Source organism: Psychrobacter sp. ANT206 (assembly GCF_056880555.1).
This window is the reverse complement of the sequence record NZ_CP096271.1, coordinates 1,845,489-1,960,831: the sequence shown is the minus strand read 5'-3', so window position 1 is coordinate 1,960,831 and position 115,343 is coordinate 1,845,489. Positions and strand designations below refer to the sequence as shown.

Annotated in this window: 87 protein-coding genes, 2 tRNA genes, 1 other RNA gene and 1 pseudogene (1 of these 91 only partly in view); 49 read left to right on the top strand and 42 right to left on the bottom strand. The window is 42.2% G+C overall.

The genetic code is table 11. The features are described 5' to 3' along the window. The 18 genes from M0221_RS08170 to M0221_RS08085 form a co-directional block, all read left to right on the top strand. Positions 1-771, top strand: the 3' portion of a protein-coding gene (locus M0221_RS08170) for a lipocalin family protein (RefSeq protein ID WP_333954143.1). It extends 336 nt beyond the left edge of the window; only the last 771 of its 1,107 coding nucleotides appear in the window; its start codon lies beyond the left edge, outside the window; its stop codon occupies positions 769-771. A gap of 345 nt (positions 772-1,116) precedes the next feature. After that, complete coding sequence (locus M0221_RS08165) at positions 1,117-2,562, top strand: glyceraldehyde-3-phosphate dehydrogenase (RefSeq protein WP_133104454.1); 1,446 nt, start codon at positions 1,117-1,119, stop codon at positions 2,560-2,562. Positions 2,563-2,842: 280 nt separating this feature from the next. After that, positions 2,843-4,060, top strand: a complete 1,218-nt coding sequence (cgtA, locus tag M0221_RS08160; RefSeq protein ID WP_011514008.1) for an Obg family GTPase CgtA — start codon at positions 2,843-2,845, stop codon at positions 4,058-4,060. 71 nt (positions 4,061-4,131) lie between these two features. Further along, the gene (gene proB, locus M0221_RS08155; protein ID WP_181210112.1) at positions 4,132-5,304 is read left to right on the top strand and encodes a glutamate 5-kinase; all 1,173 of its coding nucleotides are present in this window, start codon (positions 4,132-4,134) and stop codon (positions 5,302-5,304) included. Positions 5,305-5,431: 127 nt separating this feature from the next. Continuing rightward, complete coding sequence (hemE, locus tag M0221_RS08150) at positions 5,432-6,568, top strand: uroporphyrinogen decarboxylase (protein WP_011514006.1); 1,137 nt, start codon at positions 5,432-5,434, stop codon at positions 6,566-6,568. Positions 6,569-6,660: 92 nt separating this feature from the next. Continuing rightward, positions 6,661-7,728 carry an N-acetyl-gamma-glutamyl-phosphate reductase gene (gene argC, locus M0221_RS08145; protein WP_483283501.1) on the top strand — a complete coding sequence of 356 codons (1,068 nt, stop codon included), beginning with the start codon at positions 6,661-6,663 and terminating at the stop codon, positions 7,726-7,728. 103 nt (positions 7,729-7,831) lie between these two features. Then, positions 7,832-8,716: a hypothetical protein gene (locus tag M0221_RS08140; protein WP_263241988.1), complete on the top strand. Its 885-nt coding sequence runs from the start codon at positions 7,832-7,834 to the stop codon at positions 8,714-8,716. A 127-nt stretch (positions 8,717-8,843) separates the two neighbouring features. After that, positions 8,844-9,251: an ATP-dependent Clp protease adaptor ClpS gene (locus M0221_RS08135; protein WP_263241989.1), complete on the top strand. Its 408-nt coding sequence runs from the start codon at positions 8,844-8,846 to the stop codon at positions 9,249-9,251. A gap of 532 nt (positions 9,252-9,783) precedes the next feature. Next, complete coding sequence (gene clpA / locus M0221_RS08130) at positions 9,784-12,321, top strand: ATP-dependent Clp protease ATP-binding subunit ClpA (protein WP_020443775.1); 2,538 nt, start codon at positions 9,784-9,786, stop codon at positions 12,319-12,321. A 137-nt stretch (positions 12,322-12,458) separates the two neighbouring features. Continuing rightward, positions 12,459-13,196: a uracil-DNA glycosylase gene (locus M0221_RS08125; protein WP_483283500.1), complete on the top strand. Its 738-nt coding sequence runs from the start codon at positions 12,459-12,461 to the stop codon at positions 13,194-13,196. Further along, positions 13,197-13,790: a tRNA adenosine(34) deaminase TadA gene (gene tadA / locus M0221_RS08120; protein ID WP_483283499.1), complete on the top strand. Its 594-nt coding sequence runs from the start codon at positions 13,197-13,199 to the stop codon at positions 13,788-13,790. It abuts the gene before it with no gap. 177 nt (positions 13,791-13,967) lie between these two features. Continuing rightward, positions 13,968-14,723: a (d)CMP kinase gene (cmk, locus tag M0221_RS08115; RefSeq protein ID WP_483283498.1), complete on the top strand. Its 756-nt coding sequence runs from the start codon at positions 13,968-13,970 to the stop codon at positions 14,721-14,723. A 309-nt stretch (positions 14,724-15,032) separates the two neighbouring features. Then, positions 15,033-16,724, top strand: coding sequence for a 30S ribosomal protein S1 (rpsA, locus tag M0221_RS08110; protein ID WP_011513998.1), 1,692 nt, complete (start codon positions 15,033-15,035; stop codon positions 16,722-16,724). A 317-nt stretch (positions 16,725-17,041) separates the two neighbouring features. Beyond that, positions 17,042-17,350 (top strand): integration host factor subunit beta, encoded by a 309-nt coding sequence (locus M0221_RS08105; RefSeq protein ID WP_020443770.1) that lies wholly within the window; start codon positions 17,042-17,044, stop codon positions 17,348-17,350. Positions 17,351-17,509: 159 nt separating this feature from the next. Then, entirely contained in the window at positions 17,510-17,938 is a 429-nt protein-coding gene (locus tag M0221_RS08100) for a LapA family protein (protein WP_483283497.1), read from the top strand. A 75-nt stretch (positions 17,939-18,013) separates the two neighbouring features. After that, positions 18,014-18,712 (top strand): orotidine-5'-phosphate decarboxylase, encoded by a 699-nt coding sequence (pyrF, locus tag M0221_RS08095; RefSeq protein ID WP_483283496.1) that lies wholly within the window; start codon positions 18,014-18,016, stop codon positions 18,710-18,712. Positions 18,713-18,834: 122 nt separating this feature from the next. Continuing rightward, a complete protein-coding gene (locus tag M0221_RS08090) occupies positions 18,835-19,632 on the top strand; it encodes a metallophosphoesterase (protein WP_011513995.1) in 798 nt (265 codons plus the stop codon). A gap of 165 nt (positions 19,633-19,797) precedes the next feature. Beyond that, entirely contained in the window at positions 19,798-20,634 is an 837-nt protein-coding gene (locus M0221_RS08085; RefSeq protein WP_011513994.1) for a histidine phosphatase family protein, read from the top strand. A gap of 128 nt (positions 20,635-20,762) precedes the next feature. Here the strand turns inward: M0221_RS08085 and rpsT are convergent, their stop codons facing one another. Continuing rightward, positions 20,763-21,029, bottom strand: coding sequence for a 30S ribosomal protein S20 (rpsT, locus tag M0221_RS08080; RefSeq protein ID WP_011513993.1), 267 nt, complete (start codon positions 21,027-21,029; stop codon positions 20,763-20,765). Positions 21,030-21,557: 528 nt separating this feature from the next. Here rpsT and M0221_RS08075 point away from each other — a divergent pair. The 5 genes from M0221_RS08075 to M0221_RS08055 all read left to right on the top strand — a co-directional run bounded on the left by M0221_RS08075 (position 21,558) and on the right by M0221_RS08055 (position 29,446). After that, positions 21,558-22,259 carry an NAD-dependent epimerase/dehydratase family protein gene (locus M0221_RS08075; protein WP_263242001.1) on the top strand — a complete coding sequence of 234 codons (702 nt, stop codon included), beginning with the start codon at positions 21,558-21,560 and terminating at the stop codon, positions 22,257-22,259. A 273-nt stretch (positions 22,260-22,532) separates the two neighbouring features. Beyond that, complete coding sequence (gene rraA / locus M0221_RS08070; protein ID WP_188018897.1) at positions 22,533-23,048, top strand: ribonuclease E activity regulator RraA; 516 nt, start codon at positions 22,533-22,535, stop codon at positions 23,046-23,048. Positions 23,049-23,277: 229 nt separating this feature from the next. Further along, positions 23,278-27,009 (top strand): transcription-repair coupling factor, encoded by a 3,732-nt coding sequence (gene mfd, locus M0221_RS08065; RefSeq protein ID WP_483283495.1) that lies wholly within the window; start codon positions 23,278-23,280, stop codon positions 27,007-27,009. Positions 27,010-27,242: 233 nt separating this feature from the next. After that, positions 27,243-27,674, top strand: a complete 432-nt coding sequence (locus M0221_RS08060) for an HIT domain-containing protein (RefSeq protein ID WP_011513989.1) — start codon at positions 27,243-27,245, stop codon at positions 27,672-27,674. Positions 27,675-28,027: 353 nt separating this feature from the next. Further along, positions 28,028-29,446 carry an adenylate/guanylate cyclase domain-containing protein gene (locus tag M0221_RS08055; protein WP_483283494.1) on the top strand — a complete coding sequence of 473 codons (1,419 nt, stop codon included), beginning with the start codon at positions 28,028-28,030 and terminating at the stop codon, positions 29,444-29,446. A gap of 143 nt (positions 29,447-29,589) precedes the next feature. On the opposite strand, the gene fdx is transcribed toward M0221_RS08055, so the two are convergent. The 8 genes from fdx to M0221_RS08015 all read right to left on the bottom strand — a co-directional run bounded on the left by fdx (position 29,590) and on the right by M0221_RS08015 (position 36,696). After that, positions 29,590-29,928, bottom strand: a complete 339-nt coding sequence (gene fdx, locus M0221_RS08050; protein ID WP_133104469.1) for an ISC system 2Fe-2S type ferredoxin — start codon at positions 29,926-29,928, stop codon at positions 29,590-29,592. Positions 29,929-30,025: 97 nt separating this feature from the next. Beyond that, complete coding sequence (gene hscA, locus M0221_RS08045; RefSeq protein ID WP_483283493.1) at positions 30,026-31,903, bottom strand: Fe-S protein assembly chaperone HscA; 1,878 nt, start codon at positions 31,901-31,903, stop codon at positions 30,026-30,028. Positions 31,904-32,155: 252 nt separating this feature from the next. Beyond that, the gene (hscB, locus tag M0221_RS08040; protein WP_483283492.1) at positions 32,156-32,737 is read right to left on the bottom strand and encodes a Fe-S protein assembly co-chaperone HscB; all 582 of its coding nucleotides are present in this window, start codon (positions 32,735-32,737) and stop codon (positions 32,156-32,158) included. Positions 32,738-32,797: 60 nt separating this feature from the next. Beyond that, the gene (iscA, locus tag M0221_RS08035) at positions 32,798-33,118 is read right to left on the bottom strand and encodes an iron-sulfur cluster assembly protein IscA (protein ID WP_011280745.1); all 321 of its coding nucleotides are present in this window, start codon (positions 33,116-33,118) and stop codon (positions 32,798-32,800) included. Positions 33,119-33,336: 218 nt separating this feature from the next. After that, positions 33,337-33,723 carry a Fe-S cluster assembly scaffold IscU gene (iscU, locus tag M0221_RS08030; protein ID WP_011513983.1) on the bottom strand — a complete coding sequence of 129 codons (387 nt, stop codon included), beginning with the start codon at positions 33,721-33,723 and terminating at the stop codon, positions 33,337-33,339. Positions 33,724-33,930: 207 nt separating this feature from the next. Continuing rightward, positions 33,931-35,157, bottom strand: coding sequence for an IscS subfamily cysteine desulfurase (locus tag M0221_RS08025; RefSeq protein WP_339663607.1), 1,227 nt, complete (start codon positions 35,155-35,157; stop codon positions 33,931-33,933). Continuing rightward, entirely contained in the window at positions 35,154-35,666 is a 513-nt protein-coding gene (locus M0221_RS08020) for an Rrf2 family transcriptional regulator (RefSeq protein ID WP_011513981.1), read from the bottom strand. Before M0221_RS08020 ends, M0221_RS08025 begins: the two co-directional genes overlap by 4 nt. Before the next feature lie 382 nt (positions 35,667-36,048). After that, the gene (locus M0221_RS08015; protein WP_483283491.1) at positions 36,049-36,696 is read right to left on the bottom strand and encodes a hypothetical protein; all 648 of its coding nucleotides are present in this window, start codon (positions 36,694-36,696) and stop codon (positions 36,049-36,051) included. Between the two features lie 510 nt (positions 36,697-37,206). On the opposite strand from M0221_RS08015, the gene M0221_RS08010 reads away from it, so the two are divergent. Both M0221_RS08010 and M0221_RS08005 read left to right on the top strand, forming a co-directional pair. Continuing rightward, entirely contained in the window at positions 37,207-37,479 is a 273-nt protein-coding gene (locus M0221_RS08010; RefSeq protein ID WP_011513979.1) for an HU family DNA-binding protein, read from the top strand. 394 nt (positions 37,480-37,873) lie between these two features. Beyond that, positions 37,874-39,748 carry a SurA N-terminal domain-containing protein gene (locus tag M0221_RS08005; protein WP_483283490.1) on the top strand — a complete coding sequence of 625 codons (1,875 nt, stop codon included), beginning with the start codon at positions 37,874-37,876 and terminating at the stop codon, positions 39,746-39,748. Between the two features lie 126 nt (positions 39,749-39,874). Here M0221_RS08005 and purH read toward each other — a convergent pair whose 3' ends face one another. From purH to mrcB, 6 genes are all read right to left on the bottom strand, one after another. After that, positions 39,875-41,455 (bottom strand): bifunctional phosphoribosylaminoimidazolecarboxamide formyltransferase/IMP cyclohydrolase, encoded by a 1,581-nt coding sequence (gene purH / locus M0221_RS08000; RefSeq protein ID WP_483283489.1) that lies wholly within the window; start codon positions 41,453-41,455, stop codon positions 39,875-39,877. Positions 41,456-41,656: 201 nt separating this feature from the next. Further along, positions 41,657-41,917, bottom strand: a complete 261-nt coding sequence (gene fis, locus M0221_RS07995) for a DNA-binding transcriptional regulator Fis (RefSeq protein ID WP_475132131.1) — start codon at positions 41,915-41,917, stop codon at positions 41,657-41,659. 216 nt (positions 41,918-42,133) lie between these two features. After that, positions 42,134-43,390, bottom strand: coding sequence for a DUF3426 domain-containing protein (locus M0221_RS07990; RefSeq protein WP_483283488.1), 1,257 nt, complete (start codon positions 43,388-43,390; stop codon positions 42,134-42,136). Between the two features lie 179 nt (positions 43,391-43,569). Next, on the bottom strand, positions 43,570-44,496 hold the full coding sequence (gene prmA / locus M0221_RS07985) for a 50S ribosomal protein L11 methyltransferase (protein WP_149409569.1): 927 nt from the start codon (positions 44,494-44,496) through the stop codon (positions 43,570-43,572). A gap of 116 nt (positions 44,497-44,612) precedes the next feature. Then, the gene (locus M0221_RS07980; protein WP_483283487.1) at positions 44,613-45,488 is read right to left on the bottom strand and encodes a tetratricopeptide repeat protein; all 876 of its coding nucleotides are present in this window, start codon (positions 45,486-45,488) and stop codon (positions 44,613-44,615) included. Positions 45,489-45,587: 99 nt separating this feature from the next. After that, a complete protein-coding gene (gene mrcB, locus M0221_RS07975) occupies positions 45,588-48,071 on the bottom strand; it encodes a penicillin-binding protein 1B (RefSeq protein ID WP_483283486.1) in 2,484 nt (827 codons plus the stop codon). A 416-nt stretch (positions 48,072-48,487) separates the two neighbouring features. Between mrcB and M0221_RS07970 the strand changes: the two genes are divergently transcribed. Next, on the top strand, positions 48,488-51,352 hold the full coding sequence (locus M0221_RS07970) for a heavy metal translocating P-type ATPase (protein WP_483283485.1): 2,865 nt from the start codon (positions 48,488-48,490) through the stop codon (positions 51,350-51,352). A 110-nt stretch (positions 51,353-51,462) separates the two neighbouring features. Here M0221_RS07970 and M0221_RS07965 read toward each other — a convergent pair whose 3' ends face one another. Further along, positions 51,463-52,185 carry a Bax inhibitor-1/YccA family protein gene (locus tag M0221_RS07965; RefSeq protein ID WP_011513970.1) on the bottom strand — a complete coding sequence of 241 codons (723 nt, stop codon included), beginning with the start codon at positions 52,183-52,185 and terminating at the stop codon, positions 51,463-51,465. Between the two features lie 394 nt (positions 52,186-52,579). Between M0221_RS07965 and M0221_RS07960 the strand changes: the two genes are divergently transcribed. Both M0221_RS07960 and M0221_RS07955 read left to right on the top strand, forming a co-directional pair. Further along, entirely contained in the window at positions 52,580-53,488 is a 909-nt protein-coding gene (locus M0221_RS07960; RefSeq protein WP_483284773.1) for an NAD(+) kinase, read from the top strand. Positions 53,489-53,543: 55 nt separating this feature from the next. Then, positions 53,544-53,855, top strand: coding sequence for a YeaC family protein (locus M0221_RS07955; RefSeq protein ID WP_011513968.1), 312 nt, complete (start codon positions 53,544-53,546; stop codon positions 53,853-53,855). A gap of 95 nt (positions 53,856-53,950) precedes the next feature. Here the strand turns inward: M0221_RS07955 and M0221_RS07950 are convergent, their stop codons facing one another. The 4 genes and pseudogenes from M0221_RS07950 to alaS form a co-directional block, all read right to left on the bottom strand. Continuing rightward, entirely contained in the window at positions 53,951-54,325 is a 375-nt protein-coding gene (locus M0221_RS07950; RefSeq protein ID WP_011513967.1) for a HopJ type III effector protein, read from the bottom strand. A 170-nt stretch (positions 54,326-54,495) separates the two neighbouring features. Continuing rightward, positions 54,496-54,663: pseudogene (csrA, locus tag M0221_RS07945) on the bottom strand (carbon storage regulator CsrA); the annotation flags it as partial. 411 nt (positions 54,664-55,074) lie between these two features. Next, on the bottom strand, positions 55,075-56,361 hold the full coding sequence (locus M0221_RS07940; RefSeq protein WP_011513965.1) for an aspartate kinase: 1,287 nt from the start codon (positions 56,359-56,361) through the stop codon (positions 55,075-55,077). A gap of 333 nt (positions 56,362-56,694) precedes the next feature. Beyond that, positions 56,695-59,367 carry an alanine--tRNA ligase gene (alaS, locus tag M0221_RS07935; RefSeq protein WP_483283484.1) on the bottom strand — a complete coding sequence of 891 codons (2,673 nt, stop codon included), beginning with the start codon at positions 59,365-59,367 and terminating at the stop codon, positions 56,695-56,697. Positions 59,368-59,796: 429 nt separating this feature from the next. On the opposite strand from alaS, the gene M0221_RS07930 reads away from it, so the two are divergent. Beyond that, positions 59,797-60,009, top strand: coding sequence for a hypothetical protein (locus M0221_RS07930; RefSeq protein ID WP_133104485.1), 213 nt, complete (start codon positions 59,797-59,799; stop codon positions 60,007-60,009). 163 nt (positions 60,010-60,172) lie between these two features. On the opposite strand, the gene M0221_RS07925 is transcribed toward M0221_RS07930, so the two are convergent. Then, the gene (locus tag M0221_RS07925; protein WP_020443744.1) at positions 60,173-61,597 is read right to left on the bottom strand and encodes a L,D-transpeptidase family protein; all 1,425 of its coding nucleotides are present in this window, start codon (positions 61,595-61,597) and stop codon (positions 60,173-60,175) included. Positions 61,598-61,974: 377 nt separating this feature from the next. Between M0221_RS07925 and prmB the strand changes: the two genes are divergently transcribed. Both prmB and aroC read left to right on the top strand, forming a co-directional pair. Next, complete coding sequence (prmB, locus tag M0221_RS07920; protein WP_483283483.1) at positions 61,975-63,150, top strand: 50S ribosomal protein L3 N(5)-glutamine methyltransferase; 1,176 nt, start codon at positions 61,975-61,977, stop codon at positions 63,148-63,150. 61 nt (positions 63,151-63,211) lie between these two features. Then, a complete protein-coding gene (aroC, locus tag M0221_RS07915; RefSeq protein WP_020443743.1) occupies positions 63,212-64,315 on the top strand; it encodes a chorismate synthase in 1,104 nt (367 codons plus the stop codon). Positions 64,316-64,358: 43 nt separating this feature from the next. Here aroC and M0221_RS07910 read toward each other — a convergent pair whose 3' ends face one another. Beyond that, a complete protein-coding gene (locus M0221_RS07910) occupies positions 64,359-65,723 on the bottom strand; it encodes a glycerophosphodiester phosphodiesterase family protein (RefSeq protein WP_483283482.1) in 1,365 nt (454 codons plus the stop codon). Positions 65,724-65,883: 160 nt separating this feature from the next. Here M0221_RS07910 and M0221_RS07905 point away from each other — a divergent pair, with 160 nt between their 5' ends. Continuing rightward, the gene (locus tag M0221_RS07905) at positions 65,884-66,555 is read left to right on the top strand and encodes an alpha/beta hydrolase (protein WP_483283481.1); all 672 of its coding nucleotides are present in this window, start codon (positions 65,884-65,886) and stop codon (positions 66,553-66,555) included. A gap of 85 nt (positions 66,556-66,640) precedes the next feature. Next, positions 66,641-66,999, top strand: a transfer-messenger RNA (tmRNA) gene (gene ssrA / locus M0221_RS07900). Positions 67,000-67,156: 157 nt separating this feature from the next. Here the strand turns inward: ssrA and M0221_RS07895 are convergent. From M0221_RS07895 to M0221_RS07845, 11 genes are all read right to left on the bottom strand, one after another. Further along, positions 67,157-67,666, bottom strand: a complete 510-nt coding sequence (locus tag M0221_RS07895; RefSeq protein WP_483283480.1) for a BLUF domain-containing protein — start codon at positions 67,664-67,666, stop codon at positions 67,157-67,159. A gap of 399 nt (positions 67,667-68,065) precedes the next feature. After that, a tRNA-Leu gene (locus M0221_RS07890) sits at positions 68,066-68,152 on the bottom strand. Between the two features lie 125 nt (positions 68,153-68,277). Next, positions 68,278-68,351 (bottom strand) — tRNA-Cys (locus M0221_RS07885). Positions 68,352-68,479: 128 nt separating this feature from the next. After that, positions 68,480-68,614 (bottom strand): putative transporter small subunit, encoded by a 135-nt coding sequence (locus M0221_RS07880; protein ID WP_223145329.1) that lies wholly within the window; start codon positions 68,612-68,614, stop codon positions 68,480-68,482. 88 nt (positions 68,615-68,702) lie between these two features. After that, the gene (locus tag M0221_RS07875) at positions 68,703-70,358 is read right to left on the bottom strand and encodes a sodium:solute symporter family protein (protein ID WP_198010351.1); all 1,656 of its coding nucleotides are present in this window, start codon (positions 70,356-70,358) and stop codon (positions 68,703-68,705) included. Positions 70,359-71,109: 751 nt separating this feature from the next. Then, on the bottom strand, positions 71,110-72,123 hold the full coding sequence (locus M0221_RS07870) for a formate dehydrogenase accessory sulfurtransferase FdhD (protein ID WP_483283479.1): 1,014 nt from the start codon (positions 72,121-72,123) through the stop codon (positions 71,110-71,112). Between the two features lie 60 nt (positions 72,124-72,183). After that, the gene (locus M0221_RS07865; protein ID WP_483283478.1) at positions 72,184-74,526 is read right to left on the bottom strand and encodes an FdhF/YdeP family oxidoreductase; all 2,343 of its coding nucleotides are present in this window, start codon (positions 74,524-74,526) and stop codon (positions 72,184-72,186) included. A gap of 455 nt (positions 74,527-74,981) precedes the next feature. Next, positions 74,982-75,776, bottom strand: coding sequence for an ABC transporter ATP-binding protein (locus M0221_RS07860; protein WP_011513927.1), 795 nt, complete (start codon positions 75,774-75,776; stop codon positions 74,982-74,984). A gap of 31 nt (positions 75,777-75,807) precedes the next feature. Then, positions 75,808-76,707 carry an ABC transporter permease gene (locus M0221_RS07855; protein ID WP_133104493.1) on the bottom strand — a complete coding sequence of 300 codons (900 nt, stop codon included), beginning with the start codon at positions 76,705-76,707 and terminating at the stop codon, positions 75,808-75,810. Between the two features lie 349 nt (positions 76,708-77,056). Continuing rightward, complete coding sequence (locus M0221_RS07850; protein WP_011513925.1) at positions 77,057-78,082, bottom strand: ABC transporter substrate-binding protein; 1,026 nt, start codon at positions 78,080-78,082, stop codon at positions 77,057-77,059. 139 nt (positions 78,083-78,221) lie between these two features. Further along, complete coding sequence (locus tag M0221_RS07845; protein ID WP_483283477.1) at positions 78,222-79,271, bottom strand: ABC transporter substrate-binding protein; 1,050 nt, start codon at positions 79,269-79,271, stop codon at positions 78,222-78,224. Between the two features lie 422 nt (positions 79,272-79,693). Between M0221_RS07845 and M0221_RS07840 the strand changes: the two genes are divergently transcribed. After that, positions 79,694-80,131, top strand: coding sequence for a hypothetical protein (locus M0221_RS07840; RefSeq protein ID WP_133104496.1), 438 nt, complete (start codon positions 79,694-79,696; stop codon positions 80,129-80,131). A 99-nt stretch (positions 80,132-80,230) separates the two neighbouring features. Here the strand turns inward: M0221_RS07840 and metG are convergent, their stop codons facing one another. Both metG and M0221_RS07830 read right to left on the bottom strand, forming a co-directional pair. Beyond that, on the bottom strand, positions 80,231-82,333 hold the full coding sequence (gene metG / locus M0221_RS07835) for a methionine--tRNA ligase (RefSeq protein ID WP_483284772.1): 2,103 nt from the start codon (positions 82,331-82,333) through the stop codon (positions 80,231-80,233). A gap of 399 nt (positions 82,334-82,732) precedes the next feature. Further along, entirely contained in the window at positions 82,733-84,148 is a 1,416-nt protein-coding gene (locus M0221_RS07830) for a GntP family permease (RefSeq protein WP_149409553.1), read from the bottom strand. A 359-nt stretch (positions 84,149-84,507) separates the two neighbouring features. Between M0221_RS07830 and M0221_RS07825 the strand changes: the two genes are divergently transcribed. The 8 genes from M0221_RS07825 to dcd all read left to right on the top strand — a co-directional run bounded on the left by M0221_RS07825 (position 84,508) and on the right by dcd (position 91,207). Beyond that, positions 84,508-85,221 (top strand): CoA transferase subunit A, encoded by a 714-nt coding sequence (locus tag M0221_RS07825; protein ID WP_483283476.1) that lies wholly within the window; start codon positions 84,508-84,510, stop codon positions 85,219-85,221. Positions 85,222-85,297: 76 nt separating this feature from the next. Then, positions 85,298-85,927 carry a CoA transferase subunit B gene (locus M0221_RS07820; protein ID WP_011513919.1) on the top strand — a complete coding sequence of 210 codons (630 nt, stop codon included), beginning with the start codon at positions 85,298-85,300 and terminating at the stop codon, positions 85,925-85,927. A gap of 126 nt (positions 85,928-86,053) precedes the next feature. Then, positions 86,054-86,854, top strand: a complete 801-nt coding sequence (locus M0221_RS07815; protein ID WP_483283475.1) for a 3-hydroxybutyrate dehydrogenase — start codon at positions 86,054-86,056, stop codon at positions 86,852-86,854. A 147-nt stretch (positions 86,855-87,001) separates the two neighbouring features. Continuing rightward, positions 87,002-87,145, top strand: coding sequence for a hypothetical protein (locus M0221_RS07810; protein WP_483283474.1), 144 nt, complete (start codon positions 87,002-87,004; stop codon positions 87,143-87,145). A gap of 455 nt (positions 87,146-87,600) precedes the next feature. Further along, positions 87,601-88,827, top strand: coding sequence for an iron-sulfur cluster carrier protein ApbC (apbC, locus tag M0221_RS07805; protein WP_483283473.1), 1,227 nt, complete (start codon positions 87,601-87,603; stop codon positions 88,825-88,827). Positions 88,828-88,903: 76 nt separating this feature from the next. After that, a complete protein-coding gene (locus M0221_RS07800) occupies positions 88,904-89,329 on the top strand; it encodes a hypothetical protein (RefSeq protein WP_483283472.1) in 426 nt (141 codons plus the stop codon). Positions 89,330-89,352: 23 nt separating this feature from the next. Further along, the gene (locus M0221_RS07795; RefSeq protein WP_483283471.1) at positions 89,353-90,495 is read left to right on the top strand and encodes a DUF2804 domain-containing protein; all 1,143 of its coding nucleotides are present in this window, start codon (positions 89,353-89,355) and stop codon (positions 90,493-90,495) included. A 136-nt stretch (positions 90,496-90,631) separates the two neighbouring features. Continuing rightward, a complete protein-coding gene (gene dcd / locus M0221_RS07790) occupies positions 90,632-91,207 on the top strand; it encodes a dCTP deaminase (RefSeq protein ID WP_020443725.1) in 576 nt (191 codons plus the stop codon). A gap of 88 nt (positions 91,208-91,295) precedes the next feature. Here dcd and M0221_RS07785 read toward each other — a convergent pair whose 3' ends face one another. The 6 genes from M0221_RS07785 to M0221_RS07760 all read right to left on the bottom strand — a co-directional run bounded on the left by M0221_RS07785 (position 91,296) and on the right by M0221_RS07760 (position 97,586). Further along, a complete protein-coding gene (locus M0221_RS07785; protein ID WP_181210060.1) occupies positions 91,296-91,739 on the bottom strand; it encodes a ClpXP protease specificity-enhancing factor in 444 nt (147 codons plus the stop codon). A 126-nt stretch (positions 91,740-91,865) separates the two neighbouring features. After that, positions 91,866-92,480 (bottom strand): glutathione S-transferase N-terminal domain-containing protein, encoded by a 615-nt coding sequence (locus tag M0221_RS07780; RefSeq protein WP_020443723.1) that lies wholly within the window; start codon positions 92,478-92,480, stop codon positions 91,866-91,868. 202 nt (positions 92,481-92,682) lie between these two features. Then, a complete protein-coding gene (locus tag M0221_RS07775; RefSeq protein WP_483283470.1) occupies positions 92,683-93,396 on the bottom strand; it encodes a cytochrome c1 in 714 nt (237 codons plus the stop codon). Next, entirely contained in the window at positions 93,396-94,601 is a 1,206-nt protein-coding gene (locus M0221_RS07770) for a cytochrome b (RefSeq protein ID WP_011513910.1), read from the bottom strand. The genes M0221_RS07775 and M0221_RS07770 overlap by 1 nt, the downstream gene beginning before the upstream one ends. A 22-nt stretch (positions 94,602-94,623) precedes the next feature. Further along, positions 94,624-95,208: a ubiquinol-cytochrome c reductase iron-sulfur subunit gene (petA, locus tag M0221_RS07765; protein ID WP_011513909.1), complete on the bottom strand. Its 585-nt coding sequence runs from the start codon at positions 95,206-95,208 to the stop codon at positions 94,624-94,626. Between the two features lie 431 nt (positions 95,209-95,639). Next, the gene (locus tag M0221_RS07760) at positions 95,640-97,586 is read right to left on the bottom strand and encodes an ATP-binding cassette domain-containing protein (RefSeq protein WP_020443721.1); all 1,947 of its coding nucleotides are present in this window, start codon (positions 97,584-97,586) and stop codon (positions 95,640-95,642) included. Between the two features lie 199 nt (positions 97,587-97,785). Between M0221_RS07760 and M0221_RS07755 the strand changes: the two genes are divergently transcribed. The 7 genes from M0221_RS07755 (at position 97,786) to M0221_RS07725 (ending at position 113,489) form a co-directional block, all read left to right on the top strand. Then, complete coding sequence (locus M0221_RS07755) at positions 97,786-98,067, top strand: SlyX family protein (RefSeq protein ID WP_483283469.1); 282 nt, start codon at positions 97,786-97,788, stop codon at positions 98,065-98,067. Between the two features lie 210 nt (positions 98,068-98,277). After that, positions 98,278-99,537, top strand: a complete 1,260-nt coding sequence (locus M0221_RS07750; protein ID WP_483283468.1) for an OmpP1/FadL family transporter — start codon at positions 98,278-98,280, stop codon at positions 99,535-99,537. Between the two features lie 404 nt (positions 99,538-99,941). Beyond that, entirely contained in the window at positions 99,942-101,321 is a 1,380-nt protein-coding gene (locus M0221_RS07745; protein ID WP_483283467.1) for a hypothetical protein, read from the top strand. A gap of 380 nt (positions 101,322-101,701) precedes the next feature. Further along, positions 101,702-103,090, top strand: a complete 1,389-nt coding sequence (locus M0221_RS07740) for an OmpP1/FadL family transporter (protein WP_181210054.1) — start codon at positions 101,702-101,704, stop codon at positions 103,088-103,090. Positions 103,091-103,320: 230 nt separating this feature from the next. Beyond that, on the top strand, positions 103,321-106,941 hold the full coding sequence (locus tag M0221_RS07735) for a transferrin-binding protein-like solute binding protein (RefSeq protein ID WP_483283466.1): 3,621 nt from the start codon (positions 103,321-103,323) through the stop codon (positions 106,939-106,941). Between the two features lie 500 nt (positions 106,942-107,441). Continuing rightward, positions 107,442-111,818 carry a transferrin-binding protein-like solute binding protein gene (locus M0221_RS07730; RefSeq protein ID WP_483283465.1) on the top strand — a complete coding sequence of 1,459 codons (4,377 nt, stop codon included), beginning with the start codon at positions 107,442-107,444 and terminating at the stop codon, positions 111,816-111,818. Positions 111,819-111,944: 126 nt separating this feature from the next. Continuing rightward, positions 111,945-113,489, top strand: coding sequence for a porin family protein (locus M0221_RS07725; RefSeq protein ID WP_201532067.1), 1,545 nt, complete (start codon positions 111,945-111,947; stop codon positions 113,487-113,489). An 88-nt stretch (positions 113,490-113,577) separates the two neighbouring features. On the opposite strand, the gene putP is transcribed toward M0221_RS07725, so the two are convergent. Further along, positions 113,578-115,077: a sodium/proline symporter PutP gene (gene putP, locus M0221_RS07720; protein ID WP_011513904.1), complete on the bottom strand. Its 1,500-nt coding sequence runs from the start codon at positions 115,075-115,077 to the stop codon at positions 113,578-113,580. Between the last annotated feature and the right edge of the window lie 266 nt (positions 115,078-115,343).

The window sequence follows — 115,343 nt, the reverse complement described above, 5'->3', positions numbered from 1 at the left end:
ATCTTCAAAGAATTTGAGCAATCCATAGTCGAGCCACCTCACATCATATCTCCTAAAAACGCAGCAAGCGTTGCAGAGATACCAGAGCGTATATTTATGAATGGTCTTATTAAGCATACTGGAATAGCCTTAGCTATTATCATACCGTTAGCAGCATTTTCTGCTTATGCAGCGACACCGTCTATGACTCAAGCGGTTGCTAGCAAGCACATGACCAATGTAACGGCAGAGGTGCTCACGGTTAAACCTAGCAGTATTATTCATAAATCTGCTAGTACACCGACTACGGTAGATAGCGTTGATCTCAATAAATATGCTGGTGCTTGGTATGAGATCGGTCGTTTGCCGATGTATTTTCAGCGCAACTGTGCCAGCGATGTGACGGCTAACTATGTTGAAAAAACTGATGGTTCAGGTATCAAAGTTATCAATCAGTGTAAGGCTGAAGATGGCTCGAACATTATTGCTGAAGGCTTAGCAAAACCTGCTGATGCGACAGGAAGCAAACTAAAAGTTACCTTTTTGCCATCGTGGATTCGTTGGTTGCCGGTAGGGCGAGCTGACTATTGGGTATTGGCACGTGATCCCGATTATAAAACTGCTCTGGTTGGTACACCTGATAAAAAGTATTTATGGCTGCTGGCTCGTTCGCCAAACGTAAGCCAAGAAACTTATGCCAAATACCGTCAAATTGCCCAGCAACAGGGTTATGATTTGAAAGAATTTAAATTAACGTCGCAGAGTAAGCAGACGGTGGATTTGATTCCATAAAAGTCTGATAATGGTTTATATTGCCTTTATTTATCATGGCTCTTGTATTTATCATTGTTTAAGTGGATTGATAATAAGGCAGCATAATATGCTGCCTTTATCGTAATAACCCGTTTTATTATGCTAAATCGGTAGTCATCAAATAGCTTGTGACTCATACAAATTTGTTATCACTAGCAAAATAAGGCGTTTTAAGCTAAAATCTAGCTTATCTACAGACTCCTATGATAATAATCGATGACAGCAGTCGTCTGTTAGCATATCTGAGTGAGTACATAGACTGTATATACCTTATTCAATAATATTTCTTCCTATTTTACTGATTCCCCAATACTGACCATAAGGATGTTTCTCGTGAGTAACGCTGATACCTTACGCCAATTACATCAAGACCATTTGAGCAACTATAACACCCAGGAGCAACAAGCGATTGAGCTCATGGGGCTATTGAACAAGCTCTACAATGAGCAAGATGTGCAAGTGACTTTATTCGGTGATACGCTAGATAGCAATTCTGTGGGTCAAATATTGGCGCTGCATCAAAAAGTTGCTTTGCGTGATCAAGGTGCTCATGCGATTGATATCGCTGATACTTTAGCGATGGTTAAAGTGTTAGCAGAGAATAAAAATCTGTCAGCTGTACGTATTGATGTTGGTCAGCTAATCGCTAATGACAGTGATATTCAATCGGCATTACAGTCTGTTGATAATACTAAAGCGGCTATCAATGGCGCAGCGGATGTGGTGCTATATGGTTTTGGTCGTATTGGTCGTATCCTAACTCGTTTATTGTTATCGCAAGCGTCAAGTGCCAAGGGCATGCAGCTAAAAGCCATCGTAGTACGTCCCGCAGCAGCAGGCGACTTGGCTAAGCGTGCGTCATTGCTAGAGCGCGATTCGATTCACGGTAGTTTTGCAGGCGGCGTGATTGTTGATGATGAAAACAATGGTTTGATCATTAATGGTCGCTTTGTGCAAGTTATCTATGCCAAAGACCCAAGCGAGATTGATTATACGGCTTATGGTATTAACGATGCACTGGTCATTGATAATACGGGTATCTGGAAAGATGAGGCTGGTCTTGGTAAGCATTTACAATCGACTGGTGTGAAAAAAGTGCTATTAACGGCACCTGCTGGCGGCGAGATTAAAAACGTCGTATATGGCGTAAATAACGATACGGTCGGCGATGACACTATCGTTAGTGCGGCGAGCTGTACGACCAACGCAATTACCCCAACATTAAAAGTATTAAATGACGAATACGGTATTGAAAATGGTCACGTTGAAACCATTCACTCGTTCACTAACGATCAGAACTTAATTGATAATTATCATAAAGCAGATCGCCGTGGTCGTAGTGCGGTATTGAACATGGTTATCACCAGTACTGGTGCAGCAAAGGCAGTCGGGAAAGCGCTACCAGAGCTGAGTGGTAAATTGACGGGCAATGCCATCCGTGTACCGACACCAAACGTTAGCTTAGCGATTTTGAATTTAAATCTTAAAACTGCGCCAGCTAGTGCTGATGCGTTAAATGAGTTTATGCGCAAAATTTCAAATAGTAGCCAGTGGCAAACACAAATTGCTTACACGGATTCTACAGAAGCGGTATCAACGGATTTTGTCGGTGATACACATGTAGGTATCGTTGATGCCCAAGCGACTATTTTGACGGATAATCATGCTATCGTTTATATTTGGTATGACAACGAAGTTGGTTATAGCACGCAAGTATTACGTTTGGCAACGCAAATGGCAGGTATCAGTTATGCGCAGATTCCAGCTTAATACGTTTGTATAGCAGCAATGACTCGGTCATAATTTTTTGATTCAAAGAGTAGAGCGATGGTCATTAGTTATATAAACAAACGGATATGGTTTTAGCGGTAATATCTACAGCACCCGATAGTCCGATTGGTCATCGGGTGTTATTGTCATGAATAAAGCAATGATGTAGAGCAATATTGACGAAAGTTTGCCATTTTTTTAAAAGATAACTATAGGCAAAAGAAGCAGTCTATGACTGTCATTAAGCTTATAAACTAGAGTGTAAATAAAGGAAAGTAAGATGCGATTTATTGATGAAGCCGTCGTAACGGTAAAAGCAGGTGACGGTGGTAACGGAATCGCCAGTTTTCGCCGAGAAAAATATGTCCCGCGCGGTGGTCCTGATGGTGGTGATGGTGGCAAGGGCGGCGATGTTTATGTTATTGCAGAGGATAATACCAACACCTTAGTTGACTATCGTTATACCCGTCGCCACGACGCTATGCGTGCTGAGAACGGTCATAGTAGAAACTGTTCAGGCAAAGGCTCTGATGACCTTTTCTTACCAGTGCCTATTGGTACGACGGTCGTTGATACCGAGACAGATGAAGTATTGGGTGATTTGATTGAAATTGGTCAGACTTTACTGATTGCCAAAGGTGGCGATGGTGGTTTGGGTAATACCCATTTCAAAAGCTCTACCAACCAAGCGCCGCGTAAAGCGACGTCAGGTTTTGAAGGTGAGCTAAAAGTTCTTAAGTTTGAGCTAAAAGTAGTGGCTGATGTTGGCTTAATTGGTTTACCTAACGCAGGAAAATCGACCTTTATCCGCCAAGTCTCTGCTGCTAGACCAAAAGTAGCTGACTATCCATTTACCACGCTGGTTCCTAATCTGGGTGTGGTTGATATTGGTCGTCATCGCTCTTTTGTTATGGCCGATATTCCAGGTTTGATTGAAGGTGCCTCAGAAGGTGCTGGACTTGGTATTCGCTTTTTAAAGCATGTCGCTCGTACGCGTCGTCTGTTACACTTGGTTGATATCAAGCCTATCGATGGCAGCGACCCGGTCGAAAACGCTCGCGTTATCTTAAATGAGCTTGAGCGTTTTTCACCTGAATTGGCCAATTTGCCACAGATTTTGGTATTAAACAAAATCGATCAGGTGCCTGAAGAAGAGTTAAATGAGCTTTGTACCCATATTGTGGCAGAGCTTGGCTGGACAGGTATTGTTTTCCGTACCGCCACCTTAACAGGTGAGGGTGTTGATGCTATCAAGTACCACTTGATGAATGAGATTGAGCGTGAACGCGAACGTGAAATCGAAGATCCTATCTTTGCTGATGCACAAAAAGCACGATTTGAGCGTTTAGAGGCAGAAGTTCGTCTAAACACTGAAGCCCAGCGTGAAGCGTATCGTGCTGCTCGTAAAGCGGCGCGTGAAGGTACGGATTTGTCGGATGACGATTTTGATGATAGCGATGACGATGATGATGGCGTCGAAGTGGTTTACGCCCCTTAATCTGATTGGTCTTTGCACATATTTTTTAGATGTATCCCCATGATTAATTTACCATAGCAACAGGAGTTTATATGGCAGTTGGCATAGAGAACACGATAGAAGAAGCAAGGTTTGTTGAGCAAGCTCGTAACTTTGATATTCAGCGCGTTATTGTCAAGATTGGCTCATCGTTATTAACCAATAATGGTCGAGGGCTTGATCGAACTGCCATTTACGAATGGGCAAAGCAGATCGCGCAACTCCATAAGCAAGGCGTAGAGGTACTGCTCGTATCTTCAGGTGCTGTCGCTGAAGGGGTGGTGCGTATGAATCTTGAGGAGCGTCCTAAAAAACTGGCGGCATTACAAGCCTGTGCATCTGTCGGACAGATGGGTTTGATTGAAACCTGGTGGTCAGCATTGATTCAGCACGGTATTCAAAGCTCACAGTTATTGCTGACGCATGATGATTTGTCTAACCGTAGTCGTTATCTTAATACTACTGGTGCGCTTACGCAGCTACTAGAATGGCGTGTGCTGCCGGTCATTAATGAAAATGATACCATTACTATTGATGAGATTAAGTTTGGTGACAACGATACTCTAGGGGCGATGGCAGCGGCGATGGTCAATGCCGACTTGTACATTATCTTAACTGATCAAGAAGGTGTCTTTACTGACAATCCACGCAACAACCCTAATGCCAGAATGATCCGTCAAGAGCGTGCGATGGCTGATTATTTATTTGATATTGCAGGTGATGGCGGCAAGTTGGGTCGTGGTGGTATGTTAACCAAAATTCGTGCTGGTCGTCTTGCTGCTATGGGTGGCTGTCCGACGGTGATTGTGAGTGGCGCTATCGATGATGTCATCACTCGTGTGGTTTCTGGCGAAGCAGTTGGTACCTTATTGACCACCAATGATCAAGATAAAATTATTGCTCGCAAACAGTGGCTCGCCGCGCATCTGCGTATGTCAGGCTCTTTAATTGTTGATGCAGGTGCAGCAAAAGCGGTGGTCGAACATCAAAAAAGCTTATTGCCAGTTGGCGTGTCTGAAGTGCGTGGGGATTTCGATGAAGGCGATGTGGTCGAAATCGTCCATCAGGATACTGGTGAGCGTATCGCCGTTGGTCAAGTCAACTTCTCTTCTCGCGATGCCTGCCGCGTTGCTCGTGAGCGTACTGAGCAGTTCGATCGTATCCTTGGTAACAATGAAGAACGTGTCGTCATGGTGCACCGTGATAACTTAGCATTGACGATGTAAAAAGATTAATATCTATAGAGCTATAAATATCTTGATAATAAGCGCTTTGCTATTCTTTCCTTTAACGTAATTTATCCAGTGTTATATGCGCTTTGGTGACATATAGTGCTGTTTTGGAGATTTGTACATGAGTGCTTCAGACAATAATAATTCGCTTGAGCAAAAATTTGCGCCTTTGAAAAATGATAGATTGCTACGAGCACTTCGTTTTGAGCCGATCGATACCACACCTGTCTGGATGATGCGTCAAGCTGGTCGTTATTTACCAGAGTATAAAGCGACCCGTGCTGAAGCAGGTGATTTTATGAGCCTGTGTAAAGATACCGCGCGTGCGACAGAAGTCACCTTACAGCCATTACGTCGTTATGATTTAGACGCGGCTATTTTGTTCAGTGATATATTGACCATTCCTGATGCCATGGGATTGGGTCTCTATTTCGAAGCGGGTGAAGGTCCTAAGTTTAAACATCCTATTCGCCAGCAAGCTGATTTGGATAGATTGCCTGTGCTCGATGTCAATGACTCTCTTGACTACGTAATGCGTGCGGTAACCAGTATTCGTACCGCGCTCAATGGGCAAGTGCCGTTATTTGGCTTTTCTGGTAGTCCTTGGACACTAGCCACTTATATGATTGAAGGTGGTAGCTCAAAGGATTATCGCTATACTAAAGGCTTTTTGTATAGCAATCCTGATTTTTTACATCAATTGTTAGATAAGTTAGCAACGTCAGTGATTGATTACCTCGATGCCCAAGTCGTGGCAGGCGCACAGATACTACAGATATTTGATAGTTGGGGCGGCGCGCTGGGTCATCGTCAATTCATTGATTTCTCACATGCTTATAATAAGCGTATTGTAGCTGAGCTAAAGGTACGTCATCCTGAAATACCGGTAGTATTATTTACTAAAGGCGGTGGGCTATGGCTTGATATTCAAGCGGATAGTGAGGCGGATGCATTGGGTTTAGACTGGACAATGCCGATTGATCGTGCCCGTCAAGTTTTGACCGAAAGTCAGCGTCAGTTAACCAAGCACCATAAAAAACTACAAAGTAGCAAAGCCATTCAGGGTAATTTAGACCCAGCAACTTTGTACGGCTCTCCAGCAACTATCCGTGCTGAAGTCAATGCGATGCTCGATAGTGCTTATGCCAATGGTGAAAAGACCGGTTATGTGGCAAACCTAGGTCATGGCATTACCCAGTGGGTTAATCCTGACAATGCCAAAGTGTTCATCGATGCGGTACATGATTATAAAATCTAAAAAGTACAATTTGAGATATAGTCTTTGTTATTGGGCAGATTCTATATCTCATATTTATTAAGTAATAGTAAAGTAGCAGAAAAGGATATCTTATGATTTCAGCAGCGATTGTTGGTGGCACAGGCTATACGGGTATTGAGTTGATACGTCTATTATCTGCCCATCCTAAAGTGTCTATTGATTTGTTAACCTCGCGTAGCGAAGCGGGCACTCGCGCTGATGAGATATTCCCAAGTTTACGCGGTATCTCAGATATTGTGTTTAGTGACCTAGGGGACGAGACGCTAGCGACATTGCAAAAATGTGATGTGGTATTTTTTGCCACGCCGCATGGCGTTGCAATGAAGCAAGCAGAGGCTTTGACTCAATCTGGGGTAAAAGTCATTGATTTGGCGGCAGATTTTCGTTTGCAGTCATTGAGCGAGTTTGAGCACTGGTATCAACAATCACACGCTTGTCCTGAGTTATTAAAAGCTGCCGTTTACGGCTTGCCTGAAGTCAATCGCGCCAAAATTGCTGAGGCATTGGTGGTTGGTAACCCTGGTTGCTATCCAACTACGGCTATCTTAGGTTTAAAGCCGATAATTGACGCGCAAAATAAGCAATCTAAACAGTTTATTGAATCACGCATTGTTATCGATGCCAAATCTGGTGTTTCTGGCGCTGGTCGCCAAGCCAGTCTTGCACTGAATTATGCAGAAAGCACAGACAATTTTAAAGCATATAGCGTTGAAGGTCATCGCCATTTGCCAGAGATTGAGCAAGGTGTTGCCCAATTACTAGACAGTCAGTTTAACCATCGTATTCGTTTTTTGCCGCATCTGGTACCGATGATACGCGGTATGTTGAGCTCTATTCATATGGAGCTGACCGATGCAGGTGCTTTGGTGGATTGGCAACAAGTATTTGAGCAAAGCTATGCATCAGAACAATTTATAGATGTTATGCCAAAAGGTCTGTATCCCGATACCCGTAGTGTACGTGCCAGCAATCGATTGCGTATTGCTGTTCATCAAGACAATGAGCGTGCCGAATTAACTGTCATTGTCGTACAAGACAATTTAGTCAAAGGGGCAGCTGGGCAAGCAGTGCAAAACATGAATGTCATGTTTGGACTGGATGAGTCTCTTGGTTTAAATTTTGCGCCCATCGTTCCTTAACAGATGTTTACTTATGATTAAATTATCCTCATTTATGATACTAGGTATTGATTATAAATTCCGCTATAATAACTTGCCTTTCCTGTTAAGAGATACTGCCTAAATGCGTTTTAAGAGTGTACTACGCTTTTGCTCACCGCCAGCACGCCCATCGTGCCAAGACTCTGTTTCGTATAAATTGGAGCGTAGCTTACATTGTTCATCTCTGAATACTGAAACTCAGCGTAGTGTTATGAAGCATTACAGCATTGCTCGCTCGCAGCAGGGCGCTTCCACATTGGTGTTAGCGTTATTTGTGATTGCGATATTGGTGACAGCAGTTGTTGCATTAGTATTTGGTCACAAACTTGGTTATCAACGTGGCTATTATTCAATGCAAAATGAAACCCAGCAAGCAGTCATTACCAGCAAAGAGTCGCTCCAAGAGCTAAAAGATTTGCGCGTCAGTCATAAAATAGCGACCAATGAAGTTGCTACTTCTAAACAAGAATTAGAAATAAGTTTGGCAAACTTAAAAGAGTTACGCGAAAATCAGCAAGCCATCATGGTTGAAAATAGACAGGTAGCGCAGCTCAATGACCTCTATGCTGAGATTGTGAGTGAGAAGGGCGGCATGCCTTTACAGATACTAGGTGCAAAGATTGAGCCCTTACCTGAAAATGCCTTTGAATATGGTTTCGATATAGGTATGCTCGCAAGTGATGGTAAAGCCAAACGTTTGAATCCAACGCTGACTTTGCTTGATGATGATGATTTTGTAGAAGTGCCATTAGAGCCCGTCAGCTACACGATTGAAGGCGTGACGCGTATACGTGGTCGCTTTACAATGCCAGCGGGTTTCAAGCCATTGCAAATCAAGCTAAATCTGAAAGCCGCTGGTCAAGAAGTCGAGCAGCTGTATGATTGGAAGCTTGGTGCTAAAGTTGACAATATGCCATTATCACTGTTAGATTTGCCAGACGTCGATGAAAGTCCTATTGAGCCTTAAGTCTTATGGAGCATTAGTTGTCGTAGCTGCTAGCCAGATATCTAGTGTTACCCCTTATTTTTAAAGATTTTATAGTCTCTTAAAGATAACCATTCATTAAACCTACTGATTCATCTGTATTCTAATTATGATAAAACAAACGATAGCAAAAGCGACGCCAATCACATCAGATTGGCACTTTCCACATATACCCATGCGTCTTGCGCAAGTGGGTGAGCCTGAAGGTGAAACAGCCCCGCAGGCTGATGTATTGGTAGCAGAGCCGGAAGTAGCCAAGCCGCCTATGTATGCTGTGGTGATGTATAATGACAATTACACGCCGATGGAATTTGTCGTCTATATTTTACAGTCTGAATTCCGTCATAGTATGGATTCGGCCGTTGAGATTATGTTGACGATTCATAATAGCAGCAAAGGTATTGCTGGTATTTATCCTAAAGACATTGCTGAGACCAAGGCCAAAAAAGTTAACAGTCTGGCACATCGCGAAGGCTATCCATTATTGACCCAAATCGAACCGCATCAAGGCGAGTAAAGCCTTACTCTAATTTTTGATGACGTATGTTTATCTCAAGTTCACTATATTTTAACTATATATCTTTAATATTTTCAATAAAATATATTCTTCTAGTGTTTTTAGAGCAAGTTTATTTAAGCACAAACTTGCTCTACACCTCTCTTTTTTAAACTAGCTTAGACTTTCTTATATAACCGCTTTTCTCATTATTGCCTGTATTTATTCTCTTTTTGCATTATTCAAATTCTTGAATTGTCTGTAGCTTTAGTATATACGCTTTATTATTGTTGAATAAATATTATCATTGAAAAATGGTCTAGGGACACTTCGATACATTTTAGTATGTGTTAATAGATTGACTATATCTGAGTATCATGTTGAGATAAAGAAAAGTGAGGATCATAGCCAAGCCATAGAAGCCATTATTTAACAGCGTCATTTAATAATACTCATATTGCCCTTGAACAATCCATCCACCGCCCTGATTTACTTACTAACTCATTCATAAAGCTATCAATTATAAAGATAGGTATAACCGTAGGAAGTCGTTATGTTAAGTCGTCATCTTGAAGTTTCTTTGCGTTTAGCAATGACACTTGCGCGCCAAAAATCGCATGAGTATCTCACTGTTGAACATCTTTTACTGGCACTCTTAGAAAATACGCACGCTGCCAACACATTGACGGCCTGTAATGCAAATGTCTCAGCACTACGTACTGAGCTTGAGGCTTATATTAATAAGCATACTCCAACGGTCGATCCTGATACTGAGCAATCCCCGCAGCCGACCCAAAGCTTCGATCGTATTCTACAACGGGCAATTTTTCATGTGCAGTCTATTGGTGGCGGTCGTTTGGTTGAAGGGTCGGATATTCTGGTGTCGATGTTTTCAGAACATGATACTTATGCGGTTTATTTGCTCAAAAAACAGGGCATCAGTCGTCTTGAGCTGACTCAGTATCTATCACACGGTCAAGATAAAGATGAGCCATCTGAGCCGCGTGCTTCTATGACGGGAGAGCGCCGTAGTAGTGCCTCAGAAAAAACCAGTAAAGATCCATTGGTTGAGTTTGCGACCAATTTAAATCAGCGTGCTGCTGAAGGTAAAACAGATCCATTGATTGGGCGAGGTCCTGAGATTGAACGCGCCGCGCAAGTTTTGTGTCGCCGCCGCAAAAATAATCCACTATTGGTCGGTGAACCGGGTGTTGGTAAAACCTCTATTGCTGAAGGGTTGGCGTGGTTGATTATCAATGATAAAGCCCCGAAACCACTCAATGGTTGCGTAATTTATAGTCTTGATATTGGCTCATTGATCGCAGGCACTAAATATCGCGGCGATTTTGAAAAACGTATGAAATCGCTATTAGATGCATTGAAGAAAAAACCCAATGCTATCTTGTTTATTGATGAGATTCATATGATTATTGGCGCTGGCTCATCAATGAGCAGTAATATGGATGTGTCTAACCTGATTAAGCCAGCACTTGCCAATGGTGAACTGCGTTGTATCGGTTCAACCACTTTTACTGAATACCGTCAAGTGTTTGAAAAAGACCATGCCTTATCGCGTCGCTTCCAAAAGATCGACGTGAAAGAGCCAAGTGTTGATGATACGATTGATATTTTGCGTGGTCTTAAACCGCGGTACGAAGAGTTCCATAATGTTGTCTATACTGATGAAGCACTGGTTACTGCCGTTCAATTGTCAGCGAAACATATCCATGAGCGTTTTTTGCCAGATAAGGCCATTGATGTTATTGATGAGGCTGGCGCTTATAAGCGTTTAGGGGTCGTGGCTGATGCAGACGATATAGAAGCGGAAGAAAGTTTCATTGCTGATATAGAGCAAGAGTTTGATGCACAGATTGAGGCTGATATTGACGGTCTCGACAGTGATACTTATAGTGATAACGAAATGCAGGATGAGGCAGATGTTGCGAAAGCCAATGATCGTGCAAAATCGTCTGTTGATAAGAAAGCAAAAGGGAAGCGCGCTCCGATAAAAATTGATGTAGCAGATATCGAAGCGATTGTTGCCAAGCTTGCACGTATTCCGCCCAAGTCAGTATCTAGTGATGATAAGAGTATTCTTCAGCATCTAGATCGTGATCTTAAGCATCTGGTATTTGGGCAAGATGAAGCGATTGCGACTCTAGCAGATGCGATTAAGCTGTCTCGTGCTGGTCTGAAAGCACCAGATAAGCCTATCGGCTCATTCATGTTTGCTGGTCCGACAGGGGTTGGTAAAACGGAAGTTTCTCGTCAATTAGCAAATCTGTTGGGTGTTGAGCTGGTGCGCTTTGATATGTCAGAGTATATGGAAGCACATACTGCCTCACGTTTGATTGGTGCGCCTCCAGGTTATGTGGGTTATGATCAAGGTGGTCTATTGACTGAGAAAATCAATCAGCATCCGCATTGTGTGTTATTGTTTGATGAGATCGAAAAAGCGCATCCGGATGTCTTCAACTTGTTATTACAAGTGATGGATCACGGTACATTGACGGATAATAATGGTCGGGTTGCTATCTTTAAGCAGGTCATTGTTATCATGACGACCAACGTCGGTGCTGAGAGTATCAGTCGATCTTCTATGGGCTTTACCCAGCAAGATCATAGCCGTGACAATACAGAATCACTCAAGCGTGTGTTTACTCCGGAATTCCGTAACCGTCTTGATGCTATTATCCAGTTTAATCCGCTTGATACCTCAGTCGTTGTATCCGTGGTTGATAAATTCTTGGTTGAGTTACAGGTACAACTTGACGATAAGCAAGTTACTTTAGAGATTGATGATGAGGTACGTGATTATCTGGCAGCTAAAGGCTATGATCGCTTAATGGGCGCACGTCCAATGCAGCGCCTGATTCAAGACGAAATCAAAAAGCCTCTGGCAAATATGATTCTATTTGGTGATTTAGTGAATGGTGGGGTTGTACATTTAACCTTGGAGCCAGAGGCATCAGATGGTGATACTGTGAAGCTTGACAAGTCGTCAGATAAAGGGTCAGCGGATAGCCGTATTATATTGACTGTTGTTGAGACTCATGAGCCACGTCCAGACTCCGAATCATTAGCCAGTTAGGTTATTTTTCGCACTATGATAAAAACGGTTACTGCGGTAACCGTTTTTTTATTGCTAATATATATGACAACGCAACCCTAATATTTTGTTAATATCAACCTTAACGCATCCTGATAACAAATAAAAAAGGATTCATCATGGAATTATTTGACGTACAACCCACAAAAACAGTCGCGCAAAAGCAAGTGATTCTCGACAATGTACGCTTGCCAGAAGATTGGAAGCAGGCGTTGTCAGAAGAATTAACTTCTGACAATATGGATAGCTTGCGAGCTTTTTTAAAAGAAGCCTATCAGTCAGAAGATGGTATTTATCCCCCAGCACAGCTGATATTTAATGCGTTTAATTTGACACCTTTATCACAGGTGAAAGTTGTTATCTTAGGGCAAGATCCTTATCATCGTCCTGGACAGGCAATGGGGCTGTCCTTTTCTGTCCCTAAAGTTATCCCAAAGCCACCGTCACTTAACAATTTATTGAAAGAGATGGCGGACGATATTGGCATCAAACCTTCAGCACATGGTGATTTAACGTATTGGGCACAGCAAGGCGTATTATTGTTAAATAGCTCTTTGACAGTAAGAGAAGGCGAACCAAACAGTCATCAAAATCAAGGCTGGGAGAAGTTCACTGATGCGGTTATTGATGTTATTAATGAGCAGACTGAACATACTGTTTTTATTTTATGGGGCAGTAAAGCTCAGAAAAAAGGCAAGTATATCAATACTGATAAACATCTGATTTTGACGGCAGTACACCCATCACCACTTGCTGCTAACCGTGGTGGTTTTTTTGGTTCTAAGCCGTTTTCAAAAACCAATGATTATCTGGTGCAATATGGTCAAACGCCTATCGACTGGCAATTACCACAGTAAATGAAAAATTTTCTAAACACTAATTTATTGCCTTACCAGCTAATACATAGTCCATTTACTAATGGTAATCTGCTGATAGGTGAGCAGATTAAAACAGCTCTATTTTGGTCAGTTGAGGATATCAAGTGGATGACAGAGGCGCTAAAACTTGCCAAGCAAGGCACTGAGAAAGAAGAGGTGCCAGTAGGAGCTGTCTTGGTACATAACCAGCAGATTATTGGTCAGGGGTTTAATGAGCCGATTGGACGCTGTGATGCGACGGCTCATGCTGAAATCGTAGCGTTAAGAGATGCTTGTACACGCTTAAAGAATTATCGTTTGCCCCTAAAGACGACCTTATATGTGACTTTAGAACCCTGTACTATGTGCATGGGTGCGATGATTCATGCACGTGTAGATAGATTGGTATATGCAGCACATGAGCCAAGAGCAGGGATGCTTGGTAGTCAAATGAACTTGGCTGAACAGCCTTTTTATAATCATCGTATGCAAGTCGATGCAGGCTTGTGCCGTGAGCACAGCAGCCAGATGCTCAAAGATTTTTTTCGGCAGCGTAGAAAAGTGGCAAAAGCCAATCGCAAGATAAGCGATTAACAAGATATGATTCTTGCTGCTAGTGATAGGTGGCTTTGTTTGCTATAATATCGCCCTATTTACTTATTAATAGAGTGATTTTCTTATAATGCTTTGATAAGTAAGTGAAAAATGCCTTATTTATACTTTTATGATTATTTATGTGGTTATAGAAAGTACCGACTTTAAGTGAGTATTATGACTGTTGCCAACCCTAATGCGATTACTAACAGTGAGAAGCCCTCATTGCGTTATCCTGTTATTTGTATTGATGGGCCAAGTGGTGCAGGTAAAGGCACAGTTACATGGCGCTTAGCACAAGCTTTAGGGTATCAGCTACTTGATTCAGGTGCGTTATATCGTATCGTTGGACTTAAGGCGTTTGAAGCTGGATTGATTACTGCTGATGCAAGCCAAACCATTGATGAGATGGCTGTATTAGCGTTAACTCAAAGCTTAGAGATTGCCTTTGTACCCAACAATGCATCAGGACGTGTCGATATTATCGTGAATGGTGATGCAATAGGTGAGCAAGTTCGTAATGAAACGGTTGGCGGTTACGCATCACAGATAGCAGTATTTCCAAAAGTTCGTCGAGCATTGCTAACGCTGCAACAAGATATGGCAACTCGTTCAGGATTGGTTGCGGATGGTCGTGATATGGGTACAGTCGTGTTTCCAGACGCTGACGTCAAGGTATTTTTGACTGCCAGTGCTGAAGCGCGTGCCGAGCGCCGTGTAACACAGCTATTAAATGCTGGTCAAATAGCAGATTTTGAAGCGATTCTAGCGACGATTAAAGCCCGTGATGATCGTGATGAAAACCGTACAACGGCACCATCAAAGCCTGCAGCAGATGCGCTACTATTAGACAGCTCCAATTTAGATGCTGATGCGGTTTATGAGCAAGTAAAACAATATTGTCAGGATAAAGGTATTTGCTTCAATAGCTAATAATAACAAGGTAGTAAGTATGAAAAGGTTTCCTATAGGATTGATTTTAGTATAAAATTACAGTAGTAGACGCCAATAATCTTTAGAAAATAATGGAATCTACTGTTTAAAGGTCATAATTTAAAAAATATAACGCATTTTAATATAAGACAGTTGTTGCTAGTGAGTTTGCTGACGCATTCGCTTATTAGCAACAAACGTTTTTATATATGACTGCATAGGATATAAAACCAGTATTCTCGTTTTATACAGTCATAAATTTGATCCGTACTGTGCTGGACAGGATACGGCTATACAAAGGTAGACATAATGGAATCATTTGCTGAACTATTTGAAGCGAGCATCGAAGAAACAGGTCTGGATATCGAGCGTGGCTCGGTTATCACCGGTACTGTTGTCGCCATCGATAACGACTGGATCACTGTTGATACGGGTCTAAAATCTGAAGGTATCGTCGCTCGTGAAGAGTTTTTAAGCGAAGAAGGCGAACTTGAAGTTGAAGTTGGCGATACAGTAGACGTAGTGGTTGAAGCGGTTGATAACGGTATGGGTCAAACCTTACTGTCACGTGAAAAAGCCAAACGCGTTGAAACTTGGAATTTCCTTGAAAAAATCTCTGACAATGATGAGATTGTAAAAGGTATTATTTCTAGCAAAGTAAAAGGCGGCTTTACTGTAGATATCGGTTCAGTACGCGCTTTCTTGCCAGGTTCATTGGTAGATGTACGTCCTATCCGTGATACGACGCATCTAGAAGGTAAAGAGTTAGAATTTAAAGTTATCAAACTTGATCAAAAACGTAACAACGTTGTCGTTAGTCGCCGTGCCGTTATGGAAGCTGAAAACTCAGCTGAGCGCGAAGAGCTATTGAACAAGCTTGAAGAAGGTATCGAGATTGAAGGTATCGTTAAGAACCTAACTGATTATGGTGCATTCGTTGATCTTGGTGGTATTGATGGTCTATTGCACATCACTGATATGGCATGGCGCCGTATTAAGCACCCATCTGAGGTTGTTGAAGTTGGTCAAGATCTTAAAGTTAAAGTACTTAAATTTGACCGTGAGCGCAATCGCGTCAGCCTAGGTCTAAAACAACTAGGTACTGATCCTTGGGATAACGTTGGCGGCACATACCCAGTGGGTAGTGTGGTTAAAGCTCGCGTAACCAACCTAACTGATTATGGTTGTTTCGCTGAAATCTCTGAAGGTATTGAAGGTCTAGTACACGTATCAGAGATGGATCATACCAACAAAAACATCCATCCGTCGAAAGTTGTTCAAGTGGGTGATGAAGTTGAAGTAATGATCCTTGATATCGACGAAGAACGTCGTCGTATCAGCTTAGGTATCAAGCAAACTCTAGCCAATCCATGGGATGAGTTTGATAAGAAACATGAGCGCGGTGATAAAATCACTGGTACGATCAAATCAATCACTGACTTCGGTATCTTTATCGGTCTAGATGGCGGTATTGATGGTCTAGTTCACTTGTCAGACATTTCTTGGAATGAAACTGGCGAAGATGCTATCCGTAACTACAACAAAGGCGACACCGTTGAAGCAATGGTATTGTCTGTAGATTCAGAAGCCAATCGTATCAGCCTAGGCGTGAAGCAATTAACGTCAGATCCATTTAACGAATACCTAGTCAACAATGACCGCGGTGCTATCGTTAATGGTAAAGTAAAAGAAGTAGACGCTAAAGGCGCTACTATCGAACTTGCTGATGAAGTTGAAGCGTATCTACGTGCTTCTGAGATTCAACGTGACCGCGTTGAAGATGCGACTAAGCATCTAACTGTTGGTGATGATGTAGAAGCGAAAATCATCAGTGTTGATCGTAAAACACGTAATATCAGCCTGTCTATCAAAGCGAAAGACGAAGCTGAAGAGCGTCAAGCGATTAAAGAGTTAAGTAGCACAACTACGACTAGTACTGCTGCTGGTTCTGATGCACAACCAAAAACGATTGGTGACTTGATCAAAGAACAAATGCAGTAAGCTATTTACCGCTAATGTTATGATCTTATAAAAGAAAGCGACTCCGGTCGCTTTTTTTTATGGCTAAATTTTAGTATTAACGATAATTGATACAGTTTTTTCCTTGATAGAGGAACTCTTGTTTCCAATTTCCTTCAATATCCGCTATCATTTACAACATCGAGTAACGAGATGTAAAATCAGATCCAAGTCATTATAAATGAACAGATATTTAGTCAACAATCGCGTGGTTGTCAGCTAATATTTTATAATATCTTTGGTGATCATTTTAGTTATTTCCATCATCTTATCTATCAATGAACAAGGCAAGTATGATAATGCAGCAAACAATCAATAAGTCCGAATTTATTAGTAATCTGAGTGCAAATTGTGACACGATGACAGATACCGTTGTCGATGACGCCGTACGCGAGATATTAAACTTGATGACTCATACGCTCTCCAATGATGGTCGAGTAGAAGTTCGTGGGTTTGGCAGTTTTTGTCTTCATCATCGCCGTGCTCGTATGGGTCGCAATCCTAAAACGGGTGAAAGCGTACCAGTACCTGCAAAAGCAATTCCGCATTTTAAGCCAGGCAAGGCATTACGTGAAGCTGTAAACGAAAAAGTAGCAGGCGGCCAATAAGCCAGTTGAAGTAATATAAGATATTCTACCGATCTACTACTAAAGTATGAGCCGATTTTTCTTATTTATACTAACCCTTTTATGACGTAGTAATCTCAATCAGTATGGCTTAGTTTTTATCCATTTATCTGTTCTATTAAAAACTTAAGGAGACGTCTGATGCGTATTTTATTATTAGTGCTGCTATTTTTGAGCTTCGCTTACTCGCTAGGTTTGGTATTGGCAAACAATACTGAAGTTGGCGTCAATCTTTTGTTTTCGCAAGCACCAACGATGAATTTAGGCTTGCTAATGATACTTTGCCTCATACTTGGTATCGTTATAGGTATCTTGTTAGCACTACTAATTTTCCGTGTTTTGCAAAATAAGTGGGAAATATTGCGTCTACAAAAGGCAAATACCAATTTGCAAGAGCAGATAACCCAAGCCAATATGGTGATTGATCGTCAAGCGAATGCGCCTACTGTAGAAGAAGCTGTTTATGGTGCAACAGCGGTCAATGTACAGGATACGACAATACCCAGTGCTCATCCCAACGCCAATGTGCATGATGGGTCAAGTTTGACCAAGCAAAAACGCGATTACTAATAATTTGTAATATGCATTTTCACTGCTGATTATAAATATAATAATTTGATAAACCTGATATAAAGAAGCATAACAATGAACAACGCAATTAATTCTCCTGTCATCGTTGCATTAGATAATATGACAAAGGATGCCTCTCTTGCATTAGCTGACCAATTAGATCCGGCATTATGCCGATTGAAAGTAGGTAAAGAGCTGTATACCCGCTGTGGTCCTGAGATAGTCAGAGCATTGCATCAGCGCCAATTTGAGGTTTTTTTAGACCTTAAATTTCATGATATTCCCAATACCACTGCACAAGCAGTATTGGCTGCCGCTGAGCTTGGTATATGGATGGTCAACGTCCATGCAAGTGCTGGCTACGATGCGATGTCATTGGCAAAACAGCGCTTGCTAGACAATGATTTTGACACGCTACTGATTGCAGTGACTGTCTTAACATCTATGGACAATGAAGCACTCATACAAACGGGCATCACCGACGGCTTAGAGGCACAAGTGAGCCGCTTAGCACAATTAACCAAGCAAGCATGTCTTGATGGTGTAGTATGCTCAGCACAAGAAGCAAAGGCATTAAAGGCATTATGTGGTCAGGACTTTAAACTGATTACGCCTGGTATCCGTCTGCTAGATGATAATGCTGATGATCAAAAGCGTATTTGTACGCCAAAACAGGCATTACTTGATGGCTCTGATTATTTGGTGATAGGGCGCTCAATTACTCAAGCAGTAGATCCTGCAGCGAAATTACAGTTAATACTCCAAAGTCTCTAATTTTTCAATCAGATACTTCAGTCAAAAAGTAAAAAGACAGCCTAATCCGCTGTCTTTTTACTTTTTGTACCTAGATGAAAAGGTGCTAAACTATTTATGTTTATTTAATGATATAGGCTGCTATGAAATTACAGATTTTGAGTGACTTACATATTGACAGTTATATACGTCAATCCCATCCGATAGGGCATATTCCCAAAACCGACGCAGACATCATACTGGTGGCGGGAGATACAGCAAATAGCGATATTGGTATGCCATGGCTACAAGAGCAAGCAGCGCGCTTACAAGTCCCTCTAATCACTATCGCTGGTAATCATGAGTACTTTAATGAAGACGTGCTGCATTTTGATAAAAAGCTGGCGACTTGGGACAATTATGATAGTGAATCAAAGCAGGGCGTACGATTTTTGCAGTGTCAGCATATTGATATCGGAGAGGTGCGCATTTTAGGTTGTACGCTTTGGACAGATTATCAATATCAAGCCAATGAAGAGACTAGGGCAGTGGCAATGCGCTTTATGCGTGACTACAAACAGATCTATGCCGGCAGCGAGCTGTTTTCACCTGAAATGTCGATACAGATTCATGCTAAGCAGCGTCAATGGCTTAAACAAGCATTGATAACGGCAAAAGCACTGGGCAAAAAAACCGTGGTGATGAGTCATCATAGTATTAGTCCATTATCTGTCTCTGAGAAGTATGCTGAGCTACCAAGTAATGCCGCATTTATCAGTGATTTATCAAGCTGGATGTATGAAGAGTGGGCACCAGCACTATGGGTGCATGGGCATACGCATGAGGCATTTGATTACCACATCCATAAGACGCGCGTCATCGTTAATCCGCGTGCTTATCCAAATGAGGTTAGTAGTACGGCATTATCGTTTACATGGGATAGAGTAATTGATATCGGTTAGTCAAACGTAATAATTATGAGTCTTTATTTTTTGATTTCACCATGTCATAGCGTTTCAGTTCTCATAAAATTAACGGGTCTGCTCTCAATATATTTGCTTTAGATTATATTGCGATTGGAATTATATTTGGTTCATTCCTGTCGAAAAATCTGATAGGCTTGTGTGATGAGTAAACTTCCTAATAACACCACATCGAGCCTATCCGCTGAGAAGCTTGCGAGTCATACTCCAAGTGCACCAGCGCCCTCACATCTTCCTGATAGTATGATGTCGTCGGTAAGGTTGTTGCCTGAAGATAAGCGCCTGATTTTATTTACCAGACATTCCCTGCGTGAGCGCTCTGATGGTAATGGCTTTGCCAGTTATCAGCTGCCATTGACACCCAAAGGTCGTGTATTGGCAAAATCTTGGGGTCGTTGGTTGGCAGGACATCTGCCGTATTCGCTCGATGTTGATAGCATCTCAAGCCCGATTGGTCGCTGTCTTGATACGGCGCAGCTGATGCAAGAAGGGGCAGGACTAAGGCGTGATATCGCGCACCAGTCATTGTTGGTTGAGCCTGGTAGCTTAGTGACCGAACCTGATATTGCAAATCCCATCTTTAAAGAGATTGGTGTTCTCAATTTTATCAATCGATTCTTGCAAGGCAATCTTGAAGGCACTAAAAACGCTTATCAGGGCGGTCTCGATATTCTATCGCTTTTTTATCAAAATCAGCCGCAACACGGGCATCTAATGCTCGCTGTCAGCCATGACACTTTGTTATCTGCATTCTTAGCAGTGATGTTTGATGTTGTTGAGATTGATTGGAACGATTGGCCAAAAATGATGGAAGGGGTATTTTTATGGTTTGATGACAAGCCATTCGAGCAGGCAAGTGCATATTTTGTCTGGCGCGGTGAAGTTTATGTACGTCCAATACACACTTTGCTTGAAGCCTACCGTACTGCTGGCTTTCATCCAAATAAACTATTATTGCCACCAGAAGTAAAATGGACATAAGCGCTATTTACGAAATTATTAATTACTTTTGAGCAGGCATAAAAAAACCTTGCCCCAGTATTAGAACCAGTGACAAGGTTTTAGTTATGATGTTATCGAAGCATCATACGGTCTAAACGCAACCAATCTTAAGCTAATAAGCCTTTGATGGTTTTGTTTAGGCGGCTCTTACGACGAGCAGCTTTATTCTTATGAAGAATACCTTTGTCAGCCATACGATCAAGAACCGGTACCGCTTTTTTGTAAGCTTCGGTAGCCGCGTCATAATCTTTAGCAGCGATAGCCGCGTCAACACGTTTCAAATAAGTACGAACCATAGAGCGTTGTGACGCAGAGTTCTGACGACGTTTGGTGTTTTGACGGGCGCGTTTACGAGCTTGTGCAGTATTAGCCACGCGAATCTCCTTGATAAAGACAGATAAAATTATGAATGTGGATTGCAATAAAGGGTTTAACCATCATCGATAACGAGCAGCCGTCTCGCCGAACATGATGTCGATGCCTACTATTAAAGTATCTGATAGTAATAAATCATCGCAAGCGCCAAAACTGTTTGGAATAATTAAACAGCGTTGACGTGTAAAGCCGGTTATCTTAGCAAATTATCGCCCTTAGGACAATAAGTTTGATGATTAATGCTTAAAGAAGTTACGGCATTACATGGATGAGCGGGATTTTATGCCTTTAATAGGTATTTATAAAGGTATTTATCATAATATTGAGTGAGTATTTGAGTCTAAACGAGCGTATGAGCTGAGTGAAACTGTTTACTGATAAAATCTCTTACAATAAATCATGCATAATAGCCTCGATGGTTGATTAATTTAGGTATGATACTACAGTGGTCAGCGTCACCGACGGGCTTTAAAGAGTCACATTTTTGACGATCATAAGTATTCCAACACTCTATAAATGGATAGGATATGCAGCGAAAAGCAATGGTAATAGGTGCAACGGGATTGGTCGGGCAACATCTTGTAAAGCAGCTGAGTGAGATTTATGACACATTGATTGTGATTGCACGGCGTCCGCCTCGCTACATCAATGCGAGCATGCGTTTTTATCAGGTGAATGATTTTGACAACTTAGCCGAAATCTTTGCAAGCATTGGCGCTGATCGAAAAACGGATGCTTTTAGTTGCTTGGGCACCACCAAAAAACAAGCGGGTAGTGATGAAGTTTTTCGCAAGATTGACCATGATTATAATGTTGGTTTCGCCAAACTTTGCCAAGAGAAAGGCGTTGAAAACTTCTTTTTATTGTCCTCGATGAATGCGGACATCAACAGTCGCTTTTTATATAATCGCGTAAAGGCTGAAACGGAAGAGTCCATAATGGCATTAGGGTTTGCCCAATTGGTTATTTTCCGTCCGTCGTTACTACTTGGTAAACATAAGGGTCGTCCGCTTGAAAGTCTGGGACAAAAAGCCTTTCAGCTTATCTCGCCATTGGTGTCCGAGTCATTATCTTTACATCCTATTTCAGCTAAGCGTGTCGCTAGTGCCATGGCGATGAGCGCCCATGATATCTATCATCGCAGTAAATACCGCAGCGAACCCGCGATTAAAACCACTGATATTATCGAAAATAAACAGATGCTTGCGATGACCCGCGTAAAACATTAAGCTATTAATCAGATAACTTTTACATTTATTACTATAGTAAACTCAGTATAAAAACGATACAGCGGGACTAGAATGAATTTTTTGCAGCCTCTGTCTGCGCAGGCACAGCAAGCTAGAAAAATTTATACTAGTGCCGCGTCAAAACATGATGTATCGGTTTTATCTAGGATAAACTATACTATAGTAAATAGCCTAAGTAATGTTTAAGTTTAATAAGTCAAAATAATTTAACCATAACAGACAAGGAGTCTCACCATGCCAGAATCAGCAACAATGACCAAAGAAAACTTTGTAACTTGTGATTTATTAGATGCCAATCCTGAATCACAGGTATGCCTGCCTAATATCGAAGGTAAATCGTTTTATAGTTTTGGCGGCAAAGACAAATTCTGCGGTGAGATTGTGACCGTCAAATGTTTTGAAGATAATAGTCGCGTCAAATCGTTGCTTAACAGTGATGGTAAAGACAAAGACGGTAATGGCAAGGTGTTGGTCGTTGATGGCGGTGGTTCGATGCGTTGTGCGCTGTTAGGCGATATGATTGCACAGTCGGCTATTGATAATGGCTGGGCAGGGGTTGTGGTGTATGGCTGTGTCCGTGATGTCGATGATATGGCAGCAATGGACATCGGGGTCATGGCGCTTGGTTGTATCCCGCGTAAATCAAATCGCCGCGATGAAGGTCAGACCGATCTTGAAATCAGCTTTGGTGATTTAACGCTAAATTCTGGTATGTTTGTCTACGCAGACAATAACGGCATTATCGCTAGTGACAAGCCATTAATTTAAAGACAAAGTCTGTTTTTGAAGAATTCCCTATAAAGACCTTGGCTCGCAAGCTAAGGTCTTTCCGTTTATCAGCCCTATTCTTAGCCATAAATCTTTATTTTATAAAGTGTTTGGCTCTTGGTGTTTTCTATAATAATGCTATGTGACAAACCGTTACGGCATAAATTTTGGTAATTGCGCAAATATTCGTATAATAGCTTTCTGACTCTTAACCTTGATCTTACCCTTTATGCCTATCACTGCTTTGACTGACGCCTTTGCCCCGATTAACCAGCAATTATTCCCTATCCAAAATGCCCAGCGTCGCTGGCTTGCACCTGTGCACGGTGCAGTCAGCAGCTTATGGCTGGCAAGTTTAGTACAAGCACCTATATGGAATGTTGCCGAGCGTCTAAAAGTCGTAGTGACGCGTGACCAAAATCAGCTGAATCAAATAGAGACAGAACTGGCGTTTTGCGGTGTGGATGCTCATGTATTTCCTGATTGGGAGACGCTGACCTATGATGAGTTGTCACCGCATCAAGATATTGTCAGCGAGCGTATCAATTTATTAACCGATATGCCAACGTCAGGCGTGCTATTGATATCTGTGCAGGCATTAATGCACCGCGTCGCACCGCCAAGCTGGTTAATTGGACAGCATTTTGATTTAAGTGTTGGCGATCAATTTGATATCAATACTCAGCGTTCTCTGCTCGCAAAAGCAGGTTATCGAGCGGTAGATAATGTCTTTGAGCCGGGGGAATTTGCGGTACGTGGTAGTATCATTGATATCTTTGCCATGGGTCAGCCATTCCCGCTACGTCTAGATTTATTCGACGATGAAATTGAAACCATTCGCTTTTTTAATCCGCAGACCCAACGGACATTAACTGTCGATGACCTAAAAGTCATGATGAGTGGCAACGATAATAGTATGGGCAAAGAGTCATTGTCGCTACTGCATAAACTGCCAGATATCTCAAAGCCTATTAAACAGTTTCAGATCCTACCCGCAAAAGAGTTTCCACTTGATGAAGGGCGTGAAACCTTTCGCACCAATTTTGCTGCCATGTTCCCCAATAGCAATAGCCGTAAATTCGAATTACATAAAGATGTGATGGCAGGCATTGCGAGTAGCGGGCTGGAATATTATCAGCCACTGTTTTTTGATTTAAAAGACTGGACGGTAGAGAGTAGTTTATTTGCTTATCTGCCAAGCGATACGCTATTCATCACTGATGAGCTAATTAACGAGAAACAAGCGGATTATTGGTCGCAAATCCAGCGCCGCTATGAAGAGCGCCGTCATGATATTGATAAACCTATTGTCGCCCCTGAGTTGCTGTATTTATTGTCAAATACTCTTAACGAGCATCTCAATCATTATCCACGGGTGATACTCAGTGCACGTAATGAACTGTCGACAATGAATGATGCATCTGCGATTGACGAGCCAGTATTGGAGAGTCCATTACAGTTATCTGAGCAACCACAGTTAGATTTTGTTCAGAATAAGCAACAAGGCTTGGTGACCTTAAGTGCGCAAGAGCCGCCACAGTTGGCAGTCAATCATCAAAAAGCAGAGCCACTTACTGAGCTGCTAGCGTTTTTAGAGCTACAAGCGCAAACAGCAACACCAGTATTGATTGTCGCTGAAACAGCGGGTCGCCGTGAGATTCTCATCGAGCTGTTTAAAGGTAAGATTGAGATCAAGGCTTATGACAGCTTTGAGGCATTTTTAGCTGCCGATAAAACAACGGGGCTTAATAATAAAAAGTTGCCACAGATTGGTCTAACGGTTGCACCTATTGAACGTGGCGTCTATGTTCCTGAGCGCTTGGTGTTGATTAGTGAGACACAATTATTTGGTCGGCAAGTGCTGCAAACGCGCCGTCGTCGCCAGAGCGGTGTATCAGAAGAATTCTTGGTTAAAAGCGTGACTGAAATAACTGATGGCAGTCCAGTCGTCCATATTGAGCATGGCATTGGACGTTATAATGGTTTAATAACCTTAGATGTCGGAGATGGTGAGCAAGAATTTATTCACCTAAAATACGCTGATGATGCCAGTATTTACGTGCCGGTTGCCAATCTGCAAATGATTAATCGCTATAGCGGCGGCGACCCAGCGCTTGCACCATTGCACAAGATTGGTAGTGGAAAATGGGATAAAGCTAAACAGAAAGCGCTCGAGCAAATCCATGATGTCGCAGCTGAGTTGCTTAATATACAAGCACGGCGTGAGGCAAAGGTCGGTATTCATTTTAAAATAGATATCTCGCAATACGAGCTGTTTGCTAGTCAGTTTGCCTTTGAAGAAACGCCGGATCAAGCCAGTGCTATTCATGCAGTCATGGAAGATATGAAGCAGAATCAGCCCATGGATCGTCTTATCTGTGGTGATGTAGGTTTTGGTAAAACGGAAGTAGCCATGCGCGCGGCATTCATCGCGGTCAGTGCTGGTTATCAAGTAGCGGTGCTGGTGCCGACTACCTTGCTAGCCGGTCAGCATGAAGACAATTTCCGCAATCGTTTTGCTGATTGGCCAGTACGTATTGAAACGCTTTCGCGTTTTGGCGGTAAAAAACATCAAGACACTGTGCTAACAGACCTTGCGGCAGGCAAGGTTGATATCGTCATTGGTACGCATAAGTTATTACAGCCCGATGTAAAGTTCTCTAATCTAGGTCTAATGATTGTTGACGAAGAACATCGCTTTGGGGTGCGCCATAAAGAGCGTATTAAGGCGATTCAGACTGATGTTGATAGTATGTCGATGACAGCGACGCCCATCCCGAGAACGCTCAATATGGCGCTCTCGGGTATGCGTGATATGTCGATTATTGCCACGCCACCAGCCCGTCGTCTTGCGATTAAGACCTTTGTCATGCAGAAGACCGACGCTTTGATGAAAGAGGCTATCTTGCGTGAGCTGTTGCGGGGTGGTCAGGTTTATCTATTGCATAACGATGTGGCCAGTATTGAGCGCATGGCAGAGACCATACGTGAACTGGTGCCTGAAGCGCGAGTAGGGGTCGCTCATGGGCAAATGCAAGAGCGTCAACTAGAACAAGTCATGCAGCAGTATTATCATAAAAAATTCAATGTGCTAATTTGTTCGACCATTATCGAAACCGGTATTGATGTACCGAATGCTAATACCATTATTATAGAGCGCGCGGATAAGTTTGGTTTGGCTCAATTACATCAGCTGCGTGGTCGCGTGGGTCGTAGTCATCATCAAGCGTATTGTTACTTACTTGTACCGTCTATTAAGGGGCTTAAAGGAGATGCCAAGCGCCGATTGCATGCTATTGAGCGCGCTAACACATTAGGTGCAGGCTTTATGCTGGCAAGTGAAGATTTAGAGATTCGCGGTGCTGGGGAAATACTTGGTAAGCAACAAAGTGGTAATATGCAGGCAATTGGTTTCAGTCTATATATGGATATGCTGGAGCGAGCAACGAAGGCGATTAAAGCCGGTAAAGAGCCTGATTTAAGTACACCATTATCACTAACCAGCGAAATCAATCTGCATAGCTCGGCACTGATACCAGAAGAGTATCTGCATGATGTGCATCAGCGTTTGTTATTTTATAAACGTATTGGCAATGCCGATGATAAAGAGGCACTGACTGATATTCGAACTGAAATGATTGATCGTTTTGGTGTTTTGCCAGACCAGACCAAGCAGTTATTTGCGGTTCATGGTCTACGCATACAAGCCGAGCCTTTGAAAATTAATAAAATTGATGCCAATAGTAATAGCATGACATTAGAGTTTGCACCCGATACCCCGGTCGATGCTTTGGCGATTATTAAGTTAATTCAAGCAAATGGGCAGCGCTATCGTATGAATGGTGCTTCTGGCATTCGCTATCAGGATGCTGATAAATTGGCAACACTGCAGCAGCGTGTCACGGTGATTCAAGAGTTACTAAGCTATTTTAGCAAGCATATGGTAGTAGAGCAGGTTTAGGATATTCAATCATCACTATATACCATGGAAAATAGCTGTTTAACCTTTACCTTGTAGGCTAAGAGATTTAAAAGTAGGACATTTAGACAATAAATCATGACGCTATTTTATCGATTGGATAACTGATAAAATAGCGTCACTGTATTTTTACCTTAAATATCTGTTTTAAATGTTAAGCCTAATCTTTCTTTCTTATTCTTTTACTTGAGTTTCATAACAAGAGAACCGCCATTATGTTCCAACTTCATCATAAACTTGCTGCCGATAGTTTTTTAGTGGGTGATTTTCCACTATCAACCTGTCGCTTAATCAATGATTGCCAGTTTCCATGGTTGATATTGGTGCCACGAGTATCAGGCATCAAAGAATTGTATGAATTGTCTGAGGCAGACCAAACGCAGTTTTTGCGTGAATCAAGCTGGTTATCAAGTCAGCTCGCTAAAACTTTTCAGGCAGATAAAATGAATGTGGCAGCGCTCGGTAATCAAGTACCACAGCTTCATTTTCATCATATTGTCCGCTATCAAAACGATATGCAATGGCCAAATCCGGTATGGGGCGTTCCTGCCGTGCCTTATAGCAAAGAAGTATTGGCGCAAATGCAACAGACTTTGATGATGGCACTGCGCGGTCATCATCAAATGCCGTTTGATTGGCAGATGTAATTAACGACTTATTGATAGTTTTAACATTGCTTGGTACATGTCAGTTAAAAGAAGTCAGATATATTATCTGGCTTTTTTGCCATTAGCTCGAAATTGATATTTATGTTTAGTACAAAGGTCTTGAGATGATGATTTCATTGGCTTTGGTAACAAAATAAATGATAAACGGTATACTTTGAGGACTCAATGACATAGCTGTTAATAAAATTAAAACGTATAATATGCAAGTTAACTGTTTAATTTCTCTTATATTATTTATAAGCATAAATATTTTTTATAAGGATAAGGTACATTATCTATACTATCTTTATGAGTACTTCCAATGATTTTACTGATTTAAGCGAATAGCTCTCATGGCACTTTTGGACACCTTTAGCCCAAAAAAATCTATACAGGGTACAGATGTCTGTCGATTTGATTATCCTGAAATCTTTGTTCTCATACTCAGCGTGATACTGCTCGCTATCCATTTTGACTTCAGTCCAACTTCGATGGCACTTTTAATTGTCGTCTGCTTACCTAGCCTCATGATTTTAGTTTATAACTTTCGTCGTCAGAAAAGCTTTTGGACGTCTAATATAGTTATTATTTTATTGTCTTCTGTTATTGGTTCCATTCAGCTTTGTCCTATTATCTCATTAAGTTTAGCGTCGTTGATCGGATTGCGTATTATTATTAGCAGCCCTGAGAATCATCTAAAGCTGGTTTCTGTATCCATCGTTACCATCATTATTTTTTACTACGTTAGTGTCATTTTGAGTAGTGCCGAGATAGATTGTCACACCACTTGGATAACGCCTATCATCTTGCTAGCAACGATGATGGTAATGCTTTGTCACTTTCGCCATATATATTATGAGTATATCCATTATGAGGCACGGGCTGAGCAAGTGGTTGGGCGCTTAAGTACGATGGTGTCGGTAATCAATAAGTTGACACGTTTCGTACCACCGCAAGTATGGGAGCCTATTGTCAAAGCGGACGGTCCAGTTACTGTTGCTAATAAACGCGCTAAACTGACGATTATGTTTTCAGATATCGTTGGTTTCACTGAGCTGTCTGATAGCTTAAGTGCGGATAATTTGGCTGATATTTTAAACACTTATATGCATTGTATGACTTTGATCGCCAATAAACATGGGGCAGTATTAGATAAGTTTATTGGTGATGGCATGGTATGTTTTTTTGGAGAGCCAAATAGCAGCGGTCCGCGTCAAGATGCCTTAGATTGCGTAGCTATGGCAATAGATATGCGCCGTGAAATGCGCACATTGAGGCAAAAATGGCGACTGATGGGCTTTGAGGGATTATATATACGCGTAGGCATTAGCACAGGCTACTGTCATGTTGGTAACTTTGGTAGTAATAATCGTCTGAGCTATACGCTGATTGGCAAAGAGGCCAATCTGGCTTCAAGGCTTGAAGCTGTCGCTGGTAAGGGCGAAATATACATTAGCGAGAGCACTCACGACTATATCGCTCATGATTTTGACTGCGAATACGCAGGTGCTTTCCCGCTAAAAGGTTTTGATGATAAAGTAAGTGCTTGGAAAGTATTGGATCCAGATGAAAATAAAGGCAAGTTATCGAAATGGGTAGACCACACGCTTCCAGGTTTTAATCTGCATTTGAACTTTAGAGACATGCAAGATAACGATTATCAAGATATTAGAAGTCGTCTTAATCTTGCACTTGCACGTATTGAGCAAGAAGAAAAATCTGCCGCTATTAAAATTGACGCAGCCAGCAAAAAAGAAGGGAAGCATAAATAATTTATAGCAATACTATAATGATAGTAAATAATTTTCTTTGCTCATGGATAGATTGTGATTACTTAAAGTATTAGATATTGGAATAGGAAAAAGCCAGCTATAAGACATAGTTGGCTTTTTTATGAGTATAAAATCATCAATAATTAGTGATTTTCTTTGGCATGGTTCAAAGTGTATTTAGGAATCTCAATGACTAAATCGTCATCCTCAAGCATCACTTGGCAGGATAAGCGTGAATCAGGCTCCAGCCCCCAAGCACGATCAAGTAAGTCGGCTTCGATATCATCCATCTCATCCAAACTATTAAAACCTTTACGTACGACGACATGGCAAGTTGTACAAGCTTTTGACATCTCGCAAGCATGTTCAATCTTGATGCCTTTTTCTAGTAAGGCTTTACATAAGTTTTCGCCTGCTGCTAATTCAACTTCGATGCCTTTAGGGCAAATTTCATGATGGGGTAGTACAGTGATTTTTGGCATAAGGTAGTCTATCCGGTGCTAATCCATTTAAAATAACATCTAAAAATATAAAAATATGCTTAATTCGACACGTCAGTAATATGGTAAAGCATTTCTTTTACCAGTCTTTGGCGCTGGTACCTGCCATACTGGTCTTGACGCTTTGATTCATGATAAGAGCAGCAAAGGCGTCGCTATGCGGTTTAAGCGCCAGCTTTTTTGCATCAATAAGGGTTAAGTCATTGGTATCAAGCGCAGCTTGCAAGTCTTGCATAGTGTGTGCCAAAGACTGCTTAGCATCTTCTGAAAGTAAAGCGTCAAAATCTTTCAATGCCGATTGCAGTGCCAGTATCTCACGTTCTGATTCAACCTTGGTTTCAATCAATGAGCGCGCGTTTTTGTCTTCTTCAGCGTATTTAAATCCTGCAATGAGTAACTGTTCTTTTTGTTCATCAGACAAGCCATAAGAGGGCACAATCTCAATTTTACTTTCGGTCTTGGTAGTGGTTTCTTGTGCACTCACTGTCAGTTGCCCATTAGCATCAATGCTAAAAGTCACTTCGATTCGCGCAAATCCCGCTTTCATAGGCGGAATACCGTATAGCTCAAAGCGTCCCAGTGAGCGGCAGTTATCGACAGTCTCGCGCTCACCTTGTACCACATGAATCACCATGCCAGTCTGGCCATCTTGATAAGTGGTAAATATTTGGCGTTTCTTAACTGGAATAGGGGTATTACGCGGGATAAGCACTTCAACCAAACCGCCCATGGTTTCAAGACCAAGCGATAGCGGAGTGATATCTAACAACAATAAATTATTATCACTATCACCGTTGACCAATTGATGCGCAGTTTGTGCAGCACCTAAAGCAACGACTTCATCTGGATTTAATCGACAAAGGGGCTGCTTTGCAAAAAAATCAGTAACCATTTGTTTAACAGCAGGCATGCGGGTCGAGCCGCCAACTAAAATAACTTCATCTAAGTCAGATGTTGAAAGTTTGGCATCACGTAATACTTGTTCGCAAACGCTCAAGGTGCGGCGACTCACTGGGTCTGCAATGACTAATAAATCTTCACGACGTAGGATACTCTTAAAGGATTGCTCATTCACGATGATATCAATCTCAACTTGCTCAGCATCCGTCAACGCTTGCTTATAGGCTTTGGCTTGCTGAGCAAGGATCGACTTGTCATGCAGGCTGACGTCTTTAGGATCGATATTTAACTGCTTGATCAGCCAATTGGTCAATAAGCGATCGATATCATCACCACCAAGTGCACTATTACCACCTGTCGCTAGCACCTCAAAAACGCCATCGTTTAGCTTTAAAATCGACACATCAAACGTACCGCCGCCCAAATCATAGATAAGGTAATGTTTCTCGATACCTGCTTCAGTTGCTTGGTCGAGTCCATAAGCAACCGCAGCCGCAGTAGGTTCGTTCAACAGACGCAGTACCTTGATACCAGCTGCTTGAGCGGCGTCTTTAGTAGCTTGACGCTGTGCTTCATCAAAATAGGCAGGCACGGTAATGACCGCACCTTGAATGCTATCCTCGGGCAATGCGTGAGCAGCACGCTGTTCTAGCGCTGCTAAGATACGCGCTGACACTTCAACAGGAGATACGGCTCCTTGCGCAGTGACAAAAGCTGGCATTTCATCTTTGCCACCGCTTAGCTCATAAGGATGAGAGAATTTGATATCAGCTTGGCTACGACCCATAAAGCGCTTGGCTGAAATAATGGTATTTTTTGGATCATCTACTACGTGGGCGAGGGCATCCGAACCAACCAATGGGCTACCTTCACTTGGATAATACACCACAGAAGGCAACAAGGTATCTGTCGCTGTGCTTGCTTGCAAAACTTGGGCCTTGCCTGAGCGTACCACGGCGACCAATGAGCGTGTGGTACCAAGGTCAATGCCTAGGCCAAAACGATGCTCGTGAGGTCGGGTGCTTTGATTGGGTTCAGCAATTTGCATTAAGGACATAAGATAACTCAAAGATAAAATGAATAAGTGAAATGATACAAAGACAATAAATCGACTACCGTCAGTACAACATAAAATAGTTTTGCTATAAATGTTTGAATATAGAAACTAGCCATTAAAGGCTTTTAGAGTCAAGATTATACGAGATAATTGGTCTTACTTTAACCGTCGCTTTTTAAAACTTCTGAAACGTATTATAAATTGAGCCGTTATTATTATATTCAATAATAACGCTACTAATAAGCGCATTAATTACACATATAAATCATCATCATCTAAATGTGTAGCTGCCGAAATTCCATCAATGGCTGTCACGACGTCAGCATTTAACTTCACCAGAAATTTCAGCTTTTGGGTAGAATCGATAGCGGTTTGCCAGTCTTGAGTCTCATAAGCGTTTTTAAAGCTTGCTGACTGCTTTGCTAGACGTTCTGTAATCTGTGGATGTAACTGCTTTAGCGTTGCTATGTCTTGAGCATCAATAGCGTCATCTAAATCCATGCGCATTTCCATAGCGTCTTCTAAGAAGTCCAGATCTGCGATGGAATGCTCTAGACTTTGCGCTTGACCTGCCATATCTAACAAGTAGCTGGCTCGACTATCAGGCGAACTCAGAGTTTGATAGCCCTGATTAATAAGCGCTGATGCTTGCTCAGATTGCTGCTGTGCTTTTGCGATATTGGCTATATCTTTTGCTACATTGTCAGGATGATAGCGTTTTTGCAAAAAACGTAAACGCTGATCCAAATTGTCTTGTACAACCTCAAACTGTACGGGTTGCTCAAATAAGGCAAAAAAATTATCAAACTGTGGTTCTAATACGTTGTCTGTCATATCGTCTGCCTTTATTATATTTATTATTTTAAGGACTTCTATTTTGTATAGTAAAAACGGTTACACCGTAAAAGACTCACCGCAGCCACATTCGCCTTTCTGGTTAGGATTACTGAATTTAAAGCCTTCATTGAGACCTTCTTTTTCATAATCCATTAATAGACCATCGAGATATACCAAGCTTTTAGGGTCAATAAAAATACTAACACCAAGGCTCTCATAACGGGTGTCATTCTCGTCAGGAATATCGACGAACTCTAAAACATAAGCCAAGCCTGAACATCCTGCCGTGCGAATACCCACGCGTATGCCTTCGCCTTTACCGCGATTGTCCAAAAACTCACGCACATGTTGAGCGGCGCGTTCTGTCATTTCAATCATGCCAACTCCCATTGACTATCAATAATAGGGATAAAAATTCAAAATAAATAACGAAATAAATAAAAGGTGACAATTACATAAGCGTCATTGTCACCTCCTTGGCGTTAGCCGCTTTTTGGCAGCTTGCGCTTTCATACAGAGAACAAGTTGCTAAACAATATATATTAAACAGCTTATACACGACTTAATATAGCTGGTCATTTTAACGACGACTGGGCTCAAGCAGGAACATGCTTGCCTTTATAGTCGCTAATAGCCGCTTTAATAGCATCTTCTGCAAGGACTGAGCAATGCACTTTTACTGGTGGCAATGCCAATTCTTCAGCAATATGACTGTTCTTAATTTCACCAGCTTGATCCAAGCTTTTGCCTTTTAGCCACTCAGTAACGAGCGAGCTTGACGCAATGGCTGAACCACAACCGTAAGTTTTGAAGCGTGCATCTTCGATAATACCGTTATCATCGACTTGGATTTGTAAACGCATGACATCACCACAGGCTGGTGCGCCGACCATACCAGTGCCGACGTTTTTGGCATTTTTATCAAGATTGCCAACGTTGCGTGGATTTTCGTAATGATCAATAACTTGGTCACTATAGGCCATGGGGTTTTCTCCTGGTTAGATGATGAGCTGTCATTTAATGACTGTCTTTGTTAATGGGTTACTGGCTCATCGATAATTGGGGTCAAACACTTAATGTATAATTGTCTGATTCATTAGCTATGGCGATATTTTTATGTTTAGTAGAAAAAGTAAATAAAAATATCGCTGTTGCCATTATTTTTAAAATTATAAAGCTTAAATGTAGTATCAGTGCTCAGACCATTCTACTGAGTCTAAATCAACGCCTTCTTGATACATATCCCAAAGTGGCGATAGCGCACGTAATTTATCAACAGCTTGATGCATCTGGGTGATAACCGTATCAATGTCTTCTTCAGTAGTATAACGACCAAAGCTAAATCTAATTGAGCTATGTGCCAACTCGTCTGGGCGACCAATAGCGCGCAAGACATAAGATGGCTCAAGAGTCGCTGACGTACAAGCTGAACCTGATGAGACAGCTAAGTCTTTTAGCGACATCATCAGTGATTCGCCTTCAACAAAGTTAAAGCTGATATTTACAATATTAGGTACGCTGTTTTCTAAATCACCGTTTAGGTAGATCTCTTCAATATCTTGTAGACCATCCCACAGTTTTTGGCGTAATTTTGCCGCATGGGCATGGTCTTCTTGATAGCGCTGGTTAGCTAACTCAAATGCTGCGCCAAGACCTACGATTTGGTGAGTCGGCAAAGTACCTGAACGCATACCGCGCTCATGACCACCGCCATGCTGCTCGGCTTTTAGGCGAATACGCGGCTTGCGACTAACGAATAGGGCACCAATACCTTTAGGACCATAAGCTTTATGACCTGAGAAACTCATTAGGTCAATTTTCATCTCTGCAAGGTTGATAAGTACTTTACCAACAGACTGTGCGCCATCAACGTGAAAAACAACACCCGCTTCGCGCGTGATTTCACCAATCGCTGCAACATCAGTCACCGTACCAAGCTCATTATTCACCATCATGAGAGACACTAAGATAGTATCTTCACGTAAGGCAGCTTTTACTTGCTCTGGTGAAATCATGCCAGTGCTTGGCTGCGGCTCAAGATACGTAATCTCAAAACCTTCTTGCTCAAGCTCACGGCAGGTATCTAATACCGCTTTATGCTCAATTTTACTGGTAATAATATGCTTACCACGAGACTGATAAAAATGAGCAGCACCTTTGATGGCTAAGTTATCAGATTCTGTCGCACCAGAGGTAAAGACGATTTCGCGAGGATCAGCATTGATGACCTCAGCAACTTGCTGACGAGCCGTTTCTACCGCTTCTTCTGCTTGCCAGCCGTAGCCATGCGAGCGTGATGCTGGGTTACCAAAGATGCCATCTACCGTCAGATATTCGCTCATCTTGGCAGCGACTGACTTAGCAACTGGCGTCGTGGCGGCATAATCTAAATATATAAGGGTGTTATGTTGGCTCATGCTGGGTTTGCCTCGCTGGTCGATAAAGTAATAGTGTTAATGTCTTTTATAGAAATATCTTTTAGAGCATCGCTGTGCTGCCGATCTGATACAGACTGCACGTGCTCCATGTTTAATAATTGCGCTAATGTTATATTTTTCAAGTACTGCTCTACATGATTTGATAATGCACACCACAAATCATGGGTCAGACACATTGTACCACCTTGGCAGTCGCCGCGTCCTTCACACTGCATGGCATTGACCGATTCATCGACAGCAGAGATGATACTCATCACATCAATCTGATCAAGTGGCTTTGCTAAATAATAGCCACCTGCTGCGCCGCGAATACTAGTGACCAAACCACGCTTACGAAGTTTTGAGAATAACTGCTCAAGGTAGGATATAGAAATGGACTGTCGCTTGGCAATGTCGGATAAAGACACCGCGCTTTCTTGTTGGCTGGTTTGTAATGCCAAATCTAGCAAAGCGGTCACGGCATATCTGCCTCGAGTAGTTAAACGCATGTGTTATCTCCAAACTTTTTAAGGATAATTTTATTTAACAACGATCTTAGTATCGGTCAGATGGTTAAGAGATAGCCAGTCACATATAAATAGCTATGCTGCTAATAAGAAAAATCATCTGTCGACTAAGTGTGTCTTATCGTTATTAAACAACAGATGGTTTACCCGATGTGTGCAACGATAAGGTAATTATACTCAATCCCGAGTAATTTAGTCAAGATTAAAGTGTGGTTGAATGGTTAGTGATATTAATGACGATGATTGATAAAAACAATGATTGAAGATAAAACGAAAAAAGCGCTTGATAGACGATCTGTCATATCAAACGCTCTTAAGAGATATTTTTAAAAAATCATCTATACATCAGGTTGTTTTTTGAACATTAGTTCATCACAAACAGTGCAATGATGGCAGCAAAAGCAATGATAGAAGCAATTATTGTCGTGATGATAAAAGTCTTTTGTTTGCTTTGTAGCTCTTTGACAGCGATTTCGAGCTCACGATTTTTGATGGTCAAAGTGGTAATTTCGATTTGCTGTTCTTTAATACGTAGCTTATAGCTTTCTTTTTTATCTGCCATTTCCGCTTCGGTCGGCTTGGGCTTGCTTTTACCGCCCTTAATCTTTTTGATTAAGCCTTGAATTAAGCTACCTAGACCAAGCTGCATAATAAATTGCTTAACCAGCTGAACCTGTACTGTTTCACCACGCATTTGCAGCTTTTCAGTGGTTTCACTATCATGCGTGGTAATGGCATTAATCACTTGCAGGCTATAAGCATTGATCACGACATCAGGTTCACTGCGACCAATAGGTAGCCTGTCATCTAATAACACGCCTTTGGTACTAAAAGTAGCGAACACCTCTACGTGTGGTAGATATAATCTAAGCGCAACGACAGTTTCTTGCTTAGCAAGTGGATAAGCGGCTTTACGGAGTTCTGGATCTAAACGTAACAATAGGGTCAGCGCCGATTCGATAAACACCAAAATGACATTAAGAAAAGAGTGAGACAACGTAGAACGCTTCATGTAGATAATCCGTTTTTATTGTTCAAATAAAACATAAGAAGATAAGTAAGGGTTAAAATCGACCCAAAGTGTGCAATGACATTGCGCTTATAGTAACGCCTTTATGATAAAAAGTAACGCGGGTTTCTGTCAGTTGCAAAATTATTACCTGACAATAATTCTTTTATTTCATGCGTTAACTATCACAGTTTATACTAGGCGTTCATAAACATCAGCGTCTAGATAAGACGTTCAGTAAATAAAAGCTAAGACATAAATTAAAAGCTAAAATAGCGTTTTTGTCATCATATTGCAGCAGGTTTAGGTAACATTGGGTGTCAAATACGTTGTAGAGTGCACAAAAATATGTAAAATTGCTTGCGCTCCTTATGTTGCCTTGCTATAAAGGCGATAACAAAGCAAAACCTGTTTATGCATGAGCCAAGTGGTTTTTATTGCTTAAGTGCTCTGAGAGCGATACAATGCTTGGCGTGAGCGTTTTTTTACCCCCTAAAACTTGAAGGAAATTTTATGAATAAGTCAGAATTAATTGATAGCATTGCTGAGAAAAGTGGTCTAAATAAAACTCAAGCTGGCGATGCATTGAACGCAGTTATGGAAAGCGTTGGCGAAGCTCTAGAAGCTGGCGATAGCATTTCACTAGTTGGTTTTGGTACTTTTAGCGTAAAAGACCGTAAAGCACGTACTGGCCGTAACCCTAAGACTGGTGAAGAGCTAAGTATCCCAGCTAGCAAAGTACCAAGCTTTAAAGCTGGTAAAAACCTAAAAGAACGCTTGAACTAAGCCGTATCTATTTAAAGACAGTCGCAGCTTATGGCGTGATACACGAATAAGAACCGCGTCTGTTGACGGTAAAGTGATAAAAAGTGATGGCTCATAACAGCTATGAGCGACTCATCAAAAAAGCACCTAGATAATAGGTGCTTTTTTTAGTGCTGTGGTTTGTATTATATCGCCCGAATATTTTGAGTCTGCATCAAAAATCACGTATCATAGGGCGCGCGACAGAGATGTTGTTCGAACAAAGACGGTGTTATCCGCCTTGAGCAACCATAATAAAATGTACCCCTTCTTAGTTTTACCATTTTCTTACCATTGCCAGCTTGTAGAGCGTTGATATTATTAATAGTATTACAATGGTTTTTCATCAATATAGGTTAATAAAGCAGAGATAACTATGGATAAATTGCGCGATTTCTTAAAAAGCTGGCCGGGTCGCATTTTATTGATTTTATGCCTATCGCCGCTCGCTCTATTGGGCGTCGAAAGCTACTTTGGGGGTAATGTCGATCCCAATCAGATCGCTCAGGTAGGGGAAGCGAGTATCGGCCTATCAGAGTATCAAACGGCAGTAAACAATCGCCGTACTGAGCTTTTAGACCAAGTTGATGATGCCAGTTTATTAAATGAAGATGTGCTACATGAGCAAGTGTTAAAAGGTCTGATTGACCGCACCTTGCTAGAGCAGCAGGCTGGCAAGCTTGGTATGACCGTCTCTGATGACACCATCAATCGTCTGTTGCGTCAAGAAGAGATCTTTAAAGGTGCAGATGGTGAGTTTTCAAATGATCAGTTTGCAAGCTTTTTACGTCAACGCAATATGACAAAAAATCAGCTGTTTGATGAGTTCCGCAATCAGTTGAGCTTAGATCAGCTGAATGCCAGTATCGTTGGTACTGCTGCCTATCCGATGAAAGCAGTCAGTCAACTGATTGATTTACAGCTAGAGGCACGCAATATTTGGCTACATCGTTTTAATTGGCAAGATTATGTGTCAAAAGTTAAATTGAATAAAAATGACATTCAAGCGTATTATGATGCCAATAAAGACACGCTAAAGAGCGCTGCTATGGTCGATTTGGCTTACTTGCAGCTTAGCCCTCAGACCATCCAAGTAAACGAGGTTACTAAAGAGGACTTACAGCAGCAGTACGAAGCCTATAAGCAAAGCCTTGCCGTCGTCGATGAGCGTAAGATCAGCCAAATCTTATTAACTGGTAGCGATGCCAAAGCACGTGCTGATAAAATTAAAACGCGTCTTGCCAAAGGTGAAGCCTTTGCAAAGGTTGCTAAAGCTGAGTCAGATGATCCATCAGGCGAAACAGGCGGCGATATCGGACGCTTTAATCCCTCAGTATTTGGCAATGACGCTGCAGCAGTAGAAAAAGCGTTAGAAGGTTTGAGTGTAGGCGATGTTAGCGTACCAGTGAAGACCAGCTTTGGTTATCAGATATTTACGGTGACTGAAGATAATGGTAACAAGATACCAAGCCTTGAGAGTATGCGTGATGATTTGATAGCCAAAGCAAAAGAGTACAAGCGTCAAGAAATCTACGCTGACAAAGTAACGGCGATTAACGATTTAGCCGCAGATGGGTTTAGCATTGAAGATATTGCTCAGCAAGAAAATGTGTCATTAAAACGTCTTAAAGATTACCGCAAAGAGAATAATAAATCTGTCCTTGCCCAGCCAGCGGTGATTAAACAAGCGTTTGATGAGTTTACCATTCAAGACCAAGCGGTCACCGCTGGTATCGAAGTTGGTAATGGCACAGTATGGGTACAGCCAAGTAACTATCGTCCGACCAAAACATTGTCTTTAACTGCTGCGACGCCTAGAATCACGCAGTTATTACGTCAGCAAAAGGCTAGTGAATTGGCGTTAAATGATGCGAAAAAACTTGCGGCTGGTATTAAGACTACCGTTGATATCAATAAGCAAGGGGTAACATTCCAAGCGCTTGGTGAGATCAATCGTCAGACTACGCAGCTGACGGAAAAAGAGCGCGGCTTAGCGTTTAGTAAGCAAGCACCTGAGAACGGTGTGGTTGCCGTAGCAAGTAAAACAGAAATGGGCGCAACGGTATTGGTTGGTGACCGTATCAAAACAGAGCAGCAATCACCATTATCTGCGGCCCAAAGAGCGCAAACGGCAGCGATTATCCGTGATAATTTAGGTCAAGATCAGCTACAAGATTACTTAGACTATTTGCGTTTGGTGTATAAGGTTGAGATTAATAAAGCCAATATGGAAAATGCTCAAGGGCGATAAGTACTTTGTGCTCTATCCATTCTAAATAAAGCTATTTTTAACCATTAAAAAAGCCACTGTAATCATACAGTGGCTTTTTTAATTCAGGGGTAAGCATTTTTAATACTGATAATAATTGATAACGAATTAATGACGGAAATGACGCATACCGGTGAATACCATGGCGATACCGTGCTCATTTGCAGCAGCAATGGTTTCATCATCACGCATAGAGCCACCCGGCTGGATAATCACCGCAATACCTACTTCGGCAGCGTTATCGATACCATCACGGAACGGGAAGAAGGCATCTGATGCCATTACCGCGCCTTCGGTTGCAAGTCCAGCATGCTCCGCTTTAATAGCAGCGATACGAGCTGAGTTAACACGGCTCATCTGACCTGCACCGACACCAATGGTACGCTGACCTTTAGCATAAACGATGGCGTTAGATTTAACGTATTTTGCAACGTTCCAGCTAAACAGTAAGTCAGCAATTTGTGCTTCGGTTGGTTGCACGTCTGTGACGATTTTTAAATCATTGGCAGTAATTAACCCTAAATCTTGCTCTTGCACCAGTAAGCCACCATTGACGCGCTTGTAATCAAGCTGGCGGTCACGTAACTCAGGTGCTGGCAAGTCGCCGCAGACCAGAACGCGCACGTTTTTCTTGCTAGCTGTCGCTTCAAGGACACCGTCTTCAATGCTTGGGGCAATAATGACTTCAACAAATTGATTGTCGATAATGGCTTTAGCAGCGGCAAGTGTTAACGGGCGATTAAAAGCGATAATGCCGCCAAAAGAAGATTCAGGATCGGTGCTAAAGGCAGTGCGATATGCTGCTACTTGATCAGTGTCAACAGCAACGCCGCAAGGATTGGCATGCTTGACAATCACACAAGCAGGCATACTAAAAGCTTTCACACATTCAAGCGCGGCATCAGTATCGGCGATATTGTTATAAGACAATGCTTTGCCTTGCAATTGCTTAGCAGTAGCAATAGATGCTTGCTTGCTTTTTAACGCATTGTTTTCAACATAGAACGCTGCTTTTTGATGCGGGTTTTCACCGTAGCGCAGGTCTTGCACTTTTTCTAGCTGAACGTTAAAGGTACGTGAAAAATCTTCCGGCTCTTGATTCTCATTAACACGGCTGCCTAAGAAGTTGGCAATCATCCCGTCGTATTGTGCCGTATGCTCAAACGCTTTAACCGCTAAATCGTAGCGTAAGGCATGGGTTAATGTCGTCCCATCTCCTAATGCTTCAAGTACACGCGTATAATCAGCTGGATCAGTCACAATACCAACGTGTGCATGATTCTTTGCCGCTGAACGTACCATCGTAGGTCCGCCAATATCGATATTTTCGATGGCATCATTCATGGTAACGTCACTACGGGCAATCGTTTCTGCAAATGGATAAAGGTTTACGATTACCAAATCAATACGCTCAATCTCGTACTCACTCATCACCGCATCATCTGTGCCGCGGCGTCCCAAAATGCCACCGTGAATCTTGGGATGAAGCGTTTTAACCCGACCATCCATCATCTCAGGGAAACCCGTATAGTCTGATACTTCGGTGACAGCGACATTATGCTCTGTTAGCAAACGGAAAGTACCGCCAGTCGATAACAGACCAAAACCTGCTTTAATCAGACCTTGAGCGAACTCAACGATATTGGATTTATCGGAGACCGACAGTAGTGCTAGTGGGGCTTTGCTCATAAAAAAATTTCCATAAAAAAAGCCTGACGTAAACGTCTGGCAAGGTAACAATGACAATCAGTATAGAACATATCGTGAGTGATAAGATCATAAACTATAAACTGCCATACATAATATCAGTTAGGGTAGGTAAGCATTTCATAAATAGGATTGATGGTACTTATTAATAAGTCAGATTTATCAAAAACATTATTTATAGTATTACATTAAACCATATATTTTGAGCTTTTTGCGTAGTGTACCGCGATTTAGACCTAAAATCTGTGCACACTTGGTTTGATTACCACGGCTCTTTTCTAGCACCACAGACAGCAAAGGTTGCTCTATCTCTTTTAAAATAAGCTCATATAAGTCGGTTGGTATCTCGTCACCTAACATTGCAAAATATTGACGCACCACGCGTTCAACATGTATACGTAATGGCTCATGCGCATGACCTGTGTGATCTAAAGCAGATTCCACATTACGGATTGAGCGATGGTAGTCCTCTTCATAATAATCAAGATTACCAGCGCTTTTGTTAACATGACTGGCATTATACTGTGCCTGTGGTGTCATAAGATAATGTCCTTGGGGTTAAAGAGTAAAACCATGAGGCTCTCGTTGGCTATTATATCAAAATCAGCAGCGATCATCTTAAGAAGATGAGGTTAATGAGCGAATATCAGTCAGCGAACATCAGTAAATGGGATTAATAGCAATTTTACTAATTTGAGCATTGGCAATAGGTACCGTAAAGAGTAACTGCTTACGACCATTAGAAGCTAATTGACTTTGTTTACCAACCAAGTACTTATCTGGTGGAGCGATAAACTCACCAATCAGCGCATTGGCACCATATACACTGACTTTTATATGAGGATATAGCTGTGCTTGTGAGCTTTGGTTATTTAGAGTAGCACTTATATCACTAGAATCAGCTGCACTATTTATTTGACCGGCTCGGTATCTGATGTCACTCAGAGTTAATGCAGTCAAGTCAGCACTGGGCAGGCTACAAGCTGCAATCGTACATATCGTCTGTAAGCGTTGAGCATGTGCAGGATTTTTAACTAAGTTATTTAAGTTAAACATAATGTACTGAGCAAAAAGTAGTAGTACTAGCACCAAACAGCCTAATGTCCATAGTAATGAAGCTACTGAACGATGGGATGGTGTTGGTGAGAATTTGGCTTGCGCTTGTAGTCTTTTGGCATGTGCCGCTTTACTACGGTCTTCCTCTTTAAAGTCGACGCCCATACTAATGAGTAATTGCGATAAATCAGTATCATTGGTTGGCGTATCTTCGGGTGGGTGCTGTTCTTTAAGCAGTTTTTCGAGCCACGAGTCATCAGCATCATTATCAATATTGGCATGAATACTGTTAGCCGCCGTTGAGCTTAAAGCCACTTCTGCAGATGAAGGAGAGCGGTTTGAATGCTTAGTAGAGGTAGAAGTTTCTTCAAATAAATCAAGGGATGTATCTGAATGTTTATCTGATTTTTTCGCAGTACTTCTTGCTGATAGAGCGCTTTGGGTAACGTTATTGTTATCAGTGGCTTGTGTAAGCCACGCATCCATACTATCTAGTGAGTCGTATTCTAGACTCTTGTCAGCAGATGCCTCAATATCGATATCGTCATGAATCATGTCATCATGTATCATATCGTCATGAATTAGGATATCTGTATCATTTGAGTTTGCAGCAGCTAAAATAGAATGTTTCTTATGAGAGGTTCTGTCATTAATTTTCTTATCACGCTCGCTAGAAACTTCTGTATCTGTCAGCTTACGATTGCTGTCTATATCAGCAGTGACGATAAGATTATTATTCACCAAAAACATTTGCTGGCAATGTTCACAACAGACAGTCGCGGTTTTTTGATTTAACTGGGTGTTTTTTATATTAAAAATGGTATGACAATGAGGACACTGGGTTTTAATGGGTGTGGTCATAGAGTTGAATCCAAAAAGGTATCAGTAAGAATACCGTATAGCCACTCACCAACCGCTGCCAATTACTTCAATGTCATTGTTGAAGTATTATTAATTATAAACTACAGGCAACTCTAGAGTAGCGCCAAATACACAACATTTAACTACTACTCTATCGTAACAGATGTAATTTAATGTTGCTAGCCTGTAAATGTACCAGACAATCTCTGCCAATGTTGATCTTCTTGTGCAGTAAAAGCATGCTTAGGATCAAGCGCAAAATAAGGCTGATACGCTTCGGTCACTTGCTCAGTTTGTGATTCAATCAAACCGGCAAGGACGATACGACTTTTTGGTGCCATCAAGGTGACAAAATAAGGCGCTAGACCTATCAGTGGCTTGGCTAAAATATTGGCAACCATCACTTCTACAGGCGCTATATTTTGCTGTTGCCAAAAGGCAGTGAAATCCTCTGGTAAAAACGCTTGCAAACGATTGTCGACCGAGTTACGTGCTGCATTTTGATTGGTTGCCAGTACCGCTTGAGGATCAATATCTACGGCATAAACGTGGCGCGCCCCTAACAATAAGGCAGCGATACCCAAGATACCTGAGCCGCAACCATAATCAATCACTACTTTATCTGTAAGGTCCTGCTCAGTTAGCCAATCAAGACATAGGCGAGTGGTCGCATGGTAGCCAGTACCAAATGCCAAGCCTGGATCCATAATAATATTGGTCGCTTCAGGATTAGGCGGAGTCAGCCAATTAGGTACAATCCACAAGTCATTGGCACACTCAATGGGTTTGTAATTGGACATCCATTCACGCTCCCAATCTTTGTCATCGACAGCACTTACCCAACTACGGCTCGCCTGTACTTGGGCTGCAATCTCATGACTGAGTTGCTCGATAACATCACGAGTTCCAGTCTCTATCGTAGCATCGAAGAGCCCTGTTAAAATTACCTCGTCCCATAGTGGTGATTCACCAGGAAGTGGCTCAAATAAAGGTTGGTCGCCTGCATCGTCAAGTGCAATAGATAGCGCGCCTGCTTCTAATAATAGCGCTTCAGCAAGATCTACGTTGTCTTTTTCACACTGTAAGTGAAGTTGTTGCCATGCCATAAAAGTAACCTTGTTTCAAAATAAAAAATAGATAATAAAAATTAACGACCGACTATAAAAGCCTATTTTAGCGCTTATATAGTCAGTCGTCATGGTTAATCAAAAAGATAATACTGTTAGCGTAATGCTTGTTTGGCTTCTTTTATGACCCGTGCATTACCTTGTGCTTGTCCAGACTGTAGAATAATTTGCCATAGCGCACGGCGGCGACTGCTGTCTTGAGAAACACTAAGCCCACGCCGTCCCATTGCTTCAGCCTTACGCGGTTGGTTTTTTTTGAGTGCCACTTGCGCAAGATAAAAATATACCGCTGATGATTTAGGTGCTAGGCGCTGAGCTCGGGTAAAGCTGCTCTCAGCGCTATTGAGATTACCTGCCTTTAATTGCTCAGTGCCCACTTGCATCAGGTTACGAAAGGCGGGCAAGTTGCTATTATTATTGTTGGTGGTTTTCTGACTACGCTGCGAGTTCTGCCGCGCACGCTCTAGTAGCTCATTATGCGACGGGATAGATGGCACATATATCACTTCATCTTCATGAGCAGGCGTGAGGATCACGGTATTAGGCTGAGTTACGATCGGAGTTTGACTCGTGCTTTGATTAGACCCCAAGATTACAGGTGGCTTTTCTGTTATCGATTCCGTTGGCGATTCTATTGATGCAGGTGGATGATAAGGCTCGATAGGATAATTATCGTCAGTCTTATCAGCTTCAGTACTCTCAATACTTTCATAACCACTATGATCAGTGCTAGGGGTTTGCGTCACTATTGTGGATTGTTCAGGTTGCGTCGTTTTTTGACTACTGGTTGATGGTAAGGTTTGAGCCGAAGGCGCTTTTATTGAAGTTGGTGCAGTCTGACAAGCACTCAAGCTTAGCATGCCAAAACAAGCGCTAATCAAAAGAGCTGTATGCAAATGCTTTGGCTGTTTTTTGGACTGAGCTTCAATCGTCTGCTGAGTCAATAACGCTTGCAATATAGATAACGCCATATTAAAACCCTTTTTAAGTTTTAAAAATCTTAAAATCGTTCAGCTACTAACCTTTAAAGTCAAATTTTCAGCTATCACGACTGAAATAGAAGCAGTTCACTAAAACCATTCAACGGCACGGTCGTACCAAGTATCTACACGATTGGGTGTATCACCGTCTTGCTCGGCATCATTGCTGTTATTATCAATAACTTCGCCATCTGGTATGTCTAATCCTTCACGGCGACGTTGCTTATTGATATCGCCTTGCTGATTTTGCCACTGCATCTGCTCGCGCGCACGATCCTGTTGGTATAAGCCAATCGCACAGCTGCTGGCTTCTTGGGGCAAATATGCTGACATAACAGGCAAGTAGCGTGCGCTGGCACAGCGCTCATTAGACAGCTTGCCTGAGTTGTTCTCTAACCATAGCCATTCGATACCTTCTGGCTCTGGTAGCGCAACAGGTGTCAGTTTTAGACGATTCATATAATCAACCCAAACTGGCAAAGCACCGCTACCGCCACTAAGCCCAATCGGTTTATTATCATCACGTCCAACCCAAACCACGCTGACATAGTTGCCACTATAACCGGCAAACCACGCATCGCGGTAATCATTGGTAGTACCTGTTTTGCCCGCAAGATTTAGATTGCTACCAAGCGATTGCACGCGTCTAGCTGTACCGTTCTTGACGACGTCTTGCAACGCATAATTAATCAAAAAGTTGGTCTCAGGCGGAATGCTGCGCTGAGTATTTAAGCCTGTGCGCTGCAAAATACTACCGCGATCATCAATCACACTACGGATACTATGAATAGGCGTACGGAAACCACCCGTTGCAAAGACTTGATAGACCCCAAGCATGTCCATCGGGCTTAGATTGACTGAGCCCAATAATGCCGAAGGATAAGGGGGTATTTTCTCTTTAACGCCCATACGTTTTAATTGCTTGGCAAAGGTGTCGACTCCAAACTCCATCCCTAAGCGTACGGCACTATGGTTATACGATTGCGACAGCGCTGTGGTAAAGGGTATGTAGCCATGATCACGATTGTCATAGTTTTTAGGATTCCATTCGGTACCGTCGCTTAGACTGACCGTAATAGGGGAGTCATCAACCGAACTTGCCAAATTATAGCGACCACTTTCGAGAGCGGTCATATAAATAATCGGCTTTAATAATGAGCCTACTTGGCGTTTGGCATCGACCGCACGGTTAAAACCAGTAAATTCGCTGCCGCTACCGACAACAGAAACCAGCTCACCGGTTTCAGGGTTGGCACTGACCAGCGCCCCTTGCAAATCTTTGGTTTTGCTACCACTACGGCGTAGCTCGCCAAGCTTTCTCTCAACCGCTTTGTCCGCTGCCAACTGGGCAATAGGGTCCATCGTACTGATGATAATCAGACCTTCGTTTTTGAGATCATCGGAATAATAGACTTTATTTAGTTCACGCTTGACGATATCTAAAAAGTCAGGGAATTGGCTTTTACCTTCAACAGGCTTATCAACTACCCCAAGTGAGTTTTTTAATGCTTTATCGTAGTCTTCTTGACTGAGCGAGCCGACGGCCAACATATTGCTAAGCACAACATCGCGACGCGCCTTTGAATCGTTTGGATGGCGGCGCGGATTATAAACGCTCGGTCCTTTTGCCATACCGACAAGCAGTGCTTGCTGATCTAGGCGCAGCTCATTGAGCGGCTTATCAAAATAAAATTGTGATGCCAACCCAAAACCATTAATAGAGCGTTTGCCATTTTGACCAAGATAAATCTCGTTGAGATAAGCCTGCAAAATCTCATCTTTACTATAATGCAGCTCAAGTAGCACAGCCATCAAGGCTTCATTGGCTTTACGCTTCATTGTGCGGTCTGAATTCAGATAAAAGTTTTTGATCAGCTGCTGGGTGATGGTCGAGCCACCTTGACGTGATCCACCAGAGAAGTTATTGATGACTGCACGAGCGATACCACGTATCGATACCCCTTTGTGTTCATAAAAACCACGATCTTCTGTCGCTATCAGCGCATCAATAAGCGGCTGCGGTACTTGATCTAACGAGACAACCATACGGTCTTCATTACTATCCGGGTAAATACCACCGATATTCACCGGTTCAAGACGGATAATGCCGGTTTTCGCCGCCACAGTACTTTGTACTGACTCAATCTTATCACCAGCAATAGTCATTTTGATGACTTGCTCTTGATCTATATCATTAGCGCTATAAGTAAATCCACGTGTATGAATAAAATAGGTATTACCTGATTTATGATAAGTACCCGTGCGATCATAGGCTTTATTACTTTGATAGTTAAGTAGCTCAAGCCATTTCTTCATCGTGTCTTTATCGACGTTGGCGCCTTGATACAGCTCTAATGGCTGCGAATATACTTTGGCAGGAATATCCCAGCGTTTACCCTCAAACTTGTGAGTAATGGTGCGATCAAGTTTGACCAAGTATAGTGCTAATAGCACCATGCCAGCGATGACAACAATTAATAAAATACTACTAAACACCACACCGCGCTGCTGGGAAGGTAGCGTATTGATAGCAGGCTTAGAGGACTGTGGTTGCTTAGAATTAGATTTTTGCACTGATGACACACCATTTTGGGATGAAAAACTGCCTCATAATGACGCAAATTGACAAATTTTTCAATCTATCATCATCAACGCAGGCATTCATTTGCTCTCAGCGCTCAGGAGTTATACTGCTGAGAGCCTGTGCTTATAGTATAATCTTTATAAAAGCAATGATGGTTATTTGAAAGTATCCGCCACCTCTTATTGTCGTAACACTGTCTCAATTTTGAATAAGAGTAATGGTTTGCATTAACACGCGCTATTTTAAAGAAGCATAACCATCAATGTCGCGTAGCCCCAAATATAGTAGCCAGTTAACCAATATACATCAAACATAATGGTTTTCTCGATATCGAGTAGATCAGATGATAGAGCCTTGATTTAAAGCTATTTACTCAATGTTCTGTCTAAAGGAAATAAGTGCGATTATGTCCAGTATTCCATCTCCCATGCCGCCAACATCACCGACATTACCAAGGTCATCAAAAACCAATACTCATTATCAAGACAATTCTATTATTGACGGTCTGGTATTGCCGCTGGCGGGTCATTGTTTTCATTGCGGTGATCCCGTGCCGCAGCCGCCGTTTCATACTGATATATTAGGTAAATCGCGTGAGATGTGTTGTATGGGCTGCCAGTTAGCTTCACAAAGTATCGTGGAAGCGGGGCTTGAGCAATATTATCTTGATCGCTCGGAGATTAACCGTACGGCAAGCTTACCCGTTCAGATGACCCGCCTTGAAGCTTATGATCATGATGAAATAAAATCACAGTTTGTCTACGCCCAAGACGGTATGTCGGTAGCAGAGTTGTCTGTCAATAATTTGCGTTGCGCCGCTTGTACGTGGTTGATTGAATCACGGCTTGATGAGTTAGATGGCATCAGTAAATGTCAGGTTAATTTGACCAATCAACGCATGCGGGTGATTTGGGATGAGACCAAGCTACCGATTAGCCGGATTCTTGCGGTTATCAATGAAATTGGCTATGAAGCCAAGCCTTATCGGCAAGATACCCACGAAGCCATGCTAGCACGTCATAACAACCAAATGCTAATAAGGCTTGGTATCGCGGCACTCGGCTCAATGCAAGCGATGATGTATGCCGTGGCAATTTATTTCGGTGAATATAGCGATATGCTGATATTTCAGCGAGATTTTTTGCGTTGGGTGTCTTTATTCGTCAGTACGCCAGTATTCTTTTATGCCGGTGTACCATTTTTTACGTCAGCATGGTCAGCGATTCGTGCTCGCCAAGTCAATATGGACGTGCCCGTTAGTATTGCCTTGATTGTCACATTTTTTGCCAGTCTATTTGCCACCATTACTGGACAAGGGGAGACTTATTATGACTCAGTCAGTATGTTTATTTTCTTCTTGCTGGCAGGTCGTTATATTGAGCACAATGCGCGCCTAAAAGCGGCAACTATGGCAAACGATTTGGTGGTAGTTGAGCCAGTATTGGTACAGAAAATTGCTGAAGACAAAGACTCTGCTGCAAGTATTTTGCAGCTATTAGAACAAAATAGCGTTCAGAAAAATGCGCTTAAACAAGAAAGCGAAGAGTCTGTTAATAAGCTTGATGATAGAGCTGTTAATGGGGCTGTTACCGTAGTTGGTAATGAGGTAAATAGTCAAAACACAGTGAGTGCTACGCCTAATTTTACGCAAAGTATGGATGCTAATGTCTATCAGTTAACATCACGTATTGCTCAAGAATGGCAGCAGACTCGTCAGCAACGATTAACTGTCTCAAATACAAACGATGAGGCAAAAGAAAAGCAGATGGTGACCGCTCATAGCTTGCAAGTGGGCGACATCATCATGGTTGAGGCAGGTTCTGAGATTATCAGTGATGGTATCTTGCTCAGCTCAACCGCCACAGTTTCTCAAAGCCTACTGACAGGTGAAGGTGATTTAATCACTAAGACCCAAGGCGATTATATCGTTGGCGGTGCACAAAACGACAGCCAACCATTTAAGATGTTGGTCACAGCGTTACCAGAAGACAGCCAAATCGGTTTGATTGACAGGCTAATGAATCGGGCAATGAGTGAAAAGCCAAAACTTGCACAGCAAGCAGATAAGCTAGCACGTTGGTTTGTGGCGCGTATTTTAGTATTGTCTGTCTTGGTATTTATTGGCTGGTATATCGTGGACCCAAGCCAAGCGATTTGGGCAACGGTGGCGGTATTGGTCGCGACATGTCCTTGTGCGCTGTCTTTAGCGACACCAATTGCGCTTACCGTATCGACCAATAGATTGGCCAGCTATGGCTTTTTGACGACGCGCGGGCATACCCTACAAACGCTTGCTGAAATTACCCATGTGGCATTTGATAAAACGGGAACCTTGACCTATGGTAAACCCAATTTATTAAACATTAAGCTACTTACTGATACAAGTGTCATCACAAAGGCAGATGAGCAAAGAGACAATGTATTAGCCATTGCGGCAGCGTTAGAGGTGGGCAGTCGTCATCCTATTGCTCATGCGCTACTGACCGCCGCATATCAACTGCATCTGCCAGCGACACAAGCTTTACAGCATTATCCAGCAGGTGGCGTTGAAGCAATGATGGATGATGTGCTATATCGTATTGGTCATGTAGATTTTGCTTTAGACAAAATGAATAATGTTGCCAATGCAGATAAAGACTTAATGATTGATCTAGTTGCCGAGCGCGCCAGCTCAGCGGTAGTCTTATCTTGTCAAAAGGCTGAATCAGCAAGCTGGCAAGCACTGGCATGTTTTTATTTTAATGATAAGGTACGTGATAGCGCTCAATCTATGCTCGATAGCCTGAAAGCACTAGGTATCGAGCCTGTCATGCTCACAGGTGACCCAAGTCCGCAAGCCTTGGTAATGGCTGAAAATTTGGGTATGCAGTCTGCGTATAACGGTCTGTCGCCAATGGACAAGGTCAAACATATTCAACAGCTACAAGCTCAAGGTGCAGTAATATTGATGGTTGGTGATGGTATTAATGATGCGCCAGTATTGGCAGCGGCAGACGTTTCAACCTCGATTGCCGGTGCAGCAGATTTGGCGCAAGTATCTAGTGATAGTATTATCCTAAACGGACAAATCGAAGCTATTATTGCGGCGAAACGTATCGCTGATAAAACCAAGCGCATTATCAAACAAAACTTGCGTTGGGCACTTATTTATAATGGCAGTGTTTTGATACCAGCAGCTTTGGGCTACGTGCCACCTTGGCTTGCTGCTATTGGCATGTCACTAAGCTCGTTATTTGTGGTATTGAATGCCCTGCGTCTAAAGCGTGCTTAATCTAAACCAGCTTAAACTCATTTAAATAAATCTCTGAAGATTACCCACAAAAAAACCGCCTTTATAAAAGACGGTTTTTTTATTTCAATGACTATCGAACAGCTATTTGACTAATCTTGTAGATAGCTTAATAGACGCATAAATTCGATATACATCCACACTAGCGTTGCAAGAAGACCAATACTGAATAACCATTCGTAGTCTTCTGACACACCCATTGCCACACCACGCTCAATATTATCAAAATCTAATAACAGCGTAAAAGAGGCGATAACAATCACAAATAAGCTAAAGCCAATAGCGATAGCGCCACCTTCAAACAAGAAAGGCAAGCTTGAACCAAATGCTAAAGAAAGTACCCACTGGGCCACATAAACTAGCATGATAGCGATCAAGGCTGAGGTGACGATTGAGCGGAACTTTTCAGTCACTTTAACCAAGCCTGAGCGATATAGCCCTAGCATAACCGCCGCTGTTACAAACGTTGCACACATTGCAGTGACTGGTACACTTGGGTACATTCTCATGAAAAACAGGGAAATACCACCTAAGAATATACCTTCCAAAAGCGCATATGGGACGGCAAGCGTCTTAGCTTTTTGCGGTTTAAAAGTGATAAAGATAGCAAGACCAAAGGCAGCAAACATACTACCAAAAGCCGCCATCGTGATAAAACCTTGTGATAAACCTGCCATCAACGCATAAAAGAAAAATCCAATACCAGTAATCGCCGATAAGCCAAGCAATAAACTGGTTTTTTGAATTACGCCCTTCACTGTCATCGGCGCACCGCCGACGGCAAGCTCTGCGCGACTGACAATAGGATTGGCCATAAAGTTGTCCTCAATAAAATATAAATAATAGTTATGTCAGCTACTTTAGCAAAATCGCCATTATTGTCAACGGTGTTTACGTGACAGCGTACAAGGCTTTGCGCAACTATTGAGTCGATTATTGCTCCTATACACAGCGATATCAAATAGCTAAATACATACGCCCAAAACAGCGCATGCTGGCTTTTATATGGGGTCAATTACGACCATTAACAACGATAATTGATAAACAGGCTAGTCTAATCGCCTATTTCTCGTTATCATTGCTCTGTAATTTACCATCATGCCGAGTCGTTTTATGGAAACCTCAGCGCAGTCCGCAAGATTGCCGCACCTACATGAGTCAGAGCTGTTCCACGCTATTAAAAATCCAGCCTTTCGCCGTATTGGCTTGATGGGTCGTGCTGGAAAGCGCAGCGTAACCCAAAGTCTTGGGCAGATTGCCCAGATAATTAACGACATGAATCTTACGTTGATTATGGATGTGCAAACCGCCAACTTGCCCACTCTGAATCTCACTGATATTGAGAGAGTCAAAATTGTTAAGCGTAGCCTTATCGGCGAGATTTGTGATTTGGTCATTGTGGTTGGCGGTGATGGTTCTATACTCCATGCTGCCGAAGCACTAGCGCGCTATCGTGTACCTGTCTTGGGGGTTAACCGTGGTCGCCTTGGTTTTTTAGCCGATGTCAAACCTGATGAGGCTGCTTTCAAGCTACGACAAGTCCTGATGGGCGATTATCAGTTAGATCATAGATTTTTACTCACGATGGAGATTCGTGAAGGTCGTAAGATTATTCATGAAGACATGGCACTCAATGATATCGTGTTGCACGCTGGTAAGTCTGTCCATATGATTGATTTTCAGATGAAAATCGATGGGCATGATGTTTATCGGCAGCACAGTGATGGTCTCATCGTAGCGACACCGACGGGCTCGACAGCTTATGCGCTCTCTGGTGGTGGTCCTATTATACATCCAAGCATGGATGCCATATGTTTGGTGCCTATGCACCCGCACACGCTGTCAAGTCGCCCTATTGTAGTCAGTGGCACCAGCGAGATTTGTATTCGTATTCATGAGGACAACCGCACCCAGCCGATGGTCAGTGCTGACGGTAAACCAAGCACGCCGCTTGAACAAGAGCAGCGTCTATATATTCGTAAGCATCCGGACAAATTAACCTTGCTACATCCGCCAGGGTTTGACTTTTATGAAGCGTGCCGGACGAAGTTACACTGGAATGTGCATGCTGAGGAATTCAGTCTCGACGCTGATGATGATATCATGGACGATGAATAAGCGTCTTTATTAGACAAAAATGTGATATAAAAAATAGTAGTGGAGAGTAGGCACGATGGACAAACAAACGATATTAGCAAGCCTAACACCTGAAGTGGTCGATAAATTTCGTATGGCAATTGAGCTTGGCAAATGGCAAGACGGTCGTAAGCTGACCGCTGAGCAGCGCGAGACCTGTATGCAAGCCGTGATGGTATGGGAGCATGAACATTTGGCGCCTGCTGAGCGAACTGGCTATATTCATAAGCCGGTCAGAGAAGATGGTTCGGTCGTTGGCGCTGAATGTGATGTTGAACATGAACATCATTATCCCAATATGCCAAATCCGAAAGGCGCGGTACAGCCCGTGAAGTTTCGCGATAAATAGACTTACTATGTAAATGCACTGATAAAAAATGAAGCATAAAAAAAGCCACGCTATCATCATAGTGTGGCTTTTTTATAATCGTCAATCATAAACCATTAAAGCGTGCTGGTATCTACGCTAGGGCGCAGTGTTAATGGATTCTTCTCCATTAAAAAACCTTGCCAGCCCCAATGTAAAAAATTGCGAATATTGGGATGATCAACTCCTTTAGGCGTCGCTTGAACTGTTTGGTAATGCTCACCAAACAACTTTAGCGTATCTAATTGATTTAAGCCGTGATGCTTTGCAAAACCAAAAATCTTGGCACTGCCTTCGTTTTCACCAGCAGCATTATGTGCCATGCCATTCACAAAAGGCGCTGGCGCATAACGATAAAAATCATCAATAAAACTGATGACATCATTGAATCCAATGGCTTTTTTATTCAAACCATTAAGTAGAGCCGATACATCTGATTGGCGGATACTCATAAATAAATGACCTCAAAGCTGTTAAAAAGCCAAAACTAGCATGCTTGATACAAGCTTAATGATTATTGATAGTTGGATATGAAGCTAACAGGTTAGCGATTAAAATAGTCTTCATCATCAAATGAAGGCGCAAAGCTGCCTTGCTCAAGATGCTGCATTTGCGACTGTACCGTGCGCTCATGTTGAATGCGCTGATAAATCTCTTCGCGGTGTACGGCAATATCTTTTGGCGCATCAACGCCGATACGTACTTGATTGCCTTTGACACCTAGGACAGTCACACTGACCTCGTCGCCAATCATTAGCGTTTCACCCACGCGGCGTGTCAAAATTAACATGCGTCACACTCCTTATGTCGCATCAACAGATTATTACTCATCAGATTGCGTCTCAATTACAGGACATTATCGCTGCACAAAATAGGCAGCTGTTATAAAATAAATGTCATAAACATTGTTTTATAAATCTTACCCAAAATAGGATGCTAATAGCGATAATGATAGATAAATTCATTTAGCCCAAATGAAACCCTCATTATAGGGGGCATAACAGATACTGTCACGGGTTTTCACAAAACTATTGGTTTTATAATAACCTCAGCAATAATAAAAAAAGAAAATAGGGTCTTAATAAGACCCTATTTAATTAAGTATTAAGCATTATTGAAAATAATAAATCGCAGTTTATTGAACAAATATTAAAGCCTATTATTTTTATACGGCTTTAGTAAAGTGTTTATACGCTCATTCTTATAAACCAGCGATTTTGCTTTCACCGTCTTCACGATCAAGACCAAAGGCCGTATGCAGTGATCTTACCGCTTTTTCCAGATACTGCTCTTGGATAAGAACAGATACCTTGATTTCACTGGTCGATATCATTTGAATATTGATGTTGTTTTCCGCAAGGGTTTGGAACATAAGACTAGCAACACCTGCGTGCGAGCGCATGCCGACGCCGACTAATGAGACTTTAACCACTTCATCATTGGCCAATATTTCTTTAGCACCGATTTCATCTTTGACTTCGCTTTCTAGTACTTTCATGGTTTTTTCCATGTCCGTACGATTAACGGTAAAAGTAAAATCAGTCATACCATTGGTAGATAGGTTTTGCACGATCATGTCAATTTCGATATTGGCGCGGCCAATAGGGCTGAGGATAGCAGAAGCAATGCCAGGGTGATCAGGGACACCGCGTACGACGATTTTTGCTTCGTCTCGATTAAAAGCGATACCTGAGATGATTGCCTGTTCCATATTGTCTCCTTCGTCTATCGTAATTAGGGTGCCGACATTGTCTTGAAATTCTTGGTCGAAGCTACCATCGTTGTTTTCATCAAAGCTAGATAATACGCGCAGCGGTACGCCGTATTTGCCAGCAAATTCTACTGAGCGAATCTGTAAAATCTTAGAGCCAAGACTTGCCATCTCAAGCATTTCTTCAAAAGTAATCTTTTCAAGTTTTTTGGCTTTTGAGGTGACGCGCGGGTCAGTGGTATAGACGCCATCAACATCAGTATAGATTTGGCATTCATCCGCGCCTAAAGCCGCGGCAATCGCCACGCCTGTCGTATCAGAGCCGCCGCGCCCTAATGTCGTCGCATTGCCTTCTTCATCGATACCTTGGAAGCCTGCGACAATAACGACGTTGCCGGCATCTAGCTGCTCACGGATGTTTTTGTCATCGATACTTTCGATACGCGCTTTATTGTGAGCATTATCGGTTTTAATAGCGACTTGACGACCGGTAAATGAACGTGCACCGATACCCAACTCTTTAATCGCCATGGCAAGCAGTGAGATAGACACCTGCTCGCCGGTTGAGACCATTTGGTCATATTCGCGAGGATCGGGCTGGCTACTGATTTGGCGTGCTAAATCAATCAAACGGTTGGTTTCACCGCTCATGGCAGACACGACAACGACCACTTGATGACCATTGTCATGCCAGCGTTTGACTCGTTTGGCGACGTTTTTGATGCGGTCGATACTGCCCATCGAGGTGCCGCCATATTTTTGTACTATTAACGCCATAAAAATCTACCTATTATTCACCAATGGTTATCTGTTATTGAGAGACATCAATTCGTCATGGCACTGTCTAAATTAAGTGCTAGATTGATTTTAATAACGATAAAGCCAGATTATAAGAACTGCGCCCTTTGTTTTACTTTTTGATGGTTTACTGTCTTATTATGCCAATAGACTTCATACGCTGAAATAAGTCTAAGCGTTGACCTTTATATCATATTCGAGCCGTAACTTTAAGTATCAGTAGACATTAGATACATGGCGATTGGTTATAACCGTTATAACCAATCGCGTATCTTATCTCTGATTTAGTACAATATTGCTCAGCTTAAGGTATTAGCCAAGCTGGTCCGCAATCCAAGCAGGTAGGGCATTGACAACCGCACTAGTATTGGCAGCTTTTGGCGCGCCGCCTTGAGCATAGTCAGGTTTACCACCACCTTTACCACCAAGCTCACTTGCCAAATGACGAATGATGTCACCGGCTTTTACTTTCGCAGTCACAGACTTTGCCACACTGGCGGCTAGTGCTAACTGCTCATCTTTATCACCAATCAATACAATCACACTATCTGGTAGTTTTGATTTGATATCGTCCATCAACGTACGGATAGATTTACCATCGATACCACTTAAGGTACTGATAAGTACTGGCGTACCAGCGATGGTTTGCACGTCATCAAGCAAGTTTGCGGCTTGGGCGCTGGCGATTTTTTGCTCTAAACGCTCTAGTTGTTTCTCAAGTTCGCGCTGCTTATCCGCCATGGTACGCACGCGCTGTGCAACCTCTGGACGTTTAACTTTTAGCTGACTGGCAAGCTCGCTCAGCTGCCACTCACTTTGCTGGATATTTTTAATCGCATTCATGCCAGTAACAGCTTCAATACGGCGGATGCCAGCAGCGATACCTGATTCGCTGGTAATTTTTAACACACCAATATCACCGGTACGTTTAACGTGCAAACCACCACAAAGCTCAATAGAGAAGGGCTTACGTTGACCATCGATGATACTGCCAGTACCCATGGTTAAGACGCGAACATCACTACCATATTTTTCGCCAAACAATGCCATTGCACCTTGTTTCATCGCTTCGTCAATAGACATATTCTCGATGCGAGCAGGGGTGTTGGCTTGAATTTGCTCATTGACTAAGCGTTCGATACGCGTAATTTCAGCAGTGCTGACGGGCTTGTCATAGGAGAAATCAAAACGCAATACTTCGCTTGATACTAGCGAGCCTTTTTGCGTGACTTCATCACCCAATACTTCTCTTAATGCAGCATGTAAGAGATGCGTGGCAGAATGGTTTTTGGCACTGGCCGCACGGATGCTAGAGAGTACTTGTGCTTCAGCGGTTTGCTTAGTGCTAATGTCACCCATGGTCACGACACCATAGTGAATGATGGCTTGACCAGATTTTTTGGTGTCTTGCACTTCAAAAACGCCAGTCGCGGTGCGGATTTCGCCAAGCTCACCAACCTGACCACCACCTTCAGCATAAAACGGTGTACGGTCAAGGACGACTACGCCTTCCATACCTTCAGTTAAGCTATTGGCTGGATTGCCATCTTGATATAGCGCATCAATCATTACGCCTTCTTCTTCAAGCTGCTCATAACCGATAAAGGTGGTTGGGTTCTCTACTTGAATGACACTGCTATAATCAACGTCGAACTTGCCTGCATCACGCGCGCGTTCACGCTGTGCTTGCATATGTTCATCAAACTCCGCTTCATCAATCACAATACCGCGCTCACGGGTGATATCAGCGGTCAAGTCAACGGGGAAGCCGTAAGTATCATATAGCTTAAATGCTGCTTCGCCAGAGAGGGTGTCACCATCTTTTAGACCTTCCAATTCGCTGGCAAGTAGACGTAAACCTTGTGCTAAGGTTTTAGCAAATTGCGCTTCTTCTTTTTGAATAGCATTTTCAATGACGCTTTGCTTATCTTTGAGCTCAGGATACGCCGTACCCATCTCAGCAACTAAAGGCGCGACCATTTTATAAAAGAAATCGCTATCGGCGCCAAGCTTATTACCGTGGCGTACGGCACGGCGAATAACGCGGCGCAGTACATAACCGCGACCTTCATTACTTGGAGTGACGCCATCAGCAATCAAAAATGCCACTGCACGGATATGGTCGGCGATGACTTTTAATGATGACTGTTGCTGATTCTCAATTTCTAAAATATCAGCGGCTGCATCCATTAAATGAGTGAATAAATCTATCTCATAGTTGCCATGGACGCCTTGCATGATGGCGCTGATACGCTCAAGTCCCATGCCAGTATCTACGCTTGGCGCTGGTAGCGGTAGCATAGAGCCGTCTTTTTGACGGTTAAACTGCATAAAGACGCAGTTCCAAATTTCGATATAACGGTCGCCATCTTCTTCAGGCGTACCCGGTAGACCGCCTTCGATATCAGCGCCATGGTCATAAAAGACTTCGGTACAAGGTCCGCAAGGGCCAGTGTCACCCATCGTCCAAAAGTTGTCTGAGGCGTAAGGTGCGCCTTTATTATCACCAATACGGATAATGCGCTCGCTTGGGATACCGATGTCTTTATGCCAAATATCAAAGGCTTCGTCATCAGTCTCATAAATGGTCACATACAAGCGATTTTTATCAATTGCTAGCCATTCGTCCGAGGTCAAAAACTCCCAAATATAACCAATACCGGCTTGCTTAAAGTAATCGCCAAAAGAGAAATTACCAAGCATTTCAAAAAACGTATGATGGCGCGCCGTATAGCCGACGTTATCCAAATCATTATGCTTACCACCAGCACGTACGCACTTTTGCGAGGTTACCGCACGCGTATAATCACGTGGCTCCATACCCAAAAAGGTCTCTTTAAACTGATTCATACCGGCATTGGTAAATAGCAATGTCGGGTCATTATGCGGAATCAAACTCGATGAGGCGACGGGGGTATGCTGCTTGCTTATGAAAAAATCGATAAAAGCTTGACGAATATCGGCTGAGCGAAATGGCTGGCTCACAGCGGCTCCTTACTGACGGATGTATTGGGTAGAATAAGTAAAATAATTTTGCAAGCGATTTTAGCACAAACGTGCCAAGGGTGTTGAAGATTCCTAAGTAAATACATGGTAAACCCTACTCATTTTTTGCTATAAACCAGACAATTTTATTTAGATTGTCAGTCGAATATTTCAAGAGCAAGGATAAACAAGCACGTAGTCATAGGTCTTCCTGAATAAAATTGGGCCAGTACAAAGGGTGGAAAACTTTTAAATAAAAGGCGGTTTGGGGTTAGTAAAAACACTTATTATAAATCAATACTTATAATAAGGTTATCAATAGTAATTACTTACTATGATTGGGCTGAGCATAAATAATAAAAGACTTACTATTAGTGTGGATATAGTGTATAAAGTAGTTATACCCATAATAAAAGTAAGGAATAAGTTATGAACTGGCCACTTTTTTCTGTTGTCTATTCAATGGCAGCAACTGTCATCATCGGTCTTTTTATGATCGGTGCTTTGGTCATGGGTTTTAACCAGATTCCGCATATTCAAATAGCAGTCGCTATCGGTTTCTTAGTTTCTATTCCCACAGCATTATTTTTCACCAAAAAAATTGGCAGCATTACAGGTAATGAAGAGGGTTACAAAGCATAGTTCGTGGTAAAAAAGATCGTAGTATCATTTAATCGAGCATTTTATATATGCTATTCATTTTATTTATTACATCTAAAATTTTGGTACTGAATCTTTTGGAATATAATAAAAAAGACCTTGATACGATGATCAAGGTCTTTTTTATTGCGTACTATCTATTGAACTATTTTAGCTCAACGGTTGCGCCATTTTCGATATTGGCATAAACCTCTAAAACGTCCCAGTTAGTCAAACGCACACAGCCTGCTGATGCTTGGCGACTGATACCTTCTGGCTTAGGTGAGCCATGTAAACCGTAAGAAGGTTTAGATAAGCCCATCCATACGACACCTACGGGACTGTTCGGTCCTGGTGGTAACATATGTACTTTTTTATCTGCGCCTTCACCAACAGTTGCTTTATACCACGGCATTTTTACTTTATTAACGATTTTAAAGGTGCCCTGTGGTGATGGCGTGCTGTCACTACCGACAGTTGTAGGATAGGTTGCAACCAGCTTATCATCATTATAAGCATAAAGGGTTTTATCGGCTTTATTGGCGACGACACGATTGATACGCTGCTTAAGCGGAGCACGCGTATTTAACACAGTAATGGTTTCACCCGCTTTATATTGTTTGTTTTTATTTAACTTGTCTAAATAACGCACATCCATATGAAAGCGCTCACCAAACATCTCTTTGATATCTTGATAATACAAGCCTTTCATTTTTGACTTGGCTTCTGAGTCTGCAGGCATAGTAGCAAAATTGGTATTCACATCATCTTCAGTGATGGTATAGGTCACTAAAACTGGCTTGTTAGCTGGAATATTTTTATTTAAAGCATCCCATGTTTTTTGATCCATCTTACCGTTTGCTGGCAAGCCTTGCATGGTTTGAAAGTTGATCAGTGCTTTTTTACTGTTCATGCCCCAGCCGCCATCAATAGCACCCGGAGACGCATGATTCCAATCGAGCAGCGCCTGCATTTTGATAGTCATAGCTGAGTTAACTTTCATACTCGGTGTCCATGTGGCACCGTTTACTTGTTTGGCATAATTAGACAAATTCAGCGTGGTATGTTTTTTACCATCAACATCGGCGATACTTTTGATAGAAGTATCCGTTGCACTATCAGCCATGGCAGAGCTAGGTGCTGATACCGCTTGACCTTCGCTAATATCGTCACTGTCTGATTGCTCATCCTTACGAGTCAATTCCTCTACGGTCATATTGTCAGCGATAACCGCGACCGATGCTTTCACTTCAGCGTCCTGCTTGGCATCAATCAGCTGGGTCATACGGTCCGCTGATTTGGCTTTATTCGTATCTAGCTTTACGGTCGTACTAGAGTCGACGACTGAGCTACTACGGCTTTCTTGCACATTCAGACTGACTTTTTTCGCAATACTAGGAAGCGAGTCAGCTGTGCGTACAGGTAAAGTGCGTGTACCATCAGTAGGTGCAGCAATAGCACTCATACTAACAACAGCGATAGATATAGCGGTGATAAGAGGTTTTATTTTCATCATATTTATATACTTGTGGTGGCTGCTAATGAGGCTATTATGCGCATAATTTGAATGCTTCGCAAACTTTTGACACATATTTTTTCGTTTAAGACTTGCCAAACGTTAACAGTTGACGTATTCACTACAATTAAGCAAGAGTTGAGTCAGGCTAGGGCTGCCTTTTCCACTCAATTAACAGTTACCACAATACATTATGAGCTTTAAGGTAGTGATATATGGCTATGCTAAATTACCCTTTTTGACCGTTCTGTTAAAGTCATGCGCTACTTAATTGTAAACACTGATGGAGATTTTGTTGAAGTAAAAAACACAGTCATTGGCGCATCATCTTGTTTCCGTCTATAATGTAGAACGAGATTTTTATTTAATAAATTGGCTGTTCAGTGAAATCATTGAAAGCGATTTAACCCATCCGCATGTAGTCAGTGAGCATGTAATCAGCAAGGTGCGATATGTCAGAAGACCAAGTAATGAGCGCAGAAGAATTTCAAAATCAATACTTTAATGATGATGAGTCACAAGGTATCAATGATGATATGGAATACGATTTAGAGACAGGGCTGGTCGGTGAGCACGATGAATTTGCGACTTTGCGTGCGGAGCTTGAAGAGGCACGTGAGCAACTGGTCACTATTCGTGACTTTATTCGTTTTTCAGTGACGCAATTACGTAACTATGATGTGGTTGTCGCTCAAGGCACCACCGATGAGTTTGCCGAAGCATCTGCGATTGTATTGCATTCTTTGTCTTTGGATTGGTCCGCCAATGATCAGATTCTGGACTGTCGTTTGACCACCTCAGAGAAGCAATTGGTTCTAAGCTTGTTAGAAGAGCGTATCGCTGAGCGTAAGCCATTAAGCTATTTGATTAATCTGTCTTATTTCTGTGATTTGCCGTTCTATGTCGATGAGCGCGTATTGATTCCTCGTTCACCTATTGCTGAATTGATTCGTCAGCAGTTCCATCCATATTTTGAAGTGAGCGAGCTGGCAAAACCAATAGGCGTAAGTGTCAATAATCAAGCGCCAGCTTTTTATGATCATGGCTTAGAAATTAAACAGCTATCACAGCCTGAGCGTATTTTAGATTTATGTACCGGTTCTGGCTGTATTGCTATCGCACTGGCGACCCGTTTTGTCGATGCACTGGTTGATGCTGTAGATATTGATAAAGGCGCGCTAGAAGTCGCGATGGTCAACGTCGATCATCATGACCTTGGTCATCAAGTCAATGTGATTGAATCTGACTTATTTGCCAAAATCCCTGCCGAAAATCAATATGAGCTGATTGTAACCAATCCTCCTTATGTTGATGCCGCTATCATGGCAGATTTGCCACCAGAGTTTTTATATGAGCCTGAGCATGCACTAGCTGCTGGTCAAGATGGTTTGGACTTGGTACATCGTATCTTGTTTGAAGCGCCAGATTATCTTAGCCCAGAAGGTTTGCTAGTCTGTGAAGTGGGCGATAGCGAGTGGGCGTTAAAACAAGCTTATCCTGAGATTCAGTTTGATTGGCTAAGGTTTGCTCATGGCGGTCATGGCATCTTTGCGATTACCTATGATGAGCTTATGAGCTATCGCTCATTATTCGCCACTTATGCACAGTTACTAGATAACAATCAATAAATCACGATTGATACTATAATTAAAACAATCAAAAATCGACTTCATTTGTTTAAGGATAAATATGGCAGGCAACAGTATTGGGCAGGTCTTTACCGTCACCACCTGCGGTGAGTCGCATGGCGCAGGTTTGTTGGCAATCGTCGATGGCGTGCCACCTGGTTTAGCCTTATCCGAAGCCGACTTGCAAATAGATTTGGATCGCCGTAAACCGGGTACTTCTAAGTACTCGACCCAGCGACGCGAGTCTGATGAAGTCGAGATTATCTCTGGCGTTTTTGAAGGTAAAACGACAGGTACTTCTATCGGTCTACTGATTCGTAATACCAATCAAAAATCTAAAGACTATGGTGAAATTAAAGATACCTTTCGGCCTGGTCATGCCGATTATACTTATAGTATGAAGTATGGCTTTCGTGACTATCGTGGCGGTGGTCGATCATCGGCGCGTGAGACTGCCATGCGTGTCGCTGCTGGCGCTATCGCCAAGAAATACTTGCTAGAGCGCTTAGGTGTGCAAATCCGTGGTCATGTGACCCAAATTGGTAATGAGTACAGTAATGTCCTAAACCCAAGCACAATCGATTGGGATTTTGTGAATAGTAATCCGTTTTTTTGTGCGGATGCCGATGCTGTCAGTCGCTTTGAGACCTTGATAGATAGTTTACGCCGTGAAGGTACGAGCTGTGGTGCCCGTCTTGAGATTATTGCAAGCGGCGTACCAGTTGGACTTGGTGAGCCTGTCTTTGACCGTTTAGATGCCGATATTGCCCATGCTATGATGAGTATCAATGCTGTTAAAGGTGTTGAGATTGGTGATGGTATGGCAGTGGCAGGACAATTTGGGCATAGCTCTCGTGATGAAATGACACCCGATGGTTTTACCGCCAATCATGCAGGCGGCATCTTGGGTGGTATCTCATCAGGACAAGATATCCGTGTCAGTATTGCACTGAAGCCAACCTCTAGTATTACTACGGCTGGCAAGAGTATCAATACAGAGGGGGAAGCGATTGAGATGCTCACCAAGGGTCGTCATGATCCTTGCGTTGGTGTACGTGCAACACCTATCGCCGAAGCTATGTTAGCGATTGTGTTACTGGATCATTATCTGCGTCATCGTGGTCAAAATGCGGATATTAAGCAACCAGTCCAATCGATTACTTAATGTCTCTATGTCTTTAAAATATGAGTAGGGTTGACCCTTTATATTACTTCAAACCTTTACAGTTGGCATAGTAACTGACCGTTGCTGGCCAATCTGAGAAGATGCCTTTCACTCCAACTTCTTGCGCCAGCACATCAATGACATTCATGATGTCGCCATCGTTATTAATAGCGTCGCTAAGCCCACCATAATACCAGCCACCACCACTTTTTAATGGCCCTGACCGTTCAAGCGACCACGTGAGAATGTCGAGGCCATTGGCTTTGGCTTGCAGGGCATATGCCGACGGTAGCAGCTTGCCATTACCATCGCTGGTGACCAATAGCCAAGTTGCGGGGGCAATGATATTAACGCCGCGCGCTTTCAGCTCAGCCAATGAATGCTTCCACGTCGTTGGGTCGTTTTTATCAAATATTTTACCCGCCGTGCTCTCGTTGCTATCATCGATGAGGTAGACGGCATTGGTGGCATAGTTCGGTTCGTTATTAATCCAATAGTCAATATCTGCAAGATTGAACGACTGCGGATATACATCACTGGCGGGCACGCCTGCAACTTTATAAGTGTCAATTAGCTGTTGACGATAAGTATCTAAACTATATCCATTGAATGGCATAGTAACCACGGGTTCTTTGAGCTCAGGTGTATGCTTCATACCCAAGCTACTGGCAAGTGCTATATGCTCTTTTAATGTCAATACCTCACCATTTTGTGAATACAAATCGGTGCGCCATGGGGCAGTCGCATTCATGTAGGCACTAATACTGGTGGCTTTTGGATTAGCGGCGTCCATTTTTCCCGTTAAGCTTTTAAAATCCCTGACGCTAATATCTGAAGTGCGACATTCAATATCGGCGGCGTTGGTGAGAGTTCCATTAGCATCTATTATAGGTGGGACACTACATTGATTCGCTAATGGTGTGGCGACAATATTGGTCGTGGTATGCAGATCGTTTTGGGCATGGCGACATACCAGCTCACCATCATTAGTAAAAGCCACATCACACTCTAAAATGCCTGCACCCATTTGTGCTGAGGCCATATAACTGTCATAAGTATGCTCAGGAAATTGTAGAGGCGCGCCGCGATGGGCGATAGAGAAATCTGTCTTGCTAGGTGTTTGACCCTTACATGCCAGTAACTCATCTTTTAGCGGGCTGTCATCCATATCGTTGACCAGATAAAATGGTCGAACGCCATAGGTATAAGCTAGCGTCTGTATAGATTCAATCGTTGGCGGTAGAGTAGGTGGTACGATCGCTGATGAACCGTCATCTTCATTACAGCCTATTAATAAAAAAGTGCTGATAATGGCTAAAGGTAAAGTAAAACCTTGGCGTCTGAATCTATTCAGCACTGCGTTGTATAGCTGCTCCTGCTCATTCGCTGAATTTTTTGAAATTGTCATGTAAACTATCCTCATAAATGTGCATAAATCATCATTACTAATTTTATGGTTACTGACTTAGCTCCTAAAATATAGAGTTATGTTTAAGGAATGATGACAACCAAAATAATTTTGTAATATTAATTTTGTTTAAATTTTTGACTCTCATTAAGGATAATTAATGAATAAGTATTTAGATGCCGTTATTGTCGAACACAATCCTGCAAACAAAGCGATTAATCGATCCGTGATTTGGCTGCATGGTTTGGGTGCTAGTGGTCATGACTTTGAGCCAGTAGTGCCGCAGCTCGGCTTAGCGGATGGAATGGCAGTGCGGTTTATCTTTCCGCATGCACCCAACCGCCCAGTGACGGTAAATGGCGGTATGGTCATGCCTGCATGGTATGACATCTTGGAGATGAGCCTTGAGCGCAAAGTTGATATTGCGCAGATTGAAGAGTCCGCACAACAAATCTATGACTTGATTGCTCGTGAAATCGAGCGCGGTGTGAAACCTGAACATATTGTGATTGCAGGATTTTCGCAGGGCGGGGCAGTGGCGTATCATGTGGCACTCGGTTACCCACAGCGCTTGGCTGGCTTGATGGCGCTTTCTACCTACTTTGCAACCAATGACAGCGTTCGCTATAGCGCTGTCAACACAGATATGCCAATTTTGATCGAGCATGGTACGCATGATCCAGTTGTTCCCGTTATATTAGGCGAACAAGCAAAGCAGTTATTGTCAGAGAAAGGATATAGTGTTGCTTATCATACCTATCCTATGGCCCATCAGATATGTATGCCGCAGATTCAAAATATCGGTAAATGGTTAAATACCATACTAGCTTAGATGGTTAAGCTGTAACGTAATGTAATACAGGGCTCTAATAGGTTGCAAGCAGCCGTATATATGCTATATAATCATCGACCTTATTGGGGATGTTCTGGCTTCGACGCTGGTGATGAAACTCAATGATGCATGTCGAGAGTATATGTCCTCTCGTTAATCAAACATATATTGTTATAGTCGCAAACGACGAAAATTACGCTCTAGCAGCTTAAACCCTGTTTACTTGGTTGCTGATCATCTACAGTTGGTCAACTAAGTTGAAGCGTCCGCATGTAGAAGCGCCACAAGTGATTGTCTCAATTGCTTGGGTTTAAAAGTAGAGAATCGGCTAATCCATCCTGACTGTCGGATCGGTGCAGACTAAAATTAAAGACAGAAACTAAACATGTAGATTCATGAGCGTAATGCTGGCGGACGCGGGTTCAACTCCCGCCATCTCCACCAAACAACGATAAAGGGCTGACCGTCATAGACTGTTAGCCCTTTATTTTGGGCGTTTTTCAGGTATCTAGGTATAGCGTCCTATATATTAGGCTATAAAATAGACGATTAATTTGTTCTCACCTATGAAATATACCCATTCTAATCATCTGGTCAAAAACTAAGATTTTTTCATCTTAGACTCACGTTTTTCTTGTCGTTCTTGAAGTTTTGATAACTTGTCTATAAACATTGTAATTTGAGAAGTACTCATTAGATAAGGATTAAATTCATTGCTGGCTGAGTATTTCAGAACATACTCTTTATTCTGATCATTAGCCGTTAAATATTTCATTGACCATTTATTCCAATGCCGTTCCTCAATTTCACGGCACTCAATAATTTGCAAAGAAAAATGTCGCTTATCCTCAATCAATTTTTTTAACAAATTGTTAATAACTGGTCTTGCGCCCTCAATAACTTGGAGAAAATAGTTTTCATTAATCACTAATGCGCCAGTAATACCATTGCGCTCATTATTACGCTGCGCCTGCTCAAGAATACGGGCTACTTCGATATTTGAATTTTCGGTGTTATAGCAGCTAACATAAGTTAGACGCAGGATAATATGCTCGCTATGATGACTATTTAAATTGTTTTTATCGGAGAGCTCATTCAGCTTTAGCTCCATAATGTACTCCAGCTTATAAAAGATTGTTGTTATTTGACGGTTCATCGTCATTATTTAGTATAAGAATTTTAACTGTAGCTAAAAAAATTGTATGAAACAAGCAGGTTGAATAAGGACTTGTGTTATCTAACGACCATCATTAGCTAGTGCTTTCTAGATAAATAAAGTGATGCTACTTCAATCGATTAATAATTTAGAGGATATAATCTATGTCTATTCATAGAACACGTAACGATAGAGAATAAGATAGTATTAAAGCGCTTGTTGGCTTTTATGCCTGAATTTCTCATTAGAATTACAGCATAATCTGCTGATAGTAGAGGTGAGAGGTAGCTACAGAAAGTTAATGATATACAATAAGAAAAAGGCTTCCAATTGCTTGGAAGCCTTTTAATATAATGGTACCCGGAGCCGGACTTGAACCGGCACGCTATTACTAGCGAGGGATTTTAAATCCCTTGTGTCTACCAATTTCACCACCCGGGCAAAACTTGTATTATCTAATTAGTAAGCTTTCTACTTGTTAGATAGTGGTCGCTATTATAAGCATTTACATTAATAAAGCAAGCTAAAATTAATATAAATCCTAATAAATTTTTAACCTAAATAATTGGAGGCTGAGGTCGGAATCGAACCGGCGTTAACGGAGTTGCAGTCCGCTGCATGACCACTCTGCCACCCAGCCAATCAAGGACGCCTATATTAGCAAATATAATTTAAATTACAAGCCCTTTTTGATATAAAGACCGATTATTTAACAGGTTAGGTCTATTTAGCGTCATATCACGATAAATCTTAGCCTCAATTAAGTCGCTAAACGATACTTTTATTGTTATCTACAGCCTTTTTTACATCTTTATAAGTCGCAGTGCAAATAAGTATCAGTACACCCAGCGTGATTGCTGGCCAGATTAAGATATAAAGCCCATAAAAAAATGTGGTTTCCATATTAACTCCTTTATTTTAGGTATTAAAAATGAATGATGAATACATCAAGCCATTAAAAAATTCATCAAAACGTCGATAAGATATAAATCTAGTTTTGAACGTTGGTTGTCGGCGGTATGTTGGGTTTATTGTCATAGTCGCCAACGCGCTGTTTAATAAGGTCAAAGTCAAAATGCTCGTTGCTCATGAGGCTGATAATGACGCAGACGATTGTACTGGCACCATAAGCGGTCAGTGATGCAAGCAGCACCATATATTGACGTAAGAAACCAGTGGCAAATATCAGCATCAGTATCAGTGTGAGGGCGGCAGCTGCCACAGCCATTTTTCGACCTAAAAAGCCAAATACCATGAGTCCAATCACCACAGCAGCACCAACACTTGCCAATACTTCAAAAAACAGCGCCGTAACGCCAATGATAGGTATGAGCTCAAAGCGAGCGATACAGAATAACAATAATCCGACGATGACGGCTGAGGTAAAGGCAGTGTTTGTCACGCGATTCCAGAACACACTGGCAATCACTGGGAATACAATCGCACCCCATAACGCACCGACGAAAACCAGCATCACGAGAATATCAAGCTTAAAGCTGGCAAAAATCAATCCGGCTGCCGTAGCGACAATCATGGTTCCGCGACCGACAAGCATCATGGTTTTTGGGTTTACGCCGCCTTTTTTGGCAATATTCTTGCCATAAATGTCAGCCATCATAATGGTAGATAGTGCTGATAAATCTGAATCAGCTGTTGAGGACAGGGCACCAATAACCAAGATAAAGAATAAGGCAATGAATACCGGATGTAGATACGTGCTGACCATTTGCGGAATCAAATTATTCATATTGCCATTAAGCGGCTCAATACCTATGGTTAATGCCATAAGTCCAATCATGCCGAGACCAATTACAATACCAGCATAGCCGACAGTAGCAGTAATAAAGGTTGCTTTAATTTTGCTTTTATCAATGGCAAATAGACGTTGGGTAATGGTTTGATTGCCGATGGCATAAGCCAATACTGCGACAAAATACGGCGCACCTTGCTGAAAAAAGGCTTCAGATGAAAAGAAGTCTTGTTGCTGCAAGGTTAGATTTGAAAGTCCGCTTACCATGGCAGAAGGACCACCCATGGAAAACAGTACCGCTGGGATAATGATGACACCAATCGCCATTAACGCGACCAATTGGGCAAAATCGGTGAACACTGAAGCACGAAATCCAGAAGTTAAGGTATAGCTTAGCACTCCGACGCCGGCGATAATTACCCCTGTTTGGAATGACAAAGGTGATAATACTGATACCAATGCGCCAGCAGCGGTGAAATTGACCATCAAGCTAATTAAGCTGCCCATAAGGTTAGATATGGCTAAAATTAATTGGCTTGATGAGCCATGGCGGGCGTGAATAAGTTCACCCAAGGTATGTCCATTAGGGGCAAGTTCACGAAATCGCATCCCAAAAGGGTAGATGAATAAAATCATCAAGGCACCCCAAAAACCATAATGTAACGGTCCTGAGACGCCATATTTATAGCCGGATGTGGCAGCTGCATAAAATGACGCTGCCCAGATCCAAGTAGCGGTCATACTGGCAGCACCCATACCAAAACCGACGTTGTGACCGGCGACCATAAAACCTGAGGTCGTCTCCTTATCTTTTTTTATTAATAAAGACAGCAGATAAGTACCACCATAAAATGCCAGTAATAGCAAAATGATGGTTAATGCTGAAAATTGGAACAATGACTCAGTTTTCAAATTCCTACCTCGCAATTGTTATAAGTAAAATGTAGATTAAAACGTATTCTCCCAGACTATCAGGTATGCAAAAACGACCTATTCAGCCTATAGGTCAATTATAGGTAGCACGCAACGAGATGAACCGTCACAACAAAAATTGAAAGCGGATGGCTTTTGCCTCTTCTTATGACTTCATCATAAATTATGAAGGAAATGTCAAAAATCATAGGGGCAACGCTTGATATGCGTCTGTAAATGGCTGAACCATTACGCTACGAATGATGCATACGTGATATAGATGGCTGCTGATAAAGGCTTGTACAAGCATCTATAGCAATAATACGGATGAGCGGTAAGTCGCAACTGCTTGACTTATGCTAGGTTTAGATAGCGTGTATCAAATATATATAACCATGGATCGAGTATTGTTTTACTCATCTATGGTCTAATACACATAATCCGTAATCGTAATGGCAGGTGATAAATGTCTAAGCATTTAACCTGACATACGTAGCATTGATAATTAAAACTACAGCAATGTTAAATATTAGTAACATGTTTGTGCCTTAAGACTAACCTATTCTGCTATCAATCACAAATTTTATGGTTAATTATTATAAATAATGATATATAAAACTGACCATTGAAAAGTGTGTTCGACAGATGAGGAAGATATTAAAAAACAAGGTTTGATGGAAGCGGTTAGACAAAGAATGTGTTCAAACATTAGAGTAGAAGAAGATCTATGTATTTTTTAGGAGTCGGAATAACCTGCGTAGTAAGTCACGCGGTTATCACGTAAAAATCCTGCCAAACCCAAGCCATAACGCTCGGCAACACGTACCGCGGTACTGGTCGGTGCAGACATACCAATTAGCCAAGGTATACGACTACGAATGGATTTTTGTACCAGCTCAATCGATAAACGCGAAGTCATTAGCACATAGTCAACCTCTGCCTTATGATGCAACTGCCATCCTATGAGCTTATCGAGGGCGTTATGGCGCCCTACGTCCTCAAATAGGTACAGTTGCTGCTCGTATAGGGTTGCAGCAGCATGAACAGCGCCTGTGAGCTGATGGGTGTGCTGGGCTGCATTGATTTGTGCCTGTATACTCAGTAAATCGTCAAGACTAGGCATCGCTCTACTAAGCAATAGCTTGTTTATCTGATATTTACTTAGATCGGGTAGTGCCTGCGTTAAACCCGTTATGCCGCACATACCGCATCCTGTGCGTCCTGCCAGTTGGCGTTTTTGCGCTTGAATACGTTGATGACAGCGCTGGTTTAAGACTAGCTCGACCACGTATATATCATAGTCTTGCATCTGCTCTGAGAGCTGTTCCAAGCTTATAAGCTCATCAGTCACATTAGAATTAAGAGAGTCTTTATTAGAAGAATTTTGAATGAAAGAATCAGGAGTAAAGTCTTGATAACTTTCATCGTCTGTTAATTGAGTAATATCCCAATCTAGTAATTCATGACTATGCTGAATCAATCCTTCACTATATAAAAAGCCGATGGCAAGGTATTCGAGCTGATAAGGACTTGCCATCAAGACAGCGTAATGAATGCCATTAATCACAATGGCTACAGCTGCCTCAACAGCCAACATTCCTGACTTGGTATCAATATCCAGCGGCGCATTCTTAGCAGCATCTAAAAATGTATCTGATGCATAGCTGTGTTTATATGCCACATGTAGCCGTGATAATGGCGCATCTTTCTTAAAGCTATCTTCTGCAGCCAAGTGAAGTTTGTTTGCCATTGTGAGTGCTTGTTAGCCTGTGTTATTAATAAAATAAAAGTTCTAGTGCCGAGACATCCATCATACGGCAGTTGCCATACTGCTTTGTTCAAGACACTTCAATACCACGGTAACAGACTTATAAGCAGGTGTTCTGGATTCCGGCGCATGACTGTCCAAATCAAGGAGGTCATTACATTCAGGATAATAGGTTGCCACTGCATTCGCTGCAATATCCATCTCTGTCAGTATCAAAGGTCCTAACGTGCGCTCAGCATTTTGACTGTCTTGGCGCGATACCATGATTTGATCGCCTTTTTGCCAACCTAAGCGACTGATTTCATCTGGATGCATAAAGAGCACATCACGACGATCAGTCTGTCGGTAGCGATCTTGGAAGCCGAATATCATGGTGTTAAATTGGTCATGACTACGGACACTGGTTAGTTGCCAGACGTTTTGCTCAGCAGACTGGTTCATATCAAAGGTTTGATTGTTTACTGAATTATTTTGATAATCGGATGTCGTTTGTGCCATTTGCGTGGCAACGTAGGTAATCGGATATTGCGGTACTTCAAATTGTGCTTTGCCACTGTCCGTATTCCAAATCCGATGACGCGCCGAATGATACAGATGAAAACCACGCTCAGCAGCACGAATACGCTGATTGAAATCCTCAAATCCTTCAATCGCTTGCGCAATATAGTCACGAACCACATCAAAGTCAGCGCTCATTGCTTGCCAAGGGATTGAGGACTCAGTTCCAAGTACATGAGTTGCCATATCTGCAATGATTTGCGCTTCGGATTTTAGCGCGTCGCTGATAGGGTTTATGCGTCCTCTGGTCGCCACAACTTGACACATTGAGTCCTCAATGGTGGCAAACTGCTCACCTTTATCAGTGATGAGGCGCTCGGTACGACCGATGCAAGGCAGGATAAGGTTGTTTTTACCCGGATATAACATGGTTTCGTTAAGCTTGGTTGCGACAAAGACATTTAACTGAGTAGTAGTCAGAGCCGCTTGAATCGCACTTTTATCTGGCGCGGCAACTGCATAGTTGCCACCCATACTAACAAAGGCTTTGATGTCGCCTTTTATTAGTGCCTTTGCACCGGCGATGACATCAAGCCCATCTTCTTGTGGCATCGGCTGCTTAAAAACGCGCTCAAGACTATTAAGCAAGCTCTGCTTAGGGCGTTCATGAATACCCATGGTACGATCACCCTGCACGTTTGAGTGTCCACGTACAGGCGATGCGCCTGCACCATCGATACCAATCATACCCATTAGCAGCAGCAAATTGGTAATCATGGCAACATTATCCTCGCCTTGGACATGCTGAGTGATGCCCATGCCCCATGTACAAATCGTTGCTGGACTCTCAGCAACTAACTTTGCGAGCATAATAATCTCTGCTTTACTAATGCCACAGCCAAGCTCTACATCCGTCCAAGATTGCTGACGTAACCAAGCATCCAGAGCGTCATAGCCTGAGGTATGCTGCTCAATAAAATCACTGTTCATTTTACCGTTTTTGGTGAGCCATTTAGCCATGCCAGTTAATAAAGCCGCATCGCCACCGATTTGTATTTGGATAACCTCATCGACCATCTCATCACTTTGACCTGCTGCCATATGGGAGGGTTTTTGTGGGTTTCTAAACTTGCTTAGACCCTGTTCACGCATGGGGTTGATAGAAGTAATTCGGCAGCCTTGCTTATGCGCGTGCGCGAGCATCTCAAGCATACGTGGATGATTGGTTGCAGGATTTTGTCCAAACATTAAAATCAATTTAGCTTGCTCAAAATCTTCCAATATTACGGTTGCTTTACCGATGCCCAGCTGCTTACCGAGCATCACTGACGTTGGCTCATGACACATGTTTGAGCAATCAGGCAAGTTATTAGTGCCAAAACAGCGCACGAATAGTTGAAACATAAAAGCAGGTTCGTTGGTCACCCGTCCTGAGGTATAAAACAGTGCTTCATCTGGCGAATCAAGCTGTTTTAATTGGTCAGCGATAATCTCATAAGCCGCTTGCCAAGAAATCGGCAGATAGCGGTCTTGAGCGGCATCATAATAGAGTGGTTCTGATAAGCGTCCACTGTGTTCAAGCTCATAGCCTGACCAGCCTTGTAACGCTGTGACTGTATTATTAGCAAAAAAAGTTGCGTCTGCTCGTCTGTTCATCGTTTCACTGGCAATGACTTTGATACCGTTTTCACAGACATCGATGGCCTTATTTGACTTGTGATCCGGCCATGCGCAGCCCGGACAATCAAAGCCGTCCTTTGGCTGATTGCTATGTAAGACGCTGATACTGCCGCGCAAAAAAGCCTTGTAATCCATTAAGGTACGCGTAGAGGCAATCAGTGCAGGCCAGCCCGCTGCAGGGTGTATATAAACAGGAATTTTGCGCATGATAAACCTTATAGGCGAGTGCTGATAGATAACGGTCATTTTACTAAGAGCAGATGTATAAACGCTTACTATATAATGGCTAGTGGCAAAGTGGTGCTATCATTACTTATCAATAACAAAAACCTCAAAGCAAATTAGGCGTGGCTGATGAGTAGAGGGCTTTGATATATAAAAAGCGAGCTGATTCAAAAGATATAGTCAATGAAAAGTAATATCGACATATTATGTACTGCTGGTATCAATTTTTCTTGCTTGCTGTGCCTACGCAGACAGAGTCTGCAAAAAAATTGTACCCGCAGTACCGTAGCGTTTTTAGGGTATGTTGACTATAGTGACGTTAGATTCTCAATTGGGAATAACGATCAGCTATTATTTTTATAGTAAACCAAAAGCAAAAAACGCCTACTTCATCGTAGGCGTTTTTTATTTATATTCAAAGGAGTACGTGTTATCGGTTAGCTTAATATTAAGCTGTCATCATCAACTTTCTCGCCGCGCGTTTGCTCAAACATATCGAGTAGATCATGCACAGTCATGCCTTGACGTTTATCACCAGCCACATCTAATACCACTTGACCTTGATGTAGCATGACGGTACGCGTGCCATGAGCGAGCGCTTGCTGCATCGAGTGCGTGACCATCATGGTAGTAAGCTGATTGTCAGTGACAATTTTATCTGTTAGCTCTAACACAAAAGCGGCAGTTTTAGGATCAAGCGCAGCCGTATGCTCATCAAGTAATAGAATCTTAGACGGCTGCAATGATGCCATCAATAGGCTAACTGCTTGGCGCTGACCACCGGATAACAGACCCATGCGGTCAGTCAAACGATTTTCTAAGCCAAGTTTTAAGACCGATAATTTTTCGCGAAATAAGTCACGGTTATTTTGGTTTAGAGCAAAGTTTAAACCACGTTTACCACCACGCTTATAGGCAAGCGCCATGTTTTCTTCAATCGTTAACGCTTCACAAGTTCCCGCCATTGGGTCTTGAAATACACGAGCCACCCAATGAGCACGCTGGTGCGCGGTCTTTTTGGTGACATCAATGCCATTTAGTAAGATTGAGCCACTATCGACGCGAGTGGTACCACTGACCGCGTTTAAAAAGGTCGATTTGCCCGCGCCATTGGTACCGATGACAGTGACAAATTCACCATCAGCGATATTTAAATCGATACCACGTAGGGCAGGGTTTTCAATGGGCGTTCCAGGATTAAAGGTCAACCGCAAATCTGTAGCTTGCATCATAATTATTATTCCTTATGGGTGCACATTGACATTAAGCCCGAACTTTACGACTTAAGAATTTATTTTTAGCTTTTGGCAATACCAATGCCAATACCACGAGTAGGGCAGTAATCAAGTTCAAATCTTGCGGACCAAAGCCGATACTACGTAGCGTATCGCTCGATAGTGCCACTTGAATAAACAGCTTGTATAATACCGCACCGACGACCACCGCAAAAGTAATCAGCCAAATGCGTTTAGCTGGAATAATCGTCTCACCGATGATGACCGCTGCCAAACCAATAACGATAGTACCGATACCAATTGAGATATCTGCGCCACCTTGGGTCTGGACAAAAAGCGCGCCAGCTAATGCAATCAAACCGTTAGAGATTGCCATACCGATGATGGTCATCCATGAGGTATTGATGCCTTGCGCTTGTGCCATGCGTAGGTTAGAGCCTGTTGCCCGCATAGATAAACCGGTTTCAGTACTATAAAACCAATTTAAAAATAACATAGCCAGTAGCACGACAATACCAATAATCAGACAGCGCATCCAATAGCCATTGCCATCATGGACCAAGGTACTAAAGACAGTCGTTTCACCCAACAGCGGCAAGTTTGGCGCACCCATAATACGTAGGTTGATAGAATAGAGCGCAACCATCACCAAGATACTGGCAAGGAGCTGTAATATGCCAAGCTTAACGTGCAACCAAGCAGTAACGATACCGGCAATTGAGCCGGCTAGCATACCAAAGGCGCAAGCAAGCCACGGGTTGACACCGGCGATGATAGAGATACCAGCGACCGCACCACCTAATGGAAAACTACCGTCAGCGGTCAAGTCAGGGAAATCGAGGGTACGAAATGAAATAAGGACGCCAAGCGCCACTAGGCCATAAATCAGACCACTTTCAAGTGCACCAAAAAAAGCAATTAAAGACATAAGAGATCAGTAAGTCATAACCAAGTGTTTAGAGAACCATGAGGTTGAGACGAGTGGCATATATCAGCCATCATCTACAAGCCAAACACTTAGGCGGTGAATTTAACAGATTGTATAATCTGCAGCTAGGGTAAAGCGCAACCGATCACTGTCATAAATGATCATAATCTTTGCTTATTGAAAGCCTTTAAACAACAAGCCCAGCCTACTGACACATAGCTGGGTTTTGTTTGTAGCAATAATTCGCACCAATAAATAGCAAGGTAAAGCTAATGTAGACGATAATGACAGCTTGCGCAATCAACATTATCATCTACTGTTTGTTTTATACTGATTAGGTAAAAGGCAGTTACTCTACCACTTCTTTTGCTTTATCAATAACCGCTTGTGGTAAGGTGATGCCTTGCTCTTTAGCATGTTTTGGGCTGACATATAAGTCAAGAACTTTTGGCGTGTATACGGGAATTGCGCCTGCTTTTTCACCATTTAGGATACGTACAACGATTTTGCCAGTTTCACGACCAAGATCATAGTAGTTGACGCCCAATGCTGCGATGGCACCGCGCTCAACTGAGCTGGTATCCGAGGCAATTAACGGAATCTTACTTTCTTTAGCGGCTTGATATAGTGACTCATAAGCTGAAACCACGTTATTATCCGTTGAGGTATAGATCATATCGACCTTACCTTCTAGGCTACGTGCTGCCATCGCAATATCAGTACTACGCTGGGCAGGGGCTTCATGTACTTTGATGCCAAGTGGCGTCAGTTTTTCTTTTAGATTTTTTAGGATAATCGTTGAGTTAACTTCACCTGGGCTATAAACGTAGCCGACGTTTTTGAGACTAGGAATAATTTGGCGCATCAAGTCGATTTGTGGCTCATAAGGAAGCGCATCAGAACCACCAGTGACATTGGTGCCAGAACCATCAAGTTTTGAGACCAGTTTGGCTTCAACCGGATCAGTAACTGCTGAAAACACTAACGGGATACTGCTAGTTGCAGCAGCGACTGACTGAGCCGATGGCGTACCAATAGCAATGATAACGTCTGAATTGTCGGCGACGAATTGCTTGGCAATCTGACCAGCAGTAGCAGTATTACCTTGAGCACTTTGGAAGTTAACTTTCAGGTTTTCACCATCTTTAAAGCCGGCATCGTTTAGCTCATCGATTACGCCTTTACGTACAGCATCAAGTGCTGGATGCTCAACGATAGCGGTAATAGCAACCGTTTTCATTTCTGTTGTGGTATCGGTGCCCGCAGTACCATCAGTCGCGGTACCTTCTTTAGCTGGCTGATTACAACCAGTCAAAATAGCGGTACATATACCGCCCCATAAAAGAGCTTTGGCAAAACGATTCTGATACAACATGGGTCTTACTCCTGAAAATAATAATGTGTCCGTACATTATATAAAAGATAGATAGAAGGTCTTACGTACTGCGGTTATAAACAGTGTTTGTTATAAATTATAAGATATTTACTGCGTATTCACTCTTATCTACCAGCGATTATTTGCTGGCAGTTTTTACTTTTTCATCAACATTAATAGCATTTTTCAACAGCTCATCTGACAGTACTACACCTTGCGTTTTAGCATGTTTAGGGCTGACGTAGAGTGTCAATTCGTTCATCACTTCAGGCTTAACGGTACTGACCGCCTCGCCATTTAAAATGCGATAAACCATCTTACCTGTCGTACGACCAAAGTCATAATCATTGACACCAAGTGCAGCTGTGGCACCGCGTTGGACACTGAATTCATCAGAGGCAACAATAGGCAGTTTTAGCTCATTGGCAGCTTGTGCCATGGCTTCAAATGCTGAGGCAACATTATTGTCAAACGAGGTATAAATAATATCCGCGCGACCCTGTAAGCTACGTGTCGCCATACCGATATCTGTTGGACGGTTGGCTGGAATATCTAGTAATGATAAGCCACGTGCCGGCAGTGCTTTTTTAAGCGCATCACGCAATGATACCGAGTTGGCTTCACCAGGACTGTATACATAGCCAATGGTTTTGAGGTCAGGCTTGATTTTTTGTAGCAAATCCAGCTGCGGCTCTAATGGCAATTGGCTTGATAATCCGGTCAAATTGCTTTGAAAGGGTTTACCATCTGCAGTGATCAATTTGGCACCCAGTGGGTCTGAGACAGCGGTATATATAATTGGTATGGTGGTGGTTGCAGAGACGATAGATTGTGCCGATGGGGTTGAGATAGCAACGATGGCATCAGGATTATCGCCGACGAACTGCTTAGCAATTTGTCCTGCGGTTGCCGTATTGCCTTGCGCACTTTGAAAGTTAACCTTTAGATTTTGACCTTCGACATAACCGTTGTCCGCCAACTCATCAATAATGCCGCGACGCATATCATCCAATGAGGGATGCTCAACGATTTGAGTGATTGCCAATGTTTTGGCAGGTTTTTGAGCAGTAGTGGTACTGTCATCGGTGGTCGTTATAGTATCTGCAGGTTTAGAGCAGGCTGATAATCCAAGCGCGGCGCTCATCGCAGCACCAAGTAGGCTAAAGCGTAAAGTAGTAGCAAAAATCATTTTATAGTGGCTCGTAGGTTAGAAAGTGCAGGTTACCCGAGTCAATGTTATGTGAATGCTGAGATAACGGGCTAACATCAAAGTAATCAATCCATTGATCATTATGTTCATATTATGACAGTAATGTAACTTATCGCAATAAAAAATTAAAGCGTATTCGTCACCAGTGTTATTAAAGCAAGTATTGACTGTTTTATTTGGCAAAATCATCTTTATTCGGCAAAACTCTGCTTAAAAAACGCACAAACCAGCAATTCAGCGATTACAAAAGCGCTTTATAATGAACGTAAGCTAATTTTTATACGAAAGTTACAGTGAGTCTGAAATCCATATCATTATTAATCATGCTGACCTTAGTGAATGTTCAACAGACTCTACCATCTACTTAATCTTTTTCAAATGAATATTTTAAGGATGACATTATGAACACTACTAATCTTAAGTTATTAACCATCGCTGGCATTACAGCGATCTCATTGATTTCCTTACCTGCTATGGCAAAAGAGGGTCACGGTAATAATCATGGCAAGGGCAAATCTGCGTATGTCGGTAAAGATAAGCATGAACAAGTACAGCTCAAGCAGCATCAGTCAGAAAAATATAAATTTAAAAATGGTTATAGCAGCAATGCCCAGCCTAACATTAATGCTTATCGTCATGCTAACTCAAACGCCTCATTCAAGCGTGATCTCGATCAATACGGTTACAGAGTAGTCGGCAATATTGATAGAGATATTTATGATCGTTCGGTAATTTTAGACCGTTATGATGACCGCTATGTTCGTATTCGCACGCCAGAAAATAAAATTGTGACGGTCGTTAATGATACGTTGCAGATCATTGATATTTTGACCAGATAAACAGCAAGCTTATTTTCTATTCTTTTGAACATAAAAAACGGTCTATTTAGACCGTTTTTTGTTTTGTTCTTTTATTATTACTTGATTAATTTAACGTTTTTAAGCCAGTGAATCACCGATAACGGCTTCATCAGGTAAGGTAATTACCACCAGACCTGTTTTCGGGTCGCCTGACGACAATACCATGCCTTCTGATATGCCAAATTTCATCTTACGCGGTGCCAAATTGGTCACGCAAATAACCTTTTTACCTTGTAATTGCTCAGGCTCATAGAATTTGCGAATACCACTAAAGACGTTGCGAGGTTGTGCTTCACCAACATCTAGTGTGAACTGAAGCAGTTTGTCCGCGCCTTCGACATGGTTGCAAGCGATAACATGAGCGACTTTCATCTCGACTTTGGCAAAGTCCTCGATACCGATATAGTCTGCTTGTTCGGTACTGCTTGGCATTGCTGCAGGCGAGGTATTTTTTGCTGCTGCTTTATCGTCTTGGCTAGCGGTAGGCGCACCTACTTGTGTCAATGAGGCTTTAGAATCTTCAACCATCGCTGCAATATCTTTTTCTTCAATACGCTGCATCAGTGGTTTAAACTTATTAATTTGATGACCAAGCAACCACTCATTACGGCTGGCAAAACTTAAATCATCAATGTTCAAGAATTCTTTAGCATTGGCAGTCAGCTCAGGTAATACAGGCGCAAGATATACCATTAATTGACGGAAGATATTGATTGCTACTGAGCAGACGTCTTGAACTTCTTGCTCTGCGCCTTCAACCTTGGCAAGCGCCCACGGTTTTTTGTCATCGATGTATTCATTGGCTTTATCAGCACACTGCATAATCAGGCGCATGGCACGAGAAAATTCACGGTTTTCATAAGCCGCAGCAATTTCATCGCCCGTCTTGGTGATGTCTTCTAATAGGCTTGGCTCAGCACAGACGTCTGTCAGCATACCATCATACTTTTTGACCAAAAATCCAGCGCTGCGACTGGCGATATTGACTACTTTACCAACGAGATCAGAGTTAACCTTTTGCATAAAGTCTTCTAAATCAAGGTTAATGTCCTCGACTTTGTCAGATAACTTACTCGCAAAGTAATAACGCAAGTACTCAGGATGCAAATGCTCAGCATAAGTGTCGGCTTTAATAAAGGTGCCACGCGACTTACTCATTTTTTCGCCATTGACCATCAAGAAGCCATGAGCAAAGACGCCGGTTGGTGTACGGAGTTCACTACCAGCAAGCATGGCAGGCCAAAATAGCGCATGGAAGTAAACAATATCTTTACCGATGAAGTGATACACTTCGGTTTTATGCTCGTTTTCTTGCGCCCAATAATGGTCAAAGTCTAGAGCCTCTTCTGTACCTGCACGTTTATCACACAAGTTCTGAAAGCTTGCCATATAGCCAACAGGCGCATCTAGCCATACATAGAAGTATTTATCTGGCTCATCGCTTGGCGTGTCTGGAATTTGAAAGCCAAAGTAAGGCGCATCACGCGAGATATCCCAACTGGTCAAGCCGGCATCGAACCACTCTTGTAGCTTATTGGCAACTGAGGTTTGCAAGCGATTATCACTGCGCGTCCAATCCTTTAAAAATTGCTCAAACTCTGGTAAATCAAAGAAATAATGCTTTGAAGTCTTTAGAATAGGCGTCGCATTTGATAACGTAGAGTACGGATTTTTAAGTTCTGTCGCATCATAAGTCGTACCACAAACTTCACAATTATCACCATATTGGTCGGTAGCGGCGCACTCAGGGCAGGTACCTTTAACAAAACGATCGGCTAAAAACAGCTGTTTTTCAGGGTCAAATAGCTGCTCCACATCACGAGTAGAGATATGACCTGCATCTCTAAGGCGGCGATAAATCAGCTCAGAAAATTCTCGATTTTCTTCTGAATGTGTTGAATGATAGTTGTCAAAATTAATCAAGAATTTAGCAAAATCGGCTTCATGAGCAGCTTGCACATTGGCAATTTGCTGTTCTGGTGTTACGCCATTGTCTTCGGCTTTGAGCATGATAGCAGTACCATGAGCATCATCCGCACAGACATAAGTCACCTTATGGCCTTGCGCCTTCATCGATCGTACCCAAATATCAGTTTGGACATACTCTACAAGATGCCCCAAGTGAATGTCTCCATTGGCGTAGGGCAGGGCACTGGTTACTAAAATCTCACGCACTTTCATCACCTATATTCTTATATAAACGGGTTGGTTATCAATAGAAATTGAAAAAGTGTGCCTATGATACCGTAATTCGGCTAAATTTGTGATATTGCTTACGAATTAATATGGTAATAAGCGCTATAGTTGATTCACTTTTAGAAGAGTGCAGCGCTACTGGTATTAATTATTCGTAGACTCTGTCTGCGTAGGCACAGCAAGCAAGAAAAGTTCATACCAGTAGTACGTTATAATAAGTGTAATGTATTTATTGATATTTATGATAAAAGTCCAACATAGTAAATCCTTATAAAGCGCTCATAAAAACCCCGCTAAGCAAAAGCTTAGCGGGGTTTTTGTAGTCAATTTAAAGCAGTAAAACTGCCCCTTTTTTAGATTGAGTTCATTACTGATTCAACCCAATTAAAATGAACCAAACATCGTGCCCAAGGTAATGACAACGACGACAGCAATCAGTGGAATAATCATGGTGACCATTGCTAAGTTTAAGTAGGACTGTTTATGTGTCAGACCACAAATGGCCAACAAGGTAATGACCGCACCACTGTGTGGTAAGGTATCCAAACCGCCTGCTGCCATTACCGCCACTCGGTGCATTAGCTCTGGATCAATACCGGCTGCGACTGCCATTCTTAGATAGTCTTCACCCAAGGTTGATAGTGCGATACTCAAACCACCAGATGATGAGCCAGTAATACCAGCCAGCGTGGTCATAGCGACTGCTTCTGAGATGAGTGGATTGTCTGGCGTTAGATTCAAGATACTATCACGAATGAGAAGAAAGCCTGCTAATGACGCGATAACGGCACCATAACCTACTTCCGACGCAGTGTTAAAGATCGGTAACATCGAGTCATAAGTACCGCGGTTGATGGTTTTTTGTAGGTTGGTCCAATGACCGAGACGCATGACGATTAGCACGATACAAGCTACAACCAATGAAAGGATGATCGACCATAGCCCAAGTGAACCTGCGATATTCAAATCTGGGAACTGAGTCTGTAGGCCACTAAAATCCATCGATGGGAAGATAAAGTAAGTTAGTAAAGCGTTCAAACTGATGACCAGTATCAGAGGAATCATCGCAACGGTGAATGAGGTATGATGAGTACTAAGCAAGTTGGTCTCTGCTGCGCCTCCACCAACACCGCCTACATCGCTCTCATCGTGCTGACCATACCCTTCACCAACGGCATTCGCTTTTCTGGCACGCGATTGCAACCACAACCAACCACAGACAAACATGATCGTACCGCCAATAAGACCTAAAATAGGTGCGGCAAATACGTTGGTATTATAGTAAGGAATCGGAATAGCATTCTGAATGGCAGGCGTGCCAGGTAATGCTGTCATAGTAAAGGTAAACGAACCTAGGGCAATCGCTGCTGGAATCAAGCGCTTAGGAATATCAGCAGCTTTAAACAAGTCTTTGGCGATTGGATAAATAGCAAATGCCACGACAAACAGTGACACACCGCCATAGGTCAAAATACCGCAAACTAAAATAACTGCCAAAATCGCTTTACTAGCACCAAGCTTTTCGACCACCGTTTTGGCAATCGCTGTTGCCGCTCCAGAATCTGCCATCAAACGCCCAAAGAGTGCGCCCAGTAAGAAGATAGGAAAGAATTTGAGTAGGAAGCCACTCAATGCGCCCATAAAGACATCAGTATAAGCAGGAATACTGCTTAAAAAATCACCTGAAAGTAGTACGGCTAAAGCAGCCATAATTGGCGCTAAAATCAGTACGGAATAACCGCGATAAGCAAAGAACATCAAAAGTAATAAAGTAATAATAATCGCAAGTGTGCTAAACATGACCGCCCTCCTTGGCTAAGTTAAGCCTGAGAGTATGCAGGGCATAGAGAAATAGGTCAATAAAATTAAACGTAACGGGCGATTTAACGTATTTTATCAAACATTATTTTAGACAATTAGGATGGTGACCTCACCTATATTGCTCAAGCTGCGCTGCCTTGTACGCGCTTTATATTATTGTCTAGTCGCTGCTAGAATTATATGTTAAGTTATTACAGCTGTACTCTATATTTTATAGTGATATAAATTGTATTGCTTTAAATATAAAACTGATTGGTAGTCTAGTGTTTGCTTGAATAAGCAAAACCTATAATGAATCAAATGTAAATAATAAAAATGAGACGTGCAAGGAGATAAGTATGAGTCAATCAAAGGTGTATGACAGCGCAGAAGCGGCGCTGAGTGGTGTTGTGCGTGACGGACAAACGCTGGCGATCGGTGGTTTTGGTCTATGCGGTATTCCTGAAGCGTTAATCGAAGCATTGCGGGATAGTGGTGTTGAAGATTTGACATGCATCAGTAATAACGCTGGTGTCGATGACTTTGGCTTGGGATTGTTATTACAGACGCGCCAAATTAAAAAAATGATCTCATCTTATGTGGGTGAAAATAAAGAGTTTGAGCGCCAGTACTTGGCAGGCGAGTTGGAAGTTGAGCTGACTCCGCAAGGGACATTGGCAGAAAAACTGCGTTCAGGTGGTGCAGGTATTCCGGCATTTTATACCGCAACCGGCGTTGGCACCTTAGTTGCTGAAGGTAAAGAAACCCGCGAATTTGACGGTCGTACTTATGTGCTTGAGCGTTCATTACGCGCTGATGTGTCTCTAATCAAAGCGCAGAAAGCCGATAAGGCAGGCAACTTAATCTTTAATAAAACCGCTCGTAATTTTAACCCGGACTGTGCGATGGCGGGCAAAATTACCATTGTTGAAGTTGAAGAGATCGTAGAAACAGGGACCTTAAATCCTGATGAGATTCATCTGCCGGGTATTTTTGTGCAGCGTATCGTATTGAATAGCAGCCCTGAAAAGCGTATCGAAAAGACGACAACTAAAGTGGTCGAAGGCGCTTAGTCATTGCGATTACAGCATAATTAATAAATTATTAAATTTATAGTAATAGAATATCGTAAAAATTAAGGAAGCTACCATGGCATGGACAAGAGAGCAGATGGCACAGCGTGCCGCACAAGAGTTACAAGACGGTTATTATGTTAACTTAGGCATCGGTCTACCGACACTCGTTGCAAACTATATCCCTAAAGATGTCGATGTCTGGCTACAGTCAGAAAACGGCTTATTAGGTATTGGCGAGTTTCCTACTGCAGAAAACGTCGATGCAGATTTGATCAATGCAGGTAAACAAACGGTCACTGCCGAATCAGGTGCGAGTTATTTTAGTAGCTCAGAGTCGTTTGCGATGATTCGTGGCGGTCATGTCAACCTTGCAATATTGGGCGCGATGGAAGTCTCAGAGCAAGGCGATTTGGCAAACTGGATGATTCCCAAAAAAATGGTCAAAGGCATGGGCGGCGCGATGGATTTGGTCGCAGGCGTACAGCGTGTGATTGTGCTCATGGAGCAAGTTAATAAACACGGCGAGCCAAAAATTCTTGCCAATTGCGAGTTGCCACTGACAGGGAAAGGCGTGGTTGATCGTATTATCACAGAGCTTGCTGTACTTGATGTGACTGATAATGGCCTAAAATTGGTTGAACTGGCAGATGGTGTTAGCTTCGATGAGCTACAAGAAAAAACACCAGTGAGCATTGCTCAGTAGCTTTGATAAACCACTCAATAGTTCAAATACTGATTAGTAAATTGTTTAATAGCCACTATATTTTAGTGGCTTATTTATAGGCTTCATTCATTACTACACACCATCACCTATTATTAAGGACAATATATGGCGACCCAATTACAACAGGATTTGACGGGCAAAGTAGCATTGGTCACAGGCGCTGCCAGCGGTATCGGACGTGATATTGCCGAAACTTATGCCAAGGCGGGCGCTGCGGTCGGTATTGCTGATATTAATATTGAAGCGGCTCAGAAAACCGTTGATGCTATTGAAGCAGCAGGTGGGCGTGCCGTTGCAATTGCGATGGATGTAACGTCTGAAACTGCTGTTAATGGCGGTATTCAGAAACTGGTCGATACCTTTGGCGGTATTGATATTCTGGTATCTAACGCCGGTATCCAAATCATTGACCCTATCCATAAAATGGCGTTTGAAGATTGGAAAAAAATGCTCGCTATTCACTTAGATGGTGCGTTTTTGACCACCAAAGCTGCTATACAGCATATGTATAAAGACGACAAAGGTGGTACAGTGATTTATATGGGCTCTGTACATTCGCATGAAGCCTCATTATTTAAGGCACCTTACGTCACCGCCAAACATGGTTTACTTGGTCTATGTCGCGTATTGGCAAAAGAGGGCGCTGCCCATAATGTACGCTCGCATGTGATATGCCCAGGGTTTGTCAAAACGCCTTTAGTCGAAAAACAAATCCCTCAGCAAGCGGCTGAAAAAGGCATCAGCGAAGAGTCAGTAGTGAACGATATTATGCTCGTTAATACGGTTGATAAAGAATTTACTACGGTTGATGATATTGCTCAACTGGCTTTATTTTTGGCTGCATTTCCAAGCAATGTCTTTACCGGACAGTCGATTGTCGCAAGCCACGGCTGGTTTATGAATTAAGAAATTGCTTGGTTTGTCAGCTTAACTGTATGAGCTTGTTAGAAAAGACCAATCGACTAGGATTTAGCTTCATATTGACCAGAGCCAATGATATTGGCTCTTTTTTATGAGCACTCGCTGGACTATCTTGGGCGCAGGGATAAAGTGATGAATAATAAAGACATATCAGTAAAGTTAAGCGATACTATTGAAAGACAGGATTTTAAGCGCGCGATTGATGCGGTGCAGACGTTATGTCCTATTGATAATGCCGATATCACAGCGCTGATTAAGCCCGAAATTGCTTGGTAATTATTACAACAGTTACCCAATCGCTCGACGATATTTACGTATCTAGATACCGATATTCAGGGAACGCTTGCTTCGGTATTCCTTTGTGCTGTGTTCGCGGTGATTCCATAGTGTCGATGGTATTGGTATTGGTATTGGTATTGGTAATGAGTATGATGTCTGTGGTGATGATAAGCTGCGAGCTTGCCTTTTGTATTGAAAAAACTCAACCTTGTCTCGTGTCATAAAGTAATTCATCTATGTTATTTGATATCGATGATACCGTAGGATCAAAGCTGTACGCAAAATGCTGTCTTACTGGCATCATGGTTTTTTTATACTTGCAATTGAGCTACACTGACACGATAAAAGGTTTGGCTAAAAAGCTTATGGCTTCTATCGTTAATTATTCTCGTTATAGTATTAATAATACTTTTTAGCATACCAACCCACTTGTATAGGCAGTCACGGTCGCTATGTTTAATTTTATGAAGAAAAAACCCACCGCACAAAAGGAAACTCCAGAGCAGAAAGCTGCGCTTGATAGCGCTGTTGATAAAGTATTGCTGGGTTATCATGTTAGGGATAGCAGTATTGCTACGATGGTCACTGGGCTTGAGCGTAATGGCGGTGAGCTGACATTAGAGTTGCGTCTGCCACATGAAAGCGATCCTGAGGCCATTCAGCAAGCGCTTGGGCAGTTATTACAGCCGCATGGTATTCAAAGCATTCATATGAATGTTCGGATACCAGCGCCAATGAAAGGTGAAGGCTCAAGTTTGCCAAAAGCAATGCCAAAAACCACCAATGCGATGGATAGTCATAGTAAACCTGTTGCCAAGAGCGATGATAGTACGGTAAATGCTGAACCACCTATCACTAAGCAAGCTCCTACCCAAGCGTCGTTGTCCGCTCATCCGCGTATTCGTCATATCATTGTCGTTGCCTCTGGTAAGGGCGGCGTGGGAAAATCAACCACTACTGTCAATATCGCTTTGGCATTACAAAAGCTCGGCAACCGTGTTGGCGTATTAGATGCTGATATTTATGGACCCAGTATGCCAGCGATGCTAGGTGTGAATAGTGTCAGACCTGAGCTTGAAAATGAGCAGTTTGTGCCAATCAATGCGCATGGACTAGCGATGTTATCGATTGGCAGCTTGCTTGATGGTGATAATACGCCTATCGCATGGCGCGGTCCAAAAGCGACCGGCGCGTTGATGCAACTATATAATCAAACCAATTGGCCACAGTTAGATTACTTAGTCATTGATATGCCACCAGGCACCGGTGATATTCAGCTTACCCTTGCTCAGCGTATTCCGGTGACAGGCGCTGTCATTGTGACGACGCCGCAGCATATTGCCTTACTTGATGCGCAAAAAGGCATTGAGATGTTTAACAAAACCAATATTCCAGTGCTTGGCGTGGTTGAAAATATGGCGCTGCACACTTGTAGTAACTGCAATCATACTGAAGCTATCTTTGGTACGGGCGGCGGCGAAAAGATCGCTGAGCAATATCAAGTGCCGCTATTAGGACAGCTTCCACTGGCAAGCGCTATCCGTGCACAGGTAGATAAAGGTGAGCCAAGCGTATTGGTAGATGATGAGTTCGCGTCTTACTATCTGAGTATTGCCAAAAATATTGAAACCAATATTAATAAGTTTGCCAAACCGGTTAATGATAAGCGTATTTTTTAATAGTAGTTCTTAGTAATAGTTGAACAGCTTAAGTAGAAAATCTTTAAAGAACTTATATTTTTAAAAAGGAAATATTGTGAGCTTATCTATTTATCAAAATCATTTAGATGATATGCCTAAACAGTATAAGCTTCTAAAATTATTCTGCCCGCCAATATATGTCATTGAACTTTCTAACAATCAGGTGATCGCTGTTTGTTACTATAAAGATGGTAGTAGCAAACGGCATCAGATTAATGCGGACTTCAGTAATCGCCGGATGGTGATTGCTGATTTTTTTAAAGCAGTACAAGCGCTAGCTACTCTACTACTTAAATTTCCTAAGCATTCGTTTGGAGTAAGTGCCTTTGCAGTAGTCAATGTCACTGAAGAATTGACAGACAGATTGACGATGATAGAGATAAAAGCGATTAGAGAAGCAATTTGGGCAGCTTCAGGACAGGCAAAAAGAAGAATTATAAGTACTAAAGTCAGCTACCAAGGCCAGGTAGTCTCACAATAGATTTTGGCTAGGATGCCGCCATTATGACTCAAAACAATCATCATCAACCTTTTGCTGATATCTCTAATAAATTGAAACCAGCGGTGCTCGACCAACTAATCCAAAACGGACAGCCTCATTCTGGTATTTTTGCCCAAGTTAAAAACATCAATTATTTAGATTATCACAGCCACCTTATCTCACAAAAACCTTTGCCCAATTGGCGTAAAGATTTAAAAGCCAACCAATTCTGCTTTATTCAAATCATTCAACCACCTTATCGAGTCTGCTTGGCACTGGCGACTATTAAGCTTGCGACGAGTGCTTTTGTTTATCTTTATAATGATGAAACAAACGAGATAGAGGTGTGTGAGGCCTTGCAGCCTTTGACGCTTGATACGCGTTTAGAGGGTAGTTGCTATCAAGGGCAGATGGCATTTAGACATAAAAAGCTGACATTGACGTTAGATTTTACCCCGTCACAGGTCAACGTTGTGTTAGACAGTCAGTATTTGGCGATTGAAGCAACGTTACAGCGGCAGTCGCAGGCATTGGCGGTCTGCACACCGACTGGCAGGCGTGGCTGGACTTTTACGCAAAAAGAGCCGCTTACCAAAATCGTAGGTCACTTAGCTATTAAGTCCAATTCAACGTTTAATAATGGACAACAAGCTCAGCAAATATCATTCAATGATGACACTATTGCCAATCTCGATTGGACACTTGGATATATGCGTCATGAGACCAATTGGTTTTGGACTTGTATCAATAGCTATTTGCCAGATGGTCGTCATTTCACATTGAACTTATCGATGGGTGTTAATGAAACGGGCGCTAGTGAAAATGCGTGCTGGCTAGATGGGCAGATATGTTATTTACCGCCTGTTATGTTTCTTCGTGATGCTCTAAATTTGCCACCCAATCAGCAAGACAACGTTGCTAATAGGTTAGATGACACACCGCAGCCTTGGCATATCTATCATCAAAACCTTGGCTGGAGCAATGTTGATATTGATTTAACCTTTACCCCTATGACGGTTTATAAGAAGACCGATAACTTTGGTATCGTTGCCAGTATTTTTGAGCAATGGCTTGGTTTTTATAATGGTAAGATTCGAATCAAACAAGAGGTGATTAAGCTTGATAATGTGATGGGACTGGCAGAAGATCATTATGCAAAATGGTAGACGATTATCATTTTGACTAGAGATTTATTTTAAACGTAGCCAAGCCTATAAATTGAGCGCTCAATTCCGTATAATCGTCGCTATCAAAATACCATTCATATTATAAGTTTTATTTTATATCTGCTAAGGAATAACAATGTCTATCAAGTCTGACCGCTGGATTCGTAAAATGGCTCAAGAACATGGCATGATTGAGCCGTTTGAAGCCGGTCAAGTACGTTTTAATGATGCCGGTGAGCGTTTGGTCAGTTACGGTACCTCAAGCTATGGTTATGATGTACGCTGCGCGCCTGAATTTAAGGTTTTCACCAACGTACATTCAGTAATTGTGGACCCTAAAAACTTTGACGAAAAAAGCTTTATTGATGTCATCGGTGACGAGTGTATTATTCCGCCTAATTCTTTTGCATTGGCTCGTACGATGGAATATTTCCGTATTCCACGCGATGTATTGACTATTTGCCTTGGTAAATCAACCTATGCCCGCTGCGGTATCATTGTCAATGTCACGCCACTTGAGCCTGAGTGGGAAGGTCATGTGACTTTAGAGTTTAGTAATACTACCAATCTTCCTGCGCGTATTTATGCCGGCGAAGGCGTTGCGCAAATGCTATTTTTCCAAAGTGATGCTGATGATGTCTGTGAGACGAGTTATAAAGATCGCGGTGGTAAATACCAAGGACAGCGCGGTGTGACCTTACCAAGAACCTAATCGTTTAAGGTCATCATCACTTTTGGGCTGACAATAAAAAAAGCTGAACATATTTAATATGCTCAGCTTTTTTATGCGATATATTTTGTTATTTTAATACTTTTAAACCGGCTTTATTATCACGTTTGGGCTTAGGAGCTGCTACGTTTGTTTTAGAGCTACTACTCGCAACGGCATCGTCTTCAGGCACATAATTGTCATATTCATTGGGATCGAAAAACATCCCTTGAGAGTTCTCTTTTGCATAAATACCCAGCACTGCTGTGAGCGGTACCCAGATCTCTTGTGATACACCGCCAAATCGCGCACTAAAGTGGATATAGTCATTTTCCATACTCATATTACCAGTGGCACGGCTAGCAATATTGAGCACGATACGACCATCTTGCACATGCTCTTTTGGAATTTGAACATTATCGGCGGTTGCATCGACCATCAGATACGGCGTAAGCGCATTGTCTTCTATCCATTGGTATAAGGCACGTATCATATAAGGACGTGTTGGAGTAATAGATGTGGTTTCTTCGCTCATCTTTGGCTTCCTATATTGACGGTATTAAGTAAGGGTTAAAAGGTATCAGCGGCAAAAGATTATTTGCAGAAATTCATTTGCGCTTCATTATTTGTTATTTTAAGGCAGCATTTGACTGTTGTCTAATTAACGCACGCTTTTTTGAAAGCTATCTCGCTCAAAGACCCGTTTTTGATAGTCAAACAGAGGACGACTGATAGCGCGTGGTAGCTCAATGTCCATCTCTTCCAATCGCCACAATAAAGGGGCTAGAAGCACATCACACCAGCCAAACTCATCTGCCATAAAGTAAGACTTGTGCGCAAATAATGGTGATATAGTGATGAGCGAATCGCTCAGCTGTTTTCTAGCCATAACCGCTTGGGCTTTATTAAAGCTGTCTGGATGCATAAGCAATCGCTTACCGAGTGAGAGCCAATCGCGCTGAATACGCCATGCTAACTGGCGAAATTGTGCCCGCTCTTGTGGCGTCTCAGGCAAGAGCTTATTGGCATGATAACGCTCTTCAAGGTACTCAAAGATAACGTTAATCTCATAAAGCGCAATCTCACGCTGCTGTAGGACAGGTAAAGTATGATAAGGGTTCAGCTCGGTTAAATCCTCAGGACGCTCAGAATGCAAACGTGATAAATAATAAGCGAGCTTCTTTTCTTCAAGCAATAGGCGCACCACATGACTGTCGTAGCCGTCATCAGCGTATAAAATTAGCTGACTACTTGGAATGTCATTCGCATCAATCATGAAAGCCTAATGTTAATAGTAAAGCCTGCCATCGTAAACAATGTTGCTGTGTTTATCAAGGTAGCGTACGTAAACACTGTCGCTTAAGAATTTGGCGCTTAGCTTGCTTTTGCGGCTGATTTATAAATATTTAAAGCATAAAAAAGCACTACCGAAGTAATGCTTTTTTTATACCAATATCTTGCTCGATTATCAATATCGCTTACTTGATATCTTTCCAGAATTCTTTATTGAGCAAGTAAACTGGAATTAATAAGACAAGTAAGAATAAAATCACAAAGAAACCAATCACTTTACGGTCATGACGAACAGGTTCTGCCATCCATGCCATAAAGTTAACCAAGTCACCTACTTCAGATTCGAACTCTTCCTGACTCAGCTCTTCTTGCATGTTATGCAAAACGTGAGGCATTGCCGCATTTGCGAGGACTAAGTTATTAGCACCCCAAGGACGGCTTGGATCTTCGTAAAAAGACAATAGGTAAGTGTAAACCCAATCATCGCCGCGCAGTCTGGTTTCAAGCGACAAATCTGGAGGAGCCGCGCCAAACCATGAGGCCTGAACCTCAGGGTCAATCTCAGCATCGATATGATCACCGATCTGATCGGTCGTCACCATCAAATACTTTTCAACCAACTCAGGTGGTATCACTAAGTCTTTAGCGATGCGTGAGTGACGAACGTACTTGGCTGAGTGACACCCAGCACAGTAGTTCATAAACGTCTTAGCACCGTTTTGTAGTGAGCCCTTATTGGTAAAATCAATGGGCGCTGTACTACAAGCCAAATGCTCTACAATACCCTCAGCATTGGTAAACGTACCGCAGCCACTACCTGCTGCTAGAGCGTTACCAGCAGTCAAAGTTAATGCCGCGCCTAAGCCCAAACCTGCTAGGGATTTAATTAGCGTGCTCATTAGTGACCTCCGGTAACGCGTTCTGGTGGCTGTTTACACTTCTCAATGGCAGTGTAAAACGGCATCAATAAGAAGAACAAGAAATACAATATGGTAAAGATACGAGCCATTATAGTTGCTGTTGGGGTGGTAGGCGTCGCACCTAAATAACCCAATACTAAGAAACTAATAGCAAACACGGTTAAAGCGATTTTAGATAAAATACCTTTATAACGTATCGAGCGTACTGGCGATCTATCAAGCCAAGGTATTAAGAACAATACGGCAATAGCAGCACCCATCGCAATAACACCACCAAGCTTATCAGGAACGGCACGTAAGATGGCATAGAAAGGCGTGTAGTACCATACCGGTGCAATATGCGCTGGTGTTTTCAGTGAGTTGGCAGTTTCAAAGTTTGGTGGCTCAAGGAAGAAGCCGCCGCCTTCTGGGAAGAAGAATACCACAGCAAAGAATAAGATAAAGAAGACAACAATACCAACCATATCGTGTACGGTGTAGTATGGATGGAATTCAATACCATCTAATGGCACGCCGTTTTTATCTTTTAGCTTCTTAATGTCAATACCATCAGGGTTGTTTGAACCCACATGATGCAGAGCCACTAAATGCATAAAGACTAAGCCGACAAGTACAAGCGGAATCGCCACAACGTGTAGAGCAAAGAAGCGGTTTAGGGTGATACCTGAAATAATATAATCACCACGAACCCACTCAGCAAGACCATCGCCAATCACAGGCAGAGCCGCAGGTAGGTTTAGAATAACCTGAGCACCCCAGAATGACATGTTGCCCCAAGGAAGTAGGTAACCGAAGAAACCTTCTGCCATCAATGCTAAGTAAATACCCATACCGATAAGCCAAATCAGCTCACGCGGTTTTTGGTATGAACCATATAGCAAGGCTCTGAACATATGCAGATATACCACTACGAAGAACGCTGACGCGCCAGTCGAGTGCATATAACGGATGAGCCAACCGCCCTTAACATCACGCATGATATATTCAACAGACGCAAATGCCCCTTCGGCACTTGGGTTATACATCATCGTCAGCCAAATACCAGTGACTAACTGATTGACCAGTACCACCATTGATAACACGCCAAAGAAGTACCAAAAGTTAAAGTTCTTTGGTGCATAGTACTTTGACATATGATATTCATAGGTTTCAGTCGCAGGAAAACGCGCGTCAACCCAATGCATTAACTTTTTACCCATGCTCATATTAAGCCTCCCCAATCGTCAAGATGGTACCATCCATGTTGTACTCTGGGATAGGTAAGTTAAGCGGTGCAGGTACGCCACTATAAACGCGACCCGCTAAATCGTATTTAGAGCCATGACATGGGCAGAAAAACCCGCCATACCAGTCATTACCACCTAAATCGGCTGCGCCAACATCGGGACGGTAGTTTGGTGCACAACCTAAATGTGTACAGACGCCTTCTACCACCAATACTTCTGGTGAGATAGAGCGTTCAGGATTTTTACAGTACTCAGGTTGCAAAGAGGCACTAGAATCAGGGTCAGACAATAATGGCTTTACTGACTCAAGCAGGGTGAGCATCTCTTCAGTGCGCTTAACCACAAAGATGGGTTTGCCACGATATTTGACAACAATCATTTGTCCTGCTTCGATAGAACCAATATCTTGGGTCACTGCTGCACCAGCAGCTTCAGCTTTAGCACTTGGGGTCCAAGAGCGAACAAAAGGTGTTGCCACAGCAGCTACCCCAGCTGCACCAATTACGGCAGTCGAGGCAATCAGAACTCTACGGCGTTGTACGTTAACGCCTTCGGCATGGCTCATTAATACTTCCTCCAGGTGAATGAAATGGGATTATCCCACACTGGGTTTGTGACTTAGAATAGAAACAATTATCAAGCCACGTTAGCTGTGCCTAATTTTGCTAATTGTTGCTATTCTAAGCTATTTTGGTCATAAAATAAATTATTGTGTTAAAAATAAAGCAACCTTAATAGGGCACGCTTTAGCGTTAAACAAAGTGATCAAGACATAACACCTTAATTATCAATGTTTAATAGCAGCTTTATATCAACAAAAATGTTATGGATAATGACCTTATAAATGATAAGGGTATTCGGCAATAGCGAATGATACTTGAAATTACGACAATGTTCACTAACTTTCAGCACATCACTACTTTGTAAGTCGCTGTGACGCTATTATCACCACTTTATATTATAAAATGATGATAATTACGTGCATAATGACTTAGATTAGCTCTCAAGCGTATTCCAGCGTTCAAGCTTAATCATCATCTCATCTTCAATAGCAAGCAGTCGCTCACTAGCAGCTGTTGCCGCATCAAAATCTTGATTAAACCAAGTACCGTCGGCTAGCTTTTCTTCTAGCTGCATTTGTTCCGCTTCTAAAGCAGCGATCTCTTTTGGTAACGCATCAAGCTCACGCTGGTCATTAAAGTTAAGCTTTTTAGCAGCAGTATTAGGTTTCGCTACTGCCGCTGATTTATTAACAGATTTGCTGTTGGCAGTAGTATTACTATTAGAAGATTTAGCTGCTTTAGAAGCTTCTTCGCGATTCTTTTGTACCAAATACTCTTGATAGCCGCCGACATACTCGCTGACCGTCCCTTTACCATCTTCATCAGTATCAAATACCCAAGTAGAAGTGACGACATTGTCCATAAATGAGCGATCATGGCTAATGAGCAAAATCGTACCACCAAAGCTGGCGACTGATTCTTCTAGTAGCTCAAGTGTCGCCATATCCAAGTCGTTGGTTGGCTCATCGAGTACGAGGATATTTGCAGGTTTTAATAATTGCTTAGCTAGTAGCACGCGGTTACGCTCACCACCTGATAATGCTTTGACGGGCGTACGGGCACGTTCAGGAGCAAATAGGAAGTCTTGTAGATAGCTCATAATGTGCGTCTTACGACCGCCGACTTCGACGAAGTCAGAGCCTTCTGAGACATTTTGCGCCACACTGGCTTCCAAATCTAACTGATCACGCAGCTGATCAAAGAAAGCAATTTTTAAATTAGTACCTAATTCAACGCTGCCTGTTTTGATCACATCATCGTCTGACATATCGAGTAGGGCTTTAATAAGCGTGGTTTTACCTGCGCCATTCGGACCGACGATACCGATTTTGTCACCGCGCATGATGGTCGTACTAAAATTGTCGACCAATACATGGTCATCATATTGTAGATGTAGGTTTTTAACCTTGCAGACCAGCTTGCCGCTTTTCTCGCCTTGACCCATGGTAATATTGACATTACCGACTTGCTCACGGCGGTCGCTACGCTCTTCACGCAACGCTTTTAGCTCACGGACACGACCTTCGTTACGGGTACGGCGTGCTTTGATACCTTGGCGAATCCAAACTTCTTCTTGTGCCAATTTTTTATCAAAGTTGGCATTATTCTTCTCTTCAGCTAGTAATTGTAGCTCTTTTAATTCTTGGTAGCGTGCATAGCCACCTTCACCTTGAGTGACGTCATAGCTGGTCAATTGACCACGGTCAAGCTCAATGATACGAGTCGATAATTTATTCACGAATGCTCTATCATGGGTGACGAATAACAATGTCAAACCTTGCCAATCTAATAAAAAGCGCTCAAGCCACTCAATGCTATCAACGTCTAAATGGTTGGTCGGTTCATCAAGGAGTAGCACATCAGGCTTAGTCACTAACGATCGTGCTAATAAAACACGGCGCTTACGACCACCAGATAGTGACGATAAGTCATCGTCTGGATCGAGACCCATTGTCGTGATAAGACGTGTTGCTTCGCGCTCTAAATCCCAACCATGTACCGCATCGATATCATGCTGCAAATCTGCCATACGCTCGCAAGCGTCCATATCGCCATTGGCACATAAATCAGTTTGCGCATTATAGTTAATCAGCAGCTCGGCAGTGCGTTTGCTGCCACCCATAACGATATCTAAAATTCTACCGCTGGTTTCAGGTACATCCTGCTCGAGCATAGCGACGCGTACACTATTATTAATAATAACTTCGCCGCTATCAGGCAACAATGTGCCATTGATCAGTTTAAATAAGGTGGATTTGCCTTCGCCATTGCGGCCAATTAAACACACACGCTCGCCTGAATCGATAGCAAAGTCAATACCATCAAGGACAGGAGCGACGCCAAAGGCTAAGTGAATATCTTTTAAATGTATCAGTGCCATAGAGTATCTTAAGCTTATATAATAGTGAGGTAGGGGTTGTTGCAAAATTTGCAGCAGTATAACATGCTGCCACGTAACTGTAGCGTGCGTAAATGGATTTATCAGCACGATTTTATGACGATTAATTTATCAAGCAATGTAGAACATCTTATCAAGGCGTTAGCCATCGTTAGCCATAGCATCTAGTATTGAGAAAAATATGAATGAAGCAAATCCAAAAAATAACAGTGTATCCAAGCTTCAAATCGACAGCTTAGCCACACAAGCTGATTTACAATTACAGTTAGTTGAACTGCAGATGAATATGTCTCATCTTGAGCTGACCGTAGAACGCCTTGACGACGTCATTACTCGTCAAGACAAACATATCCAAACGCTACAACGACAATTACAATTTATTTATAAACAAGTTGAAAGCCAAGATGAAGAAGGAGGCATAGCACCTTTTGACGTCATGGCAGATAGACCACCACATTACTAAACAAAATATCGCCATGCTTAACTAGCAAATAAATCAAATTCTGTTAATTAGATTTATATGTGGATTTTTAAATAAAGACACTATCCAGTCATATTGAAGAAATAATGTTGTTTTAGTGTAAGAAAAACATTAGTATCTTTCCCCTTATATACCGTCTACCTAACAAAGTTCGGGCTAGCGGTAAACAATGTGGATGTTTGGAGATACACAATGGGCGCAAATTTTAATCTTAAAACCCTTACAGTAGCTATCGCTGCTCTTTCTGTTGCTAGTGTCGCGAGTGCGGCGGGTCTTGATCGTTCAGGTCAAGATATCACGGCATTCTTACAAGATGGCGTATATGCTGAAGCGGTTTATACTTATCTAGATGCTGATGTTAGTGGTTATGATAAATCAAAGCCTGAACCAAAAGTGATCGGTGATATCGCTGAGTCTTATGACTTTTTCCGTTACGGTGTAAAAGCGGACATCAACGACATGTTTAGCGTTGGTGTTTTATATGACGAGCCTTTTGGTGCTGCTGCTGATTATAGTGGTGACAATAATTTTGTAGATCAGAATCCTCTTTCACCTAGAAATGGTGAAGGTACCAACGTAGAAGTACGTACTGAAAATATCACTGGTATTCTTGGTGCAAAACTTGGTGAAAATAAAAACTTCCAAATATATGGTGGTCCAGTAGCTCAACGTGTAAAAGCGAATGTAAAATTGCGTGGTACTGCCTATGAGGTTGCAAATGGCTATACTACAAATATCAATGCTGATCAAGATTATGGTTGGATAGCAGGTGTTGCTTATAGTAAGCCTGAAATTGCTCTACAAGCTGCCCTAACGTATCGCTCAGAAATTGAACATAATGCGAATGCTTTTGAATCATATCCTTTAGCCCCTCGTGTTGGTGGTTCTATACCTCCAGTTGCTGGAGGTCCTTTTGTATTCCCGTCAACTAGAGATGGTGATATCGAAATTACCACACCTAAATCAGTAAATTTCGATTTCCAAACGGGTATTAATCCTACGATGCTAGCCACAGCAAAAGTGCGCTGGGTACCATGGAGTGACTTTGCTATTGTTCCTTCATTATATAATGAAGTTAGTACAGCCAATCCAGCATATCGTCCAGATGGCTTGTCGTTAGTCAGTTATGATAAAGATCAATGGTTAGTAGAGTTGGGCTTAGCCAAGCGTTTAACCCCAGCACTAGCAGTAACTGGTAATATTGGTTGGGATAGTGGTGCCGGTAATCCAGTATCCTCTCTAGGTCCTATTGATGGTTATTACAGTGCGGGTCTTGGTGCAAAGTATAACTTAACTGACAACTGGGCAATATCTGCTGGCGGTAAGTATCTATGGTTCGGTGATGCCAAAGGTCAGATACCGAGCAAAACTATTGTTAGTGACTTTGAAGACAACGATGGATTTGCCCTTGGTGTGAAACTGTCTTATCAAGCTAAGCAAAACTTTAACTAAAATATCATAAGTTAACTTGATATAAGTCTGATGTCATTATCTATAAAAAGCGATCCATAATGGGTCGCTTTTTCATATGTTAAAAAAATGTATTACCGTAATACTATTCTCTAATATTTTTACTGAACATTTGAAGTTATTAATTTACAGAACTTAAGTTTAGTAATATATAGATGGTTAAAATATTGATATTAATATAGATAAACTATTGTTTGCTTGATTTTATTGGTTATTAATACTCTTCAGTCATTCGCAAGAAATATATTATTTTAGCAGTTGTCTTAATATTAAAAAATCATTACTATTCATTTAGGACGTCGTTTACATAAGTTTATATTTTGAGCAACAATACTGAATATGAGTTATGAAAATGATTTAACAACGAGGATGTTTGGAGATACCCAATGCGCGCTACTTTTCACTTAAAAACTCTTGCTGTAGCGATAGCTACTCTTTCTATAGCCAGTATGTCTAACGCTGCAGGTCTTGATCGTTCAGGTCAAGATATTACAGCATTCCTACAAGATGGCACCTATGCTGAGGCCGTCTATACCTACATCGACGCAGACGTTAGTGGCTTTGATAGTGCTAACAATGTCCCTACAAGCAATACCTATGTTAAAGGTAATGCCACTGGTGATATTGCTGAATCTTATGACTTCTTTCGTTATGGCGTAAAGGCAGACATCAATGATACTTTTAGTGTTGGTATCTTATATGACGAGCCATTTGGTGCTGCTGCCAAATATGAAGGTGATAATAACTTTGTGTCAAAAGGTGGTAATGGAGATCAGGCTACTCGAGAAGTGACTAATGGTGCATTCCCGTCTCAAGCGGCTCTTAACGCAACTGCCGCAGGAGCGAGAGCACTCGCAGCAGCTTCTCCTACTCCGACAAACGTAGCTAACGCTCAGACTCTTACCGTTGCGGCAGGTATAGTAGCACAACAAGATGCAGATGCAGGTGAAGGCACAGACGTTGAAGTTCGTAGTGAGAATATTACTGCCATTCTTGGAATGAAGTTGGGTGCCACTAAAAACTTTCAAGTGTATGGTGGTCCAGTAGCACAGCGTGTACGAGCTGATATTAAGTTGCGAGGCCTTGCCTATGGTCCTGCTACTGGTTACAACGCTCATGTAAATCCTGATCAAGATTATGGGTACCTTGCTGGCGTTGCCTTTAGCAAACCTGAGATAGCGTTAAAGGCGGCATTAACTTATCGTTCTGAGATTAAGCATAACACGCAGATTTCAGAGGATTATCCAGTGGTAGGGATAAATGGAGCAGTCAATGATATGGAGATAACAACACCTAAGTCAGTAAACTTTGATTTCCAAACGGGTATTAATCCTACTACGTTAGCGACGGCAAAAGTACGCTGGGTACCATGGAGCGATTTTGCCATTACTCCTCCAGTATACAATCAAGTCAGTAAACAACGTTTCCCTGAGGGTTTGAATCTGGTTGAGTATGATGACGATCAATGGCAGGTAGAGCTTGGTCTTGCTAAACGTATTGCTCCAGCTTTAGCCATTAGTGGTACAGTTGGTTGGGATAGTGGCGCTGGTGATCCAACGACTTCATTAGGTCCAATTGATGGTTATTACAGTGTTGGTCTAGGTGCTAAGTATAACCTTACAGAGAACTGGGCAGTATCAGCAGGTGGTAAATACTTATGGTTTGGTGATGCGCAAGGTCAACTACCTACAGATAAAATCGTTGGTGACTTCCAAGACAACGATGGTTATGTGGCTGGTGTAAAAATATCTTATCAAGCTAAATAAAACATTATTATAGACAAATAGGTTAGAGATAAGAAAGCGATCCATTAAGGGTCGCTTTTTTTATTGCTTATTGTTTGTTCAGAACAGATGTTTAATATAATTATGGAATTGTTTCGTGTAAAGCCTCGATTATCCTTCACGATTGCCGCTATTTTTTACAAGAATCTGACACTAATCCCTTGAAATATAATTAAATGATATTTGTACTATACAGTCACATTAGTATAATAGCGTACTTTTGTTGTTGATTTCATGTATAAAAGATATTAGTATGATTTCAGGATACCGAACAGATGATTGGACTTTTGTAGATTTAATAATGAGTCATCATAGTCTAATTGATCAAAAGGTAAAACAACAGGGATGTTTGGAGATAAAAAATGCGTACCACCTTTCATTTAAAAACACTTACGTTAGCCATCACTGCTCTTTCTGTGGCTAGCATAGGTAATGCTGCTGGACTTGATCGTTCAGGTCAAGAAATCAAGGGTTTCTTTAACCCTGGTACATATGCTGAAGTTGATTTTGCTTATATCGATACTAAAGTTACAGCGTATGATAATGCAGGTGCTATTCGAACTTCACCTACTACTGAGATTCGTAACGGTATTACTTCAACAGAAGCCGCTTACGAAAAAGGTGTATCTACTGGCAATGCCACTCCTGATACATATACTTTTATGCGCTATGGCGTAAAAACTGATGTCAATGAAAATATTAGTGTTGGTGTATTTTATGATGAGCCGTTCGGTGCTGAAGTAGAATACTCTGGCGATAATACCTTTGTGTCTAAAGCTGGGAAACCAACAATAGCTGATTCCTCTACAGGTACTTCTGTTCCAAACGAAATCATTAACTCTTCTGTACTAGATCCTAATTACAATAAAAATACCAAGGTTAGTGTACATACAGAGTCTTGGACAGGTTTATTAGGCTATAAGTCTAATGGTTTCCAAGTATATGGTGGTCCTGTACTACAAAAAGCAAAAGCTGATGTACATCTGCGAGGTCAAGCTTATGGTCCATTAACAGGCTACGATGCAAACGTAAATACGGATACGGATTATGGTTGGGTCGCGGGTGTTGCTTACAGTAAACCTGAGATCGCTCTAAATGCAGCTTTGACTTATCGTTCAGAAATAGAGCATAAAACATCAATAGCTGAGAGAGTGCCATTGCTAGGGTCACCGCTAAGAAACATAGCATTGGGTAAACTTGGAATAGATCCAAACTCTGCATTGGGCCAATCCATTAGCGAATATGCTACTACGGAAGCTACTGTTACCACCCCTGAATCAGTCAACCTAAACATTCAAACTGGCTTGAGTGAGAAGTATCAATTACTAGGAACATTGGATGTACGTTGGGTGCCTTGGAGTGATTTTACTATCGTACCGCCTCTTTATAATGCTTATTCTAAAGCCGCTGATCCCAATGGTTTACCGTTACTTTCATATGACAAAGACCAGTGGAAAGTCGATGTCGGCTTAGCCAAACGCTTTAACGAGAAATTGGCAGGTTCAGTGGTTGTAGGATATGACTCTGGTGCAGGTAATCCTGTCAGCTCACTAGGTACGATTGAAGGTTATTACAGCTTTGGTGGTGGTGTGAAGTATAACGTTACACCAGAGTGGGCAGTATCAGTTGGTGGAAAGTATCTAAAATTTGGCGATGCGACGGGAGAATTACCTAACGGCAGTATCGTGAGTAAAGCAGAAGATAACGATGGCTACATAGCTGGCGTCAAAGTTTCTTATCAGAGCTTGTAGTTAAACATAAAGGTCACATGCTTTTCAGTAATACGGATGCTCAGCGTAGTATCACTATAGATAAGGTATTGAGTGATTATAGATGCAAATACTTAATGCCTTTTTTATGAAAATATGTATCAGGTCTTATTAATCGCTATTAATTGTTTATCAATTTAATTTATATCAATTATTGAGTCAGTAATTAATAGATAACGGAATGTCTATCAATCATCCATGGAGGAAGAATAATGTCACCTAACCGTCATTCAATCTCAGCGGTATCAACCGCTAAAAAGTTTAAAACCCCGCTCAAAGCCAGTGTTGTGTTGCTGACGACTATGATACTAGCAGCGTGTAATACGACAGATGATCCTTCTTATAAGTTAGAAGATATTTTTAGCCCATTACCAGGCACAACCGATACAGAAGTAGAAAAAGCTAAAGCAGAAGCTGAGAAAGCTAAAGCTGAAGCCAAAAAAGCAAAGGAAGAAGCTGAGAAAGCCAAAGCAGAAGCTGCTGCAAAGATAGCCGCCGCTGAAAAAGCTGCCGAAGAAAAAGCGCAAGCAGCTATTAAGGCAAAAGAAAATGCAGAAGCTGCTGCTGCCGCTGCTGAAATAGCAAAGGCTGAGGCTATTAAGGCAAAAGAAGACGCCCAAAAAGCTTTAGAAGATGCTTTGGCAAATGGGGGTGGTTCAGAGGCTTTACAAAAAGAAGCCGCTCGTAAAGCTCAGTTAGCACAGCAAGCTCAAATTGCTGCTGATTCAGCTCAAGCTGCTGCTGTAGCTGCACAAGAAAAAGCCCAAGTCGAAGCAACTGCTGCAGCTGCCGCACAGACTGCCGCACTAAATGCAGCGGTCGCTGCAGAGATAAAGAACGCCGCTGAAACTAAAAAATCAGGTGTTCAGCATATTAGTATTGATGCTAGCATATTGAGTCAAGGAAAACTGACTACAACCACACGCGATTTTAAAATCACAGATGCAACCCAAGTAGATGCGCGAGCAGATACCGCTTCAGGAGGCTTGGTTTCTGATCCTGTCGTGCTAAAAGTCAGTGGTGATAACGATGTTCAAATAGCAGGTTCTAACGGGTTTAAATCATTTGAGAATACTACCAAAGTTAAAACTGCATCAATAGGTGAGGTTGATCTGGTTTATACCTCAACTTATAAAGACTTTGGTGATGAACTAAGAATTGCTCATATTGATGGCGTTGCCGGTCCATTACCTGTCAATGGTGTGGCGATAGTTGGTAATGCTACTAAAGCTGAAAATGTGCCAACAGAAGGTAGTGTCAAATATAGCGGTGATGCCACGTATCGCAAATTAGGTGTAGATAGCAATATTGAGTTTGGCACTTCAGTCTTTACCGCCGACTTTGTAGCTAAAAACCTAAAAGGTGATTTAACCTTCAATGATAAAAAAGTTGGCTTAGAAGCGACCATTGCGGGTAATAAATTCTCAGGTAGTCAGAGTGGCTATAATACTGATGGCGGTTTCTTTGGTGGTGATGCTCAGTACCTAGGTGGTGTCTATGAAGGCAATGGTGCTCAAGGTACTTATGGTGCGAAGAGTGACAAGCAAACGGCTGCAGAAAAAGCTGCTGTAGATGCTAAGGCGACGGCAGATGCTAAGGCACAAGCTCTAGCGGCTGCTCAAGTACAAGCGGCAGCCGCCCAAGCTGCGGCAACCAAGGCCCAAGCTGATGCGGCAAAGGCAAAAGCTGAAGCAGAGAAAGCTCAACAAGCGGCTGACAATGCAGGTAATAGTGGCGATGATCAAGCACTTCAAGAAGCCTTAGATAGAGCAGCAGCGGCGGAAGCAGCGGCAGAAAAAGCTAAAGCTGATGCAGCAATTGCCATTCAAGAAGCAGCAAATAAAGCGAAAGAAGAAGTTAAAGCGGCACAAGATAAAGTGACAGCCGCTCAGGCAGAAACGGCTGCCGCTCAAAGTGCTGCAGCCGCTGCTAAAGCAGAAACAGCCGTCGCTGAAAAAGATGCCGCTGCTAAGATTGCAGCAGCAGAATCGGCAGCTGCGAAAGATATAGCAGCTGCGAAAGAAGAGGCTAGAGTAGCTCAAGAAAAGGCTACAGCAGCTAAAGTGGCTCAAGATAAGGCGGAAGCAGATGCCAAAGCTGCACAGGATAGAGCCGCCGCCGCGGCAGCAGCACAAGCAGCAGCTGAACAAAAAGCTAAAGAGTTACAGGATCAGTTAGACAAGTTAACACCTAAAGTGCAGAGTGGTGTCCAATCGCTGAATATTGGCAATGCTTTCGTTACTACAGAGCGTGACTTTGTAGTTAATGCTGACGGCTCTCTCGAAGCTCGAGCTGATTTAGCATCAGAGGGTAAATTGCCAAAAGTTCTGGTTAATATATCTGGTAATAATGATATTACGCTCGATAATGGTTATAAGAGTAATGTCGATGATTCAACGACGATTGTCACTAGCCCAGAACTAGGTAGCGCAAGCATTCCATTAACGTACACCTCAGTCTATAAAGACTTTGGCAGTGATATGCGTGTCAGTCATATTAATGGTACAGCAGATGCTACTGGCTTGGGCATGGGTCCACTACCTGTAGATGGCGTTATAGTTGTAGGTAATGCCACAACAGCGGTGCCAACCGAAGGAGTATTCAACTACGCTGGTGATGCAACCAACCGCAAAAACGGTATTGGTAATGCTATTGAATACGGTACATCTGCATTCAAAGCTGATTTTGTCGGAGGTAAAATAGATGGTACTTTATCATTTGCTACTGCAGGGGACATTAATTTAAAAGCTGACATTACTGGTAATAAATTCTCAGGTACGGCAGCTGTCAACGGTGGCTACAATACCGAAGGTGGGTTCTACGGCGATGCTGCTAAAAACCTGGGTGGTATTTATGAAGGTAATGGCGCTCAAGGTACCTATGGCGCAATTAAAGGCAACGAAGTTATAGTAACCCCACCTGCGCCGCCAGTGAATGAAAATAACCCCGTCGATAGCAATATGACAGGCGTGCAAAGTTTCACCTTATCTAACGCTGACGCTATTGGTTTTAGATCATTCTGGAATGATAAGGATAGCAAAGGGGCTACTGACAGAAGTGACACTTTTGTTAACACTGGTGATGGTGATAATTTTACTGCTTTTGATAAGTTGACTGCACGTGCTGATTTAACTAAGCCTGACACGGTTGAAAAAAGCGTTACGGCGACAATAGCCAGCGCTGGTGATAGTGTTTACGCCAGTAACACAAAAGACTTTAAGGTATACAGTGGTTCAACTAACGTAAATGTTCTTAAGCCTTTTAAACTCTCCTTAACGCTACCTTATCAATCGGTTTATAAAAATTTCGATGAAGTAATGCAAATAGGCCATGTAACGGGCGATGCTAACTCTCCCTTTGGCAAAGCCGCTCGAGTTTCTAGTGTTTATGTACAGGGCAAACTAACTGCTGCTGCAGACATGAATTACATGAAAGATTTGGCTCAGTTTAACAAAGATACGGGTATTAATGATGGCCTATTTAAATATGCAGGTAATGCAACTTATGTAGATAACTTACATTTTAGTGCTGCTGATCGTACAGTAAAGGTAGACGGCGTTTCTAACTTCGATGTTGACTTTGTTAATGACACATTAACAGGTAACCTAGCATTTGATAGCATCAGTAAGAGCATTGATATCAGCGCAGCTATTTCTGGTAATTCATTTGCTGGAACCAGCGCTAGCAAAGTTCAGACCTCAGGCGGATTCTATGGTGAGGATGCTAAGTTCTTGGGTGGCATATATCAAGAAGCATTACAACCAGGTGGTTCAGGCACGACTAATGGCACAGGAACAACGTTCCAAGGTACATTTGGCGCTGAGAAGCAATAAAATAATTTAAAGATAAAGCTAAAAAAGGCACCCTAGGGTGCTTTTTTTAGCTTTATCTTTCTTCGAATTGAATGAAGTGAGCAGCAGATTAGTATTAAATAATTTATAGACAAAAAAATGGTCTATTAAATTTTGAATTTATTTAAGAGGATTTTAATAATTTTTATAAACTATAGTTTATTTATAAAAATAGTAGTTTATGAGAGAAGATAAATATACATCACTCTTATCGGAAATATTTTTATAGATATTTAATCAAAAATATTCCTATATCTTATTGAAATAAATGGTTTTATCAATCGTATTGATACGATTTATATCATAATTACAGCGTATATTCAAAATACGACATTAATTTGTAACTAGATATTTTAATAGACATTATTTCATTTATTATAATTGACTTCTTACAGGTAATTTGTTTATCTATGCATATTAATAAACTTATGTTTGTTATCTAATGCATCAACTAAACTTAAGATCTTCATGGAGGAAGATAAATGTTACCTAATCACCACCCAGTCTTGATGGCATCATCAGCAAAGAAATTAAATACTCCTTTAAAAGCCAGTGTGGTTATTTTAAGCGCGATTATATTATCCTCGTGTGCCAGTAGTGGTGGTGATAACGCAACTTCTCCAAATCCAACACCGGTTTTGCCTGGTGATGGGGATAATGCCGGAGGAAGTGGTGCTATTAGCGAGTCTGAAAAAGCCATTAAAGCTGCAGAAGCAAAAACTAAGATAGCAGAAGAAGCGCTTAAAGTTGCTGAATCTAAAACCGAAGCGGCCACAGATGCGCTTAAAACTGCAGAAGAAAAGTTTGGGAAAGAATCGAAAGAAGCTGCTGCCGCTGCTAAAGCTGCTATAGACACTGCAAATGTAGAAGCAATTCAAGCGAAATCCGCTGCTGAAGCAGCTAGAATAGAAGCAGTCGCAAAAATTGAAGCAGCCGCAAAAGCATCTGCAGTAGAAGTAGACGCTGCTAAAAAAGCAGCAGCAGAAGCAGTAGCAAAAGTAAAAAATGCTGAGGATAAGGTTCAAGCAGCTGATGCCCGTACCCAAGTAGCAGAAGCTCAATCAAAACAAATAGAACAGGCCCTTAAAGCAGAAACAGCGGCAAAAGAAACAGCACAAGTTAATGCTCAAGCTGCAGAAGCAAAAACTAAGATGGCAGAAGAAGCGCTTAAAGTCGCTGAATCTAAAACCAAAGCGGCCACAGAAGCATTGAAAACCGCAGAAGAAAAGTTTGGTAAAGAATCGAAAGAAGCTGCTGCCGCTGCTAAAGCTGCTATAGACACTGCAAATGTAGAAGCAATTCAAGCGAAATCCGCTGCTGAAGCAGCTAGAATAGAAGCAGCCGCAAAAATTGAAGCAGCCGCAAAAGCATCTGCAGTAGAAGTAGACGCTGCTAAAAAAGCAGCAGCAGAAGCAGTAGCAAAAGTAAAAAATGCTGAGGATAAGGTTCAAGCAGCTGATGCCCGTGTTCTAGCAGCAGAAACTAAGTCCAAAGAAGTACAAGAGTCACTTAATGCAGAGATCGCTGCTAAAGAAGAAGCCAAACAACAAGCCACGTCAGCAAATAATCAAGCAATGGCTGCCCAAGCACAAGCTGTACTTGAAAAGCAAAAAGCGGCAGCAGCACAAGCTGAAGCAGACAAAGCCAAAGGGGAGCTTGCAGCCGCCGCAAAAGCATTGGCGGACGCAGAACAAGCCTTAGCAGATGCCCTAGCTTCAGGTAGTGGTAATAGCGCCGCCTTACAAGCAGAAGTGGATCGTCGCAAAGCAGCCCTTGATGCTGCTAATGCCCAAATAATAGCTGCCCAACAAGCCCAAGCTGAAGCCGCTTCTGCTGTCGCGGCCCAAATAGCCGCCGCAAACAGAGCGGCACAAGAAGCAAAAGACGCTCTAAAAGCAGCTACCATTAAGAACGCCCCTGAATCGAAGAAAAGCGGCGTTCAATCACTGAATATTGACCCAACACCTGCTGGTCTACCTGATGCCTTTAAAGCTAACAGCCGTGACTTTGAAGCCACTGTTAATAGTGTTGAAGCTCGAGCAGATATTGCATCAGGTGGTTTATTGCCAATAGTCAATATCACTACTTCTGGTGCAGATGATACTAACTTACAAGGCGGTTTTAAATCACATGATGATAGTACTGGTATTACCACAACTGCGCTTGGTGTTTTACCGCTGACCTACACCTCAACCTATAAGGATTTTGGCGATGACATGCGCATTGGTCACATCGACGGTGCAGCAGCGGTTGGTACAACACAGTTGCCAGTCAATGGGATTGCCATAATAGGTAATGCCACTCAAGCCGCTAATATGCCAACCGAAGGTAAGGTTGGATACACAGGGGATGCGACCTATCGCAAACTTGGTTTAGGTCAAGACATAGAGTTTGGTAAATCAGTCTTCACAGCAGACTTTGTCGCCAAGAATGTCAAAGGTGATCTTACCTTTGCTAATGCCGGTAAAATTGGTTTAACTGCCGGCATCAACGGCAATCAATTCTCAGGCACGGCTGCCAGCAATGCAGGCTATGCAACCGAAGGGGGTTTCTTTGGTGGTGACGCGCAGTATCTAGGCGGTGTCTATGAAGGTAACGGCGCTCAAGGTACTTATGGTGCCAAGAGTGATAAACAAACCGCTGCACAGCAAGCGGCTGCCGAAGCTCAAGCGGCGGCTGATAAAGCCAATGCCGCCATTGCTGCTATCCAAGTTCAAGCGGCTGCTGCCCAAGCGGCGGCTGATAAAGCAAAAGCGGATGCTGCCAAAGCGCAAGCTGCATTGCAAAGAGCAGAAGAGGCGTTAGCCAATGCGGGTAATGGTACAGATCAGTTGGCAGCGGCATTAGCAAGAGCCGAAGCCGCTGAAGCTGCTGCACAACAAGCGGCATCAATGGCAGACGCTGCAAGAGTCGCCGCACAAGCTGCCCAAGCTGCTGCTGAAGATGCGGCTTTAAAAGCCCTGACTGCTGCTGATAAAGCTGTCGGTGATGCTAAGGTGGAAAAAGAAGCAAAAGAAAAAGCCTTACAAGCACAGAAAGCAGCAGAGATGGCTAAACATGTAGCGGAAGCTGCTAAAGCAGAGTCGGAAATTGCTAAAAATGAAGCAATTGTTGCTAAAGCTAGTGCGGAGCGCGCAAGAGATGAAGCCATAGCTAGAGCAGAGGCTGCAGAAGCTGCCGCATTAGAAGCTGCTAACAAGTTTGCAGCTCCAGATTCGAGAGTATCAGGCGTACAAAGTACCTCTTTGGATTCTGATGACAGAACATTCGATAGCAACTCTAATAGTTATAACAAACTCAAAGTTTATGCTAATGAGTTAGATGGAAGAGCTTCCTTAAAACCAATCGATGTAACGCTAAAAGGTACTGATGATGGTGCTACTGATAAGACTTATGGTACGAGTAATAATGGTTTTAAAGAATATAAAAATGATATATCGTTTGAAGGACGTTTAAGTAATACGGTCCATAAAAGAAATTTTAATTACTCTTCGGTATATAAAAACTTTGATGATCAGATGCAGATTGGTCATATATTTGGTGATATCAAAAGCGGTACAATTGCTTCAGCATACAATAAAAACTTATCTACCACCTATGTACAAGGTAATGCTACCAACCTTAGTGACATGGACAAGTTAGCCAATATCAATGAAGGTAAAGCAAATTATAAAGGGGTGTCTACCTATGTAGAAGGCGGGAAAATCGCAGTCGACGGTACTTCTAAGTTTGACGTCGACTTCGTCGCTAAATTAGTGAAAGGTGAGCTAAACTTTGCTGATAAACAAGTAGATATTGCTGCAGATATCTCTAACAATACATTTGCTAGTAAAAAAGGTGCAGCTGTTAATACCGTTGGCGGTTTCTATGGTAAAGGTGCGGGTTTACTAGGTGGTGTCTATGAAAGAGAAATCCCAGGTACTAATTATATTAAAGGAACTTATGGCGCTACTAAGTTAGATCCAACAGTAGAAGTGGTTCCAGATCCTACAGAATCTAAAATGACAGGTTTCCAGTCAACTGCATTAAGTAGTAAAGAGAAGACTCTACCTTTTGGTCTAGGCAAATTGGATAATACAATTGGTTATGTGCAGATTCGTGATGATAAGTCTGATTTTAAGCAGACAGAGAATAAAGACGGTAGCATTGTTCCTATCGATAACCGTGAGGGCGATAACTTTACCAATTTTAATACTGGAGTTGTCCGCGGCGATATGGTTAAGCCAGAAAGTGTATTAACACCTATATCAGTATCTCTCACCAATAATGGGTCAGTAACAGTAGATGCAGGTAAAGGTGGCTCTAATCCAACTTTTAAATATAATGCGGTCTACAAAAACTTTGACAACCAAATGCAAGTAGGGCATGTGTATGGTAATTTTGACTCATTGGCTGGGGAGGTCTCACGAGCAGCCAACGTTTATGTACAAGGCTATTTAACTTCTCAAGCGGGTATGGATAATCTAAAGAATATTAATGATGGCAAGGCGCAATATAATGGGGTGGCCACTTATATTGAAAATATCCATCTAGCAGATAATGCCTCTACTGCTCCAGTTAATGGCACTTCCGCTTTCAATGTTGATTTTGTTAATGGTTCAGTAGATGGCACGTTGTCATTTAAAGGTACGGGTTATAAATACATGCCTGCTGGCAGTGAAATAAAAATTGACGCCACTATCACAGGCAATACTTTTGCTGGTAATGCAGGTGGTATCGATACCGCTGGTGGGTTCTATGGAGAAGGTGCTAAGTTTTTAGGTGGTATCTATCAGGATGCATCAGTACAAGGTGGTAAGGGAACGATAGCTGGTACTGGAACCAAGTTCCAAGGAACATTTGGCGCTGAAAAGCAATAAGTTAATATGACTGTATAAAACAAAAAGAAAGCGTCCTAGGGCGCTTTTTTGCTCGATTAAGTTTTTAAAGTCATTTACGATGGATAAGCTTTAAGACTAAACAAATGTAATATGGTAAGGATACCTATGAATAATCAATATATGCGTAAACCGCTCACCATGTCGATTTTGTTATCAATGATAGCGGTGTCTCTACCAGCTATAGCAGATACAAGTACTTCAATAGTAGAACCTGAGCTTGACCAAGCAGCCGAGCTTGTCAAAAGACAGAACCAAACTTCTGTATCAGACCCTACCGCTCCCTCTACCGCCATATCAGATGCAGAAGCGCAAGATGCAATCAGAAGTCGTCAGCAGTTGGCAACGGCAAGCGCTTATAATTTAGCCACACTGATGGCAGATCCGGTAAAGTTTAGCCAATTTTTAAATACAGCGCTTGCCGCTCAAGATATGGAAACCGTCAAAGCATTATTACCGCACTATAAAACTCTAAAAAGTAATGATCCGATGCTGATCAAGTTTGCTGATGCACTGGTATATCGAAGTGAAGCTAAGAACAGACAAGCGATAGCCATTTATCGCGAAATGCTAGCAGCAGACCCAGACTTTCATCCTGTACGTCTAAATATGGCTATTGCCATGCAAGCCGATAAGCAATATGCAGCTGCTAAAGAACAGTTTTTAAAGCTGCAGTCGGTAGATCTTCCTATACCTATTATGGCTCGAGTTAAAAATTCATTGTCTCAAATCCAGAGTTCAGAAAAATGGCAGTTTAATGCCTCTGCAAGCTACGTAAGAGATAACAATATTAACGATGCACCGTCGAAGACTATCCAATCTCAGTTAGGTAAGTCTGTTGAGCAACAATCAGCTAACGGGATTCAGGTCTCTGGTAGTGCCAATAAACGCTTCAATCTGCCCAACAATTTCTACGCCACTGTAGGTGGTAATGCCTCCTTAAAAGGTTATTGGGACGAAACTGACTATAATGACTATCTGCTGACTGCCTCTACTGGTGTCGGCTACGATGATGCCAAAAATGATGTTTCGCTCACGCCGTTTATCACCAAGCGCTATTATGATGAAGAACCTTATAGTCTACGTAAAGGGGTAACGATTAGTGGCTCACGCTGGGTCAAACCAAAGCTTAAGCTATCTGCCACGACTATTTTTTCTAACGAAACTTTTGAAGATGATAGCAATGTAAATCGTGAAACAGATGGGCGATTCCTTGGGTTAAATGCTTTTTATATTAAAGATGCCAAAGAATATTTTTATGGAGGTTTAGGCAACTATAGAAATGATGTACCGCAATCTAGCATCATTAGTTATGATCGTAACTCAATTAACGGCGGTTGGGGTCGTGAATGGAAAAAAGGTCTCTCAACGTTGACGACAGCGGGTTATGGTATTAAAAAATATGATGATCCTGCAGAGGGATTAGCAGGTGGCGCCTTGAAAGGTTACTATGATGCGGTTGGTGGTGAATCAGGCTCGAAACGAGAAGACAAAACGGCTTCCTTAGGGTTGCAAGTATGGAAACGTGATTTTACCTTATGGGGACTGACGCCGCGGTTGGTATTTGATTATGAAACAACCTCAAGTAACTTTGCTTATTATGATGATCGTGATGAAAAATCAGCGACGGTATTATTAACCAAAACTTTTTAGGGCTACCGATTTGATAGGTTATCCTCATAAAAAAAACCTCGCCACGATAGCGAGGTTTTCTAATTTAACAGCAGTAATTAAAAAGTGCTTATTGATCTAAGTTCATTTCCATTTCTTTAAACTTCGCTGAGACTGAGGCTTTTGGACCACCTGTCATAATACTTACAGCAAAGATGGCAATGGTACTTAAGATAAAGCCTGGAACGATAGCGTATAACCAGCTATTTAGTGCCATACCATTCATCTGGAAAGGACCATAGATCCATAAGATGACAGTTAATGCACCAACGACCATACCAGCAACCGCACCGTTTCGGTTCATACCGCGCCAGATAAGACTGAAAATAACCAACGGTCCAAATGCCGCACCAAATCCTGCCCAAGCGTTAGAGACCAAACTTAATACAGAGCTTTCAGGATTAGAAGCTAGCAAAATAGCAACGACGGCGACCACGATAACTGAAAGACGACCGACCATTACTTGGCGGGCTTCTGGTGCATCTCTATCAAAAAACAGCTTATACACATCTTTGGTTAGTGAGCTTGATACGACCAATAGCTGTGATGAGATTGTACTCATGATCGCGGCTAAAATAGCGGCTAACAAGAAGCCTGAAACTAATGGCGTGAATAAGAACTGGGTGAATACTAAGAAGATAGTTTCAGGATCATCTAAAGTCATTGCTGTTTTTTGTACATAAGCACGACCTGCAAAACCAGTCATCAATGCACCAATTAGACTCACAATCATCCAGCTCATACCAATGTTACGTGCCGTTGGTATATCTTTGACTGAGCGAATAGCCATAAAGCGTACAATAATATGCGGCTGCCCAAAGTACCCCAAACCCCAAGCCATTAACGAGACAATACCAAGGATTGTCATACCACTGGTGACATTAAGTAAGCTTGGATCAATGTTCCTGACCGCCTCAGTTGTGGCTGAAATGCCGCCAAGATCAGTAAAGGCTACAACAGGTACAATAACCATCGCAAATAGCATGATAATGCCCTGTACAAAGTCAGTCATTGACACTGCTAAAAAGCCGCCAAATAGAGTATAGGCGACAACCACACCAGCAGTCACCCACAAACCTGTGGTATAAGATAAGTTGAGTGAGCTTTCAAACAGTTTACCACCACCAACTAAGCTAGCTGCTGTATAAACAGTAAAGAATAAAATAATTACAACTGCTGAGATAACACGCAGCATATGCGACTTATCTTCGAATCGATTTGCAAAGTAGTCAGGTAATGTGATGGCATTATCTGCAATCTCAGTGTAAACACGTAAGCGCGGTGCCACGATGATATAGTTTAAAAATGCACCCAATGTCAAACCGAGGGCAATCCAAATACTCACGACGCCATCGGCATACATATAACCCGGTAAACCAAGTAATAGCCAACCGGACATGTCTGATGCGCCAGCGGATAAAGCGGTTACCGCAGGACCGAGACTACGACCACCAAGCATATAGCCTTCGGTATCATTGGCTTGCTTAAAATAAGCATAAACCCCAATCCCGATCATCACTAAGAAATAGGCGCCAAGTGATATCAGCACGCCACTAGAAACTCCGTTCATATAAATAGTCCTTAACCAACGTTGTTGGCTGTCATTATTTTTAACGAGAAAAATTAAGTCTTGCAAGACGATGTTTAGAAACAATATCTAAAGACAAAAAAAGCCATTAAGTAGGACATAATGGCTTTTATTCAATATCTTCTGTTAGTTTTATATGATTGATGCTGTTTTAGGACCAATACTTATCAAACAATGTTGTATAGAAAAGGGCAAATATACTTCTGTGTTGCTATGTTAAATGCCATCATCTCTTTACCACTTGCCAA

Coding starts and splice junctions, on each gene's coding strand:
- purH (WP_483283489.1), bottom strand. CDS start 41,455: ATGAGCAAAGCCCCACTAGCACTACTGTCGGTCTCCGATAAATCCAAT.
- rraA (WP_188018897.1), top strand. CDS start 22,533: ATGACCAAAGAAAACTTTGTAACTTGTGATTTATTAGATGCCAATCCT.
- M0221_RS07810 (WP_483283474.1), top strand. CDS start 87,002: ATGAATAATAAAGACATATCAGTAAAGTTAAGCGATACTATTGAAAGA.
- iscA (WP_011280745.1), bottom strand. CDS start 33,118: ATGATTGAAATGACAGAACGCGCCGCTCAACATGTGCGTGAGTTTTTG.
- M0221_RS07775 (WP_483283470.1), bottom strand. CDS start 93,396: ATGAGCACGCTAATTAAATCCCTAGCAGGTTTGGGCTTAGGCGCGGCA.
- dcd (WP_020443725.1), top strand. CDS start 90,632: ATGTCTATCAAGTCTGACCGCTGGATTCGTAAAATGGCTCAAGAACAT.
- M0221_RS08060 (WP_011513989.1), top strand. CDS start 27,243: ATGTTCCAACTTCATCATAAACTTGCTGCCGATAGTTTTTTAGTGGGT.
- M0221_RS07825 (WP_483283476.1), top strand. CDS start 84,508: ATGAGTCAATCAAAGGTGTATGACAGCGCAGAAGCGGCGCTGAGTGGT.
- apbC (WP_483283473.1), top strand. CDS start 87,601: ATGTTTAATTTTATGAAGAAAAAACCCACCGCACAAAAGGAAACTCCA.
- M0221_RS08140 (WP_263241988.1), top strand. CDS start 7,832: ATGCGTTTTAAGAGTGTACTACGCTTTTGCTCACCGCCAGCACGCCCA.
- prmB (WP_483283483.1), top strand. CDS start 61,975: ATGTCAGAAGACCAAGTAATGAGCGCAGAAGAATTTCAAAATCAATAC.
- M0221_RS07760 (WP_020443721.1), bottom strand. CDS start 97,586: ATGGCACTGATACATTTAAAAGATATTCACTTAGCCTTTGGCGTCGCT.
- putP (WP_011513904.1), bottom strand. CDS start 115,077: ATGAACGGAGTTTCTAGTGGCGTGCTGATATCACTTGGCGCCTATTTC.
- M0221_RS07950 (WP_011513967.1), bottom strand. CDS start 54,325: ATGAGTATCCGCCAATCAGATGTATCGGCTCTACTTAATGGTTTGAAT.
- M0221_RS07940 (WP_011513965.1), bottom strand. CDS start 56,361: ATGGCGTTAATAGTACAAAAATATGGCGGCACCTCGATGGGCAGTATC.
- M0221_RS07955 (WP_011513968.1), top strand. CDS start 53,544: ATGGACAAACAAACGATATTAGCAAGCCTAACACCTGAAGTGGTCGAT.
- M0221_RS07750 (WP_483283468.1), top strand. CDS start 98,278: ATGGGCGCAAATTTTAATCTTAAAACCCTTACAGTAGCTATCGCTGCT.
- M0221_RS08135 (WP_263241989.1), top strand. CDS start 8,844: ATGATAAAACAAACGATAGCAAAAGCGACGCCAATCACATCAGATTGG.
- M0221_RS07795 (WP_483283471.1), top strand. CDS start 89,353: ATGACTCAAAACAATCATCATCAACCTTTTGCTGATATCTCTAATAAA.
- M0221_RS07905 (WP_483283481.1), top strand. CDS start 65,884: ATGAATAAGTATTTAGATGCCGTTATTGTCGAACACAATCCTGCAAAC.
- M0221_RS07755 (WP_483283469.1), top strand. CDS start 97,786: ATGAATGAAGCAAATCCAAAAAATAACAGTGTATCCAAGCTTCAAATC.
- M0221_RS08090 (WP_011513995.1), top strand. CDS start 18,835: ATGAAATTACAGATTTTGAGTGACTTACATATTGACAGTTATATACGT.
- M0221_RS08015 (WP_483283491.1), bottom strand. CDS start 36,696: ATGAAGCGTTCTACGTTGTCTCACTCTTTTCTTAATGTCATTTTGGTG.
- M0221_RS07895 (WP_483283480.1), bottom strand. CDS start 67,666: ATGGAGCTAAAGCTGAATGAGCTCTCCGATAAAAACAATTTAAATAGT.
- M0221_RS07725 (WP_201532067.1), top strand. CDS start 111,945: ATGAATAATCAATATATGCGTAAACCGCTCACCATGTCGATTTTGTTA.
- aroC (WP_020443743.1), top strand. CDS start 63,212: ATGGCAGGCAACAGTATTGGGCAGGTCTTTACCGTCACCACCTGCGGT.
- cmk (WP_483283498.1), top strand. CDS start 13,968: ATGACTGTTGCCAACCCTAATGCGATTACTAACAGTGAGAAGCCCTCA.
- M0221_RS08165 (WP_133104454.1), top strand. CDS start 1,117: ATGTTTCTCGTGAGTAACGCTGATACCTTACGCCAATTACATCAAGAC.
- M0221_RS08005 (WP_483283490.1), top strand. CDS start 37,874: ATGGATAAATTGCGCGATTTCTTAAAAAGCTGGCCGGGTCGCATTTTA.
- hscB (WP_483283492.1), bottom strand. CDS start 32,737: ATGACAGACAACGTATTAGAACCACAGTTTGATAATTTTTTTGCCTTA.
- prmA (WP_149409569.1), bottom strand. CDS start 44,496: ATGGCATGGCAACAACTTCACTTACAGTGTGAAAAAGACAACGTAGAT.
- M0221_RS08025 (WP_339663607.1), bottom strand. CDS start 35,157: ATGAGCCAACATAACACCCTTATATATTTAGATTATGCCGCCACGACG.
- M0221_RS07925 (WP_020443744.1), bottom strand. CDS start 61,597: ATGTGTCAAAAGTTTGCGAAGCATTCAAATTATGCGCATAATAGCCTC.
- M0221_RS07860 (WP_011513927.1), bottom strand. CDS start 75,776: ATGATGCAAGCTACAGATTTGCGGTTGACCTTTAATCCTGGAACGCCC.
- tadA (WP_483283499.1), top strand. CDS start 13,197: ATGAAAAATTTTCTAAACACTAATTTATTGCCTTACCAGCTAATACAT.
- fdx (WP_133104469.1), bottom strand. CDS start 29,928: ATGCCAAAAATCACTGTACTACCCCATCATGAAATTTGCCCTAAAGGC.
- metG (WP_483284772.1), bottom strand. CDS start 82,333: ATGAAAGTGCGTGAGATTTTAGTAACCAGTGCCCTGCCCTACGCCAAT.
- M0221_RS07845 (WP_483283477.1), bottom strand. CDS start 79,271: ATGATTTTTGCTACTACTTTACGCTTTAGCCTACTTGGTGCTGCGATG.
- M0221_RS07745 (WP_483283467.1), top strand. CDS start 99,942: ATGCGCGCTACTTTTCACTTAAAAACTCTTGCTGTAGCGATAGCTACT.
- iscU (WP_011513983.1), bottom strand. CDS start 33,723: ATGGCCTATAGTGACCAAGTTATTGATCATTACGAAAATCCACGCAAC.
- M0221_RS07820 (WP_011513919.1), top strand. CDS start 85,298: ATGGCATGGACAAGAGAGCAGATGGCACAGCGTGCCGCACAAGAGTTA.
- M0221_RS07960 (WP_483284773.1), top strand. CDS start 52,580: ATGGGTCGTGCTGGAAAGCGCAGCGTAACCCAAAGTCTTGGGCAGATT.
- M0221_RS07910 (WP_483283482.1), bottom strand. CDS start 65,723: ATGACAATTTCAAAAAATTCAGCGAATGAGCAGGAGCAGCTATACAAC.
- M0221_RS07865 (WP_483283478.1), bottom strand. CDS start 74,526: ATGCGCAAAATTCCTGTTTATATACACCCTGCAGCGGGCTGGCCTGCA.
- pyrF (WP_483283496.1), top strand. CDS start 18,014: ATGAACAACGCAATTAATTCTCCTGTCATCGTTGCATTAGATAATATG.
- argC (WP_483283501.1), top strand. CDS start 6,661: ATGATTTCAGCAGCGATTGTTGGTGGCACAGGCTATACGGGTATTGAG.
- M0221_RS08010 (WP_011513979.1), top strand. CDS start 37,207: ATGAATAAGTCAGAATTAATTGATAGCATTGCTGAGAAAAGTGGTCTA.
- M0221_RS07780 (WP_020443723.1), bottom strand. CDS start 92,480: ATGATTGATGCGAATGACATTCCAAGTAGTCAGCTAATTTTATACGCT.
- cgtA (WP_011514008.1), top strand. CDS start 2,843: ATGCGATTTATTGATGAAGCCGTCGTAACGGTAAAAGCAGGTGACGGT.
- M0221_RS08020 (WP_011513981.1), bottom strand. CDS start 35,666: ATGCGTTTAACTACTCGAGGCAGATATGCCGTGACCGCTTTGCTAGAT.
- M0221_RS08075 (WP_263242001.1), top strand. CDS start 21,558: ATGCAGCGAAAAGCAATGGTAATAGGTGCAACGGGATTGGTCGGGCAA.
- M0221_RS08055 (WP_483283494.1), top strand. CDS start 28,028: ATGGCACTTTTGGACACCTTTAGCCCAAAAAAATCTATACAGGGTACA.
- M0221_RS07830 (WP_149409553.1), bottom strand. CDS start 84,148: ATGTTTAGCACACTTGCGATTATTATTACTTTATTACTTTTGATGTTC.
- M0221_RS07840 (WP_133104496.1), top strand. CDS start 79,694: ATGAACACTACTAATCTTAAGTTATTAACCATCGCTGGCATTACAGCG.
- M0221_RS07970 (WP_483283485.1), top strand. CDS start 48,488: ATGTCCAGTATTCCATCTCCCATGCCGCCAACATCACCGACATTACCA.
- M0221_RS08125 (WP_483283500.1), top strand. CDS start 12,459: ATGGAATTATTTGACGTACAACCCACAAAAACAGTCGCGCAAAAGCAA.
- M0221_RS07730 (WP_483283465.1), top strand. CDS start 107,442: ATGTTACCTAATCACCACCCAGTCTTGATGGCATCATCAGCAAAGAAA.
- M0221_RS07785 (WP_181210060.1), bottom strand. CDS start 91,739: ATGAGCGAAGAAACCACATCTATTACTCCAACACGTCCTTATATGATA.
- M0221_RS07930 (WP_133104485.1), top strand. CDS start 59,797: ATGAACTGGCCACTTTTTTCTGTTGTCTATTCAATGGCAGCAACTGTC.
- hscA (WP_483283493.1), bottom strand. CDS start 31,903: ATGTCCTTAATGCAAATTGCTGAACCCAATCAAAGCACCCGACCTCAC.
- rpsA (WP_011513998.1), top strand. CDS start 15,033: ATGGAATCATTTGCTGAACTATTTGAAGCGAGCATCGAAGAAACAGGT.
- M0221_RS07980 (WP_483283487.1), bottom strand. CDS start 45,488: ATGGCGTTATCTATATTGCAAGCGTTATTGACTCAGCAGACGATTGAA.
- M0221_RS07735 (WP_483283466.1), top strand. CDS start 103,321: ATGTCACCTAACCGTCATTCAATCTCAGCGGTATCAACCGCTAAAAAG.
- hemE (WP_011514006.1), top strand. CDS start 5,432: ATGAGTGCTTCAGACAATAATAATTCGCTTGAGCAAAAATTTGCGCCT.
- M0221_RS07990 (WP_483283488.1), bottom strand. CDS start 43,390: ATGACCACACCCATTAAAACCCAGTGTCCTCATTGTCATACCATTTTT.
- M0221_RS07740 (WP_181210054.1), top strand. CDS start 101,702: ATGCGTACCACCTTTCATTTAAAAACACTTACGTTAGCCATCACTGCT.
- M0221_RS08105 (WP_020443770.1), top strand. CDS start 17,042: ATGCAGCAAACAATCAATAAGTCCGAATTTATTAGTAATCTGAGTGCA.
- M0221_RS08100 (WP_483283497.1), top strand. CDS start 17,510: ATGCGTATTTTATTATTAGTGCTGCTATTTTTGAGCTTCGCTTACTCG.
- clpA (WP_020443775.1), top strand. CDS start 9,784: ATGTTAAGTCGTCATCTTGAAGTTTCTTTGCGTTTAGCAATGACACTT.
- proB (WP_181210112.1), top strand. CDS start 4,132: ATGGCAGTTGGCATAGAGAACACGATAGAAGAAGCAAGGTTTGTTGAG.
- petA (WP_011513909.1), bottom strand. CDS start 95,208: ATGAGCCATGCCGAAGGCGTTAACGTACAACGCCGTAGAGTTCTGATT.
- M0221_RS07965 (WP_011513970.1), bottom strand. CDS start 52,185: ATGGCCAATCCTATTGTCAGTCGCGCAGAGCTTGCCGTCGGCGGTGCG.
- M0221_RS07880 (WP_223145329.1), bottom strand. CDS start 68,614: ATGGAAACCACATTTTTTTATGGGCTTTATATCTTAATCTGGCCAGCA.
- M0221_RS07870 (WP_483283479.1), bottom strand. CDS start 72,123: ATGGCAAACAAACTTCACTTGGCTGCAGAAGATAGCTTTAAGAAAGAT.
- mfd (WP_483283495.1), top strand. CDS start 23,278: ATGCCTATCACTGCTTTGACTGACGCCTTTGCCCCGATTAACCAGCAA.
- M0221_RS08085 (WP_011513994.1), top strand. CDS start 19,798: ATGAGTAAACTTCCTAATAACACCACATCGAGCCTATCCGCTGAGAAG.
- M0221_RS07850 (WP_011513925.1), bottom strand. CDS start 78,082: ATGTTGTATCAGAATCGTTTTGCCAAAGCTCTTTTATGGGGCGGTATA.
- M0221_RS07815 (WP_483283475.1), top strand. CDS start 86,054: ATGGCGACCCAATTACAACAGGATTTGACGGGCAAAGTAGCATTGGTC.
- M0221_RS07770 (WP_011513910.1), bottom strand. CDS start 94,601: ATGCATTGGGTTGACGCGCGTTTTCCTGCGACTGAAACCTATGAATAT.
- M0221_RS07855 (WP_133104493.1), bottom strand. CDS start 76,707: ATGTCTTTAATTGCTTTTTTTGGTGCACTTGAAAGTGGTCTGATTTAT.